This is a genomic window from Pelovirga sp. C15f (assembly GCF_057178085.1).
The window spans coordinates 964,511-1,079,853 of the sequence record NZ_JBXUCV010000001.1; the positions used below are offsets into that span (position 1 = coordinate 964,511).

98 protein-coding genes, 1 other RNA gene and 1 riboswitch (1 of these 100 cut by a window edge) are annotated in these 115,343 nt (G+C 52.9%); of the genes, 34 read left to right on the forward strand and 65 right to left on the reverse strand.

Annotated elements, in window-relative coordinates:
* Window positions 1–514 precede the first annotated feature (514 nt).
* From AC1931_RS04490 to AC1931_RS04500, 3 genes are read left to right on the forward strand one after another with little or no spacing between them, the layout of a single operon-like run.
* Window positions 515–691: a hypothetical protein gene (locus AC1931_RS04490; RefSeq protein ID WP_483876025.1), complete on the forward strand. Its 177-nt coding sequence runs from the start codon at window positions 515–517 to the stop codon at window positions 689–691.
* Between the two features lie 28 nt (window positions 692–719).
* Complete coding sequence (locus tag AC1931_RS04495; protein ID WP_483876026.1) at window positions 720–989, forward strand: hypothetical protein; 270 nt, start codon at window positions 720–722, stop codon at window positions 987–989.
* Window positions 990–998: 9 nt separating this feature from the next.
* Complete coding sequence (locus tag AC1931_RS04500) at window positions 999–1,607, forward strand: peptide-methionine (S)-S-oxide reductase MsrA (protein ID WP_483876167.1); 609 nt, start codon at window positions 999–1,001, stop codon at window positions 1,605–1,607.
* 170 nt (window positions 1,608–1,777) lie between these two features.
* Here the strand turns inward: AC1931_RS04500 and AC1931_RS04505 are convergent, their stop codons facing one another.
* Window positions 1,778–2,308, reverse strand: a complete 531-nt coding sequence (locus AC1931_RS04505; protein ID WP_483876027.1) for a prepilin-type N-terminal cleavage/methylation domain-containing protein — start codon at window positions 2,306–2,308, stop codon at window positions 1,778–1,780.
* Between the two features lie 356 nt (window positions 2,309–2,664).
* Here AC1931_RS04505 and AC1931_RS04510 point away from each other — a divergent pair, with 356 nt between their 5' ends.
* Window positions 2,665–4,272: a sensor domain-containing diguanylate cyclase gene (locus tag AC1931_RS04510; protein ID WP_483876028.1), complete on the forward strand. Its 1,608-nt coding sequence runs from the start codon at window positions 2,665–2,667 to the stop codon at window positions 4,270–4,272.
* Window positions 4,273–4,322: 50 nt separating this feature from the next.
* Here the strand turns inward: AC1931_RS04510 and AC1931_RS04515 are convergent, their stop codons facing one another.
* Window positions 4,323–4,481 (reverse strand): YqaE/Pmp3 family membrane protein, encoded by a 159-nt coding sequence (locus tag AC1931_RS04515; RefSeq protein WP_483876029.1) that lies wholly within the window; start codon window positions 4,479–4,481, stop codon window positions 4,323–4,325.
* Window positions 4,482–4,597: 116 nt separating this feature from the next.
* On the opposite strand from AC1931_RS04515, the gene AC1931_RS04520 reads away from it, so the two are divergent.
* On the forward strand, window positions 4,598–5,488 hold the full coding sequence (locus tag AC1931_RS04520; protein ID WP_483876030.1) for a radical SAM protein: 891 nt from the start codon (window positions 4,598–4,600) through the stop codon (window positions 5,486–5,488).
* 152 nt (window positions 5,489–5,640) lie between these two features.
* On the opposite strand, the gene guaA is transcribed toward AC1931_RS04520, so the two are convergent.
* The 8 genes from guaA to AC1931_RS04560 form a co-directional block, all read right to left on the reverse strand.
* Window positions 5,641–7,200, reverse strand: coding sequence for a glutamine-hydrolyzing GMP synthase (guaA, locus tag AC1931_RS04525; RefSeq protein WP_483876031.1), 1,560 nt, complete (start codon window positions 7,198–7,200; stop codon window positions 5,641–5,643).
* A 1-nt stretch (window position 7,201) separates the two neighbouring features.
* Window positions 7,202–8,674, reverse strand: a complete 1,473-nt coding sequence (guaB, locus tag AC1931_RS04530) for an IMP dehydrogenase (protein WP_483876032.1) — start codon at window positions 8,672–8,674, stop codon at window positions 7,202–7,204.
* 289 nt (window positions 8,675–8,963) lie between these two features.
* A protein-coding gene (gene prfB, locus AC1931_RS04535; RefSeq protein ID WP_483876033.1) for a peptide chain release factor 2 occupies window positions 8,964–10,062 on the reverse strand; the annotation gives its coding sequence in 2 pieces (ribosomal slippage) (window positions 8,964–9,992 and window positions 9,994–10,062; 1,098 coding nt in all).
* A gap of 120 nt (window positions 10,063–10,182) precedes the next feature.
* A complete protein-coding gene (locus tag AC1931_RS04540; protein WP_483876034.1) occupies window positions 10,183–10,830 on the reverse strand; it encodes a metal-dependent transcriptional regulator in 648 nt (215 codons plus the stop codon).
* A 184-nt stretch (window positions 10,831–11,014) separates the two neighbouring features.
* On the reverse strand, window positions 11,015–12,973 hold the full coding sequence (gene feoB / locus AC1931_RS04545; RefSeq protein WP_483876035.1) for a ferrous iron transport protein B: 1,959 nt from the start codon (window positions 12,971–12,973) through the stop codon (window positions 11,015–11,017).
* 42 nt (window positions 12,974–13,015) lie between these two features.
* Entirely contained in the window at window positions 13,016–13,447 is a 432-nt protein-coding gene (locus AC1931_RS04550) for a Fur family transcriptional regulator (protein WP_483876036.1), read from the reverse strand.
* 90 nt (window positions 13,448–13,537) lie between these two features.
* Window positions 13,538–14,290 (reverse strand): cytochrome c biogenesis CcdA family protein, encoded by a 753-nt coding sequence (locus tag AC1931_RS04555; RefSeq protein WP_483876037.1) that lies wholly within the window; start codon window positions 14,288–14,290, stop codon window positions 13,538–13,540.
* Window positions 14,291–14,306: 16 nt separating this feature from the next.
* The gene (locus AC1931_RS04560; RefSeq protein WP_483876038.1) at window positions 14,307–14,831 is read right to left on the reverse strand and encodes a TlpA disulfide reductase family protein; all 525 of its coding nucleotides are present in this window, start codon (window positions 14,829–14,831) and stop codon (window positions 14,307–14,309) included.
* Between the two features lie 292 nt (window positions 14,832–15,123).
* Here AC1931_RS04560 and AC1931_RS04565 point away from each other — a divergent pair, with 292 nt between their 5' ends.
* Together AC1931_RS04565 and AC1931_RS04570 are read left to right on the forward strand one after the other, a co-directional pair.
* Window positions 15,124–16,071 carry an AEC family transporter gene (locus tag AC1931_RS04565; protein WP_483876039.1) on the forward strand — a complete coding sequence of 316 codons (948 nt, stop codon included), beginning with the start codon at window positions 15,124–15,126 and terminating at the stop codon, window positions 16,069–16,071.
* The gene (locus AC1931_RS04570) at window positions 16,068–16,691 is read left to right on the forward strand and encodes a 50S ribosomal protein L11 methyltransferase (RefSeq protein WP_483876040.1); all 624 of its coding nucleotides are present in this window, start codon (window positions 16,068–16,070) and stop codon (window positions 16,689–16,691) included. The genes AC1931_RS04565 and AC1931_RS04570 overlap by 4 nt, the downstream gene beginning before the upstream one ends.
* 9 nt (window positions 16,692–16,700) lie before the next feature.
* Here AC1931_RS04570 and AC1931_RS04575 read toward each other — a convergent pair whose 3' ends face one another.
* Window positions 16,701–18,674, reverse strand: a complete 1,974-nt coding sequence (locus AC1931_RS04575; RefSeq protein WP_483876041.1) for a monovalent cation:proton antiporter family protein — start codon at window positions 18,672–18,674, stop codon at window positions 16,701–16,703.
* 190 nt (window positions 18,675–18,864) lie between these two features.
* Between AC1931_RS04575 and AC1931_RS04580 the strand changes: the two genes are divergently transcribed.
* From AC1931_RS04580 to AC1931_RS04620, 9 genes are all read left to right on the forward strand, one after another.
* The gene (locus AC1931_RS04580; RefSeq protein ID WP_483876042.1) at window positions 18,865–19,398 is read left to right on the forward strand and encodes a DUF3750 domain-containing protein; all 534 of its coding nucleotides are present in this window, start codon (window positions 18,865–18,867) and stop codon (window positions 19,396–19,398) included.
* A gap of 228 nt (window positions 19,399–19,626) precedes the next feature.
* Window positions 19,627–20,292 carry a TIGR04211 family SH3 domain-containing protein gene (locus tag AC1931_RS04585; protein ID WP_483876043.1) on the forward strand — a complete coding sequence of 222 codons (666 nt, stop codon included), beginning with the start codon at window positions 19,627–19,629 and terminating at the stop codon, window positions 20,290–20,292.
* Between the two features lie 169 nt (window positions 20,293–20,461).
* Window positions 20,462–21,838, forward strand: a complete 1,377-nt coding sequence (locus AC1931_RS04590; protein WP_483876044.1) for a HipA domain-containing protein — start codon at window positions 20,462–20,464, stop codon at window positions 21,836–21,838.
* Window positions 21,839–21,919: 81 nt separating this feature from the next.
* Window positions 21,920–23,155 (forward strand): HDOD domain-containing protein, encoded by a 1,236-nt coding sequence (locus tag AC1931_RS04595; RefSeq protein WP_483876045.1) that lies wholly within the window; start codon window positions 21,920–21,922, stop codon window positions 23,153–23,155.
* Between the two features lie 162 nt (window positions 23,156–23,317).
* Entirely contained in the window at window positions 23,318–24,379 is a 1,062-nt protein-coding gene (locus AC1931_RS04600) for a hypothetical protein (RefSeq protein ID WP_483876046.1), read from the forward strand.
* 5 nt (window positions 24,380–24,384) lie between these two features.
* Window positions 24,385–25,578 (forward strand): vWA domain-containing protein, encoded by a 1,194-nt coding sequence (locus tag AC1931_RS04605; protein WP_483876047.1) that lies wholly within the window; start codon window positions 24,385–24,387, stop codon window positions 25,576–25,578.
* On the forward strand, window positions 25,575–25,985 hold the full coding sequence (locus AC1931_RS04610; RefSeq protein ID WP_483876048.1) for a hypothetical protein: 411 nt from the start codon (window positions 25,575–25,577) through the stop codon (window positions 25,983–25,985). The genes AC1931_RS04605 and AC1931_RS04610 overlap by 4 nt, the downstream gene beginning before the upstream one ends.
* Before the next feature lie 111 nt (window positions 25,986–26,096).
* Complete coding sequence (locus tag AC1931_RS04615) at window positions 26,097–28,289, forward strand: EAL domain-containing protein (RefSeq protein ID WP_483876049.1); 2,193 nt, start codon at window positions 26,097–26,099, stop codon at window positions 28,287–28,289.
* Between the two features lie 103 nt (window positions 28,290–28,392).
* Complete coding sequence (locus AC1931_RS04620) at window positions 28,393–28,902, forward strand: peptidylprolyl isomerase (RefSeq protein ID WP_483876050.1); 510 nt, start codon at window positions 28,393–28,395, stop codon at window positions 28,900–28,902.
* 41 nt (window positions 28,903–28,943) lie between these two features.
* Here the strand turns inward: AC1931_RS04620 and AC1931_RS04625 are convergent, their stop codons facing one another.
* On the reverse strand, window positions 28,944–30,452 hold the full coding sequence (locus tag AC1931_RS04625; RefSeq protein WP_483876051.1) for a sensor histidine kinase: 1,509 nt from the start codon (window positions 30,450–30,452) through the stop codon (window positions 28,944–28,946).
* Between the two features lie 159 nt (window positions 30,453–30,611).
* Here AC1931_RS04625 and AC1931_RS04630 point away from each other — a divergent pair, with 159 nt between their 5' ends.
* From AC1931_RS04630 to AC1931_RS04640, 3 genes are read left to right on the forward strand one after another with little or no spacing between them, the layout of a single operon-like run.
* Window positions 30,612–30,806, forward strand: coding sequence for a ferredoxin (locus AC1931_RS04630; RefSeq protein WP_483876052.1), 195 nt, complete (start codon window positions 30,612–30,614; stop codon window positions 30,804–30,806).
* A 24-nt stretch (window positions 30,807–30,830) separates the two neighbouring features.
* Entirely contained in the window at window positions 30,831–31,394 is a 564-nt protein-coding gene (locus tag AC1931_RS04635) for an HD domain-containing protein (protein ID WP_483876053.1), read from the forward strand.
* Complete coding sequence (locus AC1931_RS04640; protein ID WP_483876054.1) at window positions 31,394–31,996, forward strand: DedA family protein; 603 nt, start codon at window positions 31,394–31,396, stop codon at window positions 31,994–31,996. Before AC1931_RS04635 ends, AC1931_RS04640 begins: the two co-directional genes overlap by 1 nt.
* A gap of 74 nt (window positions 31,997–32,070) precedes the next feature.
* On the opposite strand, the gene AC1931_RS04645 is transcribed toward AC1931_RS04640, so the two are convergent.
* The 18 genes from AC1931_RS04645 to AC1931_RS04730 form a co-directional block, all read right to left on the reverse strand.
* Window positions 32,071–34,605: a bifunctional aconitate hydratase 2/2-methylisocitrate dehydratase gene (locus AC1931_RS04645; RefSeq protein WP_483876055.1), complete on the reverse strand. Its 2,535-nt coding sequence runs from the start codon at window positions 34,603–34,605 to the stop codon at window positions 32,071–32,073.
* A 385-nt stretch (window positions 34,606–34,990) separates the two neighbouring features.
* Complete coding sequence (bamJ, locus tag AC1931_RS04650) at window positions 34,991–35,671, reverse strand: BamJ family beta-barrel-assembly machinery protein (RefSeq protein ID WP_483876056.1); 681 nt, start codon at window positions 35,669–35,671, stop codon at window positions 34,991–34,993.
* A 143-nt stretch (window positions 35,672–35,814) separates the two neighbouring features.
* The gene (locus tag AC1931_RS04655; RefSeq protein ID WP_483876057.1) at window positions 35,815–36,366 is read right to left on the reverse strand and encodes a 2-oxoacid:acceptor oxidoreductase family protein; all 552 of its coding nucleotides are present in this window, start codon (window positions 36,364–36,366) and stop codon (window positions 35,815–35,817) included.
* 25 nt (window positions 36,367–36,391) lie between these two features.
* Window positions 36,392–37,207, reverse strand: a complete 816-nt coding sequence (locus tag AC1931_RS04660) for a 2-oxoacid:ferredoxin oxidoreductase subunit beta (RefSeq protein ID WP_483876058.1) — start codon at window positions 37,205–37,207, stop codon at window positions 36,392–36,394.
* A complete protein-coding gene (locus AC1931_RS04665; protein WP_483876059.1) occupies window positions 37,208–38,347 on the reverse strand; it encodes a 2-oxoacid:acceptor oxidoreductase subunit alpha in 1,140 nt (379 codons plus the stop codon).
* Between the two features lie 20 nt (window positions 38,348–38,367).
* Entirely contained in the window at window positions 38,368–38,562 is a 195-nt protein-coding gene (locus AC1931_RS04670) for a 4Fe-4S binding protein (protein WP_191156988.1), read from the reverse strand.
* Window positions 38,563–38,921: 359 nt separating this feature from the next.
* Window positions 38,922–39,878 carry a malate dehydrogenase gene (gene mdh, locus AC1931_RS04675; protein ID WP_483876060.1) on the reverse strand — a complete coding sequence of 319 codons (957 nt, stop codon included), beginning with the start codon at window positions 39,876–39,878 and terminating at the stop codon, window positions 38,922–38,924.
* A gap of 86 nt (window positions 39,879–39,964) precedes the next feature.
* The gene (locus tag AC1931_RS04680) at window positions 39,965–42,190 is read right to left on the reverse strand and encodes an NADP-dependent isocitrate dehydrogenase (RefSeq protein ID WP_483876061.1); all 2,226 of its coding nucleotides are present in this window, start codon (window positions 42,188–42,190) and stop codon (window positions 39,965–39,967) included.
* Window positions 42,191–42,440: 250 nt separating this feature from the next.
* Entirely contained in the window at window positions 42,441–43,172 is a 732-nt protein-coding gene (locus tag AC1931_RS04685; RefSeq protein WP_483876062.1) for a LysM peptidoglycan-binding domain-containing protein, read from the reverse strand.
* A gap of 22 nt (window positions 43,173–43,194) precedes the next feature.
* Window positions 43,195–44,985, reverse strand: a complete 1,791-nt coding sequence (gene aspS, locus AC1931_RS04690) for an aspartate--tRNA ligase (RefSeq protein ID WP_483876063.1) — start codon at window positions 44,983–44,985, stop codon at window positions 43,195–43,197.
* A 107-nt stretch (window positions 44,986–45,092) separates the two neighbouring features.
* The gene (gene hisS, locus AC1931_RS04695) at window positions 45,093–46,310 is read right to left on the reverse strand and encodes a histidine--tRNA ligase (protein WP_483876168.1); all 1,218 of its coding nucleotides are present in this window, start codon (window positions 46,308–46,310) and stop codon (window positions 45,093–45,095) included.
* Between the two features lie 239 nt (window positions 46,311–46,549).
* The gene (locus AC1931_RS04700; protein WP_483876064.1) at window positions 46,550–47,926 is read right to left on the reverse strand and encodes a GGDEF domain-containing response regulator; all 1,377 of its coding nucleotides are present in this window, start codon (window positions 47,924–47,926) and stop codon (window positions 46,550–46,552) included.
* A 49-nt stretch (window positions 47,927–47,975) separates the two neighbouring features.
* Complete coding sequence (locus AC1931_RS04705) at window positions 47,976–50,387, reverse strand: DNA internalization-related competence protein ComEC/Rec2 (RefSeq protein WP_483876065.1); 2,412 nt, start codon at window positions 50,385–50,387, stop codon at window positions 47,976–47,978.
* 54 nt (window positions 50,388–50,441) lie between these two features.
* Window positions 50,442–51,434, reverse strand: coding sequence for a class 1 fructose-bisphosphatase (locus tag AC1931_RS04710; protein ID WP_483876066.1), 993 nt, complete (start codon window positions 51,432–51,434; stop codon window positions 50,442–50,444).
* Between the two features lie 134 nt (window positions 51,435–51,568).
* Window positions 51,569–52,480, reverse strand: coding sequence for an SDR family oxidoreductase (locus tag AC1931_RS04715; RefSeq protein ID WP_483876067.1), 912 nt, complete (start codon window positions 52,478–52,480; stop codon window positions 51,569–51,571).
* Window positions 52,481–52,497: 17 nt separating this feature from the next.
* Complete coding sequence (gene pepN / locus AC1931_RS04720; RefSeq protein ID WP_483876068.1) at window positions 52,498–55,143, reverse strand: aminopeptidase N; 2,646 nt, start codon at window positions 55,141–55,143, stop codon at window positions 52,498–52,500.
* 47 nt (window positions 55,144–55,190) lie between these two features.
* Window positions 55,191–55,718, reverse strand: coding sequence for a dCTP deaminase (dcd, locus tag AC1931_RS04725; protein ID WP_483876069.1), 528 nt, complete (start codon window positions 55,716–55,718; stop codon window positions 55,191–55,193).
* 108 nt (window positions 55,719–55,826) lie between these two features.
* Complete coding sequence (locus tag AC1931_RS04730; protein ID WP_483876070.1) at window positions 55,827–56,147, reverse strand: putative signal transducing protein; 321 nt, start codon at window positions 56,145–56,147, stop codon at window positions 55,827–55,829.
* A gap of 89 nt (window positions 56,148–56,236) precedes the next feature.
* Here AC1931_RS04730 and AC1931_RS04735 point away from each other — a divergent pair, with 89 nt between their 5' ends.
* A complete protein-coding gene (locus AC1931_RS04735; RefSeq protein ID WP_483876071.1) occupies window positions 56,237–57,325 on the forward strand; it encodes a dihydroorotate dehydrogenase-like protein in 1,089 nt (362 codons plus the stop codon).
* A 27-nt stretch (window positions 57,326–57,352) separates the two neighbouring features.
* Window positions 57,353–58,861, forward strand: coding sequence for a threonine ammonia-lyase, biosynthetic (gene ilvA / locus AC1931_RS04740; RefSeq protein ID WP_483876072.1), 1,509 nt, complete (start codon window positions 57,353–57,355; stop codon window positions 58,859–58,861).
* A 218-nt stretch (window positions 58,862–59,079) separates the two neighbouring features.
* On the opposite strand, the gene AC1931_RS04745 is transcribed toward ilvA, so the two are convergent.
* From AC1931_RS04745 to AC1931_RS04760, 4 genes are all read right to left on the reverse strand, one after another.
* The gene (locus tag AC1931_RS04745; RefSeq protein WP_483876073.1) at window positions 59,080–60,789 is read right to left on the reverse strand and encodes a diguanylate cyclase domain-containing protein; all 1,710 of its coding nucleotides are present in this window, start codon (window positions 60,787–60,789) and stop codon (window positions 59,080–59,082) included.
* A 238-nt stretch (window positions 60,790–61,027) separates the two neighbouring features.
* Window positions 61,028–61,102, reverse strand: a riboswitch (cyclic di-GMP riboswitch).
* Between the two features lie 89 nt (window positions 61,103–61,191).
* Window positions 61,192–62,460, reverse strand: coding sequence for an FAD-dependent oxidoreductase (locus AC1931_RS04750; RefSeq protein ID WP_483876074.1), 1,269 nt, complete (start codon window positions 62,458–62,460; stop codon window positions 61,192–61,194).
* A 10-nt stretch (window positions 62,461–62,470) separates the two neighbouring features.
* Entirely contained in the window at window positions 62,471–63,034 is a 564-nt protein-coding gene (locus tag AC1931_RS04755) for a c-type cytochrome (protein ID WP_483876075.1), read from the reverse strand.
* Window positions 63,035–63,114: 80 nt separating this feature from the next.
* Window positions 63,115–63,891 (reverse strand): enoyl-CoA hydratase/isomerase family protein, encoded by a 777-nt coding sequence (locus tag AC1931_RS04760; protein ID WP_483876076.1) that lies wholly within the window; start codon window positions 63,889–63,891, stop codon window positions 63,115–63,117.
* Window positions 63,892–64,096: 205 nt separating this feature from the next.
* On the opposite strand from AC1931_RS04760, the gene AC1931_RS04765 reads away from it, so the two are divergent.
* Both AC1931_RS04765 and AC1931_RS04770 read left to right on the forward strand, forming a co-directional pair.
* Window positions 64,097–64,279 (forward strand): FmdB family zinc ribbon protein, encoded by a 183-nt coding sequence (locus AC1931_RS04765; RefSeq protein WP_483876077.1) that lies wholly within the window; start codon window positions 64,097–64,099, stop codon window positions 64,277–64,279.
* 191 nt (window positions 64,280–64,470) lie between these two features.
* Entirely contained in the window at window positions 64,471–64,647 is a 177-nt protein-coding gene (locus tag AC1931_RS04770) for a hypothetical protein (RefSeq protein WP_483876078.1), read from the forward strand.
* 190 nt (window positions 64,648–64,837) lie between these two features.
* On the opposite strand, the gene AC1931_RS04775 is transcribed toward AC1931_RS04770, so the two are convergent.
* A complete protein-coding gene (locus tag AC1931_RS04775) occupies window positions 64,838–65,968 on the reverse strand; it encodes a cytochrome d ubiquinol oxidase subunit II (RefSeq protein ID WP_483876079.1) in 1,131 nt (376 codons plus the stop codon).
* Window positions 65,969–65,971: 3 nt separating this feature from the next.
* Window positions 65,972–67,507 (reverse strand): cytochrome ubiquinol oxidase subunit I, encoded by a 1,536-nt coding sequence (locus tag AC1931_RS04780; protein ID WP_483876080.1) that lies wholly within the window; start codon window positions 67,505–67,507, stop codon window positions 65,972–65,974.
* 293 nt (window positions 67,508–67,800) lie between these two features.
* Between AC1931_RS04780 and AC1931_RS04785 the strand changes: the two genes are divergently transcribed.
* The 3 genes from AC1931_RS04785 to AC1931_RS04795 all read left to right on the forward strand — a co-directional run bounded on the left by AC1931_RS04785 (window position 67,801) and on the right by AC1931_RS04795 (window position 74,657).
* Window positions 67,801–69,633 (forward strand): YgiQ family radical SAM protein, encoded by a 1,833-nt coding sequence (locus tag AC1931_RS04785; protein ID WP_483876081.1) that lies wholly within the window; start codon window positions 67,801–67,803, stop codon window positions 69,631–69,633.
* Window positions 69,634–69,990: 357 nt separating this feature from the next.
* Entirely contained in the window at window positions 69,991–71,715 is a 1,725-nt protein-coding gene (locus tag AC1931_RS04790; protein WP_483876082.1) for an acyl-CoA carboxylase subunit beta, read from the forward strand.
* Between the two features lie 65 nt (window positions 71,716–71,780).
* Window positions 71,781–74,657, forward strand: coding sequence for a biotin/lipoyl-containing protein (locus AC1931_RS04795; protein WP_483876083.1), 2,877 nt, complete (start codon window positions 71,781–71,783; stop codon window positions 74,655–74,657).
* A gap of 128 nt (window positions 74,658–74,785) precedes the next feature.
* Here AC1931_RS04795 and AC1931_RS04800 read toward each other — a convergent pair whose 3' ends face one another.
* Window positions 74,786–75,166 (reverse strand): desulfoferrodoxin, encoded by a 381-nt coding sequence (locus AC1931_RS04800; RefSeq protein ID WP_483876084.1) that lies wholly within the window; start codon window positions 75,164–75,166, stop codon window positions 74,786–74,788.
* A 189-nt stretch (window positions 75,167–75,355) separates the two neighbouring features.
* Between AC1931_RS04800 and ssrS the strand changes: the two genes are divergently transcribed.
* The 6 genes from ssrS (at window position 75,356) to AC1931_RS04830 (ending at window position 80,055) form a co-directional block, all read left to right on the forward strand.
* Window positions 75,356–75,538: non-coding RNA, 6S RNA (gene ssrS, locus AC1931_RS04805), on the forward strand.
* Window positions 75,539–75,724: 186 nt separating this feature from the next.
* Window positions 75,725–76,906 (forward strand): TraB/GumN family protein, encoded by a 1,182-nt coding sequence (locus AC1931_RS04810; RefSeq protein WP_483876085.1) that lies wholly within the window; start codon window positions 75,725–75,727, stop codon window positions 76,904–76,906.
* Between the two features lie 22 nt (window positions 76,907–76,928).
* Window positions 76,929–77,663, forward strand: coding sequence for a rhomboid family intramembrane serine protease (locus AC1931_RS04815; protein WP_483876086.1), 735 nt, complete (start codon window positions 76,929–76,931; stop codon window positions 77,661–77,663).
* 39 nt (window positions 77,664–77,702) lie between these two features.
* A complete protein-coding gene (ybaK, locus tag AC1931_RS04820) occupies window positions 77,703–78,185 on the forward strand; it encodes a Cys-tRNA(Pro) deacylase (RefSeq protein WP_483876087.1) in 483 nt (160 codons plus the stop codon).
* A 15-nt stretch (window positions 78,186–78,200) separates the two neighbouring features.
* Window positions 78,201–79,034, forward strand: a complete 834-nt coding sequence (locus AC1931_RS04825) for an SIR2 family NAD-dependent protein deacylase (RefSeq protein ID WP_483876088.1) — start codon at window positions 78,201–78,203, stop codon at window positions 79,032–79,034.
* 181 nt (window positions 79,035–79,215) lie between these two features.
* Window positions 79,216–80,055, forward strand: coding sequence for a response regulator (locus AC1931_RS04830; RefSeq protein WP_483876089.1), 840 nt, complete (start codon window positions 79,216–79,218; stop codon window positions 80,053–80,055).
* A 19-nt stretch (window positions 80,056–80,074) separates the two neighbouring features.
* Here the strand turns inward: AC1931_RS04830 and AC1931_RS04835 are convergent, their stop codons facing one another.
* The 8 genes from AC1931_RS04835 to nadC all read right to left on the reverse strand — a co-directional run bounded on the left by AC1931_RS04835 (window position 80,075) and on the right by nadC (window position 88,820).
* Window positions 80,075–81,274 carry a M24 family metallopeptidase gene (locus AC1931_RS04835; RefSeq protein ID WP_483876090.1) on the reverse strand — a complete coding sequence of 400 codons (1,200 nt, stop codon included), beginning with the start codon at window positions 81,272–81,274 and terminating at the stop codon, window positions 80,075–80,077.
* Between the two features lie 68 nt (window positions 81,275–81,342).
* Window positions 81,343–81,846, reverse strand: coding sequence for a MogA/MoaB family molybdenum cofactor biosynthesis protein (locus AC1931_RS04840; RefSeq protein WP_483876091.1), 504 nt, complete (start codon window positions 81,844–81,846; stop codon window positions 81,343–81,345).
* Between the two features lie 23 nt (window positions 81,847–81,869).
* Window positions 81,870–82,901, reverse strand: coding sequence for a hypothetical protein (locus tag AC1931_RS04845; RefSeq protein ID WP_483876092.1), 1,032 nt, complete (start codon window positions 82,899–82,901; stop codon window positions 81,870–81,872).
* A 12-nt stretch (window positions 82,902–82,913) separates the two neighbouring features.
* Window positions 82,914–83,984: an SPOR domain-containing protein gene (locus tag AC1931_RS04850; RefSeq protein ID WP_483876093.1), complete on the reverse strand. Its 1,071-nt coding sequence runs from the start codon at window positions 83,982–83,984 to the stop codon at window positions 82,914–82,916.
* 59 nt (window positions 83,985–84,043) lie between these two features.
* Entirely contained in the window at window positions 84,044–86,122 is a 2,079-nt protein-coding gene (fusA, locus tag AC1931_RS04855; protein WP_483876094.1) for an elongation factor G, read from the reverse strand.
* A 96-nt stretch (window positions 86,123–86,218) separates the two neighbouring features.
* Window positions 86,219–86,986 carry a type III pantothenate kinase gene (locus AC1931_RS04860; protein ID WP_483876169.1) on the reverse strand — a complete coding sequence of 256 codons (768 nt, stop codon included), beginning with the start codon at window positions 86,984–86,986 and terminating at the stop codon, window positions 86,219–86,221.
* A 26-nt stretch (window positions 86,987–87,012) separates the two neighbouring features.
* On the reverse strand, window positions 87,013–87,996 hold the full coding sequence (locus AC1931_RS04865; RefSeq protein WP_483876095.1) for a biotin--[acetyl-CoA-carboxylase] ligase: 984 nt from the start codon (window positions 87,994–87,996) through the stop codon (window positions 87,013–87,015).
* The gene (gene nadC / locus AC1931_RS04870) at window positions 87,993–88,820 is read right to left on the reverse strand and encodes a carboxylating nicotinate-nucleotide diphosphorylase (RefSeq protein ID WP_483876096.1); all 828 of its coding nucleotides are present in this window, start codon (window positions 88,818–88,820) and stop codon (window positions 87,993–87,995) included. Before nadC ends, AC1931_RS04865 begins: the two co-directional genes overlap by 4 nt.
* Window positions 88,821–89,030: 210 nt before the next feature.
* Here nadC and AC1931_RS04875 point away from each other — a divergent pair, with 210 nt between their 5' ends.
* Entirely contained in the window at window positions 89,031–89,912 is an 882-nt protein-coding gene (locus AC1931_RS04875) for an OmpA/MotB family protein (RefSeq protein WP_483876097.1), read from the forward strand.
* Window position 89,913: 1 nt separating this feature from the next.
* Here the strand turns inward: AC1931_RS04875 and sbtM are convergent, their stop codons facing one another.
* The 15 genes from sbtM to AC1931_RS04950 all read right to left on the reverse strand — a co-directional run bounded on the left by sbtM (window position 89,914) and on the right by AC1931_RS04950 (window position 105,987).
* A complete protein-coding gene (gene sbtM / locus AC1931_RS04880; RefSeq protein WP_483876098.1) occupies window positions 89,914–91,485 on the reverse strand; it encodes a thio(seleno)oxazole modification radical SAM maturase SbtM in 1,572 nt (523 codons plus the stop codon).
* A gap of 337 nt (window positions 91,486–91,822) precedes the next feature.
* Window positions 91,823–91,930 (reverse strand): SbtA family thio(seleno)oxazole RiPP natural product precursor, encoded by a 108-nt coding sequence (sbtA, locus tag AC1931_RS04885; protein ID WP_483876099.1) that lies wholly within the window; start codon window positions 91,928–91,930, stop codon window positions 91,823–91,825.
* Window positions 91,931–92,071: 141 nt separating this feature from the next.
* Window positions 92,072–93,490, reverse strand: a complete 1,419-nt coding sequence (locus AC1931_RS04890; RefSeq protein ID WP_483876100.1) for an aldehyde dehydrogenase family protein — start codon at window positions 93,488–93,490, stop codon at window positions 92,072–92,074.
* Window positions 93,491–93,994: 504 nt separating this feature from the next.
* Window positions 93,995–94,426: an Hsp20/alpha crystallin family protein gene (locus AC1931_RS04895; protein ID WP_483876101.1), complete on the reverse strand. Its 432-nt coding sequence runs from the start codon at window positions 94,424–94,426 to the stop codon at window positions 93,995–93,997.
* Window positions 94,427–94,654: 228 nt separating this feature from the next.
* A complete protein-coding gene (locus AC1931_RS04900) occupies window positions 94,655–95,539 on the reverse strand; it encodes a DMT family transporter (RefSeq protein ID WP_483876102.1) in 885 nt (294 codons plus the stop codon).
* Window positions 95,540–95,603: 64 nt separating this feature from the next.
* A complete protein-coding gene (locus tag AC1931_RS04905) occupies window positions 95,604–95,981 on the reverse strand; it encodes a hypothetical protein (RefSeq protein WP_483876103.1) in 378 nt (125 codons plus the stop codon).
* Window positions 95,982–95,995: 14 nt separating this feature from the next.
* The gene (locus tag AC1931_RS04910) at window positions 95,996–97,321 is read right to left on the reverse strand and encodes a diguanylate cyclase (RefSeq protein WP_483876104.1); all 1,326 of its coding nucleotides are present in this window, start codon (window positions 97,319–97,321) and stop codon (window positions 95,996–95,998) included.
* A 41-nt stretch (window positions 97,322–97,362) separates the two neighbouring features.
* Window positions 97,363–98,070 carry an ABC transporter ATP-binding protein gene (locus AC1931_RS04915; protein ID WP_483876105.1) on the reverse strand — a complete coding sequence of 236 codons (708 nt, stop codon included), beginning with the start codon at window positions 98,068–98,070 and terminating at the stop codon, window positions 97,363–97,365.
* Window positions 98,063–98,863 carry an ABC transporter ATP-binding protein gene (locus AC1931_RS04920; RefSeq protein ID WP_483876106.1) on the reverse strand — a complete coding sequence of 267 codons (801 nt, stop codon included), beginning with the start codon at window positions 98,861–98,863 and terminating at the stop codon, window positions 98,063–98,065. Before AC1931_RS04920 ends, AC1931_RS04915 begins: the two co-directional genes overlap by 8 nt.
* Window positions 98,853–100,073 carry an ABC transporter permease subunit gene (locus AC1931_RS04925; RefSeq protein ID WP_483876107.1) on the reverse strand — a complete coding sequence of 407 codons (1,221 nt, stop codon included), beginning with the start codon at window positions 100,071–100,073 and terminating at the stop codon, window positions 98,853–98,855. The genes AC1931_RS04920 and AC1931_RS04925 overlap by 11 nt, the downstream gene beginning before the upstream one ends.
* A 10-nt stretch (window positions 100,074–100,083) precedes the next feature.
* Complete coding sequence (locus tag AC1931_RS04930) at window positions 100,084–100,992, reverse strand: branched-chain amino acid ABC transporter permease (protein ID WP_483876108.1); 909 nt, start codon at window positions 100,990–100,992, stop codon at window positions 100,084–100,086.
* A 139-nt stretch (window positions 100,993–101,131) separates the two neighbouring features.
* Window positions 101,132–102,238, reverse strand: a complete 1,107-nt coding sequence (locus tag AC1931_RS04935) for a branched-chain amino acid ABC transporter substrate-binding protein (protein WP_483876109.1) — start codon at window positions 102,236–102,238, stop codon at window positions 101,132–101,134.
* A 142-nt stretch (window positions 102,239–102,380) separates the two neighbouring features.
* Complete coding sequence (locus AC1931_RS04940; RefSeq protein WP_483876110.1) at window positions 102,381–103,085, reverse strand: hypothetical protein; 705 nt, start codon at window positions 103,083–103,085, stop codon at window positions 102,381–102,383.
* Window positions 103,086–103,191: 106 nt separating this feature from the next.
* Window positions 103,192–105,114 (reverse strand): ABC-F family ATP-binding cassette domain-containing protein, encoded by a 1,923-nt coding sequence (locus tag AC1931_RS04945; RefSeq protein ID WP_483876111.1) that lies wholly within the window; start codon window positions 105,112–105,114, stop codon window positions 103,192–103,194.
* Between the two features lie 183 nt (window positions 105,115–105,297).
* Window positions 105,298–105,987 (reverse strand): cytidylate kinase-like family protein, encoded by a 690-nt coding sequence (locus AC1931_RS04950; protein WP_483876112.1) that lies wholly within the window; start codon window positions 105,985–105,987, stop codon window positions 105,298–105,300.
* 439 nt (window positions 105,988–106,426) lie between these two features.
* Here AC1931_RS04950 and AC1931_RS04955 point away from each other — a divergent pair, with 439 nt between their 5' ends.
* Entirely contained in the window at window positions 106,427–109,066 is a 2,640-nt protein-coding gene (locus tag AC1931_RS04955; protein ID WP_483876113.1) for an Rne/Rng family ribonuclease, read from the forward strand.
* Window positions 109,067–109,079: 13 nt separating this feature from the next.
* Here the strand turns inward: AC1931_RS04955 and AC1931_RS04960 are convergent, their stop codons facing one another.
* The 5 genes from AC1931_RS04960 to hflX all read right to left on the reverse strand — a co-directional run.
* Window positions 109,080–110,855, reverse strand: coding sequence for a dynamin family protein (locus AC1931_RS04960; RefSeq protein ID WP_483876114.1), 1,776 nt, complete (start codon window positions 110,853–110,855; stop codon window positions 109,080–109,082).
* Between the two features lie 279 nt (window positions 110,856–111,134).
* Entirely contained in the window at window positions 111,135–111,818 is a 684-nt protein-coding gene (locus tag AC1931_RS04965) for a Smr/MutS family protein (protein WP_483876115.1), read from the reverse strand.
* Window positions 111,819–111,824: 6 nt separating this feature from the next.
* Window positions 111,825–112,550, reverse strand: coding sequence for a tetratricopeptide repeat protein (locus tag AC1931_RS04970; protein WP_483876116.1), 726 nt, complete (start codon window positions 112,548–112,550; stop codon window positions 111,825–111,827).
* A 296-nt stretch (window positions 112,551–112,846) separates the two neighbouring features.
* Window positions 112,847–114,481, reverse strand: coding sequence for a LysM peptidoglycan-binding domain-containing protein (locus AC1931_RS04975; RefSeq protein WP_483876117.1), 1,635 nt, complete (start codon window positions 114,479–114,481; stop codon window positions 112,847–112,849).
* A 27-nt stretch (window positions 114,482–114,508) separates the two neighbouring features.
* On the reverse strand, window positions 114,509–115,343 hold the end of the coding sequence (gene hflX / locus AC1931_RS04980; RefSeq protein WP_483876118.1) for a GTPase HflX. It continues 863 nt past the right edge of the window; only the last 835 of its 1,698 coding nucleotides appear in the window; its start codon lies off the right edge, out of view; the stop codon is at window positions 114,509–114,511.

A 115,343-nucleotide genomic window follows, 5' to 3' on the forward strand; every position in this document is an offset into this window, starting at 1 on the left:
TCGGCAGCGCCAATTTATCTCCCGGTCGTTAATGAACCTGCCGTTAAAACCCCCTATTCTCCTGGTTTGATATCTGATTTTCTTTTTTCCTGACTCCTGACTCCTGACTTCCATCTCCTGTATTCTGCCCTTTGGTAACACAACTGCGCGACCTTGATGCTGACGTTGCTTTGGATGCAGCACAATACCCTCGACACATCCTTCATTCCTTAAAAAATCTACAGATCAAAATTCTCTTTGACAATCTGCAAAAAATCGTTAAGATGATGTTGCGCCGATTTGAATATCAGCTTGCGGGCGCTTAATAAATGCGGCTAAAGCGAGGGTAACCCGTTTTGGCTGTGCAAGAGCCTAACGGGTTTTTTGTTGCCCGACATATGATGAAGTTTTTACGTCGCCGAGTTAATGACAACTTGCAGGGCGACTCACAAATTCTGCTAAAGCGTCAACTGCCGACCCTCTCCCCGCAGGCAGTCCATGACGCCTGAACTCTTGCGGGACAAGGAGGACGGCCATGCCACAGCAGCAGATCAACCCAACCCGGCAATACCCTTCAGCACAACAGAAATCGGTTCTTCAGCAACAAGCATCACCCCCTTCACGACCTTTAGGCCGCTACTGTGGCCACGTTTTTCTCTACTGGGATCCCGACCATTTCCAGAAAGTCGCGAGCACGGCCGGCAAATCATGAACGACAAAACTCTGCTCGAGATCATTAAATGGCGCCCTTACAAAAGGCTGAAGATATCGGTTACACTGTGAGTATGATTAATAGATGGAAACAGATCTTTTCCAGGCGGGTTATCCTGGTGTTGTTTTGTACTCTGGTGTTGAGCCTTGCCCTGGTGGGGTTTAACGCCTACGTCTCAAGCAAGCAAGGACTGCCGCCGGAGGTGGTGATGATGACGACAGCTGTTGCGCAGGACTTACCGGTTATTGACCAAACCATCGTGCCCCACACAGAGTTCGCCCTGTTTGCCCTTGGCTGATTCTGGGGCATCGACTCCCGGTACGGGAGTATGCCTGGGGTAATCAGAACCACGGTCGGCTATTCCGGTGGCACCTCCGCTAATCCGGACTACACCCGTATTGGTGACCACAGTGAAGTCATCCGGATTGAATTCGACCCCCGGGCGGTGACCTACGCCGACCTGTTGGCGGTCTTCTGGGATCTCCATGAGCCGACCTCTGAGCCCTGGAACCGCCAGTACCGCAACGCTATCTTTTATCTGAATGAATCCCAGCGACACCAGGCTGAACAATCTTACGCGCTTCAGGCACAGCGCCATTCCGCCGGCATCACGACGGCGCTTGAAGCGGCGGGGATCTTTTACCCGGCCGAGGACTATCACCAGAAATACCTGCTGCGACAATCATCCCGGATTTTCAGTGAGTTTCGTGCCATCTACCCGGAGGCAACAGATTTTGCCGCTTCGACCGCCGCGGCGCGGTTGAACGGTTATCTGGGATGTAACGGTGATCCGCTGATGTTGCAGAATCAGATTGAGGATTTCGGGTTGTCACGCGCGATGCAGGAAAAATTCATCAAAGAGGTTTCCAGCGCCTGCAGGCAATTCAACGGGCTGACCTGCCCCGCTCCACGCTGATTGTTAAACCTGATTGTTCGCCTACCGCAGAACGCCTTGTTTTTACAGAATCGCTGCGAGCAGAGCCCACACGGAGGATTTAACTGCCAATCAGTTTGTGACAACCGGCTCGACTTCAGTCGCTCTGTAAGGACGATTATTCTAAATTTCCGCTAAGAACGCTTCCACGATCAGTCGCAGTCCGCTGTTACCACAGTGACGGTACAGTCGGGATTACCGAATGAATCATAAATGACATAGCACCCTTGGTTGGTTGGCACAGAGAAGCCGGGGGGAATGACATAACCTATCAGTGTATACTGGTTGTTGGTTCTGCTCTGCAAGTCGCCGGAAAGCTCGATGAAGTCGAGCATGGTCAGGCGATCACCGGTTTCAGCCTGGCTTTCCGGACACAGGTTACGCCAGTCAACCTCGGTGGTACCAAAGGGAAAGTCCACCTGGTATTCTGTCTGGCTGGAACCGCCGGGATTGGCAGAGACGACTGCGAGTCCGGACAGACGGGCCTTGGACTTGACCATGGTGGCTGTGGATCGCAAGGTGCCTGCTACCGCGTTCAAGGCACTGATGCGGGCGGATTCTCTCAGGTTGATGAGCCGTGGCAATGCTAAGGCACCCAGTATCGACAGGAGGACAATCACAACGACAAGTTCCACCAGGGTGAATCCTGCCTTGTTTATCGATTTTGAGTGTCGGATTGGCATGAGTATCCCGGTTGATAAAAAATGTACTGAACCGATCAGACGAAGGAGTCATTTTTCCTTTTCGAGACCCGGTCACAGGGTTAAAGTCCCTGAATTCCTGACAGCTTAGACCAATCATGAAAAAACGTCAATCCGGCGGTCCACATACCGTTTCCAGTATAGCTGGAACACCAGGGTGATGATTTGTCATCTACCGTTTCGTTCGAGCGAGACATACCTGCCTGATTGTGTTAGATTTTTTGAGCAGTAACAGGATCGCACAGATGTCACTCGCAGCGAAACTCTGTTAGCCCTCAGCAGCAGAAAAACAGCCGCTTTGCCCGTAAGGTCAGAGCCTCTTTTATACTGGATTCAATGTGCGTTGGCTTAACGAGAAAACCTGGCGCCATCCCATAGCATCAACCTCTGTGGTCGCTGCGGACACCCTTACCCTGCCGTTCGCTGCTGAACATCAGTGCGATCTATTGATCAGCCCCGAACATTTTCTCTTGATCCGTCAATTCCATCAGAATGTTCTGAATCAGCTGGACATGCTGGGAACCTTCCTGCCGTCAGCCTCGGTTGTGCTGCTGTGGCCGACCCCCCCTGATCAACTCCGTGTTTACGCCAGCAACGATACCACCCGCCACCTTCAGGTGAAAGCTTTTGCTGCCGGCAGTGGCCTGCTGGGCGCACTGAAGGAACGCGCTGAATTTGCCCTGGCCCCCTACCCGGCCTCGGCCCCGACCTTACCTTACTATCCCGACGCCCTCCAACCGGGGAGTTTTTACGCCTGTCGCATCGTCTCTGATCCCACCCTGGAAAATAATGGAAGTTTTGCGCCTCTTCTTTGTGTCGATCGTCCCAGCAGGGAGCCCTGGTCCGGGGTCGAGCTTGCCATGATAAAACGAACGGGAGAGCAGATTGCCACCAGCCTGAATCTGCACGGGGAACTGCTGCTTGCCGATTTTGAACGAAAAGTCTTACAGCAGTCCTTTAACGGTTTGAAATTTCTCAATTCTTGTCTGACTCTTGATTCGGTTTACCGTGCTGCCGCTGCGGCACTACGCATGATCGTTGCGGCCGACGTGATTGCTTTTGGAAAAATATGCGAGGACATGGTTGAGTTGACACATCTTGACGGGGACGGTTCTATTCCCACGGATTCTCAACGCTACCCCCTTGACAACTCATTAATCGGACAGGCGGTTAAATACCGCTGCATTCGACCGGATGGTGGGGAAAACAAACAGCGGGCTCCGGTGATCAACGGATTGCCCCTGTTTGATCATTTTCCATCGATCCTGGTCATCCCCCTGGTTCAGGACAAATTGCCCGTCAACGGCATTCTGCTTATCGCCGGGCGCAAAAGCGGGCTCTTTTCTCGTCGTTGCCGGGATCTGGTTGAAATGATATCAGCCCAGGTGGCAATCAAGGTTGAATTGGCCTATTCCCACGAACAGATCAATCAACTGACGGTGACTGACGGCTTAACCGGAATTGCCAATCGCAGAGCCTTCGAACGTGCCCTGGAAGTGATGCATCAACGTGCCCTGCGGCGTGAAAGTGCCTTTGCCCTGATCATCTGCGATATCGATCTGTTTAAAAAAATCAACGACACCTGTGGTCACCCTTTTGGTGATCAGGTGATCCGGCAGGTTGCTGCCGAGATGAAAGCCGTTGTCCGCAGCGGCGATCTGGCGGCCCGGATCGGCGGTGAGGAATTTGCGGTTCTGCTGGAGGATACCGACAGCAAAGGGGCTGCCGAGGTTGCTGAACGACTGCGCGGCCGGGTTGAGAAGAAGCAGCTACATCATCAGGGGGTTCTATGGCCGGTCACCATCTCGATCGGAGTTGCGGCTTTTCCCGGCGACACCGGTGACACCAGTAAACTCATTAATTATGCTGATCAGGCTTTATATCAGGCCAAGAAGACAGGTCGTAATCGCATCGTTGTCTGGAACGCTGACGTCCGGGGTTCGTAATTGGAAATTTTTCTTGCTGCTCATTGTCATGATTCGCCCCCTTTCCCCTGTTATTTTTTCGCAATAATCCAGACAGCGTGGACGATGCCGGGTATATAACCGAGGATCGTCAGAAGGATATTGAGCCAGAAGTGCAGCCCGAATCCTACCTGTAAAAAGACGCCAACGGGGGGCAGCAGAACAGCAAAAATGATGCGGACGATGTCCATGACAGCCTTCCTTTCTTGGTGAACCGGCGTGAGCATTTGCCCGTCCAGCCGGCTTATGTTTACAATGCTTTTAGCTCATACCGAGTTTACGATAAATATTCAAAAAGGCAATACCGATGAGTTTCCCCTTTTCCTACAGCGAACCCTTGTTTCGCCCACCGTCGGAAGCACGTTCCCTGATCTTTCAGGTGACCATCGGCTGTTCCCAGAACACCTGTGGCTTTTGCGGAATGTACAAGATGAAGCAGTTTTCCTGCCGCCCCGTAAGTGAGATTTTTGCTGAAATCGAGAGTATTCCAGCAGCCTATCGCCCCCAGGTTCAGCGGGTGTTCCTTGGCGACGGGGACGGCCTGGTCTACCCCCAGGACAAGCTGCTGGCAGTCCTTGATTGCCTTACCCAAACCTTCCCCAACCTGGCGCGAGTCAGTGCCTACGCTTCACCCAACAGCCTGACGACCAAAACCGTAGACGAACTGGCGCAGTTGCGCCGACGCAAACTGCGGATTCTCTACTTCGGACTGGAAAGCGGTGATCCTGACACCCTCCTGCTGGCGGATAAGGGTTTCACCCCGGATGAGATGCTGGTCCTGTGCCAGCAGGCCCGGGCCGCTGATCTCAAACTGTCGATCACGGCGATTCTTGGCCTTGCCGGACGCAAGCGCAGCGCCGAACATGCCCGCGCAACAGCGGCCTGGATCAATGCCCTGTCGCCGGAGTATTTTTCCCTGCTGACCATGTTCCGGCGCCACAACGATGCCTATTTCACCAGGATTGTTCCCTTAAGTCACGGCGAAGTCCTTGAGGAAGCGCTGGCAGTTGTCCGCGAGTTGAACCCCGCTGGTACGATTCTGCGCTCCAACCATGTCTCCAACAGCCTGAATCTGGCCGGACGCTACCCTCGTGATCGCGAAGCAATCATCGCCCAGGCCGAAGCGGCACTGCAGCAGGCACGCCGCCATCCACACTGGTTCAACGAAGTGCCTGATTATGAGGAAACTATTTTTTAACTGTTGATGCACCATAAATAAAAGCCACGGATCTACACCCATGGCTTTTATTCCAAAATCATTTCATTATCCATTCTCACCGCCCACAGACACGGAGAATTTTGTACGAATTTCTCAGTGTCTCAGTGCCTCTGTGGTGAATGGTTTATCAATCACTCCCACTCAATTGTCGCCGGTGGTTTACTGGAGATATCATAGACCACCCGGTTCACCCCTTTGACCTCGTTGATAATCCGGTTGCTGATGCGTGCCAGGTCAGCGTATGGCATGGGGTACCAGCCAGCGGTCATAAAGTCCTTGGTTTCAACCGCGCGCAGGGCGATGACGTATTCGTAGGTGCGTCCATCCCCCATGACACCAACCGACTTGACCGGCAGGAACACGGCAAAGGCCTGACTGATCTTGTGGTAGTGACCGCTCTCATAAAGTTCATCGATATAGATGGCATCGGCGCGACGCAGGATGTCGCAGTATTCCTCTTTCACTTCACCCAGCACCCGCACCCCCAGCCCCGGACCGGGGAAAGGATGACGCCAGACCATCTGCTTCGGCAAGCCGAGTTCTTCGCCGATGGCACGAACCTCATCCTTGAACAGTTCGCGCAACGGCTCGAGCAGTTTAAGCTTCATGTAGTCGGGCAGACCGCCGACATTGTGATGACTTTTGATGTTATGGGCCTTGCCGGTTTTGGCACCGGCAGATTCGATGACATCGGGGTAGATGGTCCCCTGGGCCAGCCACTGGGCGTCTTCCACCTCGCCGGCCTGCTCTTCGAAGATATCAACAAACAGGTTGCCGATAATCTTGCGCTTTTTCTCCGGGTCGGCCTCCCCTTTGAGCCCATCATAAAACCGCTGGCGGGCATTGACCCGCGTGACCTTGACGCCGAGGTTACCGGCGAAAGTGGCCATGACCTGATCCCCCTCATCAAGACGCAGCAGACCATTGTCGACAAACACGCAGTGGAGCTGATCGCCGATAGCGCGATGGATCAGCGCCGCCGCGACTGAAGAATCCACACCTCCCGACAACCCGAGAATGACCTGCTCCGAGCCAACCTGTTCGCGAATACGGGCGACCGCATCATCAACAATCTTCCCCGGTGTCCATTGTCCGCTGCAGCGACAGATGTTACGCACAAAGGTACTCAGCATCAGCTCACCCTGGGGGGTATGGTTGACCTCAGGGTGAAACTGCACGCCATAGAGGTTGCGCTGAAGGTTCTGGATGGCACACACCGGGGCGTTGGTCGTCCGGGCAACGACCTCAAAGCCGGTCGGTACTACCTTGACATGATCACCATGGCTCATCCATACCGAACTGGTGCCTTCAGTAAAAAATCCGTCAAACAGTTCGCCGGGTTCACCGCTGGCCTCAAGGACGGCATGACCATATTCCCTTTTCCCGGCCGGCACCACCACGCCACCGAAATGCTGGCTCATCAGCTGCATACCGTAGCAGATGCCGAGGACCGGCACGCCAAGGTCAAACAGGGCCTCCTCAACCGGGGGGGCACCGGCATCATATACCGATTTGGGGCCGCCGGACAGGATAATGCCGCTGGGTTTGAAGGCGCGGATCTCGGCCATGGTCATATCAAACGGGTGGAGTTCGCAATAAACCCGCGACTCACGTACCCGGCGGGCAATCAACTGGGTATACTGGGAACCAAAATCCAGGATCAGAATCCGTTCGCTGTGGATATTTGACATTTTAGCGGCCATTCCCCTCAATTCGGTAGTTGGGTGATTCCTGGGTGATGGTCACATCATGAACGTGGGATTCCCGCAGGCCGGCGTTGGTGATGCGCACAAATTCGCCGTTACGCTGCAGTTCACCAATGGTACGACAACCGGTATAGCCCATGCCGGAACGCAGTCCGCCGATCAGCTGGTGGATATTACTGGAGAGGGGGCCGCGGAACGGCACCCGTCCCTCGATCCCTTCCGGCACCAGTTTGACGTCCTGTTCTTCCGCCTGAAAGTAGCGATCCTTGCTCCCCTGTTTCATGGCTCCCAGGCTGCCCATACCCCGATAGGATTTGTACGTACGTCCCTGATAAAGAATGGTTTCACCGGGAGATTCCTCGGTGCCGGCAAACAGGGAACCAATCATGACAATGTCGGCACCCGCCGCAATCGCCTTGGGTAAATCGCCAGAGAATTTGATACCGCCATCAGCAACCAGCGGGATGCCGGCATCGAGGGTCACGCCGGCAACATTCTGAATGGCAGTAATCTGCGGCACGCCAATACCGGCGACAACCCGCGTGGTGCAGATAGAGCCGGGTCCAATACCAACCTTAACGGCGTCGACACCGGCATCGATGAGAGCCCTGGCGGCAGCGGCGGTAGCAATGTTACCAGCCATCAGCTGCACTGACGGATAGGTAGTGCGCAGCCATTTAACGGTATCGATGACCTTCTGGCTGTGTCCGTGGGCAGTATCGACGACCAGCACATCTGTCCCGGCTTGAATAAGGGCCGCTGCGCGGGCTTCCAGATCATCACCGACACCGACGGCGGCACCAACCCGCAACCGACCAAACTCGTCCTTGCAGGCATTGGGATATTTGCGCACCTTTTCAATATCCTTGATGGTGATCAGTCCTTTGAGGACAAAGTCATCGTCGACCACCAGCAGTTTTTCGATGCGGTGCTTGTGCAGGTGAAATTTGGCCTCTTCGAGCGTCGTGCCGGGGGGGACCGTGACCAGTTTGTCCTTGGTCATGACATTGGCGATGGGCTGGTCCAGATTGGTCTCGAAACGCAAGTCACGGTTGGTCATGATGCCGACCAGCTTGCCGTTCCGGGTGATGGGGACACCGGAAATGCGGTATTTGTTCATCACCGCCAGGGCGTCGGAGATTTTCTGGTCGGGTGCCATGGTAATCGGGTCGACAATCATGCCGCTTTCCGATTTTTTGACCTGATCCACCTCAATCGCCTGGGCGTCAGGTGTCATGTTTTTATGGATGATCCCCAACCCTCCTTCGCGCGCCATACAGATTGCCGTACGCGATTCAGTTACCGTGTCCATGGCAGAGGAAAGAAGAGGAATATTGAGCCTGATCGTACGTGTCAACTGGGCGGACACATCGACATCTTTGGGCAGCACCTGCGAATGCGCCGGCAGCAACAGAACATCGTCAAAAGTCAGGGCAATGGGGATATCAGGCTTGTACATGAATGCTCCTTGTAGCTCGGGTAAAACGTTGTGGCTGACAAATGTAATAAATGCCTGATGACGAGTCAATCGTTACCCGTAATCAGGCATCAAGAGATAAAAAATTGGCAACTATTCAGCACTATCCTTGCGCAGGGTCGGGGTTTCTATGGCAAGGGTGTTTGTCGCCATGGACGGCGACAACAAGCGGTCAGGGATGACCCAACGGGAAACAATCGCGTCCCTTGACATAGGATCCCCGGCCCGGTGCTGAACAGAGACAAAAAAATGAAAAAGCGGCATGGCCGCGTCAGTTCGTTCCGCGCAATAGATAAGCTTCGATAAAAGCATCAATATCGCCGTTGAGCACAGCATCGGTGTTGCCGGTCTCGTACCCGGTGCGATGATCCTTGACCATGCGATACGGGTGCAGAACATAGGAACGAATCTGGCTGCCCCAGCCGATCTCCTTTTTATCTTCAGAAAAGGCCGCGGCCTCTTCTTCTTTTTTGCGGACTTCCATTTCGTACAGGCGCGCTTTGAGCTGCTGCAAGGCCGTTGCCCGGTTGGCGTGCTGGGAACGCTGGTTCTGGCAGGCAACGACAATCCCACTGGGCAGATGGGTGATGCGGATGGCGGAATCGGTCTTGTTGATGTGCTGTCCTCCGGCGCCACTGGCACGATAGGTATCGACCTTGATATCCTTATCTTCAACCACCACCTCAATAGACTCATCAAGCTCGGGGAAGACAAACACCGAACAGAACGAGGTGTGACGGCGGGAATTGGCATCAAAAGGTGAGATCCGCACGAGGCGATGGATGCCGCTCTCGGAACGCAGATAACCGTAAGCATAATCACCACTGACACTGATGGTGGCACTTTTCAGGCCGGCATCATCCCCGGGCTGATATTCAGTGAATTCGGTTTTGAACCCCTTGTCCTCACAATATCGCAGATACATGCGCAGCAGCATGTCGGCCCAGTCCTGGGCCTCGGTCCCACCAGCCCCGGCATTGATACTCAAGGTGGCGTTGCTGGCATCGTGAGAACCGGACAGCATGCGCGCAAATTCCATGGCCGCGATTTTTTTGTCAAGGGCCGGAAGCATGCCATTGACTTCATCAAGGGTGGCCTGATCCTCCCCTTCTTCACCCATTTCGATCAGCACCGTAGCATCTTCGAGTTGCTGTTTAACCGCGAGACAGTCTTCAACGACCTTCTGTAACCGGGTACGTTCACGCAGCAGCTCCTGGGCACTTTCCCCCTGGTTCCAGAAATCGGGGCGGGCTATTTCCGCTTCCAGCTCAGCGACCCGTTCCTGCCGGGCTGGAACGTCAAAGATACCTCCAGAGCTCTTCAAATTTTGTCTGCAGTCCTTTGACAATCTCTTTTGGTTCACGAAACATGTTGACTTACTCCTTGCAAATGAACAGCGAATGATCTTGCAGCCCGGTCGATTGGTCAGGACAATCAACCATCTGGTCGATCAGGTCAAGGGCTAATTTGCTGGATAAAACCACAGCAAATTAATGCCGGATATGAATCTGCCGCGCCAGGGATTCATCCACGGCAAACTGGGAATGACCGACCTTGAAAATATAGCTGGGGAATTTCTGCATCAGCAGAATGTCGCTGCCGGGCAACACCCCCATACTCATCAGTTTCTGCATTTTCTTGTCGTCACTGGCGGACAGATAGGCGATCTCTCCGGACTCCCCTGCTTTGAGCTCCGTCAAGGCGACAATCCCCGGGGAGCCCAGACGCTGGGCTTCGGTGCAGCAGTCTCCAGGCGGGATAGGGTTGCCATGAGGACAGGTGCTGGGGTGGTTGAGCAACGTACAGAGTTTGGTGTCAACCCCCTGACGCAGCAGATGCTCGAAGATGCATGCCTGCTCATTGCCCTCTTTTCCTTCTATCCCGAGGATGTCCATGGTCAGCCGCTCCGCCAGGCGATGCCGACGAACCGCCATCCGCGCTTCGGCTTCCCCTTCACGGCGCAAAAAAACCCGATGGTCACGGATTTCAACATACGCACGCTGGAGCAGATCCTTCAACTCTTCGGCATCAGCTTCGAGCTGCAGATCTGTCAGCAGACAGCCGACCTGACCACTTTCCACCGTTAATACCCATAGAGATTCAAGAACTTCTTCGGCTTTTTCTGATAGTTGTTGCATCCTGTTTAGCCTCTTTTCTTGGTCGCAGACAGTAACCGTCGCAGCAGCTTGCCAGGTACGGGATTTCCATAGCCGCACCAGGGACAATGAATCTTGCGGCACCCGCCAAGGCAACTGCCGCAAGAGACACGATTGGGATCAACCTCGAGATGATCCGGAATTTCGCGATGACAGAAGCCACAGATCATTGCAACAACCCGGTAGCGACCAGAATCCGGTTGAGCAGCCACCCGGAGCCAAAGGCAAAAACGGTGACAAACACGAAAATAGCCAACGCAATACGAAAGCCGCGTTCCTTGAACATCACCAGAAACTGGGCGACACAGGGAACAAAAAGGGTCAGGGTCACCGCCGCAACCGTCAACTGGGTGACACTCAGCAGGCCGGCGGTCTGCAGATCATACAAACCTGCGGCACCAAAATCACGACGAAAAAAACCGAACACAAAAGCGGTGGTTGCTTCGGTGGGTAGACCGATTGCTCTGACCACCGGCGCCAGCGCAGCAATGACTGCATCCAGGGTATTGGTCATTTTCCCCGCCCACAGAATAACCGAGGCCAGAATAAACAGGGGGAAAATTTCGAAAAAATAACTCTTCATGCGGGTCAGGGTTTTAACGCCAACATTGAACAACTGGGGCCATCGCAATGGTGGAATTTCCATATAGAAGACCGGTTTTTCACCCGGCAGCAACCGGTCAGCCAGAACCCCGACCAGCAGGAACGCAAGCAGCAGGAATATCGTCCATACTGCCAGGGCCGATGGCGCGGCCGACAGCAGCCCGAGAATCACTCCCAGCTGGGCACTGCAGGGAATCGCCAGGGCCAGCAGCAGGGTTGAGATAACTCGCTCACGGGTGCTTTCCAGGGTACGGGTTACCAAAGTCGCCATGGTGTCACAACCAAAACCCAGCACCATGGGGATGACCGCCCGCCCGGAGAGACCGATTTTCTTGAAGATACGATCGAGCATCATCGCCAGTCGGGGCAGATATCCGCTGTCCTCCAGTACGGAAAAAACCAGAAAAAAGGCGCCGACAATCGGTAATACCAGGGCAACCGCGTAGCGCACACCAAGAGTCCAGACCCCGTATTCTCCGGCAATCAGTTCAAATAACCATTCCGCCGTCAGGTAGTCTTGCGCAAACGCAATCACCGGCGGGTTGATGTATTCCTCGAACAGCATCCCTTCGAGAAAATCGACCAGGGTGCCGGCCCCGAAGACACCGACAAACTGGAACAGACCAAAATAGACCACGAGCAGCAACAGCGGGACACCGGTCAGGGGATTCATCATCCAGCCCGACAATTTTTCGCCAAAAGATTCCTCTGCCCCCCGGGTTTGGGTCACTACCCCGTCGAGCATCTTTTTGCCGATATGGCGGCGCTCCATCCCAATCTGTAAATGCAGATCCGCGCGGCGGCGGAAACGGATTTCCCGTAAAACCTCAACCAGCTCGCTGTGGCGGCCGGGTTCTTCCTGCTGGTGAACCAGCTGGTTGATGTCCTCATCCCCCTGAATCAGCAGCATGCCAAGAGCGCGCTTACTTAAACGATATTCCCCGCGTAACAATCTGGTGATGGCACTGATATCCTGTTCGAGATCATCGCGATACACAAACACCTTGTGGGGGCAGACGTGATAATCCTTGATCGCGGCAAACAGCTCCTCAAGACCAATCTTGCGTTTCATCACCGCGCCAATGACCGGTATCCCGAGGCGCTGCTGCAACCTTTCCAGATCCAGCTTCATACCGAGACGCTCGGCCTCATCGAGAATATTGACCACCAGTACCAGCGGCAGACCGGCTTCCACCAGCTGCAGAGTCATCGGCAGCATCCGCTCGATATTACGCGCATCAATCACGTGTACGACCACTTGAGGATCTTTGTGAAGCAGAATCTGCCGACCCACCCGCTCCTCTTCCGTAATCGGCATCAGCGAATACATGCCGGGGGTATCGAGAATCTCGTAGCGTTGTTTGCCGATAACACAGTGTCCCGAGGACACCTCGACCGAGGTTCCGGGATAATTGGAAACGGTGGCGTAGGCCCCGGTCAGAGCATTAAAAAGAACGCTTTTTCCGACATTCGGGTGGCCAACAAGAATAACTTTTGGCAATGGAGAAGCAGAGTCAGACATACCGGTCATTTCTTTCGATGTTCAGGCTAAGAAGAACAGGAGTCAGGATTGCCGGCTGCACTTGATACAACGGCCGTAGAGTTCGTGACGGTGGCTATCAACAGTAAAGTCGTAGCGCTGCGCCACCTCGCGCTGCAGTTGTTCGATCCGCGGCTCGACAAACTCAATAATCTTGCCGCAGCCGGTACACACCAGATGATCATGATGATGATCCGAGTAGAGAGGTTCGAAACGCGCCTGGCCATCGCCAAAATTCAATTCAGTGGCAATGCCGCACTCGGCAAACAGTTTCAGGGTGCGATGGACTGTGGCATAGCCGATGCGCGGATGGTCTTTGCGCAGCACCTGGTAAAGTTCTTCGGTCGAATAATGTGAGGCTGAATCCAGAAAGGTTTCAAGAATAATCATGCGCTGGCGGGTATTTTTCAACCCCTTGGTACGCAGGTACTGATTAAAAACTGAAGCTCGATCCATCGCAATCACTCCTCTAGCACGCTACTGAAATTGAGTTTCAAAAACTAGAGCAAGAGCGCCGAAAGATCAAGTAAAAAGACAGTGAAAAAATCAGCCCAGTTCGGAGGGAAAGACCTGATACAGGAAAATAGCAATACGACCAAACTGGTCGAAGAACAGCAACACACCGGCAGTCATCAGCAGCACCCCGGTAGCGATTTCAACGATGCGGATATAGCGCTTGAAACGATCAAAGAAATTAAGAAAGGAATGAAACAGCAACCCGGATATGAGCAGCGGGATTCCCAGCCCGGCGGAATAGAAGCTTAACAGCAACACCCCTTGCCAGGCGCCGCCGCTACTGCCGGCAGCGATGGCCAGGATGGCTCCGAGAATCGGGCCGATACAGGGGGTCCAACCGGCAGCGAAAGCAATACCCACCACGAAGGTACCAACAAACCCGGCGGGTTTGTTGCGCACATGGAGACGCTTTTCACCCAACAGTGAGGTAAAACGGAACAGCCCGCTTAAATGAACGCCAAACAGAAAGATAACCACCCCGCCGACCTTCTGGATAACCCCCAGACTTTCTCGCAGATAGTACTGAACCGATGCCGATGCCAGGCCGGCCATGGCGCCCAGGGTGATGAACACGACTGAAAACCCGGCAATAAAGATCAGGCTATGGACGAATACCCGGGTTCTGGCCCCGGTGTCCTGCTGGGATTGATCAAGTTCACCGAAGGACATACCGGTGATATAGGTCAGATAGGATGGAACCAGAGGAATCACACAAGGAGAGGCAAACGAGAGAACTCCCGCTACAAAGGCGATCCAGATTGTTATGTCGCTGCCAATATCCACGTAATGATTGCCTTGTTTAGTTGTTCAGCAAAGATTCGATCAGGCGGTAGGTCGGATTCTGCATCCAGTCCCGCCCGCCGATAATATGTTCAACCACGGTACCATCCCGATCAATAATATAGGACTCCGGGTAGCGAAAAACTCCGTAAAGCCCCTGCACTTGGGCCTTGATACCATCCAGCAGAATCGGGAAACTGTAGGAATGCTGTAAAAGATACTGACTGACCACCTGATGGGGATTTTCTTCAACATTGACCGCCAGGATTACCAGGCCATCTTCTTTTTTTTGTTGGTACAGCTGCTCCATGGTCGGTTTTTCTTCACGACACGGGGGACACCAGGTCGCCCAGAAATTGATCACCACAACCTGTCCACGAAAATCGGAGAGCGAGACCTTTTCTCCCTCCATATTGAGCAGGGTGAATTCCGGCGCCTGTTCCCCGATTACAACCGATGATGGTGGTGGCCCACCCTGACAGCCTGCCAGCAGAAGCAAACCGGCAACAACAAGCACCAGAGCAGATATTTTTTTTAACAACACAATTCATTCCCCATTATTGGTATTAGCTCACCTGCTTGTTTGAGCACCGGCGAGCAGTTTAGTGTCAAGGCTTTAGCCTGGCAATGTGCATTGCCACAGAAGCAACACCAACAAAATTTTACAAAATCCATCCTTCACAAAACATATAGAAAGCTGAATGTCCGATTGTAGGTCAAGCAACCTGTTCGGTCAACAACAATCTGCCTGCAGAAACCGCAGCATCTATGACGGATGACCAATGGACAACAGCCCGCTTTTGATCTATTTTAGCGACGTTATCAGGAGAAGCCCAATGCAGCCCTTTATCGAAACCATCATTATTGTTATGCCGGTCTTCCTGGTGATCGCCCTGGGCACCTTGCTGCGACGCCTCGGGTTAATGGACGACAACTTTCTGAAACAAACCAACAAACTGGTTTACGTGGTCTTTCTTCCTCTGCTGCTGTTTCACCGCATCGGGCAGGCCGACTTCAACGTGTTTTTTAACCCCGGACTGGTCGTCGGCTCATCTATTGCTATTGCCGTCGGTTTTTTGCTCTCTTACAGCTATGCCGGGTTGCGTCGTTATCCCGGTCCTACCAAAGGCAGTTTCAGCCAGGGATCATTCCGTGGCAACCTGGCATACGTCGGACTGGCGATCTGCATGAACGCTTACGGCGCAGATGGTTTGACCAGCGCCGGCATGCTCATGGGATTTCTGGTGCCGGTGTTGAACTTCTTCGCCATTCTGGCGCTGTTGCTACCCCATCAGGGGCGTCAGCACGGTGAGAAGACCAACTGGCTGCGGCAACTGGCGCTCAACCCCCTGATCGTCGCCTCCTTTCTCGGTCTGCTGTGGAGCTTTTTTGAGCTGCCACTCCCCGTCATCATCGACCGCGCCCTCGCTATCTCCACCGGTCTGTCCCTACCCCTGGCCCTGCTGGCTATCGGTGGCACATTTTCTTTAGGCCAGCTCAAAGGTGATTTAAAAATCGCCGGACTGGCGACCCTGATCAAGCTCGCCCTGCTGCCCCTGATCGCCACCGCCATTCTGCTGCCCCTGGGTGTCGGCGGACAGGATCTTGGGATCGGCATTCTGATGGCGGGAACACCGGCCGCCACCGCCACCTACATCATGGCCCACCAGATGAAGGGGGATGCCGAACTGGCCGGTTCCATCGTGATGTTATCGACCCTGCTTTCAGCGATCAGTTACACCTTCCTCCTGCTGATTCTCAAAGGAACGGGACTGCTGCTATGACAACCTCAGTTCCGACCGCCAGCGCCCACACCGATTTCACTTCTTTACTGGTGGGCAAGCGTTTTGCCATCGTCCCCCCACAAAGCGAGACTATTGACAATAGCCGTCTGCAAATAAAGATGGCTCGAGGCGCCTTTGGCTCGGGAGACCATGAAACGACCCGCAGCTGCATCGAAATCCTGGAGACTTTGAGTTTTCCCGAGCCCCCGAGAATCCTCGATCTGGGCAGCGGCACCGGCGTCCTTTCCATCGCCGCCCTCAAACTCTTTGGCGGCCACGCCTGGTGTGTCGACATCGAGGAGTCTGCGGTCGCCAGTGCCCGCCGCAACTGCGAACTGAATCATATCGACACCGTGACCCACCACTGCGGCACCCTTGCCAGCCTCACAGAATCGGGGTTTGATCTGGTCCTGGCGAACATTTATGGCGATATCCTTCTGGATGTAGCAGGTGCGCTGGTGGCGCGGGCGGTTCCTGGTGCAACCATCCTGCTTTCAGGCATGTTATGGGAATACAATTTTGACGTGCGAACCAGCTATCATCAGCTCGGTTGCACCCTGATAAAAAACCGGCTGATGGATGAATTCAGCACAGTGCTCCTGTACAAAGAAAACAGCTAAACTCTTACATCAGGGCGCCAGCGCCGAAGACTCCATTTTACCCCTGGCCGTCTCTTGTTGCTGGGGCTTACCGATCAACGCCACCAGATCCCCAACCTCAAATACCAGATCAGCTGACGGATTGCTGATAAAGCTTCCTTTACGCAGCACCCCGACCACCGATGCTCCGGTCTGCTGACGCAGATTCAGCTCACGCAAGCTTTTCCCATCGAGAAGGCTGGCTTCTTTTATCTCCTCCCAGGTTAATTCAATCAGATCACGGGCGTGTTTGAGCAGATGAAGATCGTGCTCTACGGTCTGCTGCCCCCGATCACCATAGTAACGCTCACGCCGGGCATCATCGGTAAATTTCTGGATCAGCGGTACCGGGATATGCAGATTCAGCAGCGCCTGCCGGGCGATCTCGAGACCTGCCTCCAGTTCGGGATTGATCACCATATAAACCCCGTCTTCATAGAGAGCCTTCATCTGCTCTGCTCCCCCGGCACGGACCACCATGTTGACATTGGGAAAGCTCAAATGAACATGGCGTACAATCGCTTCGGTTGCCACGATATTAGGAACGGTAATCAATAACTGTTTAGCTTCGGATAAATTGGCCGCATCCAGCACCACCGGTTGACCGGCGTCACCAAAAATAATCGGGTAACCCTGTTTTTTACACTCTCTGATTGCGTTCTGGGCGAGATCGATCACCACAAACGGCACATCGAGCTTGGTCAGGATATGAGCCACGCTCTGGCCGACCTGACCACCCCCGGCAATCACCACATGGTCGTGCAGACCGCCAGGGGGAAGATTGAAGGTTTCGAGTTTTTCGCGTTTAAACAGGCGCTGTTGTAATCGATACAAGGGCGCCGTGCACCCCGAAACCAGCGGAGTCATCAACATGCTGATAATGGTTGCTGAGAGCAAAAAAGAGTTCTGTTCGGTGCTCAGAAAACCGCCGGCAAAGCCGACCTGACCCAGAACGAAGGAAAATTCGCCAATCTGAAACATCCCCAGGGCCACCGCTAACGGCACCACGTTGCCATAACCAAACCCACGGACAATGACTGCCATGATCAGGGCCTTGCCAACAGCAACCAGCATCACCAGCTTGAACACCTCGTACCAGTTTTCAACCAGAAACTGAGGATTAAGCAACATACCGACAGATGTGAAAAACAGCAGACCAAACAGGTCACGCAGGGGGATAATGTCGCTTAAAGCCTGATGACCATAGTCCGATTCACTCAGTACCATACCGGCAACAAAGGCCCCGAAGGCAAAGGAAAGACCCACCAGATACGTGGCATAGCCGATACCCAGACCGATCGCAGTAATCGTCAGGAGAAAAAGTTCACGGGAGTTCCAGCGGGCAACCCGCATCAACAAAAACGGTAACAAGCGGGTGCCAAGTACCAGCATGATGACCAGAAAAATAATGGACTTGACCACCGCCACACCCAACAGAGGCAAGCCGGCCGCCGGATTGGTGATTTGCGGCAGCAGAATCAACAGAGGGACAACGGCCAGATCCTGAACGATCAGAATGCCGATCATCACCCGACTAGAGAGGGTTCCCATCATCCCCTGGGTCATCAGGGTTTTAAGGATCACCATGGTACTGGAGATGGAAATCAATCCTCCCATCCACAAAGACGGGCCAGCTTCCCAGCCGAGCCAACGACCGATCAGGTAGCCGTAGGCGATGGTTGTCAGAATCTGGATCGGGGCCCCGATCAGCGCCACATATTTAACCGGCTTGAGTTCCTTCAGGGAGAATTCAAGCCCCAGAGCAAACAGCAACAGGGCGACGCCGATTTCCGCGAGTTTCTCAATTTCATGGACTTCAGACACGGAAAGCCCGCCGGCAAAGGGTCCGATTGCCACCCCAGCCAGGATGTATCCCAAGACCAGTGGTTGACGCAAACGCTGGGCAATCAAACCACCAATCAATGCGGCGACAACGATAACGACAATATCAGCGGCAATCCCCATAAAACGTCCCTCTTCTTTGATCCATTCAATTCTTACATTTTTCGTTGTTAACGATAGTCTGTCAAACTCGCTCTGTCAAAGTAAGCTATTTATTTCACGATCTCTGCTCTTGTCAGAAAAACCTTCAGCATGCGACAGTGGGAATAAATTAAACGCATTTTTTATCGTAACGAAGAAGGAAAATATCATCATGAAAAAACTCGTTCTCCTGTTAACACTGACTCTGTTCATGATACAGAGTGGCTGTTCCGATGGCGATTGGCGCAGCGCCAGTCGAGAACCGGCGGGCATAGCTCCGGACCCGGCACACACCACAGAAGCGGTGGTTCAGGTCTACGCAGCCCGCGCCTGGGGTTGGCGTGGCTGGTTTGCCGTCCACACCTGGATTGCCACAAAGGGTTCGGACGAGCCATATTACACCGTCTACGAAGTCATTGGCTGGCGCGGCAACCGCGGCCTGCCGGTGCTCCGGGTTGAAGTCGACGTGCCTGATCGCTACTGGTATGGCAAAAAACCCCGCCTGCTGGCTGACTACCGTGGCAACGAGGTTGATTCTCTGATTGCACAGATTAAAACTGCTGCCGACAACTACCCGTGGGCAAATGAATATCGCGTTTTCCCCGGTCCCAACAGCAACACCTTCACCGGTTGGGTTTTAGACCGGGTTCCCGGCCTCGAGGTGCGCCTGCCATTTTCAGCCATCGGTAGCGGTTTCAACAGATAGACTTTACATCCCTGCCCTGTTACCGCCGGCGGCTAGAGGTTGATCACCTGCTAAAATTTCCGGTTATCGGCAGTTTTCCCTCCGTTTTTTTGCAAGAACTGCCCACAATAAAAAAAGCGGCTATAAGCTTTGGGGATGTCAGTATGAAGGCAACTTGAATTCCGGCGGCATTGGCGTTAATATCAGCAACCATCTTTATTGGTTCCCATAGTTCAAGAGGATGACTCAATGAAATTGATATTATTTGTTAGTCTGCTGGCCACACTCGTTGCCGGAACTGCGACGGCCGAAACCCGCTATATTTCCGATACGCTGCTTGTAACCGTGCGCAGCAACACCACCGATGACTATCAGGTCCTCGGGCGACTGCTATCAAATGCCCCGGTAACTATTCTCGCTGAGCAGGGAAACTTTTACCAGCTGCGCACCGCTGATGGAATAGAGGGTTACGTACCCAAACAATACATTACCGCGGACCCCCCGGATACCCTCATTATTGAACAGCTGCAAGCGCAAATCGCTGCCCTGGAAGAAGACAATCGACAACTGCAGGCGCGATATACCGAACTGCAACATGCGAATGCGGACGTGGCGGAAACCGCCGATCTTGTTGTTCAGCTTGAAGAGACGCGAACCAATCTGCAGCGAATAACCGAGGAGTATGAAAACTTGCGCGCAAGCTCTGCCGATGTTCTGACTCTTCATGAAAACAATCAGTTGCTCGAAGAGCAAAACCAGTCTCTGAATCGTGAAGTGCAAGTGCTACGCGAAGAAAACAGCAGTTTTCATCGCTCTAATATGATTCAGTGGTTTCTTGCCGGTGCCGGTGTATTTTTGGTCGGCTGGCTTATCGGTAAGGTTTCCCGGCAAAAAACCCGCAGCTTTTCTCGTTGATCCTCATCTTCCCGGCAGTGACTTAAGTCAGGACACAGGGACTCGCCCGGGTCCTGGCTTGTCTCTATAAAAATAACTATTTTTTTATTCTAATAAATATTTTTATCCTTGATTTACTGGCCCTGATCAGTATCTTTAGCCCCATCTATATATTCATCAAAGGGGCGGCATGAAAACCAACCGACAACAATTGTTACAGCTACTGGCGGATCGGGTGATGACGTCGCGCGAACTGATCCGCGAACTCAGCATTAGTCAACCGACCTTGTCACGACTGATCAACAGCATGCAGAACGAAATAGTTGTGATGGGAAAGGGGCGCGCAACCTGCTATGGACTGCCCAAAAAACCAGGGCAAGAGGTTCATCGTCTTCCGGTGTACAGTATCGACGCCAAAGGTGACGTTCACCCTTACGGCCAACTAACGCCGTTGCAAGGCGGACAATACTGGTGGCAGTCCATTGCCTGCAGTGGTGAAATTTCCCATCAATTGCCCTGGCAAATCCAGGATTTACTCTTTAACGGCTATTGCGCGCGGGCTTTTGCTCTGCGCTACGGCGATTACCTTAAACTTTCCCCGCGACTCACCGACTGGACAGAAGAGGACATGCTGATTGCCACCAGTCGTTGTGGCGAGGATCGACCCGGCAACCTGATTCTGGGCGAAGAATCCCTGGCCCGCTATTTTGAGCTGGTACGCAATCCACCCGAACTGATTGAGCCTGTCAACCAGGCCCTTGAATACCCGCAACTGGCACTTAAAACCCTGGCCAGGGAAACAGTGCCGCTACAACTCAGTGGGGAGCAACCCAAATTCTCGGTTTGTCTCAACGAACGCGGCGCCCCCTGCCGGATGCTGGTCAAATTTTCACCGGCTGCAGACAGCAAGGAGGCCAGACGCTATGCTGACCTGCTCGTGTGTGAACATCTGGCACTTGAAGCAATTCGCATCGCCGGCTTGAACGCCGCGCGCTCACGTCTGGTGATCAGCGGTAATCAGACCTTTTTGTGCATAAAACGTTTTGATCGCCGTGGTGTTTTTGGGCGGCTGCCGGTCATTTCCCTGCGCGCCCTGCACACTCGCATTCAGGAACCCTGCGATGATTGGGTATCAGCGGCAACCCGCCTGAAAAAGCAAGGGATCATCCATCCCAGTGAAGCCAGAAAACTTCACTGGCTGGCCCTCTTCAGCGACATGATAGGCAATGCGAACCAGCACTTTGGCAACATTTCATTTTTACCGCACAGTAAAGACAATTACCTTCTGGCCCCGGCCTATGGTATGCGTCCGACAATCTATGAACCCCTTGCCGGTGAGATTCCAGCACGCCTGTTCACTCCACCATCACTGCGCAAAGAAGCGGAGGCCGAACTAACTGCAGCCCGCCAGGCTGCTATTCTGTTCTGGAAGAGTGCCGCTATTGATAAGCGCATCTCTGATGGTTTTCGCCAGATCTGCTTTGAAAACTGTGAATTGTTGCAACTTCAACAACGGGGGGGCAGAAATCCCCAGTCAGATCAAGATTTTTTCATAAACAGGGATTAACTTTTTTTGCCATTTGTGCTAGGATATTTTCTGGCCTCTACGTCGCCCTTTTTCCTTTTGTTGTCTACTGGTATCTGATTGATGAATGACACACCAAACATTCTTTTTATTGACGAAGATCCCGGGGTTCTGACAGCACTGCGGACATTGCTGCAATGCGAGGACTGGGAGTGTCATTTTGTTGCAAGCGGCAGCAAGGCGCTGCAGCTGTTGCAGGATCAACCATTTGATCTGGTGGTTAGTGCCGCGCCTATGAAGGAGATGGACGGCATCAACCTGCTGAGCGAAATCCGCCGGCACCACCCGACAACGATTCGGCTGTTTTTGACGGGTCACCCCCGCCACACCACGGTCCTGCAGGCTTTAGCACAAGGATATACGCAGCAGATCATTCCCAAGCCCTGGATCGATATTGAACTAAAGGAAATCCTCCGTAACGCCCTGCGACAGGCGCATTATCAGCGCAAGTACGGCCTGGAGTTGCAAAAACTGATCAATACCATTCCCCTGCTTCCAGCCCTGCCTGAAACCTACAGTCAGGTCCGCGCCTGTATCAGTGATGATGACATCGATATTGAAGGAATGGCGGATGCCATCAGTCAGGATGTCAACCTGTCCGCGACTTTGCTGCATTGGGGCAACTCGGCCCTCTTTGGTCAGCGCTTTCTTGTCGACTCGATTAAAAAAGCGATTATTGTCCTGGGCACAGACATCGTCGAGAACCTGGTATTGTCGGAATCGGTCTATCGGGCGGTCAAAACCGATACCAACAAAGTGCCCGGGTTTGATATCAACCGCTTCAAAAAACATTCGATAGCCAGTGCAACAATTGCCCGTTTACTCATCAAACTGACCCACAGCAGCAATGTCGGCATGCAGGATCGCGCTTTTATCGCCGGACTTCTTCACGATATAGGCAAACTGCTGCTGGCTAACTACCTGCCGGAAAAGTTCCAGCAGGCCATTGAAGTTTCAGAAGCGAATCAATGGTCTCTACAGAAAGCTGAACATAGCATTTACACGACGGATCATGCTGAAATCGGCGCCATGCTGGCACAATGGTGGAGCCTGCCGCCTTTTCTGGTCGAAGCCATCCGCTCACACCACCACCTTCGCGCCACACCGATTGAGCCGGAAGTCAGCGCTGCCGCTTATGCAGGAAATATTCTTGCCTGTCAGTTCAACTATTGCACCCGCCAGGAAACTTACGATACGGACTTGCACGAAAGCTGCTATGAGCGCTTTCACCTTAATGACGAAGTCATTGAGCTGCTGAAACACAAAACCCGGGAAACACTCACCGAACTCCCCACCTGATGACTTTTAGGCCGTTACCCGCCGATCCGCTACTGCCGGCTCTCTTTTGACTTTCGCCTGTGCTTTCCGGCATATTAAAAAATTATCTGCCCTGCTATATTCTGCAATCATTGGGTCACTAGCTGCCCCGGACATGTCAAGTCAAGCCAAAATGAGTAGGCCATGAATATTGAACAGATGAAGATTGTGCTCAAAGAAATTCTGACCAAGACCGACCTTACCCCGTGTGTCGTTGGTCATCGTGGTGTCGGCAAAACGGCCGGCATTATCCAGGTCTGTCGCGAGATCAAGCGCAGCTACATCCCTTTACGTCTGGGACAGATGGAGGTTGGTGACCTGGTCGGTATTCCCTATCGGATAGACGAGACCATGCATTGGTCCCGGCCTTCCTGGTGGCCGGCCGACAACGCTGCAGCAACGGTTGTTCATTGTGATGAGCTCAATCGCGCTCAACAGGAAGACACTCTTCAGGCGATTTTTCAGTTTGTTGAGCCGCCATCCCAAGGGCAACAGCGCTCGCTACACACCCATAAACTAGCATCGCAACACCGGGTCGTGGTCGCCATCAACCCACCTGATGGCAGCTACCAGGTCACCCCGCTGGATCGCGCCCTGCTGGATCGCATGGTGGTCATTCAGGTTGAAACTGATGCCACCTGCTGGTCTCACTATGCCCAACAAGCTGATTTCGATCAATCGGTGCGTCACTTTATTGGTTCTCACCAGCACCTGCTGGCCCTTAATAACGCCAGCTTCGATATGAACGTCGAACCTTCTGAGCGCGCCTGGGAGATGGTCAGCACGCTGCGGCGGCAGTGTCGCTTCCCGAAAGAGCTGGAAATGGAAGTCTACAGCGGCGTAATCGGCAAGGAGGCTGCCGTGGCCTTTTTGCAATGGTGTACTGAACAGCGCAGGCGTCCCTTGAGTGCACACGACATTCTGCACCGCTGGCCCGAGGTGGCCGAGCAGGCGGAACAACAACGCGACGATATCCAGGCGGCGACCATCAACGAATTGACCTCCCTGCTGCAACATCAGATGTCCCTGAATGAAACCGAACAGGATCATCTGGTCGCCTATATCGATATCCTGCCACGCGATATGCGTTTTGCCATGGTTAAAAGTTTGCTGCGGATCCCGACCATCGCCACGGTTTTATGCCAGGACAAATACGATGCCGCGATTCTGGATACGATCCGTAAAATCAGTCAGGATGCTCTGTAAAGCCGATGCGCCAGCTTGAAGATACGATTGTCAGATTGCTGAAACAACGCCCCTTTTACGGTCATTTTCTCCTGCAGTTTCGTCGCCGTCCCTACCAGGGGCACAAGGCGGTTGCGGTGACCCTGATCGATGCCCTGCCGACCCTGATGGTTTCATCGCAGCATTTTTCCTGTTTTTCCGCAGATGAGCAGCAGGCACTGCTCGAACATCTGGTCAAACACATCCTTCATCTGCACCCGTGCCGGCGCAGAGATCGCCACCCCAGGCTCTGGGATCTGGCCTGCGACCTCGCCATTAATCCCGGTATCGATAACATGCCCGCCGAGGCGCCGCGCCCTGAACGCCTGAAGTTGGCTACCGGCCTTGCCGCTGAAGAATATTACGACCAGCTCCTGCTGGTGCCACGGCTGGGGGATCAACTCGGTGATGGCGATGGCGACCACACAGCCGACTTCTCCGGCGAACCGGCAACCGCCACGTCAACAGCAACCCTTAAGGCTCAGCAACTGCAACCATTGGATGATCACCAGTACTGGCAGGACGCCGAGCGCACACCAGATTCCTTAAGTGAACAAGTGGTACGCCAGATGGTGCAATCGGCCTGGCATAAAAGTGGTGAAGAAGGAGCAGGCGATCTGCGGACCCTGATCCACTCCTACCTCGCCCCGGCAACCATCCCCTGGCAGCAGATACTGCGCCAGTTTATCGGCAGCGCCGGTCGGGTCGGCAAAACCGCTACCTGGAAGCGCGGCCATCGGCGTTTTGATCAGAGTACGCCGGGAATCCGCAAAAAACAGTACCTGAACCTGGTGGTCGGTATTGATGTCAGTGATTCCACTGATACCCAACCCTTGCGTGAAACCTTTGCCGGAGAGCTCTTGAGAATTGCCCAGGCCCGGCAAAGCCGGATAACTGTCCTCTATGCCGGCAGCCGAATTCAGAAGATTTTGACCTTTAACGGCGATCCGGCTGTGATCGACGTCTTTCGTGGCGGCGGTTTTACCGACCTGCGTCCAATTTTCGACTATGCCCGACAAATGCAACCCCGCCCTGCGGCAATTATCTACCTGACCGATGGCTTTGGCCCCGCCCCGGAAGCATCAGACATTCCGACCCTGTGGGTACTATCGCCAGAGGGGCAAAAGCCGGTAACATGGGGGCTGGAATTGCGACTTGACAAGATACTGGAGGCATCATGACAACTAACCGACCTGTCCCCATGTCAGAAGACAGCATTACCGCCATGCTCTGCGTAGCGGGAGCGCGCGTCAAAGGGCGCGCCGGGCGCAGTGACCACTATGGCTCCCCCCGTGATTTTTCCTTTGAGGTCAAAGCGCTGTTTCCTAACAAACTGGGCCTGCAGATTACCGCCCGCCAGTACAACTATCGTGACCCCTGGGAAGCCAGCGGCAGAGTCAATGACCTGGTTGACGTGACCCTGTTATTCGAAGGAAACTTCAGCCAGCTGCCCAGGGGGTACAGTTACTTCCAAGACACCGATACGGAAGAAAACCTCGATTCAGACCAATTGCAAGAACTGATTAAGGCGATTGCGACCATCAATCCCAAACTCTTTATTTTGCAGAACCTGACCGGCGACCTGTAGCCAAAAAGCCTGGGCAACGTGGCCATGGATTCGAATATTTTTGCTGATTTCAATTACAATAGTGCTATAGTAGAAAAATATCATGAGCATTCTCATAAAAAGGTTGTATGCATGGGGCGTCAAAAAAACCCGCTAATCCTCACCATTGACGATGAAGATCAGATCCGCAACAGCTTCCAGCTGTTTCTGGAAGATCATGATTTTGACGTGATTGAAGCGAGAAACGGGCGTGAAGGACTGGATGTCTTTCGCCGCGAAAAACCGGATCTGGTTCTGTGTGATCTACGCATGCCGGAGATGGATGGACTCGAGGTTCTCCGGACAATCAAGAATGAATCTCCAGACACACCGATCATCGTCGTTTCCGGAACCGGTATTATCGGTGATGCCATTGAAGCAATCCACCGCGGGGCATGGAATTATCTGCTCAAACCGATTCAGGACCTGTCGGTTCTGTTGCATGCCATCAATCAGGAACTTGAGCGCGCGCGCCTGATCATTGAAAACCGCGCCTATCAGGAACACCTTGAAGAAGAAGTCACCCGCCGCACCGCCGCCCTGCAGAAAGCTGTCAATGACCTCAATGAATCACATTTCAAGCTACGCAAGAGCGAAGAAACCTACCGCTCCATTTTTGAAAATCTCCAGGATGTTTACATCGAATTCGCCGGCAACGGCGTGATCCTGGAAATAAGCCCGTCCATCTCCCGGATTTCAGCGTTCAAACGTGATGAATTGCTCGGCACCAAGGTTGAGGGACTTTTCCCCCTGGCACAAGAGCGCGATGAGCTGTTCGACCTCCTCAATCAAAGCGGACAGATTCGTGATTTCGAGATCCACCTGCGCGACAAAAACCAGCAGGACATCCCCTGTTCCCTCAATGCCAGTTATCAGGGTAACGAGCGCGAAAACGCTGACAAAATCTGCGCCACGTTGCGCGACATTACCGAACGTAAGCAGGCTGAGGCACGGATTGAATACCTGGCTTATTATGATGCCTTGACGGAACTGCCGAATCGCCGCCTGCTGATCAATCGCCTGGAACAGAACCTCTCCCGTGCCAGACGCTATGGACACTATGGTGCCATGCTCTTTTTGGATCTTGATCGTTTTAAAAATATCAATGACTCCCTCGGCCACCCGATCGGTGATGATCTCCTCAAACAGGTAGCCGAACGACTGGCAATGGATATGCGCAGTGAGGATACGATTTCACGCCTGGGAGGGGATGAATTCGTCCTTCTCTTATCAGACCTTGGCACGGACTCAGGCACTGCAACGGTGGCTGCCCAGCACAAAGCTGAAAACATCAAGGAACGTCTGACCGAACCCTATATCATTCGTGACAATATTCTGCACATCACCCCGAGTATAGGGGTCGCCATGTTTCCGTCCGTTGACGGCGGCTACGAGACCGGCAGTGACATCCTGCGCTATGCAGACACCGCCATGTACCGGGCGAAGGATGATGGTCGCGATACTATTCGCTTCTTCCTGCCAAGCATGCAGGCCGCTGCTGACTATCGTCTCGCCCTGGAAAAAGAACTGCGCCATGCCATCGAACGCGACGAGTTGTCACTCTATTTCCAGCCACAAGTCGATTATCATGGCAACATTCTTGGAGCCGAGGCACTTATTCGCTGGACACACCCAACCAAGGGATTTATTTCCCCCGGTACTTTTATCCCTATTGCCGAAGCCAGTGGCTTGATTCTGTCGATTGGTGAGTGGGTGCTGCGGACGGCCTGCCGACATTTAAAACAGTGGAACGATCAAGGACTGGGCCTGACTCACCTTGCAATTAACGTCAGCCCCCGCCAGTTCCGTCAATCTGAGTTTGTCGGCCAGGTTCAGTCGATCCTGGATGAGACCGGGGTCGACCCGACCATGCTCTGCTTTGAGCTGACGGAAGGCCTGGTGATTGACAATATTATCGACACTATTGAAAAAATGCAGGGATTGAAAAAACTGGGGCTGCAACTTTCAATTGATGATTTTGGTACCGGTTATTCATCCTTGACCTATCTGAAGAAAATGCCCCTGGACATTCTTAAAATTGATCAGTCCTTTGTCCGTGACATTGAAACCGATGCTAATGACGCCGCCATTGTTGCCACCATTATCGCCATGGCCGAACACCTTTATCTTAAAGTGATTGCCGAAGGTGTGGAAACCCGCCCTGAGCTCGATTTTCTCAAACATAACGGATGTAATATTTTCCAGGGCTATCTGTTCAGTCGCCCGATTCCAGGTAACCAATTCATTGATTTACTCAAGAACGGCATCCCACAGACCGGCAGTTAATTCATGCAAGGCCCTGATCCTTATAACGGGATGTTACCTTGAGTAATTACCTGACAAGGATTTATCGGCGTCAACCTTTTCACCATCTCACAGGAGAAAAAATATGAGCCAGCAACCAAGAGTTATTATCGAAACCAACAAGGGGTCGATCACCATCGCCCTGAATCAGGAAAAAGCTCCTGTCTCTACCGAGAATTTTCTCAGCTACGTGCGCAACGGATTTTATGACCAGACGATCTTCCATCGGGTTATCCCTAACTTTATGATCCAGGGGGGTGGTTTTACTGCCGACATGAAACAAAAAGGGACCAACCAGCAGATTAAAAACGAGGCCGACAATGGTCTTAAAAATGTCCGCGGTTCTATTGCCATGGCGCGTACCCAGGTGGTAGATAGTGCCACCAGTCAGTTTTTCATCAACCTGGTCGACAACAGCTTTCTCGACCACCAGGGGAAAACGCCCAACGCTTATGGTTACGCCGTTTTTGCGCAGGTCACTGACGGCATGGAGATTGTTGACACTATCGCCAAGGTACCAACCGGCAATTCAGGCCCCCATCAGGACGTTCCCAAAGATACCGTCATGATCTTAAAAACCACCATCGTCGAGTAAAAAAAAATCGCTGCGAAGGTTCCTTCTCTTTGCAGCGATCCCTACTCCCCATGCGGCGCCAATGGCAGAACCAACCTGAAAACGCTCCCCTGCCCCGGACACGACTCAACCTGCAAGCGACCACCGGCCTCATCAATGATCCGGTGGCAGATCGTTAGCCCCAGACCCGTTCCTTCCCCCGGCGCCTTGGTGGTATAAAAAGGATCAAATATCTGGGGCAGATGTCCTGCCGCGATACCACAGCCATCATCTTTGATCTGCAGCCAGACATCGTCCTGTCCGCGACCGGCGGTCAGCTCAATCCTCCCTTTTTTTTCGCAGGCATGAACGGCATTGATCAGTAAATTGATATAAACCTGATGAAGTTTCTGTCGATTGATCAGTACCATAGCAGAAAGCTCAGCCAACTGATCATCGATGCGTACCTCTTTAAAAGTGCCCTGACGCGCGAGCAATTCCCGACAGGCTCGTAATTCAGCAATACAGTCGACCCTGTCAATGCTGTTTTTATCCGCCGGTCGCGCAAAGTTGAGGAGCTCGCGCACCAGATAATCAATCCGCTGGGTTTCTGCCAGACACCGCTGCGCAACATCCGTATCGACTACATTCAGGCGGGTTTTGAGTACCTCAAGATAGCCGATCAGCGCCGCCAGCGGATTACCAAGTTCATGAGCCAGTCCGGCAGCCAACTGCCCCACTGATGCCATTTTTTCACTGCGGATCAGCTCATCACGGGCCTGCTGCAATTGTCGATTGGTATTTTTCAGTTCTTCGATGTGTATACTTGTTTGCGCCTGACTTTTATCCAGGGCCGTCACCATGTCATTGTAGGCCGTGGCAAGTTGCGCTAATTCCGTCGGGCCGGCAATCGGCAGGCGGGTGTTCAAATTGCCTCGTCCGACATCCTGAGTCGCCCGCAATAACAGTTTGGCCGGTTTGATAATATTGCGCTGGAGCAGATAATAACCGGTAGCGATAAGAACCAGACCATAGAGCGCTACATAGATCAGCAGGATCTTAAGAGCATCCAACAACTGCAGACGGATATCCTCGAGACTGAAGTGCATTTCCAGCGCTCCAGCAAAGCGCTGATCAACATAAAAGGGAAGCGCTAGCTGAACCCCGGCACGGGTTGAACCGAACAGATTCAGCAGAGCAGGAAAATTGACGCGCAACTCCATATTTCCTGTGAGCTTGACCTGCTGAAGCCGGGGGATATGAAACGGCGCTTGTCCATCTCTACTGAAGGACTCCAGCACATTGAGATCCTGATCAAACAACCACCAGCCGCTGCAATAAGCATTCTCGCTCAGTTTATTCAACAGGCGTTGGCGTGAGAGGCTGACGTTAGACAAATCTGCTGACTTTTGCTGTTCCGTTAAAGCAACTGCGACAAAGCGGGCGGTTTCATCCAGGTGGCGCAAGCGTTCCGCAAGCAGGCGTTGCTCAGTCAGGCGCAACATCAGTATCCCGCCCAGCAGCAGTGCTGCAACCAGAAGAAATGCCAGAGTAACAAGGATTTCAGTACGTAAACCGACATTTTTTTTCACAACAACTTAACCCTACGCCAGTGATGACAATTCCTGTTCACTACCATATTTCACCAGGAAAATGAATCTTGTTTGTCAAAGTGCCCTTGAACAGGTAATAATAGACGAACCTGTTGTGTTCGAAGCCGTCTTCAATAAATATCATCAAAGGATTTCCTTATGGCAAAAGTGCTCTATCTCGATCAAGACGTTTGTATCGGCTGTGAAACCTGTACCCGGATCAGTCCCAAGGTTTTTCATATGGTCTCGGAACATAAAGCCGGCATTCTTGATCCCAAAGGCGACAGTATCGAGAAGATTGAGGAAGCAATGGACAATTGTCCGGTAGCCTGTATCACCTGGGACGATGAATAAACCCTGGTGGTGATATCGACAAGATTGAAACCGGCCGATCTGATTGATCATTATTATCTGTCCCACCCGGTGGCACGTACGATCCTGCTTGACCATAGCCGCCGGGTGTCCCGCCGGGCGCTGGCGATCGCCCGGTCTCTTTGCCGGCGAGGACAGAGCCCCGATCTGCAGTTTATTGCTGAGGCTGCCATGCTGCACGATATCGGCATGATCTTTACCAACTCCCCCGACATCGGCTGTCACGGTGAGGCTCCATACCTGCAGCATGGCATCATTGGTGCCCGGTTGCTCAGAGATTTAGGGCTGCCCGACCATGCGCGCGTTTGTGAACGTCATACCGGAGTGGGATTGACGGCAGCGGAAATTGAGCAGACCAACCTGCCCTTGCCCAGGCGCGATATGCTCCCGGAAACCCTGGAAGAGAAAATCATCTGCTATGCCGATCTCTTTTACTCCAAAGATCCGAACAGATTGAGCCCGGTTAAAAACATTGACAGTGTACGTAAACAACTCAAAAGCTTCGGTCCTGACAAGGCACTGATTTTTGATCGCTGGCGGGCCGATTTTGAACCGGAACATTGTTGCTGATGGAAGCCTGGATCCAGCAAATGCTCGTGTTTCTTCCTGCCGGCAGCAAATATCATTTTCTGATCTTTTTTGTCGCCTTCGCAGAGTCCCTGCCGGTTGCTGGTCTGCTTGTTCCCGGCAGCACGATCATCGTTCTGGCCGGTTTTCTCATTGTTGCCGGCAAAGGCAACCTGGCTACCCTGATCCTGGTATCTGGCCTTGGTGCTCTGCTCGGTGACCTGCTCAGCTTATGGCTGGGGAAACGCTATGGTGGCATCTTTTTGCGTATGCGTTTTTTTCGCCGTCGGCGAAAGATGATCAGCTACGCACAGAGATTTTTCCTCACACATGGCGGCAAAAGTTTGTTTTTTGCACGGTTTCTGGGTCCGATCCGCGGAATTGTTCCATTTGTTGCCGGTCTGTCACAAATGCCCCGGCGGGCCGCGACCGGCTACATCCTGACGAGTTCGATCCTTTGGGGTATTTGTTACCCGGGACTCGGCTATCTTGGCGGCAGCAGTCTGCAACAGGCGCAGACCATGGGTGTACGTTTTGGACTGGCAGTCTTTTTACTGCTGCTTATCGTACTGGTGCATTACCAGGTTAAAAAGCTGTTCAAGTAAGTACCGCTCACAGCAAAAAGGCCACTCTTAAAAAGAGTGGCCTTTTTGCTGACATGTTTTATCAGGTCAAGGGATCAGGCCCCGTAACCCTCCATCTCATCAAACTGCAGATACTGGTAAATCTGTCCTGCTTTAGGAGCAATACACTCCTTGTAAACCGCAAGGTACTCAGCCGGAGTCGGCAATTTACCGACATTTGCAACAACGGCACCCAGTTCAGCCGAACCCAGATAAACCTGAGCGCCATCACCAATGCGATCATCGAAGTTCCGGGTACTGGTTGAGTACATATTGACCTTATCCGGCACCCGTGCCTGGTTCCCCATGCACAACGAACAACCGGCAATTTCAAGCCGTGCCCCTTTGGCACTGAAGATGGAAAAAACAGCTTCTTCTTTGAGTTTTTCCTGATCCATACGGGTCGGTGGACAAACCCAGGTACGTACGTTGGGGTTGAACTTCTCACCACGCCAGATCTCAGCGGCGGCGCGGAAATGACCGATATTGGTCATGCAGGAACCAATGAAAACGTCCTGGATTGAGGTGCCCTGGACTTCTGAAAGAAGCTTGACATCATCGGGATCATTGGGGCACGCGAGAATCGGTTCGGTAATCTCGGCCAGATCGATTTCGATAACAGCGGCATATTCAGCATTAGAATCGGCACGGATCAATTTCGGATCCTTAAGCCAATCCTTGACGGCATCAATCCGGTTGCGCAGCGTCTCTGCATCCTGGTAGCCATCCTTGATCATCCGCTCCATCAGGGCAATATTCGAACGCAGATAAGCACAGACGCTCTCTTCCGACAACTGGATGCAACCGGCAGCCGCTGAGCGTTCAGCAGCTGCATCCGTCAGTTCAAAGGCCTGTTCGACGGACAGATCGGGAAGACCTTCCATTTCGAGGATACGACCGTTAAAGATATTGACCTTGTTCTTCTTGGGGACGGTCAACAGTCCTTGTTTGATCGCCCAGTAGGGAATCGCATTGACGGCATCACGCAAGGTAATACCCTCGTTTAATTGACCCTTAAAGCGTACCAGCACTGATTCCGGCATATCCAGTGGCATAAAGCCAAGGGCACCGGCAAAGGCAATCAGACCGGATCCGGCAGGGAAGCTGATACCAATCGGGAAGCGGGTGTGGGAATCGCCACCGGTACCAACCGTATCGGGAACCAACAGACGGTTCAGCCAGCTGTGGATAACGCCGTCACCGGGACGTAAGGGAACACCGCCGCGCTCGGCGATAAACTGTGGCAGGGTTTTGTGCATTTTGATATCTGCCGGCTTGGGATAGGCGGCAGTATGGCAGAACGACTGCATCACCATGGGCGATTGGAAGCGCAGACAGGCAAGTTCTTTCCACTCATCAGCGGTCATGGGTCCGGTCGTATCCTGCGAGCCAACCGTCGTCATTCTGGGTTCGCAGGAACTGCCGGGCAGTATCCCGGCAGCACCGCAGGCACGACCAACCATCTTCTGTGCCTGGGTATAACCCTGACCCGGTTTAGGCTCAGGATTCTGAACTTGCGCAAACAGCGCTGAAGCTTCCAGTCCAAGAGCCTTGCGAGCAACCCCGGTAAGAGCGCGGCCGATAATCAATGGCACCCGGCCACCAGCGCGATATTCATCCGGAACCGTAGAGGGCTTGATCTCAAAGGTTGTGATCACCTTACCAGCAGCGTCGGCAACTTCACCTTTGGCGGTATTGATGGTGATAATATCACCCATATTCAGATTACTGACGTCCATGCGCAATGGCAAGGCACCTGAGTCCTGGGCGGTGTTGAAAAAGATCGGGGCAATAACTCCTCCGATAATAACGCCGCCACGACGTTTGTTAGGTACGGCAGGAATATCATCACCGATACACCACAAAACACTGTTACAGGCAGATTTTCTCGAGGAACCGGTTCCGACAACGTCGCCAACAAAGGCCACCTGGTGACCTTCGGCGCGCCACTTGGCAATTTCCTGAATACCACCGGGAAAACGGGTTTTCCCCATAGCCAGGGCGTGCAAAGGAATATCCGGGCGACTCCAGGCATCACCTGCAGGCGAAAAATCATCAGTATTGATTTCCCCTTCGACCTTGAATACCTTGACGGTAATAACTTCAGGCATCGCCGGCTTGCCGGTAAACCACTCAGCATCAGCCCAGCGCTGAACTACTTTTTTCGCTGCTGCGTTTGATTTTGACAGCTCAATGACCTGCTCAGCAGCATCATAGACATAGGTCATGGCGGACAACGCATTAGCGGCGTGTTCGGCAAGTTCCTTGTCTTTCAGGGCATTGATCAGAGGATCCACATTATAACCGCCAATCATGGTCCCAAGAATCTGAACAGCCTTGACCCGATCAATCAACGGTGACGTTTTAGAACCGGTAATCACATCTGCCAGAAATGCCGCCTTGACTTCAGCAGCAGGATCCACGCCTGGTGAAACCCGCTCGGTCAGCAGGTGCAACAAAAATTCTTCCTTACCCGCTGGAGGCTTCTGCAATAGCTCGCACAGACCTGATGTCTGTTCAGGGCTTAATGGTAGCGCAGGAATCCCCTGGGCCTTTCTTTCCTCTTCGTGCTTCAGATAAGCGTCAAGCATCTCTCTCCTCCGGTCATCGCGTTAGAAAATTGGGTTTCATGTCCTGATTTTTCATTCATAAAATCAAGGTTAAACAGGCGTTCTAGTGTCCAGCAACTGCATACTGTATACGATTTTTTCAAGTGAAGTCAACGTGCAGATCACCTTTGGACAAAAACAAACACCCTGGGCGCGTTCCTGCGTCGATTTGCAGACAACAGGATCAGCAACGCTGTCAGTGTGAAATACTATGGCACACTTAAGGGCTATCGTAATTGCAACAGGAAAAAGCTTTGGATCTACACTACCAGGGAGAAAACATCGTGTTCGAGACATTACTGTTACTGGGCGCTGCACTCATTCTCATCGGGCGTTTTCTACCCGACGAGAATGAGCCGAAAGCGGACTAATGAACCTTCAGCAGCTCAACTTCAAAGATAAGAGCGGAACTTGGAGGAATAACAGGTGGCGCGCCCTGATCGGCATAGGCCAATTCGGCAGGGATGGCAATCTCCCACTTATCCCCTTCCTTCATCAGTTGTAGGGCTTCGGTCCAGCCGGGGATAACATTACCAACCGGAAAGGTGGCAGGTTCCCCGCGGGAGTAAGAACTGTCAAATTCAGTTCCATCTACCAGGGTGCCGCGATAGTGAACGTCGACTGTTGAATCAGCCTTGGGCGAGGCCCCTTTGCCTGTTGACAACACGCGATACTGCAAGCCGGTTTCCGTTGTCACAACACCCTTCTTTTTGCTGTTCTCTTCAAGATATTTCTGAGAAGCGACAGCATTGACCGTAGCCTCAGCTGCCATCTTTTCCATGTCGCGCGCCTGCATCTGCTGCTGAAAAGCCATCAGCGTCTGCGCCATCTGATCTTCATCCATCAGGGTTGGTTCGCCCTTAAAAGCGGACACCAGACCAGCCGCCACCTGCTCCGGGTCGATATCCAGTTCCTGCATTTTCATGTTCATACCAATGTTCATGCCGATGGCATAGCCAACCTTCTGAGCTTCTGTTTCCAATGTTGCTGCATAACCGATGGTCGCAACAAACATCACAATAACTACTGCAATGATAAGTTTTTTCATCTTAAACAACCTTTCTATCAGGGTTTTTGAGAGTCATCCGAACAGGATGCTTGTAACACAGACATTACAAACGGACTCAATAAAAAAAGCAAGGCCCGGTGTTGTTGCGCCGGGCCTTGCTTTATCCATAACTGTCCAGCAGATTAACCAGCCAGAACTTCTTTCATTTTCTCAAAACCAAGGCTGTAGGCCTTTTTGTTCAGGTCCTTGAAGGCTTCGGGCACTTTAGCCAGAACCGCCTGCTCACCTGACTCGCGCTTAACAACATCGGTCAAGGCAATCATCGCACCCAGAGCAATAACATTGGCGACGATTTCGCGACCAACATCAACCTTTGCAGTGCGCATGATCGGCAGACTATAGACCTTGTAATTGCCCTTTGGAGGGCGTGTGACAAAATCACTGTCGACCAGAAGAACACCACCGTCTTTGATGCCAACAGCATACTTATCGGCGGCTTCCTGGGTCATCGCCAGGCAAGCATCAACAACAGTTGCCTTGGGATAATCGATCGGCTTTTCGCCGATGATAACTTCAGATTTGGAGGCACCACCACGGGCTTCCGGCCCATAACTTTGCGATTGTACGGCATGCCGCCCTTCGATAATCGAAGCGGCTTCAGCCAAAATAATTCCGGCAGTGATCAGACCCTGACCACCCGCACCGGAAAAGCGAAGTTCATATCTTTCTGCCATGATTCTCGTCTCCTTATGGGTGTGATCAGGCGCCTTTTACACGCGCAATGATTTTTGCGTAGTTTTCGCAGTATTCCGGACGGTCTTCCTTGTGCAGCACACCGGTCAACGTCTTGCCTTCCAGCTGCTCGGGAGTCATCTTTGCCGCTGCAGTGACCGGAACCGCGATATCCTTCAGACGCTTCATCATGTCCACTACACTGCGGAACTTGTTACGGCGACCGTAGGTTGTCGGACAATCGTCGAGAATTTCAATCACCGCCATACCCTTGTGCTTAATCCCTTCAGCGATCAGCTTATCGATCTGAGTGGCGTGAAAAGCTGTGGTCCGGGCGACAAATGTCGCCCCGGCACCGATTGCCAGCTTTGCCAGATCAAAAGCGGGATCGGGATTACCGTAAGGAGTCGTTGACGCCAAATGTCCGGTCGGGGTCGACGAGGAGAACTGACCGCCGGTCATACCGTAGATGTAGTTATTCAGCAACACGTAAGTCATGTCGATATTACGCCGACAGGCATGAATAAAATGATTACCACCGATAGCCGCGCCGTCGCCGTCGCCGCCACAACAGATAACCGTCATCTCGGGCTTTGCCATCTTGACGCCGGTAGCAAAAGCAGCAGCACGACCATGAGCGGTATGCAGGGTATTAAAATCCAGATAACCAGGCATCCGGCTTGCACAGCCGATACCTGAAACAATCGCCGTATTGTTTTTTTCAAGACCGCAGATATCCATGGCCCGGATCAGGCCCTTCATGACAATGCCATGACCACAACCGGGGCACCAGATATGAGGCAGCTTACCTGGGCGGATTGATTTTTCGTAATCGTAAGCCATTTAAAGGACCTCCTTAACCTGGTCAATAATTTGGGTCGGAGTGAGGGGATCACCATCGACGCGGGTAACCAGACCTAATTTGCATGTATTTTTGACAATCCGCTCAACCTCGAAAACTATTTGACCGAGGTTCATTTCAGCAACGACCATCGCCTTGACCTGCTCACCCAGTTCGGCAACGCGCTTTTCCGGGAAAGGCCAGAGCGTGATCGGACGGAACAAACCAGCTTTAATGCCCTGCTCACGCAGTTCATTCACAGCATAACGGGCGGAGCGCGCTGTTGAGCCGTAAGCGAAAACTACAACCTCGGCGTCTTCAGTCAGATACTCCTCGTTCAATTCAATATCAGCGCGAGCTTCCGGGCATTCAACCTTTCGGATCTGGCGACGTTCTTCAGCATCTACCAACTCAGCTTTGGTGGTTGGGAATCCATCTTCTGCCTTGTTCAGGCCGGTGACGTGAAAACGGTATTCGGATCCAAAGGCCGCTAACGGCGGAACATCTCCAAAAGAGGTATCAAACGGCTTATATTTGTCCGGCGTCACCGATGGGGCGGTTCGATTAATCACTTCGAGTTCCCCCGGCTCTGGAAAGACAATCCGCTCACGCATGTGACCGACGATTTCATCAAACAGAACCTGTACCGGCATACGATATTTTTCTGCCAGGTTAAAGGCACGTACGGTTTCAGAGAAAATTTCCTGACAGGAAGAAGGACACAGAGCGATGGCAGCATGGTCACCGTGGGTGCCCCAACGGGCCTGCATCACATCAGACTGACCTGGACCGGTCGGCATACCGGTTGAAGGGCCACCGCGCATAACGTTGATGATAACGCAGGGGACCTCTGCAATACAGGCATAGCCGATCAGTTCCTGTTTCAGAGAAACACCAGGACCTGAGGTTGCGGTCAGCGCTTTTGAACCAGCGAGGGAAGCACCGATGATTGATGCCATAGCACCGATTTCGTCTTCCATCTGAATGAACTTACCACCGATTTTGGGAAGCTCGCCTGACATGACTTCGGCAACTTCGGTGGAAGGAGTAATTGGGTAACCGCCGAAGAAGTTACATCCGGCATAAAGTGCGCCCTGGGCGCAAGCCTCATTCCCCTGTAAAAGAGCAATTTTCTTTGCCACGAACCGACCTCCTCTAGCTATTACAGCTTGTGAACTTTAATGGCGAAGTCAGGGCAACGCAACTCACACTGATTACATGCGATACACGCATCAGCGTTAGCGACCTTGACAACAAATGCATCCATCTCCAGGACCTTTGTAGGGCAGAATTCTACGCAGATGCTGCACCCCTTACAATAGGCTTCGATGATTTCAATTTCCGCTTTCGCGCTCATGAACGATTTTCTCCTTTACTATATAGTGACTGTCGACAAACAGCTTTTCAAAGCGGCGGAATGCTAACATAAGCGGCGACTCTACGCCAGCAAAAACATCCATGCCTTCAAGCACCCTGTACGTTGATGCTTTTCTTTATAAAAGCAGTGGGTTAGGCTCTGCTCTGGAAATCGAATAAAATACTTCCCGCAACAAAAAAAACGCTGCAACAGGTTTTTACAGGCACCTTATTCCATGCCCGAACGAACTCTACCCTGTTTGCAGCTCCTCTGCACCGTGATTATTCAATTGTCAGAGGGGAATCTAACAAGAAGGGCAGCCAAATGACTGCCCTTCCAAAAGAAGAACAATATCCCGTCTAGAGATTCATGCTGCCAACAAGTTCCTTAACGGCAGCCACAGAATTGTCCATCAGTGCCTGCTCTTCAGCATCAAGTTTCATTTCAATGATCTTTTCGATACCACCGGCACCGATGACACAATGAACACCAACATAGAAGTTGTCGACACCGTACTCACCTTGCAGCAAAGCACAGGTCGGCAGAACACGCTTCTGATCCTTCAAGAAAGACTCAGCCATCGCCACAGCTGATGAGGCCGGGCTGTAGAAAGCACTACCGTTACCGAGCAGCTTGACAACTTCGCCACCGGCGCCCTTGGTGCGCTCTACCATAGCGGTCATCACTTCCTTGGCCTTGGCGGCACTACCGTACTTCTGCTCAAGCAGTTCCATGACCGGGATCCCCGCAACATTGGCATACCGTACGAGGGGAACCATGGTATCACCGTGGCCACCGAGGGTAATAGCGGTGACATCCTTAACGGAAACACCGAGCTCCCAGGCGATGAAAGCAGCAAAGCGGGCAGAGTCAAGCACGCCGGCCTGACCACAAACACGCTCAGACGGGAAACCGGTCACCTTCTGGCACAGGGTCACCATGGCGTCGAGAGGGTTGGAAATAACGATAACAAAAGCGTTCGGAGCATTATCACGAATACCTTCAGCCACGCTGGTCATGATCTTTGAGTTAACACCGATCAGGTCATCACGGCTCATACCAGGCTTACGCGGCAGACCGGCGGTAACGATAACAACGTCAGAACCGGCAATATCCTTGTAACTATTGGTACCGGTCACGCTGACATCAAAGCCATCTACCGGAGAGGCTTCAGCAATATCGAGGGTTTTCCCCTGGGGCATATTTTCGACGATGTCAAACATCACCACGTCACCCAGTTCACGCAGGGCACAGAGCTGAGCCAGAACGCCACCAATCTGTCCGCCACCAATCAAAGCAATTTTTGGTCTCGCCATTTTCTCTCTCCTTGTTGTTGATATATTATATTTAATTAAGCCGGGACGACCGTTCGTCCCGGCTCGGCTAATTGACTAAAAAGCAACTACATCTTGTCGATGATAGCATTCAAGGTAGCACTGGGGCGCATTTCCTTTTCTGCCTTGGCCGGGTCCGGACGGAAATAACCGCCGATATCAACCGGTTGACCCTGGCAGGCGATCAATTCAGCATCGATCTTGTCAGCGCTGTCAGTCATTTCCTTCGCAATCGGGGTGAAACGGGCCTTGAGATCCTGATCCTGATCTTGTGCTGCCAGCGCCTGGGCCCAGTACAGGGTCAGATAGAAGGTGCTGCCGCGATTATCCAGTTCGTTGACTTTCCGTGACGGCAGTTTCTGGTTCTCAAGATAGGTACCGATCGCGGTATCCAGGGTTTCGGCCAGCACTTTGGCCTTGCTGTTGTTGTAATTTTTTGCAACCAGTTCCAGCGATGGCACCAGAGCACAATATTCGCCCAAAGAATCCCAGCGGGTATGTCCTTCTTTCAGGAACTGCTGAACATGCTTGGGGGCTGATCCCCCGGCACCGGTTTCAAACAGACCGCCACCAGCAAGCAACGGCACAATCGACAGCATCCGTGCACTGGTCCCCAGTTCCAGGATCGGGAACAGGTCGGTGAGGTAATCCCGCAGCACATTTCCGGTGGCCGAAATGGTGTTAAGCCCTTTGCGGATCCGCTCAAGGGAGAACTTCATGGCTTCACGCGGAGCCATCACCTTGATCTCAAGACCGGCGGTATCATGGTCGGGCAGATATTTGTTGACCTTGGCAATGATCTGCCGATCATGACCACGCTTTTCATCAAGCCAGAACACGACCGGCTCACCAGACTCACGACAGCGCTCAACCGCAAGGCGAACCCAGTCCTTGATGGCAATATCCTTGGTCTGGCACGAGCGATAGACATCGCCTTTTTCGACCTTCTGCTCCATCAACACCTGACCGGCAGAATTAACCACCTGGAATGTGCCGTTGCCTGGTGCCTCAAAGGTTTTATCATGGGAGCCGTATTCTTCGGCTTTTTGTGCCATCAGGCCAACATTGGCTACGCTGCCCATGGTCGCAGGATCGAACTGACCGTTTTCTCGGGCATTATCGATGATCTCAGCGTACATTGTGGCATAGCAACGGTCAGGAACCATCGCGATGGTATCCTGCAGTTGATCCTGCAGATTCCACATCTTGCCGCCATCCCGGACAACGTTAGGCATCGAAGCATCGACAATAACATCGTTGGGAACATGCAGGTTGGTAATATTTTTACGGGAATCGACCATCGCCAGTGCCGGGCCACTCTTGTAACACTTGCTGATATCGGCTTCAATTTCTGCTTTTTTCTCTGCCGGCAGCTTATCCAGTTTAGAAAGAATATCGCCCATACCATAGTTGGGGCTGGCACCGATTTCTTTGAGGGTGGCAGCGTGCTTATCAAGGGCATCCTTAAAATAAACCGAGACACAGTGGCCGAAAAGAATCGGATCGGAAATCTTCATCATCGTGGCCTTCAGGTGCAGTGACAACAGCACGCCCTTTTCTTTTGCCTCGGCAGCGGTGGCAGCATAGAACTCACGCAGCTTGCGAACATTCATGGTAGAGCTGTCAAAAACCTCACCAGCCTGCAGCTTGATTTCCTTAAGAACCTTGGTACTACCGCCTTCATCAACGAATTGAATTTTGACGGTGCCGGCAGCATCCATGGTTACTGATTTTTCAGACGCATAGAAATCGCCGCTATCCATGAAGGCGACACGGCATTTGGACTCACCGGCCGCTGGCCATGGTTGCATCATCTTGTGGGGATTTTTCTGGGCAAACTTTTTTACCGATGCGGCAGCACGACGATCCGAGTTGCCTTCACGCAGAACCGGATTTACCGCAGAACCCAGCACCTTGGAAAAACGCTCCTGAAGCTTGCGATCATCGTCGCTTTTTGCTTCTTCGGGATAACTGGGGATATCATAACCCTGTTGCTGAAGTTCCTTGATGCAGGCCTGCAGCTGGGGAATCGAGGCACTTATGTTCGGCAGCTTGATCACGTTGGCCTCGGGGGTCTTCACCAGTTCACCCAGCTCTGCCAGATGATCAGCGATCCGCTGTGCTTCCGTTAAACGCTCCGGAAAAAGTGACAGCACACGGCCGGACAGAGAAATGTCACGAGTTTCCACCTCAATGTTGCAGCCCTTGGTGAAGGCTTGAACAACGGGCAAAAAGGCATAGGTGGCCAAAGCCGGTGCTTCGTCAATTTCAGACCAGATTATTTTTGCTGCCATTCGTCTCTCTCCTTGATTAATGTAGTGTCAAAACAAACCAGCCCATAACAAAGTTATAAACTGAGAATCCCGCATGGGAAAGCGTTGTATACAGTATACAAACGAGGGGGAGGCTGTCAAGGGGGTTCAGGAATAACCGGCGATTAAAACTCTCCATTAAAAGACAGGTTATCGCTGCTGCCTGCGCCTGGCCGAAATCACAAAAAGACCTTGAAGAAAAAACACTGCAACCAGGCGCCATCCGGACTTATCAGAACAGGTTCAACTCCCGCGCTTCTTTTCGCGCTGCTTCGAGCTCTTCACTGTTTTTATCACGCGGGATATCCAGCACCTGACCGGGTGCAATTTCCTGAGGAGTTTTAATCTGATCACGGTTCGCACGGTAGATCAGAGGCCACAGCAATCTGTCCCCATAGACTTCAGGCAAATTAGCGATTTCGGCCAGATTCTGGCCGGCAAGGACTTCATATTGCTGAATCTTTTCGGGTTCAGACGGGAGTGAGGGGGGGGGCGGTGGTGGTTTTTCCGCGCTGGCAGCACTGGCAGCACGTGCTGCTGCCTGCCGGGCTTCCTCCTGGCGACGCCGTTCCAACTCACGTTGGCGCACAGCCGCCTCCTGCTCCGCCAGTTCGCGCAAACGTTTATCTTCCTGCAGCCGGGCTGTTTCTGCGCGCTGACGCTCGAGCTCGGCCAGACGCTTCAGAGCGCGCTCTGACTCGCTGCGAGCATCTTTTGCGTAACGCTGTGCCAGACTGATGGTTCGCGCAGCAGCCCGGTATTGCTGTTTTTTCATCTGTTCTTCAGCAGCTTCCAGGGCGGCCTTAGCCAGCCGGTATTCACCTGGTGACCAGTCCGCGGCGCCGACTTGCGCGGCGTCGCGAACCAGATAACGTGCGGTTTCCAACTCAGCAAGCGGGGGCTTGGCACAACCAGCAAAAGCCACGGCTGTGATAATGATGATAAGTAAAAATCTGATCGTCATTGAGACTCTTTTTAAAGGATCGCTATTCCTGTTTTTTTCGCAACCGGATGCCAAGTTCCTGCAGCTGTTTTTCGTCGACCGCATTGGGAGCATCCGACAACATGCAGGTCGCTTTCTGGGTTTTTGGGAAGGCAATCACATCGCGGATCGAATCCGCCGCGGTCAGAATCATCATCAACCGATCGAGACCAAAAGCGATCCCACCATGGGGTGGTGCGCCATAGCTCAAAGCATCGAGCAAGAAGCCGAACTTCAACTGTGCCTCCTCCTGACCGATACCCAACAGTTCGAACAGGCGCGACTGCACCGCCTGATCGTGGATCCGGACACTGCCACCACCAACTTCAGAACCATTCAGTACCAGATCGTAGGCTTGAGCCCGCGCCTTGCCGGGATCGCTGTCGAGCAGCGGTATATCCTCTTCCAGTGGGGAGGTAAAAGGATGATGAACGGCAACATGACGTTTGGCTTCGGCGTCCCACTCGAGCAACGGAAAATCGGTCACCCAGACAAAGCGATACGCATCTTTGCTTGCCAGTCCCAGGCGCTGGCCCAGATGACCCCGCAACCGCCCCAGCGCCTCATTGGTAATCGCGGCCGTATCAGCAACAAACAACAGTAGATCACCAACCTCGGCGGACAGTTTCTGATTAAGGCCGCTCAACTCCTCGGCGCTGAAAAATTTGGCAATGGGGGACTGCCAGCCCTCTTGCGTTACCTTGACCCAGGCCAGCCCCTTGGCACCGTAAATTTTGACAAAATCGCCAAATCCGTCAAGATCCTTGCGTGAAAAATCCGCCCCCCCCTTAACGTTGATGGCTTTAACCAACCCGCCGGAAGCAGCTACCTCAGCAAACACCTTGAACTGCGAATCGGTCATCAATGCTGTTAGGTCAACCAGCTCAAGATCAAAACGCAGGTCGGGGTTATCAACGCCAAAGCGCCGCAAAGCCTCAGCATAGGTCAGACGCTCCATCGGCAATTGAACCTCAAGGCCGATGGCTTCTTTAAAGATGGCGGCAATCAGTCCCTCCATAGTGCCAATAACATCGTCACTCTTAACAAAGCTCATCTCACAGTCGATCTGGGTAAATTCCGGCTGGCGATCAGCCCGCAGATCCTCGTCACGGAAACATTTGACAATCTGGAAATAGCGATCAAAACCGGACACCATGAGCAGCTGCTTGAACAACTGCGGGGACTGTGGCAGGGCGTAGAAGTTACCTGGGTTAACACGGCTTGGCACCAGATAGTCACGGGCACCTTCCGGGGTACTCTTGGTCAGCACCGGAGTTTCCACTTCCAGAAACCCCTGACTGTCGAGATAGGTTCTGACCGTTCTGGCAACCAGATGACGCATCATCAGGTTACGCTGCAAGGCTGGCCGCCGCAGATCAAGATAGCGATATTTCAAGCGGATATTTTCAGCCACCTCGGTATATTCATCAATCATGAAAGGCGGGGTTTCAGAGCGGTTGAGAATCAGTAATTCCGTTACCTCAATCTCAATTTCACCGGTTTTCATGCGCGGGTTGACCGTTCCTTCCGGGCGCGCAGAAACCGTTCCTTTGGCTGCAACAACATATTCGGTTCGCACCTGTTCAGCCTTCTGGTGTGAAGCGGCATCACGATCAGGGTCAAGAGCCAGCTGTACTATCCCCTCACGATCGCGCAGATCGATAAAAATCAGGCCGCCATGGTCGCGGCGCCTCTGCACCCACCCCATGACACAAATTTCCTGACCGATCAATGCTGCCGTCGGTTCACCGCATCGATGTGTTCGCTTCCAGCTTCCCAGTTTATCGTTTTGCACAGTGCCTCCAGATGCGCCAGATCAGCGCCTAAATAGTTATTGTTAAACGGGCTATTATATTGATTTCAATGACCTTCGGTCAAGCAATAGAAATGGGTCTGAAAAAATTACCTCAGTATTTCCAGCAGGGCATCAAGACGGACACTGGTCTGGGTGCCATCTGCCATCTTTTTGAGCTGCGCCTGCCCATTGCGCAACTCATCGTCGCCGATAATCAGGGTATGAACAGCACCCAGCTTGTCCGCCCGCCGCATCTGCGCTTTCAAGCTCTTGCTCTGGAAATCCATTTCCGCGTGCACTCCCTGAACCTGCAGTTGCGACATCAGAATAAAAGCCCGCTCGGCGGCAGCGTCCCCGAGGGCGGCAATAAACAACTCGGGTGGGGCGATGCTGGCGGCATCCTGGTCGAGCATAAGTACCAGACGTTCCAGACCGATGGCAAAACCGATCCCAGGCAGCGCCGGTCCGCCCAGACTTTCAATCAGCCCATCATAGCGGCCACCTGCCGCTACGGCGTTTTGAGAGCCCAACCGATCGGTCACCAGTTCAAAGGTCGTACGCACATAATAATCCAGGCCACGCACCATCCGCTCATTAACAACGTAAGGCACCTTGAGCAGATCGAGATAACGCCGGACCTGACTGAAATGCTGATCACACTCGCCGCACAAATGATCGATCATTGCCGGCGCATCAGCCGTAGCCGCCCGGCAGGTGTCCACCTTGCAATCAAGCACGCGTAACGGGTTGGTCTGATAGCGCCGTTGACATTCACTGCACAGCGGATCCAGTCGTTCTTCAAGGTATTGGATCAATTGTCGGCGATAATCGGGGCGGCAGACCGGACAACCAAGGGAATTAATTTCCAGGGAGACGGCACTGATACCGATACGGGTAAAAAAATGATGAAGCATCATCAGTACCTGGGCGTCAATCTTGGGATCTTCGACCCCGATCGCCTCGGCACCAATTTGATGAAACTGCCGGTAACGTCCTTTTTGCGGACGTTCATAGCGGAACATCGGGCCGAGATAATAGAGCTTGGCAACCGCATCCTGGGTAGCCAGACGATTCTGAATAATGGAGCGCATCACCGGCGCCGTCCCTTCCGGGCGCAAGGTCATGGAGTTGCCACTCTTGTCAGCAAAAGTATACATCTCTTTTTCAACGATGTCGGTCGTTTCTCCGATAGAACGACAGAAGAGCTCGGTTTTTTCAAGCACCGGCGTTCTGATTTCAGTAAATCCGTAGATGCCGAAAACCTCGCGCGCACTCTGTTCAAGAAACTGCCAGACACCAACGGCATCCGGCAGCACATCGTTCATTCCCTTGATTCCTGAGATACTCAACGCTCTATCCTTTCATGCTTATGCTTACACTGACAAACGGGGAAACTACCGACCACCATGACTGTGACCATACTCCATTTCATCAGCAACCAAAAGGGGATTAACACGGGGACGAACGATCTGCAGATGATAAATGAAGAGTGTTCGACGATGTTATAAATCAAAGAAGAGGGAACAGCAAGAACTAGCTTTTCAGAAGGTTACTAAAGTTAAGACTAGCGGGTATCTCCGATATCAACGGCACTGCAGATACTGTTACGCGATTCTTTACCGGCGTACATGGCCTGATCAGCGAGACCAAGGAGGCGTTCCTGGTTGGTGGCATCATCGGGAAAGGTCGCAATGCCGATAGAGACCGTTACCTGCGACGGCTGATTGTCTTTTTCCAGGAAAACATGCTTTTCAATCAACCCGCGAATCCGCTCGGCGACAACCCGCGCCGCACGCTGATCAGTCTCAACCAGCAGGGCGGCAAACTCATCACCACCAAAACGAAACAGGGTGTCGACATCACGAACACAACCACGCATCAGTCTTCCCACCTCCTGCAGGGCTGCGCTTCCGGCCAGATGTCCGTGCTGATCGTTGATCTCCTTGAAACGATCCAGATCCATAAACAAAACAGAAAACTTCAGGCCATAACGCTGCGAGCGCATCATCTCCTGATTGAGGGCAATCTGAAGATAACGATGGTTATACAGACCGGTCAGATCATCGGAATACATCAGCTGCTGGGCATTGCGATAACGCGAAGCGTTGGCAAACCCCAAGGCAATCTGATCGCACAGGTAGCGCAGGTCAGCCGGAGAGAAATCGGGGTCGTCACAAAGGGCTTCACTGATCAGAAGCCCCCCCTTTAACAGATCTCCGTCGCGCAATGGCAGCATCCAGATCTGCTTAGGAGTTTTATTCAAGCTGCGCAAGCCCTCCTGGCAATGCGCGGACGGTTGAACAACACCGGCCGCCTGAAAAAATTCCGGCAGCAGCAGGTCGATCAACTTCTCGGCATCACCGGCGTGGATCTTTTTCAGCCCCGTCAGGTAGGTTGCCTTGTCTTCGGCCAGGGTAAAAGAAAACCCCGATTCGGAACCCAATTTGCGCATCAAGGCTTCAAGGGATTGAGGAATCAGGCATTCCAGGTCGATCAGCGAGGAAAGAGTCTGGCCCGTTTGAAACAGGTTGATCTGGCGTTTAAGGTGGGCATTTTCAGCCAGCAGGCGGCGCTGCTCCAGGCAGGTTAAAATCAGGTGCTTGAGTTCTTCCGGATTGAAGGGTTTTACCAGATAGTCACGGGCGCCATTTTTGAGAGATTCGATAGCTGAGTCGAGGCTGGCATAACCAGTTACCATCACCACATCAGGAGGCGACGGCAGACCTTTGGCAAAACGCAGCACATCGACACCACTGCGGCCAGGCATGACCACATCGCTCAAGACGAGATCAAAAGATTCAGCTTCCAGCAACCTGACAGCTTCATCTCCACTAGCACAGATCACCACAGTGTAACCGGCATCTTCGAGGAGGTCGCGGTAGAGATGACGAAAAAAAAGCTCATCATCCACAACCAAAATTTTAGCTTGGTCAACCATCATAACCCCTTAGCAATATTGTCATTTAAGTATCAGTCTTTACCCCGCAAAGTCAACGGAAAAGGCCATTGTGCCATTTTTGCGGGCGCCACCCGGCAGCATCCAGCTGCACTCGAACCGTCCCGTCCAGGTCAGTTCGATAAATCCTCAGCTCCTGGTCTTCAAGATGCTCCAGAAGAGCTTTTGATGGTAACCGATAGATATTCTGATAGCCGACGGATACCAGCCCCACCTCAGGATCTAGCAATGGCACCAAACGTGCTGTCTCCGATTTGCCACTGCCGTGATGGGGAAGTTTGAGCAAGGTTGCGGGAGTCGGAATCCCTGCAGCAATCAAGCGCTGCATCCCCTCTGCCTCCAGATCACCGGCCAACAGCATCCCCTGCGCGCGTCCTGCTGTATCGACGGTGCGTAGCGCAAGAACAAGCGAGGCGTCATTGGCATTTGCGGCAACAGCACTGGCATTGAATAGTGCCAGCTCCCCCTTCTGCCAGTCGGCAAAAGGGTTCCACCCCTGCTTGACCACCCGTACCGGAACATTGCGTTTTCTGATCACTTCAACAAGGGCGTCATTATATTTCGCAAGGGGCTCGCCAACAACCAGCTCAGCGACCGGGAACTGTTCAAGAACATAGACCAGTCCTTTCCAGTGGTCAGCATGATCATGAGTCAGAATAATCCGGTCAAAATGCCTGATGCCCAACTCACCAAACGCCGGCGCCAGCAAACGCTGCCCCACATCAAAACGATCACCATAGAGTCCTCCCCCATCAATCAGGATATTCTGACCAGTGTTGTTTTGTAACAGCAGCGACTCACCCTGGCCGACGCTGAACATGGTCAAGGTTACCGGTGCTCGAGACATCAGCGGCAACTGCCACAGTGGCAGTAGCAGCAGCACACAGCCGGCGGTCAGATTTAGCCACGGTCGGCGGATCAGTCGGGGCAACACCAGCACCGGCAACAACAGTAAAGCAACCGCAAGATACTGACTGCGCGACCAGTACAGATACTTTCCCGCCAGCAGCGGAAAGTCGGTCAACCAGAAAGAAAACTGGTAGAGCTGTTCCAGAATAAAGCCACTGCAGCGAAATAATAAGGCCGCTGCCTGTGGCCACAGGGGACACAAAAACAGGCCGACAAAACAGGCCGGCAGGGCAACCAGGGTAACAATCGGCACACAGACCAGATTCGCCACCAGGGATGCCGGAGCGAACAGGTGAAAATTAAACAGTACTAAAGGCACGGTTGCCAGGGTTGCGGCTAGGCTGACCATAAAAATCTGGGCCAGATAGCGCAATCCAGTCAACGGCAGCTCCATGACGCGCGGATGTTGCCACCAGGGTCGCCATAACAGAATACCGGCAGCGCCACTGAACGACAGCTGCCAGCTGGCTGACCACAGCAGCAGCGGATTATAAAGTAGAAAGATCAAAGCTACAGCGGCCAGCAGATGCAGCGGATTTACCTGATAGCGCCACAGCAACAACAGCGCACCGACACCAGCCAGGACAAAAGCGCGGCGGGTTGACACCGCATCACCGGTTAACAGTAGATAAACAAATAGCAACGGTAACAACACCAGCGGCAGCACCCGTTGAGGTGGCTGCCAGTGAAGCAGCCAGGTTGAGCGCCGATAGAACGCCAGCAACACGCGATAACCAAACACCCCTAATATTCCAAGGTGCAGCCCGGAAATCGCAAACAGATGACTGACACCCGCAGCCGCCAGGGTGCTACGTACAGCTTCCGGCAATAGCCGTCCCTCCCCCAGCACCAGGGCCCGTACCAGGGCCGAGCTCGCCTCCGATCCATGGGCCACGATAAAGCCAGCCACCCGGTTTCGCCACTGGACAATCAGCCGTCGCAGCCCACCCTTCCCCTCAGCCACGAGTACGACATCGTCAATTTTCTCGACCCAGCTAGTCATATCGATATTCTGGCTGATTGCATAACGCGGCCAGTGAAACTCCCCCGGGGTGCCGAATAACCGCGGCTGGCGGAGTCTGCCGTTAAAACGGATGCGATCCTGGGGAAGCAGGCCATCATTGACGCCGCCCTCTTCGACACTCAGGCGCAACCTTAACGGGCGCTCAAGTTCCAGCGCCATTTCTTTATCCCGTACCTCATCAATCAGCAGATCAATCCGACGACGGCCATCAGACAACTGACGCACATCGGTAATAACCCCGGCGGCGGTGGTCCGACGGGCCAGCTGGTCGATCCGCGTGACATCATCAGCAAATTGTAAGCGGGCAGAGTATTGGCTGTTGAAGAAGAGTGAAAGGGCAAGGCAGCCCAGAAAAAGGGAGAATCGTTGGAAACGGGGAAAACAGCGGGAATAAAACACCAGGAACAGGCACAGAAGGATTGCGATCCATCCGGTTGGCGTTCCGACGGCAGCGAAGCTGGCGACGACCAAACCAGCAATGGCCGCCGCCAGCAAAGTAAATACTAATGGCAAATCCCCCTCCCTCCCCGGTTAAGTCTATTAAGACAATGTCTCGCTTCAGAAACCTTACCCTGAAGCTTTAACTGAGCGTCCTTTCTCGACGGGGATGTCTTTTTTCCCCTCGTGGGTACGCAGCATCTCTTCAGCCAGCGCAACATCGTCCTTGCAGCCGATAAAAACCGGGGCGCGCTCGTGGATTTGGGTCGGCTTCAGATCAAGAATCGGCTGATGACCGTCGGAAGCCGCGCCGCCGGCCTGTTCAACCAGGTAGGCCATGGGATTGAGTTCAAACAGCAAGCGCAGTTTGCCACGGGGCAGGTTTTTGAGGTGGGGGTAAAGGAAAATCCCCTCCCCTTTGAGCAGCACCTGGTTAATGTCCGGCACAAAACCACCGCTGTAACGCAACTTCACCCCGCTCTTCTCCAGCGAAGAGACATAGGTTTCAACTCCCGGCGTGTACTGATTACGTAAACCTCCCGGCGAGTAAAGTTTGCCTTTAGGCTTTAGCGTAATGTGTTCACGCAGCAGAGTATACTCCATCAGGTTATTCATCCCGAATTCATAAACGCCGTCCCCGACACTGTAAACCAGGGTTGTGCGCGGACCATAGAGAATATACATGGCGGCAACCTGCTCACGCCCGGGGCGCAGCAGATCATAGCCGGGGAAAATAGCAATGATGGTGCCTACCGCCAGATTGACGTCAACCAGAGAAGAACCGTCCAGCGGATCAAAAGCAACCGAATATTTACCCTCCCAGTCGGTCGAGACGGGAATAATCTGATCCATCTCCTCCGACATCATGTTGGCGACAACGCCGGAATGATCAAGGCGTTTGCGCAAGATCCGATCCGCCAGGACATCCAGAGCCAACTGCTGCTCACCATAAAGGTTGGAGGTACCGGCCACCCCGAGGTCACCGGTTCGAATGGAATGGATAATATATTTGGAAGCTTCGGCTATCTCACAAATGAGATGGGTCAGATTATCTTCAACACCAGTTTCGCGCAAATGGCGCCGCAGATCGACCTGAAACTTGGTTTTACCCGGTTCACTCATGAGATACGCTCCCCTTATCTGTTATGGCAATAATCGACCTTAAAGGTCAGCTTGAGTTCGACTTGAGATTACATTAGCCCACCGGAAGACTTCCAGCAACCGTGAACTGGCCCTAATGACATAATTAACCGGCTTCATAAATCTGAGGTCTTACCGGCAACCGCCTGGGCATCGTCTGCCTGGCGACACATCGCCAGTCCTTCTTCGAGAGTAGGATACAGCAGCTTAATTCCAAGCTTTTCCAGCATATGACGATTGGTCATGCGTCGCGATTCTTGCAGAAACGACAATGTCAGGGGATTCATGACCCGTTGCGCTTCGTCCCAGGTTAACTGCTGTGGGCGCGGCAGCTCGTACAGATCAGCGACCGCAGTGAAGTATTCACTCATACTGCTGTGCTGACCATCGCAGACATTAAAGATATCTCCCGCCTCGCCACGTTCCATAGCAACCAGGCAGATACGCACCAGGTCAAGGCTGTGAATACGATTGGTTACCGGTGAATCTTGCGGTCGCAATACCTGATGCCCCTTATGCAGTTGTGCCAATGGCAGGCGTCCAGGGCCATAAATACCTGTCACCCGCAGGATGATCAGGTCAAAACCCAGGTCTTTGGCCCTGTCGCGCAACTGGATTTCGGCGCTGACTCTTCTCTTGGCGCGACTGGTCCGGGGATTGATCGGCGTTTCTTCCGTCACCAGATCATCGCCACAGTCACCATATACACCGCTGGTACTGATATAGACAATCCGCTGTGGGCAGTTATCGGGACTCAGCATACGACAGAAATTTGCCATGCGGGCGTCCATCGATCCTCCGCCTTGCGGCGGCATAAAATAGAAGACACGCTGGCGATGGACAGCCAGCACCGCCAGGTCTTCTCGATAATCGAAGTTGGCGACAATCGGCGTCACCCCTAGAGTCAAGAGTTCTGCCGCCCCTTCGGCATCGTGTGCCGTGGCCTGCACCCTGTGTCCCTGGTTCAGCAGTTCTTTTGCTACCCGTTTACCGATATCACCACAACCAATGATTGTATAATCCATCATCTACCATCACTTTCCCATCAGATCAGACTCTTGTTGACAATTTCGTATAAATCACGCGACAGATCTTCCTGTTGTAACGCCACCAGCTCCTCGCGCAGCAACGCACGCCGCTGCGGCTCAAGGCGTTTCCAACGGGTCAAGGGGGTGGCCATGCGCGCTGCCACCTGCGGGTTACGCTTGTCGAGGCGCCTGATCTGCTCGGTTAACAGACGGTAGCCTTTGCCGTCGGGACGGTGAAAAACTGCCAGATTCTGGGCAAAGGCACCAAGCACAGAGCGCACCCGGTTAGGGTTGTTCAGGGTAAAGTCGGGGTGTAACAACAGGCGTTCGATGTCAAAAAAGGTATTTTCGTGACGGCCTGATGCCAGGGTCGAAAACCATTTGTCGAGCAACAGCGGGTAATGTTTCCACTGCCGGTAAAAATCCTCTTTGACCTGATCACGCACCGGACTCTCCCGACAATCAACCAGAGCAGCAAAGGCAGCCAACCGGTCGGTCATATTGCCGGACTGTTGATAATGACGCAGGCAGCTATCCATCAGCGTCTTATCGGGCTCCAGCATCAGCAGCGCCAGGCAACCATGGGCCAGACGGCGACGACCAACCGCTGCGGGATCGAGAGAATAACCTCCCGCGCCGGAATAGCTGTTATATCGCTGCAGCAGTTTCTCACGATGGACCGACAGCAGTTGCCGCAGAGCCTGTTCGCGCACCGTTCTGATCAGCTGTGGATCAACCTCTGTCAATTGATCTGCAAGATACTGTTCGCTGGGCAATTGCAGCATCCGCGCCAGCAGGCTTTCATCCGCCTCGCTATCCGTCAGAGCAATCCCCCAGGCGTCGACAAAGACCTTGCTCATCCCGGCGGACAACTGCTCCTCAAGCGGCTGCCGATAAAGTTGCAACAACTCGGCAACAGACAACTGCTGACCTGCCTCCCAGCGATTAAAGGAATCGCTGTCGTAAGCCATACGAAACGCCAGATCTTCAGGCCGATCCTGCATTTGCAGGCGTACCGGCGCAGAAAACCCGCGCAGCAACGACGCCACCGGTTGTTCCTGGACCCCGACAAAGGAAAATTGCTCGCGGGTCTGCGTCAACTCAAGGACCCGGCTGGTGCCGGCAGGAGAATTTTCTGTTGCCAGCTGCAAGGGAAGATCGGCACCATTTTGGCCAAGCAACCCCACCACCAGGGGCAGATGAAACGGCTCCTTTTCAGGCTGACCGGGGGTGGCGGGGCAGCTTTGATGACAATCAAGGGTGAAGGTTTGAGTGTCGCGGTCATAATGACAAGCAACCTTTACTTCAGGGGTGCCGGCCTGAGTGTACCAACGCCGGAACCGGGTCAGATCAATCTCACCGGCCTGTTCTAATGCGGCGACAAAATCATCGCAGGTCGCTGCCTGACCGTCGTGACGGCCCAGATAGAGGCGAACGCCCTTGATAAACCGCTCGTGTCCCAGCAGGGTTTCGAGCATACGGATAACCTCAGCGCCCTTGTTATAGATTGTCGTGGTGTAGAAGTTGTTGATCTCCACATAAGACTCCGGACGCACCGGATGTGCCATGGGTCCGGCATCTTCGGGAAACTGATACTGGCGCAGCAAGGCGACATCATCAATCCGCTTGACCGCAGCGGATTGCATATCGGCAGAAAACTGCTGGTCGCGCAGCACCGTTAAGCCCTCTTTCAGGCTCAGCTGGAACCAGTCACGGCAGGTGACGCGATTACCGGTCCAGTTGTGAAAATATTCATGCGCAATCACCGCCTCAATACCCAGATAATCGCTATCGGTTGCCGTTTCCGGACGGGCAAGCACGTATTTTGAATTAAACACGTTCAAGCCCTTGTTCTCCATCGCTCCCATATTAAAATCGTCCACTGCGACAATCATGTAGCGGTCAAGATCATATTCAAGCCCGTAGACCTGCTCTTCCCACTTCATCGCTTTTTTCAGCGACTCCATAGCAAAGGCACAGTCATTGCTGTTGCGCTTTTCAACATATATCTGGAGCAGCACCCGACGCTTGGACATGGTGATGAAGTGATCTTCCAGACAGACCAGATTACCGGCCACCAGCGCAAACAGATAACTCGGCTTGGGAAACGGGTCCTCCCAGCAGGCAAAGTGACGGCCATTATCGAGCACTCCCTGATCCACCAGATTGCCGTTACTCAACAGTACCGGGCAGTCGGCCGGCTCACCCTCGATCCGTACCCGGAATGGCGCCAGCACATCGGGGCGATCCGGATAGTAAGTGATTTTACGAAAACCTTCGGGCTCACACTGGGTGCAGAAAATACCGTTGGACTGATAAAGCCCCTCCAACGCCGTGTTGTTCAGCGGATCGATGCGGGTGATGATTTGCAGGGAAAACTGCCCTGGCGGTGCAGGAATCGTCAAACTGACGTCATCACACTGGTAGTCAGCCGGCGTCAGGGGCCTACCGTCTAGCCCGACGGCCAGCAGTTGCAGATGTTCGCCGTCGAGCATCAGGGGTTCAATCACCCCGTTGCGATCCGGGTTCAACCGTAGCTTCAGGGTCGAGGCAACCTGGGTTGCGGTCGGACTCAGGTTAAAATCGAGTTCAACCTGATCAACCAGGTAGGCCGGGGTAAGATAATCCTTAAGGTGTCTGGTTTGTGGTGACTGGGTAGACATAAGACTCCGAAAATAAATGGTTATTATATTAGTTGCTTAAACAGTAATCAGGCTTGATCATTATAATCGCGGTACAGCAAGCTTGGCTGGATCCCCCGATTATCCTGATATTTTCCACTGGTGTAAGACTCACTCTCTCCCTGCAGGGTATGGTAATAAATCTGGCATACCTGCACTCCGGCATAAATCCGGATGGGCTGAACACTGAACATTTCCAGGGTCCAGAAACCGCGAAAGCCAACGTCACCAAACCCTGCCGTCACGTGCACGAACAAACCCAGGCGACCCACCGATGAGCGCCCCTCCAGCATCGGCACCAGGTTGCGGGTTTCAGTATATTCCAGGGTCCGGCCAAGATACAGCCGGTTCGGCTCCAGGACAAAACCTTCTTCCGGAATGGTAAGGGTTGTCCAGGCATTATTTTTTTTCATGTCGAGCTGTTTTTCGGTATAAACCAGCAATTCGTCATGCAATTCCAGATTGTAGCTATTGGGATTCAGACGGGACTTGTCATAGGGACGGATAATAATGTCCTGACCCATGCGGGCGTCGATTTCCCTGCCGGAGAGTATCATCTATTTTCCTCCTTAGTGACCCTTCATTGACGAAAAAGTAAAAAAATAAAGAAGATGTCCGATCCATCGACCCAGACAACCCTGTTCACCGACATAGCGATATGTTATCTATCCTTCAACGCGCAAAGAACCACAGCGCCAGCAGGCACCAAAGTGCCCCTCAAGGGACTCCCTGCACTGTGGACAGCACCACGAAGGAACAAGTGGGTCTTTTTTAAACCAGGCATCAACTAACATTTTCGCCCGGGGCCAGGCTTCATCATCGATAACCCAGAGCTCCGGACAACACTCAACAAAGGGAATTTCACCGACGGCGGCAGTCAGCTGAACATTACGCAAAACGCAGTCAATCTCTTCGCCGATCAGAATGTCCCGCAACAGGCTCGCAAGGTATGCTTCATGGAAATTGAAAACATGTAGTCTTTTCATAAGCCGACAGTATACCAACAGCGACACTCGGAAAGAAACAGGCCGGCAAAAATCCCGGCCAGTAACGATGATAGCGACGAACGGAGGCGATGATGACCGACCTGTCTACCAACTATATGGGGCTTGCCCTGAAAAATCCACTGGTTGTCGCCAGCTGCTGCCTTACCGGCACCCTGGAAGGGGTACGTCAATGTGCTGAAGCTGGTGCTGGTGCCGTGGTTCTGCGTTCCCTGTTTGAGGAACAGATCAGGGGTGACATCTCGTCCCTGAGCCGCCACGCCGAGGATTATCCAGGCTACGGTGAAGCTTTCCAGTATTTACAGAGCTACGGCACTGCTTTCGGCCCACAGCAGTATCTGCAGCTGGTCAGGGAGGCCAAACAAGCGGTCACAATCCCCATTATTGCCAGCCTGAATTGCGTCAGCGCAGATTCATGGGCCGGCTATGCCCATCAACTTCAACAGGCCGGAGCCGATGCCATCGAACTGAACGTCAGTATTATCTCGACCGATTCATCACGTCCATGTGAACATATTGTCGCAGACTACCTCAGTATTCTGCGCGAGGTAAAACACCAGGCAGGCATTCCGGTGGCACTGAAAATCGGTCCCTACTTCACCTCGCTTGCCCATGTCGCCAAGCTCCTGACCAGCGACCAGGTTGAAGCACCGGCCTACAGCGTCGGGTGGTTGGGAAAAGATCGTCAGACCGGAAAAGTGACCAGCAAAGGCGCTGATGCTCTGGTTCTTTTCAATCGTTTTTACCGCTTTGACATCGATATTCACAAACAACAATTGACCCACGGTTTGCCCTACAGTTCGTCCCATGACCTGGCCGATACGCTGCGCTGGATCTCCCTGCTCTATGGCACCGTCAACTGCGATTTTGGCGCCACAACCGGCATCCACGACAGCACCGGGGTCATCAAGGCGCTGCTCGCCGGTGCTACTGTTACCCAGCTCTGCTCAGCCCTCTACCTGCATGGGCTCAGTCACATCAAGGTGATCGAGAAAGAACTGCGGTATTGGATGGAAAATAACGGCTTAAGTTCTTTAGCTGATTTTCGCGGGCGCATGAGTCGTCACGCCAGCAACACACCAAAAGATTACGAGCGGCTGCAATATGTGAAAATGTTTATCGAACAAAATGGCCGGACACCCGGCCTGCGTAACGAATAACGCTGAAAGCAGCGGGAAAGAACCTCCATGCAGGAAATGATACGCAAAATTCTTACCTCACGAGTTTATGAGGCGGCGGTCGAAACACCCCTCGAAGAGGCAACAGAACTCTCACTGCAACTGGACAACCGGATCCTGATCAAACGCGAAGATCTGCAACCGGTTTTCTCGTTTAAAATTCGTGGTGCTTACAACAAGATTGCCCATCTCTACGAAAGTGAACAGATCAGCGGGGTCATCTGTGCCTCCGCCGGCAATCATGCTCAAGGTGTCGCTTACTCGGCCAAAAAGCTCAGCATCAAGGCACTGATCGTCATGCCGATAACAACGCCTAAGATCAAAATTGACGCGGTAAAAAGGCTCGGCGCCGAAGTTGTTCTGCACGGCGATAATTATTCTGAAGCTGCTGAACACTGCGAACAACTGCAACAGCAGCGCAACCTGACCTTTATCCCGCCGTTTGACGATGAGCTGATTATTGCCGGGCAGGGTACCGTTGCCGATGAAATCCTGCGGCAGAGCGCCGGCAAGATCGACGCGATTTTTGTGCCGGTGGGTGGCGGCGGCCTGATTGCCGGCATCGCCACCTACTTCAAGGCTCTGGCACCGCAAGTCCGGATTATTGGTGTCGAACCCCTCGACAGTGACGCCATGTACCAGTCTCTGGTCGCCGACAAACGTATCACCCTTGAGACTGTTGGCATTTTTGCCGATGGCGTAGCGGTACGACAAGTCGGGAAAAAGACCTTTGATCTGTGCCGTAAACATGTCGATGAAATTATCCGCGTATCAACCGATGAGATCTGCAGTGCCATCAAAAGTGTTTACCAGGCCAGTCGCTCCATCGTCGAGCCCGCTGGAGCCCTGGCAATGGCGGGTCTTAAACAATATGTCAAACACCGGCAGGTCAGCGGCCAGACCCTGGTCGCCATCAACTCCGGCGCCAATATGAATTTTGAGCGCCTGCGCTATGTTTCAGAACGCACCCAGATTGGTGAAGGTCTTGAATCCCTGTTTGCCGTCACCATTCCTGAAAAACCGGGCGCATTGCGCCACTTCTGCAGCAATCTGCTGGCCGGCACCAGCATCACCGAGTTCAGTTATCGCCTTGCCGATCGCGACAAGGCCCACCTGTTCCTCGGCGTTGCCATTGGTGGAGAACCTGCGCGTCAGACCTTTTGTGAGCAACTTAACCAGGAGGGCTATCCAACTATCGATCTGACCGCCAACGAGCTGGCAAAAACCCATCTGCGCTACATGGTGGGCGGGCGCTCGTCGGCTGCCACCAGAGAGCGCCTGTTCCGCTTCTGGTTCCCGGAACGCGCCGGCGCCCTGACCCGCTTTCTTGCCGATATGGGAACCAACTGGAACATCTCCCTGTTTCACTACCGCAATCAGGGAGGGGAATTCGGCCGCGTGCTGATCGGTCTGGAATTACCGCTCGGCGATGAAAACAAACTGATGCAGTTTCTTGAGCGCATCGGCTATCGCTTTCTGGAACAGACAGATGATCCGGTTTACCAGCTGTTTCTTTAACTACTATCAGAGTGATTTCAACCGATCTCAATAAACATTGTTCCGCCCACCGCTCCGCCCGGCGGTCATCACCTACAAAGCAGGGCATGAGAAACCGTTTCACCGGCATCTCCATCCCCTATTCGTCACTAGCGGCAAACCGCCATCGACTGGAACATATCACCACTTTCAGTTCGCGGCCGGGTGGACAAAAATGCTTCTTTTTAACGACAGGGGGATCAGTTTTCTAACTTGTTTGTCCGGTGTGAGTGCTTGACCCGGTACATTGCCTGATCTGCCCGGTTGAGCACCTCGTGGGGATCGGCGCCGGGAGAAAGTCTGACGGCGCCGATGCTACAACCGACGCTAATGACCTGATCCTTGATCGTCATCGGCATGGTTAACTGCTCTTCGGCCCGCTTTACTATCACCTCCGGATCGAGGGGATGCGCACCGTTTTTCATCAACAACAGAACAAATTCATCTCCGCCCATCCGCGCGGCCAAATCTCCCTCCCGCAGCAAATGGCGTATCCTTCCGGCGACAACCTGCAGCACCAGATCTCCGGCTTCGTGTCCCATGCTGTCGTTGATGGGTTTGAAATCGTCAAGATCAATATACAAAAGCGCAGCCGGTTGGCGATCTCTGGACGGCAAGCTGAGCACCTCACGAAATTTTTCCATAAAATATCGGCGGTTAATCAAACCGGTCAGAGTATCGGTATTTGCCAGATCCACCAGTTTTTCTTGCGAACGCCGGCGTGCTTCTACTTCCCGGTTCAGTTCCCGGGTACGACGCGAAAGCATGCGTAAAGCGCGATTGAAAGAGCGTGTCAGCTCTGCAAACTCACCCCAGAAGCGCTCCTTGATGCGCACATCCGTTGAACCGGCATGCATCACCGAAGTCGCCTTGGTCAGTACCCGAACGGGTCGCACGATCATCCGGGTCAAGACCAGGGACATTGACACAACAAGCACCATTGAAAACAAGGTCATCAACATCAGATAGTTCATCTGACTCCAGAAGATATCGACCTGGGAGGTGGGTGAGCCATGAACAAAAACATCACCAAAACCATAATCAAGTTGTCGCACCATGGTCATCTGCCCATGGTGATGCACCGGAGTCGAAGCACTCCGATCAAGAATCACAGCGCTGTAGAGATCGCTCGACTCCAGCAGATGATAGAAACTCCTATAATCGACAAAACCATCGGGACAGTCGGGTGCCAGAACTTTTACTTGTTGATCAGCAGCGGGCAGCAACAGGACAGTTTCCCGACCAGACTCTTTACAGCGAAAATCTTCGAGCACGGCATAGATATCGGTGATGGTTACCAGCAGATGAATACTGCCGATCTTTTCATCTGCGAGATAAAGAGGTCCACTGACCCAGATGGATGGAACTTTTTCTTCTCCCCAATACAACTGCAATTGCTCTTTATCTGTTTGCAAAACCGGCGGAGTCAAAGAAAAAAGGCTATATGAGTCCTTATTGTAAACCTGCGTCACCAGATCATCATCAGGATTACGTATCCAGATACCAACGAAGTTCTCCATTGACAACAGGGCATCGTTGATAATCCGGTTCATCAATTCAAGGTGACTTTGCTCCCCGGTCTGGTTGTAATCCCTGAAACTGATGCGCAGCTGGGTGCGGCTGCTCACCAGTTTCAGCTGTTCTACAAGCCTGTGCAGTTCGAGGTTGAGACGTCGTTGTTGACCCTCGGCAATTTGGACCAGACTGGATTCGATCAGTTCAAAGGTATTGCGCTTCGCAATTTGATACTGGGAGAAAAACAGAAAAACCAGGGGTATCAGCGAAACCAGCAAAAAAGCGCCAATCAGTCGTGGACGCAAACCAACGCCCGACCAGAAGTCGAGCACACGGCAACGCAACTTTTGCAGCCTGATCCTGCGCTGGAACCTGTCCTCCCGAGCTGTGCCCATGATCAGCCCCCTGCCCTCGTTGCCAATATCACACAAACGCCCCATTGGGACGATAAAAATGACTTTTAAAGCACCTGGTGTTCGCGCTTTTGTTTTTGGTCTTTCGTACATCAGTGATCAACCAGCATAAGCCCTTAAGTGCTGCTTTGCCTATATCACCAGAGAAAAGGACAACCGAGAGCTTCTGACGTACAAAAAAGGCCCAGCTTCATACCAAAGTGGGCCATCCAACTGACTCTTCGGCAACCCGGCTGTCCGTGCGGGACCCGTGGCTTTGCGTCCCCGGATCGCCCCGGGTTTGCTCTATCGGAAGCCTGTTTAGAGATTCTTAACTGTAACTCAAATCCACCTATTGTCAAATTTAATTCGGCAAAAACAACCGGTGAATCGATTCATGTTGACTCATATCCCCAACATGTCCGACCAGATGGCAGGTCCCCAGTCCTCAGCATAGCGACCATACAGAGCTGAACGTCCGCTAGAAACTTTTGTACCCGCACTGATAGTGATGGTTGTGTCCAACACCTCATCAAACTGATAAACCCCGGTGATATAGATCGCTTCAGACATACTGACCATGCTGTAGCAGGTGTTGGCAAACCACGGAATCGGGGCTTTCTTGCCGGCGAGTTCAGCAACAATCGCAGCCGCAACTACCTTACCCATGGAGTTGGCGACATAACCTGACTTCGGCATCGGACCACTGGTTCGTGCATCGGTAGCATCACCGATCACGTAAACCCCGGGAACCCTCGACGATTCAAGGGTCCGGGCCGTAACCGGTGCCCACAACTCACCTTCGGGGACAAGCCCGAGGTCAAAGGCCAGGGCTGCTGCTTTCTGACCGGGGATCAGGTTGATCATGTCGGCACTGATGTCACCTGACTGGGTGATGATACTCTTGTTATCAACGTCTACACCCGTTATTGTCTGCTCGGTACGATAATCGATCACATCCTGGTAGTAATCATCCCAGGCCGACTGAAACAAGGCGGTTTTAGAAGCGATCTGCGGATGGGGATCAACCACGATCAACCGTGCCCCCGGCTTATTTAATTTCAGATAATCTGCAATCAGACTGGCCCGTTCATAGGGACCAGGCGGGCAACGATAGGGGCTGGCTGGAACCGTCATCATCACCGTACCTCCAGCGGGCAGGGCCATCAGTTGCTGTTGCAACTGGAGCGTTTGCGGACCGGCATGCCAGGCATGAGGGAAAGCATCCTTTGCACGCTGATCGTAGCCATCAATCAGCTCATCTCGAAAGCCGATCCCGGGAGCGACAACCAGCCGGTCATAGGCATAACGCCCGGATTTTCCCTGAACGTAACCGGCAGCCGCATCAAGACCTATGATTTCATCTTGAACAACCTTGACTCCCTGGCGGGCAAGACCTTCGTAAGAAAAACTGATACCTGACATTGGCCACTTGCCAACCATCACCCAGTTGCTGATCGGACAGGAGATGAATTTTTCATTGCGTTCAATCAGCACCACCTCAATGGCTGGATTCAACCGTTTGAGATAGCGGGCGGCAGTCATTCCCCCGAAACCACCACCAACAACGACTACCCGGTAACGGTTGCCGGTGGCGGCCAACGACGTGGTGGGAGCCAGGGACAAGGCCCCCAGGCCAATCGCAGTGTAACGAATAAAATCCCGGCGTTTCATGCCCTGCTCCTTATTTTAAAGAGGAAAAATGATCGGCCAGCTGCTTGATAGCTACATCATCAAAGGCGCGCATCAGACGCATGGTGGCAGCGGTTCGTTCACCGCGCTGATATTCAAGCAGAGCATGGTTAAGATACTCCGGAGCCTGTCCGGCCAGACGGGGAGTACTACTGCGCCCCTCACCACTGCTGCCGTGACAACCAGTGCAGGCACGAACCAGTTCCGGATGCTGGACAGAAGAAGGTGCTGCCCAGGGGCTGTTTACCCAGGGTTTGTCGGCGAAATAGGCAGAGATGCCGCGCCGCTGCTCGGCGGAATATCCTTTGGCAAATTTGAGCATGGCACTGCCCGGGCGCTGATCTGCGGCAAACTCGTCCATCGTCAGGACCAGATAGCCTTCCAGCTGGCCACCAATGATAGGAATCATCGCCCCGGGAGAGGCGCCATCGGTGCCATGACAGCCAGCACAGGTGCGGCTGATCCCGGCAATCTGACTCAGTTCCCCATCGTCGGCAAAAGCCAGTGATCCCATTGAAAAAAACACGATTATAGCGGCAATAAACCATTTGGACATAACAGCTCCCTGGGTATTCAGGTTATCAAACTAGCAGTTACGGAATCTGGCGCTGATTCCGAATCTGATCATTGATCGCGCTAACATCCTTGCCATTGTGGAGGGCGTTTTTCGAGAAAAGCGCTGATCCCCTCTTCAGCATCGCTACAGGTTGTCAACGCAGCAAAAAGATCATCCATATTTTCCAGGCCCTGATGATAAGGAACATCCTGCAGCCGCCGTAATCCTTCTTTGCCGGCCCGCAGGGCCAGCGGGCTCTTTGCGGTCAGGGTCTGCGCGAGTTTCAGGGTTTCTGCTGCGAGCGCATCATCGGCTACTACACGGTTGACCAGCCCCAACCGTTGCGCTTCAGTCGCGCTCATGGTCTCCCCGGTCAGAATCATTTCCATTGCCTTTTTACGCCCGACCAGGCGCAGCAAGGGCACTGCCGGACCCAGACAGATCAGCCCGACATTGATGGCAGTAGTACCGAACACCGCGCTTTCGGTCGCAACCGTCATATCACAGGCGAAGGAAAGTCCTGCGCCGTTGGCCGCTGCATACCCCTGCACCGCAGCAATCGTCGGCTTGTTCAGACGATTCAGGGTGTGGTAAAAAGCATCGATACGATGCAGAAAACGTCGCGCTTGAAGCGGCGTCTTGCCGCGAAACTCCTCAAGGGAAATCCCCACGCTGAAATGTTTCCCTTTTGCGTCAACAACAATGACCCGAACAGCATCGTCTCGTTCCATCGCCCATAAGCTCTGATCAAGCAGATCAGAAAATTCCGGAGTAAAGGTGTTTAAAGCTTGCGGACGATTAAGGGTAATGTAGCCGATGTGATCTTCAACACGACTTAAAATCGGTGCCTCTGTCATTACAACCTCCTCTTGAGAAATAATAAAACGGCGTTAGTATATCCCAAAATGGTTTTCAGTCCAGAGTTGAATCTGGAGTTTTACAATAAAAAATTATCAGATGTCCTATTTCTCTTGACTAGACTCGAGGACATATTCAAAAAAAGTCTTGAAAATTGACAAACCCATATATATACTTATTTCTATGTTTTAACAAGGAGGAGCAATGCCGATCTTCGAATACCAATGTCAACAATGTGGAAAAGTAACAGAAAAAATTCAATCGATGGCTCAAAGCCACATCCCCTGCCCGGCCTGTTCCAAACCGGCGATACGCAGGGTATCACGCACTGCGATCAGTGCATCCGGAAGTGCCTGTGGTTCCGGCAGTGGCTCCGGTTTTACCTGAGGCTAACCATGAAGGTGGCGTGACCACTTTGCAATCGGGCTCGAATCCAGACCGATAACGATCACCAACGGAGAGAAAGTATGCTGAAAATAACCAATGTCGCACGCGATAAAATCAAGGAACTGATGCAGGAGCACCCGGAAAAACATCTGCGGATTATTTTTGAAGGCTTCGGCTGAGGCGGCCCCCGTTTGGGGTTGGCTCTGGATGAGCTACAGGAAGACCAGCAGGTTCACACCATAAATGACATTGATCTTTTGATCGAAGAATCGATCCTCCCCTTGACCCAGGATCGGCAGGTCAACTATATCGACAACGAGTACGGTCAAGGATTCTCCATCGGTGCCGCCAGCGGCGCAAGCTGCTGATCCGATATAACAAGATTAAACAAGCTAGTGAGAGCTTCGCACCCGCTGTCGATAATAGGTGCGAAGCTCTTTTTTCCATATGATGAAGCTAAAGCAGCTTCCAGCGTTTCAGCAATTTGAGCGCACCAAAATACGACACAACAATCAAGGCAATCCAGGCAAGCATCAGTAGCATTGTCTCTATCTCCCTCTAATAGCTCTTTTTATCGGCAACGATCTCGGCATCGGTCAGCTTCTCAGTGTCCATCTGGCGCCATACCCAGACGATGTAGGCCAGGACAAAGGGCACCAGCAGGGCAACATAGGACATCATCGTCAAGGTGTAATGGCTGCTGGAGGCATTGAAGATTGTCAGACTGCTGCCAAGATCGTATTTTGATGGATAAAATGCGGTGTTGTTGTACCCCGCCAGAAAAAACACGGACAAGCAGGTCATTACCGTACCCAGGCCCGCCGGCCAGATGCCGCGCACCGAGGCGGTAAAACGATTTAGCCCGACCCCAACAACGACCAGTACCAGCCCGGCCAGCAACAGGACAAGGGTGACGGGAAACTCAAGCAGGTTATTTAAGTACTTGCCGGACTGCATAAATACCTCGCCGCTTTGCGGATCAACGGCAAAACCCTCCATGGTCACCAGACGGATCAGCACATAGAGCAGAAACGGTAGCGCACAGAGCAGGTTATTAAAAGAGGAGACCTTTAAACGCGGCACCAGCTGCTCCTGCTGGAGGTTGTTGGCCAGATAAAGGGCCCCCAGGGTCCGGGCCAGAAACACCAGAAAAATGCCGAAGCTCAAATTGAATAAACTGAATGCAGCCTCAAGACCGCGCAGCGGATGGGTCCAACGTGACAGGTTGTAATCATTCAGAATAAAGTTGGATCCGGTAAAAAATGTTCCGATGGCAGCGCCAATCAGCAGAATACCAATGGAACCGTTGACCACCATGAACACCTCGTAGGTTTTCTGGCCGAGAAAATTGTTCGGTTTGCGCCGATATTCGTAGCTGACCGCCTGGACAATAAAGGTAAACAGAATCGCCAGCCAGACCCAGAAAGCGCCGCCAAAACTGGTGGCATAGAATAATGGAAATGAGGCGTAGAAGGCACCACCGAACAATACCAGAGTGGTGAAGGTCAACTCCCACTTGCGACCGATGGAGTTGATCATCAGGGTTTTTTCCGACTCACTTTGTGGCACCGTCAGGATCAGGGTCTGACCACCCTGGACAAAGGTTAAGAAGACAAACAGCGAACCCACCAGAGAAACAATAAACCACCAGAGGTGCTGCAAAGTAGACCAGTCGAGGCTACCGAACATAAGTTATTCTCCTTCCGGGCCGATGGAAATCTGCTTCGTCAAAATCTTTACAGCAGCAATCAGCAGCACGGTAAAGATGGCAAGAAACAGAAAAAACGAAATGGCGACCGTCATTGTATCCAGGTTCGAAGAAGCAATATTTACCGGCAACAGCCCCTGAATCGCCCAGGGTTGCCGCCCAACTTCGGTTACCAGCCAACCAGCCTGTGTCGCTATATAAGCCAGGAACATGGAAACAAAACCAAGCTTGAGAATCAAAGGACGATTCTCCAACTGCTTTTTTTCCAGCAGATAGAGGTAGACGAGGAACAGCAGGATAAAAAAGGTGCCCAGACCAACCATGATACGGAAGGCGTAGAAAGTTATCCACACCGGCGGCACCGCCTGCTCCGGAGATTCCAGATAACCGTAGCCAAGGTAATCACGGTGCTGGTCAAATTCTGCCAAGGCTGCACCGGCAGACATCTCATCAGCATTCCTTTTAGCCTGTTTGTAGTCGGCCAGTCTCGAAACTGCGATTTTCCCGCGATCAATTTTCTCCTCCACACTGAGGAGATTATACTCGTCATTACCATAAACCAGATCATTGATCCCCGGGACAAAAGTACCAAGGCGACGGTTCGCCAGGAAAGAAAGCATCCCTGGAATCTCGATCTTGAAATAAAAGGGGTCCTCATTAGCACCTGGCTCCACCCCGGGACGCATCAATCCAACAGCTACCAGCCCGGACGGCGTCATCCCTTCATACAGGGCTTCCATTGCCGCGAGCTTCAGCGGCTGCTCACGGGCGGTAAGATAAGCGTGCTCATCACCGGTAAAAGCAACAAACAACGAACTGAACAGTCCAAAAACGCAGGCCACGACAATGGATCGTTTGGCAAACTGAAGATGGCGTTTTTTCAGCAGATAGAAACTGGAGATGCCGATAACAAACAGCGAAGCAAGCAGAAATCCGGAGCTGGTGGCATGGGCAAAGTGACTGATTGCCACCGGTGAGGAAATGATCGCCCACAGGTTCTCCATTTCAAAGCGCGCGGTGTCCGGGTTGAACACCATGCCCACCGGAGTCTGCATCCAGCCATTAGCCACCAGGATCCACAGGGCCGACAGGTTGGAACCAATCGCCACCATCCAGGTTGAAAACAGGTGCATCCGCTGGGAAACACGATTCCAGCCGAACAGCATCACGGCAACAAAAGTAGCCTCCAGGAAGAAAGCTACGATCCCTTCAATGGCCAGAGGTGCGCCAAAAATGTCGCCGACCATCCACGAGTAATTGGCCCAGTGGGTTCCGAACTCGAACTCCATAATAATGCCGGTAGCAACCCCGATCACAAAATTGATCGCAAACAGGGTCATCCAGAACTTGGTGAGACGTTTCCACTCCGGATTCTGGGTGCGCACATAGATCGATTCAAAAAATGCGCACAAAAACGACAACCCCAGGGTCAGCGGCACAAATATCCAGTGATACATGGCTGTCAGGGTGAAGGTGGCACGGGCCCAGTTCACCGTGCCCACATCAATCGATTCAATCACAATTACCTCCCGCGGTTAATGTTTACGCTCACCAGCACCAGCGCAGATGTGTTATTCCTATGGGCGCAGCCGCTCTTTACCCGACAACAAAAAAACCTTGGAAGAAGATTGAGCTGCAGCAATGATTACAAATATGGTAATATTTACAGTCCGATCAAAATTGAGTCAAGTAAAATATAGTCCTATTCAGCAAAATTACAACAGCTGCAACCAACGGAATTTCTTGACTGTTTTGGTCAAGTCAGAAGCAATATCCACACAATGAACCACGGCATAAAGGTCAGCATCTTGCGATGACTATCAATCTACAGAAAAATCATTCAGGTCCACTGCCAACCTGCCGCGAGGAGATGTCAAGGCGCGACTGGAAGCAGCTTGATGTGTTGTTTATCAGTGGCGATGCCTATGTTGATCACCCGGCGTTCGGTGTTTCCCTGTTGGCCCGCGTGCTCGAAGCTGCCGGTTATCGGGTCGGTGTTATTGCTCAGCCGGACATCACGCAACCTGAACAGCTTCAGCGAATGGGACGGCCGCGCCTTTTTGCTGCCATCTCCGCCGGCGCCATGGATTCCATGGTCAACCATTATACGGCGGCAAAAAAAATCCGCCATAATGATGCATATACCCCCGGAGGGCGGTCTGGACTGCGTCCTGATCGCGCCACCATTGTTTATACTGCCGCAGTTAAAGGAGCTTTTAAAGGAATTGCTACAGTCATCGGCGGCATTGAAGCGAGCTTACGACGGCTGGCCCATTACGATTACTGGTCGGACCGGGTCAGACGCTCAATATTGGTCGACAGCAAAGCCGATCTGCTGGTTTACGGGATGGCGGAAACCGCTATCCTTGAGCTGGCCCAGCGACTCGATCAAGGGGAGGATATTTCTGCGCTGCGTGATATCAGAGGAACGGCGTATATGTCCGGCGCAGACCAGCCATTACCGGAACACTCTCTGCTGCCGGGTTTTGAGGAGGTAAGCGCCGACACCCAGCTGTACAATCGCGCTTTTCGACTGGCAGCTGAGCAGACCAATCCGTTTTCAGCCAGATCTCTGGTCCAACCCCATGGCAATCGCCGGCTGGTTATCCTTCCCCCGGCCCTGCCGCTAAACGAAAATGAGATGGACCGGATTTATGCCCTCCCCTTTACTCGCCAGCCTCATCCCTCTTATCACGAACCAATCCCCGCATACTTGCAGATTCGTCATTCCATCACCAGCCATCGTGGCTGTTTCGGCGGCTGCTCCTTCTGCGCTATCGCCTCCCACCAGGGAAAACGGATCCAGTCACGCTCGACAACCTCGATTATCAAGGAGGTTGATGCGATTACCGCTCAGCCTGATTTTAACGGCACCATCAGCGATATCGGCGGGCCGACAGCTAACATGTATGGGCTGGCTTGCGGTAACCCCGCCCAGGAACGTGTCTGCCGCCGCAGCAGTTGCCTTTATCCTGAGCGCTGCCGGCACCTTCAGAGCGACAACCGCGCTAACCGCCAATTACTGCAACAGGTTCGCGACCATCACATGGTCAGGCACGTATTTGTTGCTTCCGGCATCCGCTACGATCTGCTGCCGTTGCAGCCTGATTATTATGATGCCCTGCTGGATCATCACATCAGTGGCCTGCTCAAGGTCGCACCGGAGACTTTCAGTGATTCGGTCAGCCGGGTCATGCAGAAACCGGGTGCGGGAGTATTTACCGATTTTCTTGATGATTATCGGCGACGCTGTCGTAAAAAAGGGCGGGTTCCCGGTATCGTTCCCTATCTGATCAGCGGTCATCCCGGCTGTACCCTGAATGACATGATTGAGGTGGCCCTGTACCTCAAACATCATCAACTCAAGGTTGAACAGGTACAGGACTTCACCCCGACCCCGGGCACCCTGTCGACCTGTATTTATTACACCGGGAGCGATCCCTTTAGCAGCACTCGAATAGCGGTCGCGCGCACAGCAAAAGAAAAAAGATTACAGAAAGCACTGCTCCTTTACCACCGACCGGAATCCCGTCGTGATATTGAAGAGGCGTTGCGACGGTGTCAACGCGCAGACCTGCTGCCGTTGCTGCTCGGCTCTGACAAACATTGCAGAACAAAAAACAAGTTTGAAAAAAACCGGAAATAACCCACGCTAATGACCCTGGCGCTTCCCGGCATTTATAAAACCTGGTCTCGCTGCGGCCAAACGACATTACTAGAGTATTCAAATCGGGATAAACAAATTCTGTAATTTTTTACCCTAAGTAAAATTATCCTTGACAATTTGCCCTATTTTTTGTTTGTTAGCGCTGTAAAAAACAGCGTTTTATGTTTTATTTGCAACTCATGTTGACGTGTTCCGGCACGCACCTGAGGACAGGTCATAAAACCCTATTCCCCATGAACCGCCTGATCAGCTTTTTAGTGCTTTAGTTTTTTGATGTCTTTGAACGCCGCCGACATCAGACAATCGACTTAAAACTTTTGTAAAGGGATGCCAACGATGTCAAACAACAAAATCAAACCCTCATTGCAAAACCCTCTGGCTGAAAAACAACAGGTCGACTTTAATATTCCGGGTGAAATTGCCGGCAAAGCAGGCGCGTATGAAGAAGTCATGCGTGAAGGCTATGAATTGATTGAACGCCCGATCAAATCAGTCAGCGTCGCGCAGATTGAAAAACAACACTTCAAAAAACGCATGACGGTATGGGAGCGGATTAATTTTTTAACCAGCCACGAACCCAATATTCTTTTCCAGAACTGGGGAAAGAATCTCGATGGCGCCTCACTGGTCACCGGTATTCTCAACATTAATGGCCGTGACGTGGCTATTTACGGACACGACTTCACCGTCCGGGCCGGGTCCATCGACGCAACCAACGGCCAGAAGCTGGCGCGCCTGATGTACATGGCCGGCGAAAAAGGGATTCCGCTGATCGGCATGAACGACTCTGCCGGCGCTTTTGTGCCCGCCGGGGTCGGTGGCCTTGACGGCTATGCCGAAGCCTTTACCGCCTTGCGCAAGATCAGTGGCGTGATTCCGACCATTATGTGTATGTTCGGATTTAACGCCGGCGGGGGCTCCTACCTGCCGCGTCAGGGCAGTTTTCTGATTCAACCGGAAGACACCTTCTTCGGCCTGACCGGGCCTGGAGTTGTTAAATCGGTTCTTGGCGAAGACATCAGCCCCGAGGACCTGGGTGGACCGAAGGTTCATGCCGCCTCCGGGGTAACCGACCTGACTGTTTCCGATGAAATGGCTGCCCTGCGTACAGCCATTCGCTTGCTCAGTTACATTCCTGACAACAACCACAGCCTCGCCCCTTTCCAGGAGACCAGCGACCCCCTTGATCGCAAAACCTGGGAAATCAACACCCTGCTGAAAAAAGCCTTCAATTCACCCACCGGTTTCAATACACCTTTTGATGTTTCCATCGTCATCCAACAGATCTGCGACCATGGCGATTATTTTGAAATTCAACCGACCCGTTCGCGGGAGGCCATCACCGCCTTTGGGCGTCTTGGCGGTAATGTTGTCGGTTTCGTGGCAAATAACTCAGCGGTTTCATCCGGTCAGATCGACTGCGACTCGGCACTGAAAATTGCCCGTTTTGTGCGTTTCTGTAACATCTACAATATCCCGCTGATTTTCATGGAAGACACCACCGGTTTCCTTCCCGGACGAGAGCAAGAAGCGCGTGGCATTGTCCAGGCCGGCCGTTCCATGCTGGATTCCATTGTCGATGTCCGCACCCCCCGGATTCTGCTGATCCTGCGCAATGCCTTTGGCGGCGCCTATGCCTCCTACAACAACTACCCGACCGGCGCCGACCTGGTGCTGGCATTGCCGACCACCCGTCTGGCGGTTATGGGACCTGCCGGGAAAGAGTTTGTCTACAAAGATGAATTGCGCAAGTTGCGTGGATCAATCAAAACACGCATCGCCCAAGGCGTTGCTGAGCGCATCAAAGCCGGCCTTGACGGTGCTGATGCTAAAAAGGATGCCGAAAAAGAAGCAGCTGAGTGGTTAAGGCTTGAGGAAGCAGCACTGAATCAGCGCTACGAGAAAGAACTGATGAACCCGAAAGAAGGACTCGCTCTCGGCTCCATTTCCTCATTGGTGATGCCGACCGATCTGCGTAAGGTTCTAGGGGAAAATCTCAACTTTTTCCTGCGCCACTACAAGCCCTCTGCCTGGCAGGGAGTGCAGCGCGAGTTCCATTGATCCTGTCAGCCATTTGACCCTGTTGAGTGCTATTTTTCATCACATGAAAACTGGAGATAAAACTCATGCAACAAAATACCGACCTGTACTTTAACAATCCCCTGATCCACAAGGAACGTCGTCTCAGCAAGTCACCATCGAAGTGGATAAGTTCATTTTCCTGCGAGGAACTCAAGCCTCTGATTGTCTGTCGTGGTCCGATTCGCAAAGAAGCGATGGATGTTTACGAGGAGATGGGGATCAGCCACTACGGCATCCTGTTGTCGGAAAAGGATTCCATTGTCTACCCGAATGCCCTTTCTCCGGAGTTGCGCCAGCTGACCGATACCAGCAGGGTTCACCGGGTGCCCGATTACAGTGGCGCCTCCAAGGAAGAGCGCATCGAAAGAATCCAGCAGATCATCAGTATTGCCAGAGACAACGGCTATGACTCGGTCTTTGCCGGCTACGGCTTTATGGCGGAAGATGATGAATTTGTCGCTGCCCTCGAAAATGCCGGTTTGCGCTTTATCGGCCCCTGCTCCGGCACCCAGCGCGCAGCAGGAAAAAAAGATGAGGCCAAGCGTACCGCTCTCCAGGTAAAGGTTTCGGTTACCCCGGGCATCGATAACGTTACCGCCCGGACCCTGCTCAAAAAGAATAAAACCCGTGAACAATTGCGTGAACTGGTAAAAGCCGAAGGCCTGGATCTTGCCCCGAAACTGATCAGCGACAAGGACATCCCCCTGGAAGCTTTGGCTGACGCCATCCTGTTCGCATCTTACAGCAAGGGGATTGATCTGATTTCCATCGAAGAACTCGGCAATCAGGTGCAATATGAATGTGCGGAAATGTTCAAAAAATATCCCGGTGCGCGCATTCGCCTTAAAGCCATCGGCGGTGGCGGCGGTAAAGGGCAGCGGATCCTCGGCGCCTCGCTGCTGATGGTCAAGCAACCAACGGAAAAACAAATTCAGCAGGCCGCTGCCGTTGCTCCCGGTCTGGTACGGGAAATTCTCGGCGAAGTGAAAGCCAATGGAGTTGGTGATAACAAGAACGTGCTGATCGAATTGAACATTGAGCAGACCCGCCACAACGAGATTCAGTTGCTGGGTAACGGCCAATGGTGTATCGCCCTGGGTGGCCGTGACTGCTCATTGCAGATGCACGAGCAGAAACTGCTGGAGATTTCCGTCACCCAGGAAGGGCTGGCGCAGGAGATCGCCAAAGCGAAAAAGGCTAAAAACAGCAAACAGGTCAAAGCCCTTGAATCAGACCTGGCAGTACTTAAGCGCATGGAAGAAGAATCCGAGCGTTTCGGACTCGCGGTCGGGCTCGACTCGGCGTCAACCTTCGAATGTATTGTTGATGGTGCGCGCCACTATTTCATGGAAGTCAACACCCGCATCCAGGTGGAACACCGGGTAACGGAACTGGTCTACAGCTTGAAATTCACCAATCCTGACAATAAGAACGAGTTTTTTGTCGTCGAATCCCTGGTTGAAGCCATGGCTCTGCTGGCGCTTCACAAGGGTAAACTGCCGCGCCCGGAACGCATTCCACGCTTTGGCGCTGCCGCAGAAGCCCGTCTTAATGCCACCGATGCCTCCCTGTCACCAAGTGCCGGTGGTTACATCCTCTACTGGTCACCCCCGATTGAAGGAGAAATTCGCGACGATCAGGGGATCAGCACCCCCAACCCCGACACCGGCCAGTTCATGTTCTATCACCTGGCCGGGGCCTACGACTCCAACATTGCCCTGCTTTTAACCAAGGGGGAAGATCGTCGCGACAGCTACAATCACCTTTCGAAGGTGCTGTGCAGTACCGTATTGCGGGGGCGCAATCTGGCGACCAACCTGAAGTTTCACTATGGTCTGGTCAACTGGTTCATTGGCAACAACGTCATGGCCAAGCCGACGACCCGCTTTATTGTTCCCTATCTGACCCTGGTCGGCAAACTCAAGGAAGAGGCGCAGAAGATCGATGTCGTTCACGCCTTCCTGGCAGCCAAAAAACATTACGGCAAGCTCTTTGCTGATGACGCGGAAGGTGCCAGGGCGGCATCTGTTGCCCTTGACCGCAAGGGAACCCTGCTCACCCGGCCGATGGAAATGCTGCTGAACGATCCTCACCTGCTCTCCGGCTGGCTCAGTCTTAATAGATGTAACTACCGCATGGAAAAGGGGAAAATTGTCTGGTTGCGTAATCCCCTGCTGGTTCTTGAGGATACTTACCGCTACCTCAACATGGACTGGCGCGCCGATGCCCCCGCAGCTGAAGTCATCTGGACCCACGACCGCGACCTGCTCGCAGATGCCCTTACCTTCTACACCAAGTTGCGTGAAAAACTATCCCTGACCGCGCAGGATTTCGTGAAGCTCAACGACATCCTCGCTAAGGACAAACCTCAAGGTGGCTACGACAAAGAGACCTGGGTGCGCATTCAGTCTGCCCATGCCGGCTATGAAATCGGTAACGAGCTGCTTGGCATGCTCTTTCTGGTCGCCGAACATACTAATTTTTATGACCTGAAGGTTGAAGAGGATCTGGAAGTGACGATTCCCGAATATCTCCACGATACGGATCTGCAGGCGGCAATGAAAAAAATTCTCGTGCCCCCGCCGTCAACCAAGGCTGATGAAATCGTATCGCCCGGTGGCGGCATGTACTATGGCCAGGAAGCTCCCGGCCTGCCACCTTTTGTCAGTGAAGGAATGCACTTTGAGAAGGGGCAGCCCCTGTTTATTCTCGAGGTCATGAAAATGTTCAACAAGGTGCCGGCGCCCTTCTCGGGCACCATCGACAAGATTCTTATTAACAGTGGCGACGGAACCATCATTCAAAAAGGTCAGCCCCTGTTCAAGGTCACTCCGGACGAAAAGTTCGTTGAGGTTGATCCTCAGGAGATTATTCGCCAGAAGCAGGCACAGACCAACTCCTACCTGGAAGTTGTCCTTTAACCAGTAGTAACCCCTTGAGATGGGCACATGCAGCTGCCCATCCGGGGGTTACTTTCCCTGACCATAAAAAAAGCAGATACGCCCGAAAGGATGTATCTGCTTTTTTGTTTACTTAGGGCAATGATAAATTATGCCTGGGCAGTCCAATGCCCATGCAGATTACAGTATTCGCGGGCAGTGACCTTATCTGCCGTTACCTTAAAGGTTGCCTGTGGAGCTTCACCGGGCTTGAGAAATTTACGGTACACCTTGTCGTCAGCAATCAATTCAATCCATTCGATATAGTGCGCTTCTTCCATCGGGTGGTTAACGCTGCCAACCTTGACGGTAATCGTGCCATCACCCTTTTCAATCACTGGAACGTGCTTTTCGGTTGCAGCGTCGACGGTATTTTCAGTCATTAATCCCATGTTTTTGCCACAGCAAACCAGGGCACCGGCCCCTGCGTGCATGACTTCGACAATATTCCCGCAGATACTGCATTTGTACACTTCGAGACGTTTGGGCATCGTTTCCTCCATTAGTTTGGTGCCATAAAGGCACAGATCAATAAAAGGTCTTTTAATCGACCTAACTTAAAAGAGCATTCTAGCACTAAATCGATGGCATTTCATCCCTCAGGATGACGCTTATTTTTTCATCATTTGCTTTGATCTTTCCCGGAGTTTTCTCTATACTGGCTAACAAAGATGATGATCGACTCTCTGCCCTGCAGGTGAGGTCAGAACGTCCACTCGGAATAGCAGTAATTCGGGGCACACTTTTAGAAACCTGGTGAGCCAGCCCACCTCCAGAGTGGGACGCCTGAAGGGTTTACAGCATGCCCCACCTCATTGGCACTCGATGTGAGTCCAATGGCCCACGGTAGCGGTGGAGAGTCGTCTGAGACAAAGGGGATCCGGTAACCCACCGGGTTCCCTTTTTTCTATCTGTCCCCGTTCTTACTCTGTTCCCCTTGCAAGCCGCCGAGACTGTGAAACCATGGCTCCCTTGCTGCCATTATGCTAATATGCAAATCTGTTTTTTCCTGCTATGTTTTTTAGGCTTGGATTTTTCTGGAGGAACCCGTGAATGAATCACCCTTGCCCTCAGATGTCTTTCATCTGACGGTTGACGATAAAAATATCGCCCTTATCGGCACAGCTCACATCTCCCAGGAGTCGGTTGATACCGTCGTTAAGGCGATCAATGACCTGCAACCTGACACCGTCTGTGTCGAACTCGATCAGCAACGTTATCAGTCGCTGATCAACCAGAAGGGGTGGGAGTCTCTCAATCTGAAAGAAGTGATCCGCAAGAAACAGTTACCCTTTCTGCTCGCCAACCTCGCTCTTTCATCTTACCAGAAGCGCATGGGGCTGGCGACCGGCGTACAGCCGGGAGCCGAGCTTGCCGCTGCCGCCCAGATTGCCGAAGAGCAAGGGTTAAAAGTCGAACTGGTTGACCGTAATATCCGCACGACCCTGTTGCGGGTGTGGCGCATTACCGGACTGTGGAACAAGATGAAGGTTCTGGCAAGTCTGTTTGCCAGCCTTTTTGAAAAGCAACAGGTCAACGAAGAAGAACTGGCCAGACTGCGGCAGGCAGACAACCTTGCCGGCATGCTCGAAGAGATGGGGGAATTGCTGCCGTCTGTCAAGCAAATCCTTGTCGATGAGCGCGACACCTATATGGCCTACCATATTCGTCGGGCTCCCGGCGACAAGATTGTCGCCGTAGTCGGTGCCGCTCACCTGCCGGGAATCGTTGCGCGGTTACAAGGCGAACCGTCCAGTGCCATTGACATTGATCGAATCAATACCATCCCGCCAAAATCCCTGACCTCGAAATTGATCCCCTGGGGTATTCCGCTCCTTGTAATAGCGCTGTTTATAGGTGGTTTTTTTTTCGCCAACCCTGAGCAGATGGCGCAGGCCGCCTGGGCCTGGATTCTTGCCAATGGCCTTTTTTCTGCCGCCGGCACCCTGCTTGCCTGGGGGCATCCGGCTACCATCATAACCGCTTTTATTGCTGCCCCCCTGACATCCCTGAACCCAACCATTGGTGCGGGTTTTGTTACCGCCCTGGTACAATCCTTTGTTGCCCCGCCGCTGGTGTCCGACATGAAACGCGTCGGCGAGGATCTGCTCAGCCTCAAGGGCTGGTGGCATAATCGTCTGGCACGGGTGCTGCTGGTTTTTCTGTTTTCGTCTCTCGGGTCATCCATCGGAACGTTTTTTGCCCTGGGCTGGATCAAAAGTCTGTTTTAATCCGGATATGTTGGAGTGATAAATGAATCAAACGTCTCGTCATCTTTTTTTTCTTAAAAACTCCCTGCGCGGGCGCTCACTTGTGCAGATTCTGATTTATACCAATCTTGTCCTGTTCACCCTGATGGCTCTGCACGGCACCATCCTCGGTTTGGGCATGCAGGTGATGTTTCGGCCACCGACCAATCTGTTGGTTTACTGGGGTGGACAATACTGGCCGCTGGTGCTGGACAGCGGACAATGGTGGCGCGCCGTGACCTACGCCTTTACCCATGGCGGACTGATCCATCTCGGTTTCAACATGATGGTTCTTTATCAGGTTGGCCCGTTACTTGAACAGGAAATCGGCTGGAACCGTTTTCTGTCGGTCTACATGATTACCGCTCTGACCGCAACCGTTGCCGGCCTGTTCTGGCACCCCCAGGTCGTTACTGTGGGCGCCTCCGGCGCGATTTTCGGGCTGATCGGTTTTTCCGTCAGCTATTATCACCGCATTGGTGGTCATATCGGTATTCAACGCCGCAACTTCATGTTTCAGTGGGCAGTGATGGCCTTTGTTTTTGGGATTATTATCGGTGCCGACAATGCCGCTCACCTTGGAGGAATGCTGTCCGGCGCCGCTATTGGCTGGTGGATGCCGATCAGTATTCGCGGTTTGCGTCAAACCGAGCGCCTGTTTCATTTCAGCGGATTGATTTTCGCTGCAGCGACGGTCATCAGTATTCTCTGCATCCCCTTATCGTGGCTCGCCCGCTGACAATCAACAGGCGGCGATGGACAACAACGGAGATCAACCATGAGCAAGCTGAAGGTTCCGTCAACCACTGCGATCCGCTTTCTCAAACAACACAAGGTCAGGTTTATTCCCCACCCCTACCCTTATGAAGAAAGAGGTGGAACAAAAACCAGCGCCAAGGCGCTTAAAATCGACGAGTTTTCGGTGATTAAGACCCTGGTCATGGAAAATGACGAACAGCGCCCCTTTATCATTCTGATGCACGGCAGTTGCGAAGTATCACTCAAACATCTGGCCCGTCAACTGAAAGTCAAACAGGTCACTCCCTGCAGTCCTGAAAAAGCTGACCGTATTACCGGCTACCAGACCGGGGGTATTTCACCCTTTGGTACGCGCCAGGAGCTACCGGTCTATATGGAAGCTTCGATTGAACAACTCGAAAAAATCTGGATCAATGGTGGCAAACGCGGTCTGCTGGTCGAGATTTCTCCGGCGGACCTGGTCCGCACCCTGCAACCAGTCAAGGTATCTGTAGCGATCTGACCAAGGAGCATAGTAATGACAGTAACGGGACGGTTTTCAGAAGCTGCGCAACATATCCGTAACGCCGCCGCACTGGTGATTACCACGGGTGCGGGCATGGGGGTTGATTCCGGCCTCCCTGATTTTCGCGGCAACCAGGGCTTCTGGAATGCTTACCCCATGTATGAACGTTTAGGTTTGAGTTTTGTTCAGGCGGCAAACCCTGAGCACTTTGAGCAGGATCCGCATTTTGGTTGGGGATTTTATGGACACCGTACCAATCTTTACCGCAATACCGTTCCCCACGCCGGATTTCACCTTTTAAAGGCCTGGGGCGAGCAATTCAACCTGCCAACCTTCATCGCCACATCAAACGTTGACGGTCAGTTCCAGAAAGCCGGTTTTGCTGAAGATCAGATTCTTGAAGTTCATGGCTCAATCCATCATCTGCAATGCACAACCCCCTGCAGTCGCGATATCTGGTTGAATCAGGAAACCTTTGAGATTGACGAAACGACCATGCGCTGTCACACAACCCCCATATGTCCTAAATGCCGGCGGGTAGCCAGGCCCAACATCCTCATGTTCGGAGACTACGCCTGGTTGCATCAGCGCTCTGCCCTGCAGGAAGAGCGCTTCGATCACTTTCTGAGTCAGCTCCAGGATAAAGCCCAGGTCGTGATTGAAATCGGCGCCGGCACTGCGGTTCCCACCATTCGCAACCTCAGTGAACGCCTGGGGCGACGAGCTGATACCAGAATATTACGTATCAACCCACGGGAACCACAGATTCGCGGCGACCATTTCTCTTTCGCCGGCGGTGCTATTGAAACCCTCACTACCCTGAACGAAACCCTAAGCCAGCCCTAGCCACCGCCATCATAAATCTATTCACATAGTTCTCTAAATGTAACATGCAATTTTCTCTGCTTTTAGAAAAATAAAGGGTTGCAAGTATATAGCAGTAGCGCCATAATCAATCTGACCTGAGAATACGCTATCTTTACTATTCATGATTGGGCAAACACCAGAGCCGCCCCTCGAGGAACCCATGTCACGAAAAAAGTTTGGTGAGATATTGCTGGAGAATCAGCTGATCAACAAGGAGCAGTTGGATGATGCTCTGACACGCCAGAAAACGTCAAAAAAACCCCTGGGAAAAATCCTTGAAGAGATGGATATCGTCCTTGAGGAAGATATCGCCAGAGCGCTATCTACCCAGTTCGGTTTTCCTTTTGCAAAACAGCTCGTCCGGCATAAATTTTCCCCGACGGTCCTGGGCACAATCACCGTTGAAACCGCCATGGCTCATCTGGTTTTTCCACTGAAACTGGACGGAAAAACCCTCTACCTGGCCATGGCAAATCCACTCAATATGACGCTGCAGAGCGATTTGGGATTCCAATTGGGTTTACGCATTGCCCCTTGCGTTGCGACACCAGCAGATATCAAAATGGCGATTCAAAAGCACTACCAAAGTGGCGCACCCAACGTCAAAGAGGACAGCATCTGGGACATCCTGCTGATAGATAACCAGGAACTGGCCTTGAACGCTGCCGAAGCAGCATTATCCAGGGAGGGCTTCACCATTTACAAAGCCCGCAACGGTGTCGAAGGATTGAAACTGGCAGCACAACACCGTCCGAACCTGATTATTACTGACATCGTGCTGCCCCGCATGGACGGGATTGAACTGTTCAAATCGTTGCAGCAGAATTCCGACCTGAGTGATATTCCCGTGATTGCCTATACCGGCAGATCAACGGCTGAAGATGAATACAAGTTACTGGAAATGGGGTTTTACGATTTTATCGCTAAGCCGATCAATCCTGTACGTCTGCAGGCCAGAGTCAAACGGGCGATCCGCTGGCGCAGCCCGTCGCACCATTGATTGACCACTACCTCATTCGTTACGGCAACGGCAACTGCCATAAATTTTCACTGGAGTAAGTCAACCGCTTGACACCCTCTTCGGCAACCCGCCAGGTGTTTTCTACTCCCACCGCACCTAGCCCCGGAAACACCGCCTTGGGTTCAAAGGCAAAGGTCATTCCCGGCACGAGCACCTGATCATCAAACCCCTCGGCAATAAACGGGTACTCATCGACCTCAACACCAATACCATGACCGATAAAACGTACCCGGGAGGTTCCCGCCCCCATAAAATGTTCTTCGTACCCCAGCTTGCAGGCGCGCTGATAACACTGGCGATATAAATCGGACCAACTAATCCCTGGGCGCGCCAGCTCAACCATGAATTTCTGGATCTCGAGCATATCAGCGTAAGCCTGCTGTAATTTATCCGCCAGCGGCCCGATCGACAGGGTCCGGGTCTGATCAACCAGATAGCCATCGTAAGCTATAATAAAATCCACAATGATCGGCTCATGAGCGGCAATTTTTTTATGCCCGGCACCTTGACCAACGGCGGGAGTTGTTCCCAGCCCACCCAGGGGAGCATCAAGATGAGCTGGAACCGCGCCATCTACGCCCGAAAAAATATGACCGAAGAACATCTCAGCATTGAACCGGCGCATACGAATCAGCCCCTGATGCCCTTGTTTGAGGGCAAAACCGAAGAGTTCAGCCATCACCTCATGATCAGTCTTACCAACCGCCAGAAGGTTTTTCGCCTCTTCATAAACCCGATCGGCAAGCAGAGCACAGTCCTTCATGATCTCAAGCTCATAACTCGTTTTAACAGCCCGCACAGTGCGCACCAGCGGTGTAATATCAACAAACTCAGTAGCGGGCAGAAGCTTCTGGTAACGCCGCGCTTCAATGACCGGTACCACATCGAACTCCATCCCGACCCGTTGCGGTAACGGTATCCCCAGGCGCGCAAGTTCGCCGGACAGACTGCCCAGCCGATCCAGGGGGATAACATGATAGAGTCCGGACTCCATACGCGCACGCCCGTGATCACGAAAAACAAAGTAGATCGGCTCCCCTTTAGCCGGCAGATAATATAGTCCGCGTTGAATCGAACCGGTGAAATAAAAAAGATCGCTGTTTTGCACCAGGATCGCCGCGTCAATCTGTTGCTCACGCATGAGTTTCTGAAGATTCTGTGACCGCTCTGTCAGTTCTGTCAACGGGGTAATACGCATGGTAGATATTCCTTCCTGACCATCAAAATCGAGCGCAATCTTTGCGAAACTGCATGAGTTGCAGGAGACTATGGCGCTACTGCACAATCAGCAGAATCCCCTTTGAGTTTCGCCAGGGCATGAGGCAATACCGGCAACAATACGGAAAAATTTTCTCCTGCCCCCTTAGGGCTGCCGGGCAGGTTGATAATCAGACTTCGCTTTCGCACTCCGACCACTGCCCGCGACAACATGGCATGAGGAGTCCTGGCAAGACTGGCGGCACGCATCGCCTCAGCCATACCAGGAATCTGGTAATCAAGAACCAAAGCGGTCGTCTGGGGGGTCTGGTCGCGGGGACTCAGCCCGGTTCCACCAGTGGTGAGAATGAGGTCAAGACCCAGGTCATCAACCCAGCGGGTCAGCATCAGGGTCAAGGTATGCGCTTCGTCGGGGATGACCTGATAACGTACGACATCGCCCAGTTCCGCTACCATCTGAGACAACAGCGGGCCACTTTCATCAATCCGCTCACCACGGGCACCTTTGTCAGACAGGGTAAGAATACCAATCTTGTATTTCTCTGAACTCATAAAGTTGCTCCCTGCCATGGACACTATTTCTTTTTAGTGGATAACATTCGCCGGGCATTATTGATGATGGGCTGAGTCACATTACGACTTGTAGCAAGTTCTTTGATATCCCGATCGGACAAAAAAGACATCAGACGCATGGCCTGCTGTACAGGGGTTCGGGGGTGATGCACCAGCGCCTTTTTCATATCATAAAGCTTCACCCAGTCGCGGTTCAGCAGAATAATCCTGATCAGTTCTTCAGGGCTGCTGCGATTCTGGGCTACGCCTATGGCCTCGGCTTCAGTGATTCGCGGGTTGCGCAGTACGGCGGTATTGATCTGCTTGTTGGCCTCGCGGATCAGCAGCGTACGCCACTCTTTGTCGCCGGTGAGGGCCATTTTAATTTTTTCATTGACCGTCATTTCCTGCAGTTGCTGGTACTTGGACAAGGATTCGTCATCAAGAGTGTCTTCGTCTTCGTCACACACGCCGGCCTGAGCCTGGTCGCTATCCTCCTCCTCCGCTTCGTCCCCTTCCACTTCAGCCGGTTCAGGTTTTTTCTGCGGCTCAACCCAACCCAGGCGCAAACGCGTTACTTTATCGCTGTTGGGATTATTGATGATTGCCTTACGAATTATGTCGGACTTGCGCAGAATCTCGTCGTTGTCGGCCAACATGTCGAGTACCTGGCCGGAACTGTTCTCAGCGACAAACAACAGACTTCTGATTCCGGTCATCGGGTGTGCCAAAACCGCCTGCATGACAACCTCATCTTCATAGCGCAGATGAATGATCAGGTCGATGATCGCAGGGTGGAGCTCCGGCTGGGAAAGAGCGGCCAGAATTATCTTAGCCGGCAGTGTCTGCAGGGTACTTAAGGCCTCTTCTTTGAGTTCCGGATTATCCCCGTTATAAAAAACAAAAAGAACCATGACCAGGTTCGATCCTGACATGGGCAGAGCTCCACGGGCAGCAGCCAGACGCACACTATGTCCGCCCCATTTGCTCATAATCTTTGCAACTTCAGCGGGAAGTTTGATCTGAACTTTTTCGCTATGATGCTCGCTGTTCACACAGAATACCTATCAGCGCTCGACCTCGATACGAGCGCGCAGTCCACTGGCATTGATCTCGGCGGCAACCTCTTCAGCGGCCTTAAGTCCACTGCTGACGACAACCAGCAAGGGGCCCTCTATGGTCAATTGTGAATCCACTTGTGCCACCTGGATCTGGCGTTCAGCAAGTTCACGCTGCTGACGTCGGGCACGTTCACGATCGGAAAAAGAGCCGATGTAGAGTGCCCAGCGATCACCATCCGGGAGCAGAAACGCTGAAGGGAACTCTTTGCGCAACTCTTCCAGACGTAACCGAGCCTGCGCCAGGGGATAAATTCCCTCCAGCAACCGGATCATATCTATCGTACCCGAGCCAAGCTGTTGTTGCGGCTGCAGTCCGCGTTCACCCAACAGTGCGGCCGCCCGCTCCAGATCTCTCTGGCTGATGAAGGGGCCGACCAGCACACGATGGGCCGGTTCTGCTACCACCGCAACGGGGGTTTCCACTGCAACCGGCTGCGCGTCGCTGACGACCTCTTCTGCCGCGCTTTCCTCAGTATCGACAGCGTCACCAACAATAGCACCTGATGCGATGGTGGGGGTGACAATTGCGTCCGTTACAATCTCTTGTTCAACCATTTCTGTGGCGTCGGCAGCGGGAACATCAGCAATTACCTGCCCTGGTGTCTCGGCAGCATTCTGCCCCCCGGTCACTGCCTCCGTGATTGCATCAGCGCTTGACAGCCTGGCGCTCTCAAGGGGTTGCGGGCGCTCGGGAGCGGCCATCCGTTTTTCTACGCGAACCTGCTGGTGTGTACCTGATTGTCCGGTTAACAGGTCACCATACTGATACCAGCCGACGACAACGCCAACAACAGCGACAATCAGCAGCGCCAGGATCACCAGGGGCCAACGTAATGAGTCACCGACACTTTTGCCGCTTTTGACTTCCTGATCGGCAAGTTCTCTGAACGTCGTTTTCGGCGCATCATCATCTATCAGCAATTCTTCCAGTCTTTTTTTGGGGGCTGAGGTCTGGGTTTCTGATGCGCTACGGGATGTGTCCGGGGATCCACTGTTATGATGGTTATCTTCTGTCATTATCTGAGTCCGGAAAAATTGACGGCGGGGCAAAGCTGGCAATTGCCCCGCCGTACTGGTTAAGATTCTTTGGTCTGTTCTTCAAGAATCTTGGCGGTCTGATGGGAAGGCACTTCCTCGTACTTGCTGAATTCCATGGTAAACATACCACGGTCAGACGTCATTGAACGCAACTCCGGAGCATAACGCAATACTTCAGCCATCGGCACCTCAGCCCGGATGATCTGGCTATTAGCCTGCGGCTCGACCCCGACAACCTTGCCGCGCCGCGAGTTCAGATCGCCAATCACATCCCCCATACAATCATCAGGAACAGTGATTTCCATCGCCATGATCGGTTCGAGCAGTACCGGCTTACACTGTTCCATGGCTTTTTTAAAAGCCATGGAACCGGCCACTTTAAAAGCCATTTCCGATGAGTCGACGGAGTGGTGGGAACCATCATAGAGACTGACCTGAACGTCAACCACCTGGTTTTTGGTCAACGGACCGGTTTTCATCGCCTCAATAATCCCCTTATCGACGGCCGGAATGTAATTACGCGGCACAACACCACCGACGACTTTGTCAACAAATTCGTAGCCGCTGCCGCGCGGGAGGGGTTTGACTTCGATCCAGACATCCCCGTATTGACCGCGTCCACCTGACTGCTTCTTGTATTTCCCCTGAACCTGAGTCGAGGTGCGAATGGTCTCGCGATACGGCACCTTAGGTTCTTTCAAAATAACATCCGCCCCGTACTTGCGCTTGAGGCGCTCGACAGCAACCTCCAGATGAATCTGCCCCATGCCTGAAAGAACCATCTCCTTGGTCTCATCATCACGGGTTACGGTCAAGGTCGGATCTTCTTCCATCAAGCGCTGCAAACCTGTATAGATTTTGTCTTCGTCCCCTTTGTTCCGACCTTCCAGGGCAAAGGAGATAACCGGTTTGAGGGGCACCAGTGGTTCAAACATGATCGGATCTTTAAGATCACAGAGGGTGTCTCCAGTGGCCGTCACCTTGAGCTTGGGTACCGCGATAATATCACCGGCGGCGGCAACCTCAAGGGGAGTCTGCTTTTTCCCTTCCATCTTGTAAATATGACTGATCCGTTCTTTTTCATCCTTATTCGGATTCAACACAACCGTATCAGCCGTCAAGGTGCCCGAATACAGGCGCATCAGGGTCAATTTTCCGGCGTAGGGGTCATTAATAGTCTTAAACACCATGGCAGAGAACGGATCGTCAGGGCTCGGGTTGCGCTCCACCGGTTCTTCAGTGTCGGGTTTGAATCCTACCTGAATCCCCTTGTCGATGGGTGACGGCAGGCAGGCAACAACATAATCGAGCAGATGTCGCACGCCGATATTAGCGGTCGCACTGCCGCAGAATACCGGGGTAAAAACACCGGTCAAGGTGCCCTCACGCAAACCTCGCAGGATGTCCTCCTGCGACAGGGTTTCCCCTTCAAGGTATTTTTCCATCAGTTCATCGTCGGCCTCGGCAACCGCCTCGAGCAGCTGCTCGCGCAAACGCGTAGCTTCCTTCAAATATTCCTCGGGAATGTCTATTTCATCATACGTACCGGTTTCGTCAAAGGTATAGACACGCGCCTTCATCCGCACCAGATCAATAATCCCCTTGAAGGTTTCTTCGGCTCCAATCGGCTGGGTTACGACTACCGCCCTGGCTCCAAGGGATTTTTCCATATCATCAACGGCCTTGAGAAAATCTGCCCGCTCTTTATCCATTTTGTTGACAAAGGCGATGCGCGGCACTTCAAAAGCGTCGCACCATTCCCAGATCCTCTTGGTCTGGGCCTTGGTCCCGGAGATCGCTGACACAATGACCACCGCTCCGCCAAGAATCCGCAGGCAGCGGCGGGTGTCGTGCAGGAAGTTGCTGACCCCGGGGGTATCAACGATATTCAGGTTGAAATCATTCCAGCGACAATGATTCAGGCTCGCACTCAAGGTCGACTTGCGTTTAATTTCTTCTTCTTCAAAATCCATGGACGAGGTGCCCAGATCAACCTTCCCCAGCTTATCGGTCATCCCGGTATTGAAGATAATGGCTTCCACCAGCGAAGTTTTGCCGGCACCATTATGCGCCACAATGCCAAGATTTCTCACCTTTGTCGTGTCGTACTTGCCCATGAATCGCTCCTTTGGATGAAAAGTCACTCCCCGCAAACAGCCGGAACCCACACGGATAGGGCAGTTTAAACGGAGCACAGAAAGACAGGTGGCCAGCTACTTTTTATTGCGCTCGTACAATAAACGTAGCCCCTCAAGGGTCAGAAAAGGCTCTACCCGGTCAATGATCGAGGTTGCCGCGGCAATGGGGGGCGCCAGACCTCCAGTGGCGACGACTACTGGCGATTGCGGCATCTCGTTTTTCATGCGACTGACAATCCCCTCCACCAGTCCGAGATAGCCGAAAAAAATCCCCGCCTGAATGCTGTTTACCGTATTCTTGGCGATAATCTGCCCGGGCTGCATAAAATCAACACGGGGCAACTTGCTCGCACGCTCAAACAGCGCATCAGCAGAAATACCGATACCCGGTGCGATGGCTCCACCCTGATAGCAGCCATCGGCTGACACCACATCAAAGGTGGTGGCCGTACCAAAATCAACCACAATCAGCGCACAGCGGGACTGTTCATAGGCCGCAACCGCATTAACAATCCGATCAGCGCCAACCTCCCGGGGGTTATCGTAATGGATCGGCATGCCGGTTTTCATCCCCGGGCCAACCACGTAAGGAACCAATTGAAAATATTTTTTACACAGCCCCTCGACGGTGTTCTGCATGGAAGGAACAACGGTTGAAACAATCACGTCGCTAAGATCAGAAAAACTGATGCCGGCAAGCTGAAATAACTGTCGCAGGAGCATGGCATATTCATCCACCGTGCGATATTTATCGGTAGCAACCCGCCAGTCGTAGATCAACTTCTGATCCTGATAAACCCCCAACACGGTATTGCTGTTACCTACATCGATCACCAGCAGCATGGTGGCAATTTTCCTTTTATCGTTCATCATTTGACCAGGTGCACATCGCCGACAACAATTCGCTCGATCGTACCTGTATCGAACTGCAGCCGCAGGGCCCCGTCCGCTTCCAGCCCCACCACCGTCGCAACCGGACCGGAATCAACCCTGACCTGGCGATTGATGATCGGGCATAGCTGTTCCCAGCGTTGGCGAATCGGGGCGAACCCCTGGCGGAGGAATTCAGCATAATAGAAATCGAGTCGTTCAAGCAACGCACGTAAAAAAATCTGCCGGACAACCGGCTGACCGGTTTCAAGCAAAACAGATGTGGCCGGGTAGTTAAGTTCCGAGGGGAACTGATCGGCAGTCATGTTGAGATTAACCCCAAGTCCAAGCACAACGTAATTAACCTGCTCAGTTTCAGCGCTCATTTCATTGAGCAGCCCGGCAATTTTAGCCCCGCCGACCAGAATATCATTGGGCCACTTCACCTCCGCCTTGATTTGGCCAACCTCCTCGAGGACATCGACAACGGCAACAGCGGAAAGAAACGTCAACTGCGGGGCCTGTTGAACCGGAATCGGTGGCCGCAACAAAACCGAGCAGTAAAGATTCACTCCGGCCGGTGATGCCCACTGGCGCCCCAGGCGCCCCTTGCCGGCCAGTTGTTGATCAGCAACCAGCACGGCACCTTCTTCCGTCCCCGCTTCAGCCTGGGCTTTCAGCTGCAGGTTGGTTGAATCAACTGCCCGAAGAATTTTCAGGGAGCTGCCGACAATCTGACAATCAAGTCCGCTGACAATGTCACTATCAAACAGCAGGTCGGGGGGCTCAAGCAACCGGTAGCCTTTGGCGTGCCGCGCTTCAATTGCCACTCCCAGGGACCGTAACGAGCCAATCTGTTTCCAGACGGCCGCCCGCGACAGTTGCAACTCTGAGCTGATCTTTTCACCTGACAACCACCGGTCAGGGTGGTTACGCAATAATGACAGAATACGATCACGAGAAGACAAGGCAGACGGAATCACTTGAACAACATTGAGATGTCAGCCGCAACAACCGAGTGGGTCAGTGCACCGACTGAAATGATATTGACACCGGTTTCGGCAATTTCACGAACCCGTTCCAGATTGACACCACCAGAAGCCTCCGTCAGTGCGCGGCCGGCGATCAACGCTACCGCAGTCGCCATGTCGGCATTCGACATATTGTCGAGCATGATCACGTCAGCACCCGCATCAAGCGCTTGCTGAACTTCATCAAGGTCGCGGGTTTCGACCTCTATCTTGAGGGTATGAGGCACTTTTTTCCGGGTGGCTGCAATCGCTTCAGCAATCCCCCCGGCAGCGGCAATGTGGTTTTCCTTGATCAGCACGCCATCAAACAACCCGATGCGGTGATTTCGCCCGCCGCCGACACGGACTGCATATTTATCGAGAGAACGCAAACCGGGGACCGTTTTGCGTGTATCTACAATAGATACACCGGTACCCTCAACAGCATCGACAAAACGCGCGGTCAGGGTGGCTATCCCGGACATACGCTGCAGCAGGTTCAAGGCTACCCGCTCTCCCTGCAGCAGCATCAGAGCAGACCCTTTCAACCAGGCAAGAACATCCCCCCTTTTTACCTTCTGGCCGTCGATAAAAATCTTCTCGAAGCGAAGCTCCGGGTCGAGTTGATGAAAAACGGCTGCGGCGACATCAAGGCCGGCAACGACAAAATCCTCCTTGGCCACTAACTCGGCTCGCGCCGTTGCTTCACACGCAACAACAGCCAGGGAAGTAACATCACCTAAACCGATATCTTCCTGTAATGCCGTGCGGACAATTCTCTCAATCTCAAAGTGCATTCCCTGTGTCTCCGCCAATGGATAGCAACAGCCCTGAAACCAATCAGCTTATTTCAGAAATGAGGTACATCTATAGCATATTGACAACCCCCATCGCAACTTAAAACACGGTCACCAGTGAGGCAAATCTCCTTTACATTTCCGTTACTTGTGGTAAAAGTAAGGGACTTTTAGAGATCCTGCTGACCCACTTCTTGCGAGGAGTAACAAATGAAACCGTTCACATTTCTCTTCCTGACCAGCCTGCTGGTATTAACTGTCGGCTGTGTCAGCAAGAACAGCTATCAACAAAAGGTTAACGAAACCGAACTGCTCTCTGCTGATGTCGCATCGCTGACCGCAACGAACGCCGAGTTGCGCCAGGAAAAACAGATTTTGCAAGCCGACCTGGCAACCCTCAACTCGCGCCTGGTGGACGTTCTGCAAGAGAATTCGCGACTTCAACGCGACCTGCTGGTTGCCACTGCGACAAAAGAACGTCAAGATGGAAATCTTTCCCTTCATCAGCAACGGATCGATGCTCTGCAGATCAAAAACCAGGAGTTGCAGGCAACAGTGGAGGCGCTGAATATTGCCCTGGACAAGGAACGAATTGCGCGCGAAGCTCGACTGGCTCAGATTAAACACACCTATGAGGAACTGGTTGGTGCCCTTGAAGAAGAAATCACGCGCGGCGAACTTACCATTTCCAACCTGGAAGGCAAGCTGACCGTCAATCTGCTGAATCAGATTCTCTTTGACTCGGGCGCCACCCAGCTGCGCGAGGAGGGGAAGAAAGTACTGAAAAATCTGGGAGAAGTCCTTAACCGCTTTCCTGATCGTGCCTTGCAGATTGCCGGGCACACTGACAATGTTCCGATCAGCCCACGCCTGTTGGAGCGCTTTCCAACGAACTGGGAACTTTCCACCGCCCGCGCCACCAGTGTTATCCACTTTCTCCAACAAGAGGCTGAGATTCCCGGGAACCGCCTGATCGCCGCCGGTTTCAGCGAGTATCAACCTGTTGCCGACAATAGCACTCTGGAGGGGCGTGCCCAGAACCGGCGGATTGAAATCCTGCTGGTGCCTTTTGAGTCGGAACTCAACAAATAAATCAGGCTTCTGCCTTGTTGACAAAACAAGCCGGGTCTCGCTGAACCAGGGGGGCCTGGCCACAACCGTAGGTGACAGCAGGGCAACCGCCACAAACCGGGCGCAGATGGCAGCCGGCACATTCAGATGGCCCCTTGCGATAGGCTCTGGCCGCATCTGAATGGTAAATTTCTTCAAGGCTGTTATGGTGAATATTGCCGATCGGTGATGGGTACTTTCGGCAGGCATGAACCTCGCCGTTAGGAAGGATAGCGACAAAATTAAAGGCGGCACCGCAGCCGAAACCGGTGCAACCACCAAACGGTTCAAGCCCCTGGTTATAACGCTCGATATTGATCAGGTTATCTTTCTGGGCGATTATCGGATTGCTGCTTTTGGCAGCAATATAACTGCGGATAAAGGCCTGATAGCCCCCACCCAAAGCTGACTGCAAGGACGCCCCCTCACCGACCATGGAAAGTCGGTTATAGGTAAACAGATCAGCCTTGTCACGTAGAAATTCGGCCAGGGGGAGAACTTCCGTCAGGTTCTTTTCCGTAAGGGTCAACATCACCCGCGAGGGAATCTGTTGGTTGCGCAACCTATCCAGGAACGTGACAACAGCATCAAAATTGCCCGCTCCACGAATCTCATCATTGTGATCTTTCAGCCCTTCCAGGCTGACCTGATAGAATGACGGAGGAGCAATAGCGATCAGCTCGCGAAGAGGCTCCTCGGCAATCGGATTACCCAGAATACCAACCATGAGATTGCGTTCAATGGCCCCACGATATAGGGTAAAAAAGTCCGGATGCAAAAACGGATTGCCACCACTGAAGGAAATCTGCCCGAAAACATAATTTTTAAGGCAGAAATCACGCATCTGATCGAGCAATTGCAGCCCCTGTTCCAGAGCCATGTCAGCCTGGTCACTACGATCGTAGCAGTGACGACAGTGAAGATCACACTTCTGGGTAATGTGCCATTGCAGGGTAAAGGCCGGTGTCCTCATGTATCTCTGTGCCACCGGGCCACCAACCGGAAACTCCTGCTCGTGGCGCACCAGCTGCGAGGGTGGTGATAACACCAGACCCTTGAGGATAGCCCGTTCCAGGACCCGATCAATCACACCAACCGGCCTGGAGGTTGAAACCGCCACATGGCGCGGGTCAAGCTCTTCAACGATCATTTTCAATGCCAGCAGATCTGCCGATGAAGCTACTTCCTTGCGAAAGACTCCGCTGCGTGGATGACGCCAGAACAGCAACATCTCGGTTTCTGGCTGCGGTTCCACCCTCTTGCCTTCAACAACCTGCAACAACCCGCGCCATGCTACTTCAATCACCTCAAGACCGGGGTTAAGCATCAGACCCTGTGAAGGTTCGGTCCGGCTTGGTGGACGCTGTTGCAACTGAAGACGCCATGAGGCCTGCTCAACAGCAGCCAGATCCGGCAACCAGGAATGTTCAGGAACTAACGGACGCAAACACTCACGGGCGTCAGCAACGTCAGCAGTAGCATCCGACTGCCACTGTAACTGTGCCGTCGCCGGCAGCAGACACCAGGTCACCGGACATTGATATTGAAAGACCATTAACCTCTCTCCTGCAATGAAAAAAAGGGTCGAAAGAACATCCACGCTCCATCGACCCTTTTTGGTGCAGCTATTTCGCTATCAAATGCAATAAGCTGCTCAAATCATTTTGGTATCAACGATACCAATCGGCAACTTATCAGCCACTGTCTCCTGGTTCTTTTGCTTCGTCGGTGCTCACGGCACCGTCAGTCTGGCCGCCTCAGCCACTGCCTGCAGGCTGCTTGGGTTTTTTTTCATCGTCGGTGCTCACGGCACCGTCAGTTTGGCCGCCTCAGCCACTACCTGCAGGTTTCTGCTCCTTGTCAGTGCTGACCGCACTGTCATCCTTGGAGCCTCAACCACTTGCAGCATTAGCTGGTGGCGGCAGGGAAACACCCGCTGCTGATACCAGGGTGGCAATCCCCAGACCCGCCAGCAATTTTTTCAGCTTCTCTTCGCCCATATAAAACCTCCTTAGATCGGCCCCATACCTCATATCGAGATTTTCGATAACAAGGACAAGAGCTATCGGTTCATACAGGGCATCATACCCGAATATGCTGAAAAGTCAATCAAAGCACCCTGCGTCAAGGCATATCGCTGGTCAGAACTGAACCGACTTGGTCTGCAGAAACGCTTCAAGACCATAACGCCCCAGTTCGCGGGAATTACCGGACTGCTTGTAGCCACCGAAAGGAGCCAGAGGATTGAATCGACCGCCGTTGATATCGACCTGGCCGGCTTGCAGTTTTCTGGCCATGCGCTCAGCACGATCGGTATTCGTCGACCAGACGCCCCCTGCCAGACCATAAACCGTGTCATTGGCAATCTCAATAGCCTCGTCTTCGTCACGATAAGTCATGATTGACAGCACCGGACCAAAAATCTCTTCACGAGCGATCCTCATCTCTTTTGTTACCCGGCCAAAAACCGTCGGACGGACATAATAACCCAGAGGCAGTCCTGCCGGTGGCTCGATACCTCCAAGCAGGAGCTCTGCACCTTCTTCAATACCACTGCGAATATAGTCAAGAACCCGATCACGCTGGCCGGCAGAAACCAATGGGCCGATACGGGCCTGGGTGTTGAGGGGATTTTCCGGAATATAAAGGGCAACATGTTGGCGGACAAGTTCAACCACCACCTCATATTGATCCTCGGGAATCAGCATGCGGGTGTTAGCGTTGCAGGTCTGTCCGGAATTAAGAAAGCAGCTACTTAGCGTGGCCTTGACAGCGGTTTCAAGATCGGCATCATCCAGCAGGATGGCTGCAGACTTCCCCCCCAGTTCCAGTGCCACGCGCTTCACTGTTTGTGCACCCAGGGTCATGATGTGCTTGCCAACGGCAGTCGACCCGGTAAATGAAACCATATCGACATCCGGATGGGATGCCAAAGATTCTCCCGCGACACTCCCCTTACCTGATACCAGGTTAAAAACCCCTGGTGGCAGCCCACTGGAATCAACAATCTCTGCCAGGACAAAAGCATTAAGAGGGGTCAGTTCGCTCGGCTTGGCAACAAGGGTACAGCCGGCAGCCAGGGCCGCTGCGACCTTAATCATCAGCTGATGGAGGGGATAATTCCAGGGGGTGATGGCAGCAACAACTCCAATCGGCTCCTTAAACACCAGCGAGTTGCCGATGCGTTCGGAGAAAGCAAACTCATTCAACAGCTTGATGTAGCTTTCCAGCACAACCGTCGGTAGTCCCGCCTGAATCCGCTGACTGAGCTTGATCGGCATTCCCAGCTCGCTGGTAATAACCTCAGCCAGCTCCGGCCCACGCGCCACCAGCGCCTCGTAAATCGTGGTCATGTAACCGGCCCTGATACCGGGCTTGGTGGCCGACCACCCGGGCAGCGCATTGCGCGCTGCGGATACAGCCGCCGAGATATCGCCGGCGGTGCCGGCCGGAACCGTTGCAATGACCGCCTCCGTTGCCGGGTTAACCACCTCAATCAGATCAGTGGCGAGCGGAACACACCAGTCACCATCAATATATAGCTTGCTGTACGTTTTCATTTACTCCTCCCAATAACGATGAAACAATGATTTACACCAGTATCATATGAACGTTTTACCAGTTCCGCGAAAAAATGTGAAAATTTTGGGGGAAAATATCTGAAAATAATTCATCTCTGCCAATAAAGCTGCCGGGAGGCTAACTTAATATTGAAAAAGACTGGCTGGATCTCTGCGGGGCGCTTGCCGGTGAAAAAAGCGAGACAAAAACCCGGGGCCGCAGGATGAAAAGAGCCCGCTGGTTGCGGAACTACCGTTATGTGTCTTTACGCAGACAAGACACTCCGGGCGCGAGCAGAAAACGACCCGCGATTTATGTCGATAAACGCACGGGAAAATCGAAGGACATTGTCATCGCCATCAGTGAAGCTTTCAACCTGATTCCTTCGGAGCAAGAACCTGGTCAATGACGAACAAACCACAAAAAAAAGGCAGCCTCTCTGCCTGCCTAATCACTTGTTTTCTTTTCTCTGACATTACATCGACAGTCGCCGTCACGACCGTTCACTTGATTTTCACCTCGACACTCTTGGGCTTGACTGCCTCGACTTTAGGAATCACCAGATTTAACAGTCCATCTTTAAAGCTGGCATCAATTCTTTCAATGTCAACATTCTCCGGCAACGTAAAACTGCGGCTGAAACTGCCATAAAAACGTTCGACTCGATGCATTTTCTCACTTTTATCTTCTTTTTCCTGATGGCTTTCGCCGCGGATACTCAGCACCCGGTCTTCAATACTGATTTTCACATCTTCACGCTTGACTCCGGGGACATCAGCCTTGATGGTGAACCCCTTGTCCGTCTCGCTGATATCGACCCGCGGTGCCCAGTCGGCCCCCTCACCAGGGGTCAATGCCCCGCCCCGAAACGGCCAGTCCTGACGCCCCACCATGCCTTCCATTTCTCTGAACGGATCCCATCTTGTCAATTTCATAGCTTCCTCCTTGGGTAAACGCGGGAAGGTTTTATTCCGCAGGCGACCCGCTACAGCCTGCCTCAGTTATAAAAATGAAGACAGGAACAATCTCAAAAAAAACCCATGATTCAGCAACCAGCTTGATAAAAATAATAGCGCATTTTCAGCGGAATTCAAGTGACCACAGAAGCCATTAAGCACTCCATGACTAAACCATAATCGCCCGATAAAAAAAGGGGGAAAACGCTAGCGAGATCTGACCAGGGATTCGGCAATGGCAACAACCAGGACGATTGAACCACCGATGAGAACCGCCACCGATGGCACCTCGCGCAAAATGAGCCAGGCCAGCAGAATGGAAACCACAGGTTGCATGCAGCCAATCAATGAAACCGTTTTAGCTGCCAGCAGTTTCAAACTGACGGTGTACAGGGTATGGGCTGCAGCGGTTCCCAAAAACCCCAACAGCACCAGCAGCAGCCAGTCATAGGGATTAAGCAGCCGGGTAGTCGACAGATCGACAACAGGAATGAACAACAGGGTAATCGCCACTAATTGATGAAACATCAGGGCGCTGCTGGGAGTCGCTGCGAAGTAATATTTTTGACATAAATTTCTTAAGGAAAACAACAACGCGGAAAGCACCCCCCAGCAGGCGCCCTGGAGGATGTTGCCGGAGAATCCTCCACCAATATCCTGCCAGACCATAATCAAGAGTCCGAGCAGCACAAGGATACCGGAAAAGACATCGCGGGCCGACAGGCGGGATCGAGTAAACAGGGGCTCGAGCAGTATAGTGATCATCGGATAACTGAACAGGGCAAGAATACCAACGGCGACGGTTGATATCTGCATGGAATGGAAGAACGTGCCCCAGTGCACCCCCATAACCACACCAAGCCCATAGATCCCCAGTAACTGCCTGACACTCTGCACCCGCAACGGCATTTTAAAAAGTCGGCAGAACAGATAGAAACCCCCGATCGCAACAAGACTGCGTAATTGCGTTATGGAAAAAGCATCAAGGGGAATCAACTTGGCAAACAAGCCGTTGAGACTCAAGAGGGTCAACCCGACATAAAGAAGCAAAATACCGCGGACGGAGTCTGGAGGTGTTGGAGAAACAGCCATAGAAGTAAAGAACCGTCAGGCAAAGCCAGGTGGGGGTTAATGAAAACGCCTGGTGAAGTACATATCAGTGGACACGTTGTTCCAACTGAATCAGAAGGCTCTTAAGTTGCTCAATAGTTTCAAGGAGTTGAAGATTCTTGTTCTCCAGGTCAACAATAAGCTGGCGACTGGATTCCAGTTTTACCCCCAACTCACGCTGTTCAGCGCGACACTGCTGCAGCTCCAGGACGAGGCGCCTCATCGCGGCATGTTGCTTGCTGCCGGGAGTGTCGGCAAGGTACTGGTCGAGGGTATCCAGATCCCCACCAGCAAGAAAATCATCTAGGCAACGTTCAGCTTGTAGTTGCTGAATCCGCGCTGATTCCGGTGGAACAGGGGGCAGCTCTTTTTCTTCTGGAAAAAACAAAGCGCACCCTGACACCAGCACAGAGATTAACAACACGAAAAGCCACCTGCTCATTTCCTTTGTTCCTCCACCATATAGGTGCTGCCATCCTGCAACTTCAGATATTCCTTGAGACGAGCACAATCCTGACTGATCGCCAGGCGCGATGGATATTTGTAACGGGTCGAGTGAATAACGGCAATGGAAATCGACATCAGGGGAAATTTACGCACCACACCATAGCGGTCTTTACCGACAAAAGATTGCGCCTGACGATCCTCGAAGGAGTAGAGGGTCGGCACCATCTGATCAAAGCGGGAAATAATGGCCTGAGCCAGCTCTTCGCCCTTATCGGGTGAGGTTAAAACTACATAATCATCACCCCCGATATGACCAACCAGATCATCTGGATTACCTAATTCATTGACAACGGCTTGAACCAGATCACCAACCTGACTGATCACATCGCTACCGGCTTTATAGCCGTAACGGTCACCATAACTTTTAAAGTTATCGAGATCGATATAGAGATGAGAAAAATCAATATTCTGATTGATCCGGGTATCAATAGCGCGATCAATCGCGCGATTGCCCGGCAAAAGGGTCAAGGGGTTGGCATCGAGGTGCAACTGCTCAAGTTCTCGAAGTTTTTCTCCCATCTGATAAAAATCATGAGCCAGTTCAGAGAATTCATCGTCCCCAGCGAGTTCCAGATGATGATCAAAACGACCAGCAGAAATCGATTGGGTTGCGCTCTTAAGCGCCCTCACCGAGCGATGGATACTGAGGATAACGGTGATCGTCACCGGCGCCGAAAGACAGATCCCGAACAGGGTCAGGAGGGCGGTAGCACGAAAAGCCGCGCTGGTTTTTTGCGACAGGCGAGTCAAGTCAGCATTGATCTGCTGCTGTTGGTTTTCCCGGTAAGCCACCAGCAATTCAACAATCTGGGCTCGTAACGGCACCATCGTCCGGTCAGAAAGGGTCGTTGCCAGTTCCCAGTCTTCGATCTGCAGAGCTTCGGCCAGGTGTTTATCAGCCTGACGGTATGCATCCAGAACTTTCAGCAGGGTCTGGCTCGGTTCATTAACAGGCAGCCCCTGCAGGGTCAGAACATGACGGACCAGGTCTTCATTGCGATTCCGGCGCAGCCCGACCAGCTCAATATCACGCAGGATCAGTATCTGTTTTTCAATATTCTCCAGGGCTAACAGGTTCTGCTGCAGATCACGCAGTAACTCAAAGGTTGAAAATTCAATCTGGACCAGATGTTCAGTATGGCGGGTTTGCTGGTGAAGCTGAAAAAGTGCGTAACCGACAGCACATACAGTGAAAAGCACAATCACCAGATAGCCGATGACGACCTTTTTAGTCACTGTTGAAAACAGCTTAAGCATGTTGTGTCCACACCCTGGCGTATGACTCGACAAGGGTCGGGTTAGATTCCAAGATAGGCCTTACGCACGTCCACATTGGATAGCAGGTTCGCTGCTGAATCAACCAGGGTAATTCTGCCATTTTCCATTACATAGCCACGATCAGCGAGCTTTAGAGCCTGATTGGCGTTCTGTTCGACCAGAAAAATAGTTGTGTTGCTTTCCTTATTAATCTGTCGGATTATCTCAAAAATCTGTTTAATGATCAACGGCGCCAGGCCCAGGGACGGCTCATCCAGCAACAGGACCCGCGGACGCGCCATCAAGGCGCGGGAAATTGCCAGCATCTGCTGCTCGCCGCCGGACAGGGTGCCGCCCAGCTGGGATTGACGCTTTTCCAGTATAGGAAACAGGGTCATAACATAATTCAGATCCTGTTGGATCTGGCGCTTGTTGGTGCGCAAAAAAGCACCCATTTCCAGGTTTTCCAGCACCGTCATGTCAGGAAAAATCCGTCGTCCTTCGGGCACCTGGACAATCCCCTTTTTGACAATATTTTCCGGGCTGAAACCATGAATCGGATCACCATCCAGAAAAACTTCTCCGGAACGGGGGGGCGTGATCCCGCAGATCGACATCAGGGTTGTTGTTTTGCCTGCCCCATTGGCACCAATCAGAGCAACAATTTCCCCTTCTGCCACCTCAATGGTCACATCTTTCAACGCTTGAATATTCCCGTAATAGGTTTGAATATTCTGCACCTTAAGCATCGACTTCTTCTCCCAGATAAGCTTCGATCACCTTCGGGTTATCTCTGATTTCCAGGGGCGATCCCTGGGCAATTTTCTTGCCATATTCCATGACATAGATCGGATTGGAAATTTTCATGACCAGCTTCATATCGTGTTCAATCAGTAAAATAGCGATCCGCTCCTCCTCGCTGATCCGGCAAATCAGTTGATCAAGTTCAGAGGTTTCATAAGGGTTCATCCCTGCCGCAGGTTCGTCAAGCAGCAACAAAAAGGGATCGGTCGCCAGGGCGCGGGCAATTTCGAGACGCCGTTGGGCCCCGTAAGGCAGGTTGCGCGCGAACTCGTTGACAAATTTTTCCAGACCGACCTTTTCCAGCAATCGATAGCTGGTCTCGACAATCTCCTGTTCCTCTTCACGGACGCTGCGATTGCGAAGGATGGAGCGGAAAATCCCTGAATAAGTACGGCAATGGCGTCCGATCATGACATTTTCAAGAACCGTCATCCCGGAAAAAAGACGAATATTCTGAAAGGTTCGCGCCAATCCCATTTCGGTCACTTTATTGGGTTTAAGCCCGTTAAGCCGACGGCTCGCGAGCCCCTTGGGATGGAGCAGGATATCACCACTGGTAGGCGTATAAATCCCGGTGACACAGTTAAAAAAAGTCGTTTTCCCGGCGCCGTTAGGGCCGATCAGGGCTGCGATTTCCCCTTCATGAACCGCAAGGGAAACACTGTCAACCGCACGCAGGCCGCCAAAATCCATGGTCAGACCTTTCACCTCGAGCAACTTGTGTTTTTTATCCGTCATGAGCTGCCTTATCCTTAGAACCTTTATATTGATAGATTTGCCGCAGATTACTGATCAGTCCCTGAGGTCTGAAGATCATCATCATGGTCATGGCGGCGCCGAACACGAGCATCCGGTATTCAGAAAATGCGCGCAGATATTCCGGCAGCAGCACCAGAATAAAAGCACCCAGAATCACCCCGAGAATTGATCCCATGCCCCCAAGCACCACAATCGACAAGATGATGGCTGACTGCATGAAAGTAAATCCGGCAGGATTGATAAAGGTCGTTTTGGCCGCGAACAGCACGCCGACCATTCCCGCCCAGAAGGCGCCGAGGGCATAAGCCGACAGCTTGGTGCGAGCCATGTCGATGCCCATGGCGACACAGGCAATTTCATCTTCACGCAAGGCGATCCAGGCTCGTCCAACCCGACTGTTTTTCAGGCGATTGGTGACGATGATCGTCAGCACCACCAGGGCAATCATGATGTAATAGATATATACCGTCGACTGGGCCAGAGTCATTTCCAGACCGAACAATCCGGGACGATCAATATTGGCGATACCACTCGGACCCTGAGACAGGGTTTCCCAGTTTTCCATGACAACCTTGAAGATCATCCCAAATCCCAGGGTCACTATGGCCAGGTAATCGCCACGCAAACGCAGGATAGGAAAACCCAGGACAACTCCGAACAGACAGCCCAACATTCCGCCGATGGGCAGCACGATCCAGAATCCCAGATCAAAATTGGCATTGAGAATGGCATAGGTGTAAGCGCCAACTCCGAAAAAGGCGACATAGCCCAGATCAAGCAGACCGGCGAGTCCGACCCCGATATTCAAACCGAGACCGAGCACGACAAAAATCAGCGCCGTCACCATAATGTTCGTCTGATAGGTATCAAACACCAGCGGGAAAGCAACCGCCAGCGCCAACAACACGGTCATCGCGCGGTTGCGCAGCTGGACATTGTCGAGAGCCGCCTGGAGCGGGCCACGGGTATCAATACCCTCTTCCGCTCTTTTGCTCTGACGCTGACGCCGCGCCAGCAAATAACGCCAGCAGTAGGACAGAAAAAAAGCTCCGATAGCTACCCACAGAATATTTTCCCAGCGCCAGATCACGACATTTTCAATCGTGTTAACCCGCACCACCATTAATGGAAAGGTCAGAAACACAAACCACAATGCGATCAGAAGCGACTGTTTGAATTCACGCACCATAACGTAAGACCTAGACTTTCTGTTTACGAACCTTACCGAGGATCCCGGCCGGCCGGACGATAAGGATGACAACCAACAGAACAAAAGTAAGGATATCCTCGTAGTCACTTGAAAAATAACCGGCGGCAAAGCTTTCTGACCAGCCGATGATCAACCCGCCCAACACGGCTCCAGGGATTGAACCGATACCGCCGAGAACCGCTGCGGTAAAGGCCTTTACTCCGGCAAGAAAGCCGATATAAAAGTTGACCTGGCCGATATAGGATGCGACCAGAACCCCGCCGATTGCTGCCAGAATGGATCCAATGACAAAGGTCAGGGAAATCACCCGGTCGACATTAACTCCCACCAGGCGTGCCATGCTCAGATCCTGCTGGGTCGCCCGCATCGCCTTGCCGACCCGGGTCTTTTTAATCAACAGGGTCAACAGCACCATGGTTACGAGGGTAGTAGTGAGAATAACAAGCTCTGCCGATCCGATAATGTGCGCTACCGGATCCATGAAGGCAAAGCTGGGAATCAGACGAGGAAAGGGCAAATAATCAGGGGTCTGGGCAAGCAGAACATAATTCTGGAGAAATATCGACATGCCGATGGCACTGATCAATGGCGACAGACGAGGCGAGCCGCGCAAGGGGCGGTAAGCGATTTTCTCCAGGGTGTAGCCGTAAGCTGCGGCGTAAATGATGGCAATAGCGGCCGCCAGAATCAGAATCGCAAAGCCGCTCAACCCATAGATGGTACAAACCCCGGCCACAACCAGGGCGACAAAAGCGCCGATCATATAGATCTCACCATGGGCAAAATTGATCAGCTGAATAATGCCGTACACCATGGTATACCCGAGGGCAATCAGGGCATAGATGCTCCCCCGGGTCAGACCACTGAAGAACAGCTCTAAAAAGTATTCCATATCCATATAGGTAACCACCCGTGGTTTCGGGGCTGTCTGCTGGAGACAGTTCGGGGGACTGCGATCACACACAGTCCCCCGACTGATATTAAAGAGGGGATATCACAGTTAGGGTAATATCCCTGCTACATCAGTGCAGTACAATCTACTGCATCTCAACAAAGTTGCCGTCTTTAACAGTAAAAACGGAGAAACCGACACCTTCGGCGTCACCCTTGTCATCAAACTTTATCTTGCCAACCGGCGTATCCACATACTCGGTTTTCAAGGCCTTGACCACGGCATCATAATCGGTGCTGCCGGCTTTTTCGATAGCATTAAGCAACGCCAGGGTAGCGGCATAACCTTCCTGGAAAAACGCGCCCGGCTCGGCGCCGTAGGCCTCACGATAAGCATTTGCGGCGGCCTGATTCAGGGGCAGGGCGGACAGATCTCTTGGTCCGGTCATATATGCGCCTTCGGCTGCAGTGCCGGCTACGTTAAGGAAACTATCATCCTTGACGCCATCGTCGGAGATAAAAACAGCATCTACACGCCGCCGCTCAAGCTGAGTTACCAGCTTCGACGCCTCGGGATGATAGCCGCCAAAAATCAGGGAATCAGCATTCTCGCGACGAACCCGTTGTACAACAGAGGAATAATCCATGGCACCAGGGGTAATTCCCTCGAACATCACCACTTCGATCCCCTTTTCGTCCAGTCTCTGTTTGGCAAACTCAGCGAATCCACGGCCGTAATCACCACGGTCATGCAGGACCGCGACTTTTTTTACACCAAGTTTGTCAACGGCGTAATCAACCGCCAGTTTCGCCTGCATGTCATCCGAAGCAATGGTCCGGAAGAAGTTCGGATACTCGCCACTCTGGGTCAATGGCGGATTGGTCGCTGACGGAGACATGACCGGAATTTTTGCTTCGCGATAAATGCCAAGTGCGGCCCGGGTTGCGCCGGAGCAGATATGCCCCAGGACCACATGGGCACCGTCAGTCACCAGACGGGTCGCGACATTGGTAGCGATGTTGGGATCACACTGCTCATCCTGAATCAGCAACTCAACCTGTTTACCGAGAATTCCGCCTTTAGCATTAACATCTTTGACCACCAGTTGGGCCGCCCGCATGGTGGGGATGCCATAAGGCGCAAGGTCGCCCGAATGGGGACCGGCAACGCCAAGCTTAATGGTCTCGGCAGAAACGCCGGAGACAAAAAAGCACAACACTAGAGACACACACAATGCTGCTATTCTTTTCATGTTTAACCTCCTGATTTGTTAAGAAATAAAAAAAGCTGACTGAATCATCATGTATAAACTAACCGACCTAACTGGTCAACTATGAACCGGGGGGCGGGCAAAATTGATAACCACTGAACCCCTTGCGGCGACAGCACGAAACCTATTTCCGGGAAAGAATAAGATTTTCCTCATTCTGGCGACGTTCCTCGAGCAATTCTTTGCGCGCCTTCTGCCAGATCGGCGCGAGATCAGCTGACCCCATCAGGTCCGCCAGGACAATCTGGTCGGGATTCAGAATCTCCACCAGATCAAGGCAGGCCCCGGGCAATGCAGCTACAGAATTTGGCAAATCAACAGCTTGCTGCAGATCGGTTGTCCCTTCGAGAAAGAATCCCAGGGGATAGCCACTGTCGTAAAAAATCAGCGTTGTTCGATCGGCGGCATATACCCTCACGCAGGCGCTTAGTCCTTCAGAACTGACTCGCTCAAGCATGGCCGCCACATCAAAGTGGCTCAAGTCTTCCCCCCGATAAAGATAACGCCCCTGCAGCAGCGCATGGATTGCAAGGATCAGATCTGCCGACAACTGGTAGATATTTAGACGAGCATCTCCCATGATCGATATTTCAAAGATCCTGGCAATCGCATCATAAGCAATCTGTCGGGAGCTTTTTTCGCTGGAGACAAAAACCGCGCTGATTAACTTGCCCCCTTGAAAAAGCACAATCCCGGTGCCCTGGTGCGCATCAAACCGCAGATAGCCGGTAAACTTTCCAGCCCGCAATTTGGCCATGGCCTCCGGCAGATTGATCCGTGCCGGGTTGACCTGCTGGCGCACTGCTTTTCCTTTGGGTAGATACACCATCTACTTCTCCCAGGCTGTCAACCGGACTTTCCTCGAAATCGATGAACCGCGACATCCTAACAAAAAAACACGGATTCCGGTACACTTAAAGCGCTACTGTCACTATTCAGGCTTCCTGCAGCTGTTCCCAGGAAAGATACATATCATCTAATTGTCGGCGCAGCTGCTCGTGGGTCTGGCTGATCTGCCGCCATTTTTCCTGATCCTGATAGAGATCAGGCTGGGCCATGGTTTTTTCAAGCTCGGCCAGCTTTCCTTCAGCCTGCGCTATCTTCTCTTCCAGACCATGCAGCGCACGCTCGCGCCGTTGCTGCTGACGTTGATCTTCTTTACGTTGTGCATGCGCCTTGAGGCGGTCGGTCTTGTCTTCATGCGGCTGAGCGTGAAGCTGTTGATCAAGCTGCTGTTCAACCCGCTTGCTGCTGTGAGTGAGATCTCCCAGCCTCTGGCGCGCCGCCAGAAAATCTTCGTAATTACCCGGATAAGAGTCAATTCTCCCGCCCCCAACCGCAACCACCCGGGATGCCAGAGCATCCACAAAATAGCGATCATGAGAAACAAAAACAATGGTTCCCTGGTATTTTTTTAGCGCTTCAAGCAGCACTTCTTTTGACTGCAGATCAAGGTGATTGGTCGGCTCGTCGAGCAACAGCAGATTGGCCGGGCGCAATAACAGCTTCGCCAGTGCCAGACGATTACGCTCACCCCCGGAAAGAACCCTGACCGGTTTGTCGATATCGTCTCCTGAGAACAGGAATGATCCGAGGATATTGCGCAAGCGCGGTACCATCGCCACCGGTGCATCGGCCATCAGCTCGTCATAGACGCTGCGCGTCGGGTTGAGGGTTACCGCCTGATCCTGGGCAAAATAGGCCGACACCAGGTTGTGTCCTTCTTCGCGCTTCCCGCAAACCGGCGCTTCCACTCCGGCCAGCAGGCGCATCAGGGTCGACTTGCCGGCACCATTCGGACCAATCAGCGCAACCCGTTCACCCTGCAGGATGTCGAGATCAATTTTTTCCAATACCTTCAAGTCACCATAGTGTTGCGAGGCGCTTTTAAGTCCCAGGGCGATCCGGCCACCTTTCGGCGGCGGCGGAAAGCTGAAAGCAATTTTTTTACGTTGCGGTGGCAGATTGATCCGCTCAATCTTTTCCAGCTGTTTGACCCGGCTCTGGACCTGGGCCGCCTTATTGGCCTGATAACGAAAGCGATTGATGAACGCCTCGGTCCTGGCAATTTCCTCATCCTGCTGGTTTTTTGCGGCCTTGAGGGCTGCGATTCGTTCATCGCGGGTCTGAATGTAGCGACTGTAGTTGCCTGGATACTCTGTCAGGGAACCATTCCAGACCTCGACAATCCGGGTAACGACCTGATCAAGAAAAAAACGATCGTGGGAGACCAGAACCACGGCATAAGGATACCCCTGGAGGTAGCCCTCCAGCCAGTCACGGGCCGGCAGATCAAGGTGATTGGTCGGTTCGTCAAGCAGCAGCAGATTCGGGCGCTGCAGCAGCAGCTTGGCCAGGGCAATCCGCATCTGCCAGCCCCCGGAAAAATGCTCGCAGTGCTTGTCGAAATCCTCCGTAGAGAATCCGAGGCCGAGGAGTACCTTGCCGACCTCTGCTTCCATCTGATAGCCGCCGCGCTGCTCAAAATCCTGCTGTAATTGCGCGTAATGCTCCATCTCAGCCGGGGTTGTCTGCTCTCCCAGGGAGTTTTCAAGCTGACGGATCTCTTTCTCCATCTGCTGCAGCTGTGCCAATGCGCTGCGCGTCTCGACCACCAGAGAGCGACCCTGATGCACCAGCCCTTCTTGCGGCAAATAACCAAAGGTCGTCCCTTTAGCAACCTGCATCTTCCCGCCATCCGGTTCTACCAGACCGGCAAGAAGCTTGAGCAGGGTCGACTTACCGGCCCCGTTGGCACCACACAAACCGATCCGGTCAGTCGGTCGGATATGCCAGTCAATTGCGGCAAACAAGCGCCGATCGGCAAAATATTTATCAATATTTTTCAGCTGCAGCATAAGAACTCGATTGCTATGTTCGGATAAAAAAAATAACAGGCGCTACCTTATACAATAAGATGACAACCCAGGAATAAAAAAAATGGAGGGCCACAATCGGCGACCTCCATTTTTTCATGATGTTCAGCAAGCGATCCTGCCATTAGTCACGTCATTGTTGATCAGCAGCCGTTGACGGTCAGATTACAGGCGCTGGAGATAGTCATCTACCAGTTGTGCAAGCCTCTCGGTAGGCATCCGCGCCTCGTTCATGATCAAATGATAGGCGGCCGGTTTCTCTGTATCTTGGTTGACAAAGCGCCGGACAAACGCCTCGCGCTGGCCTTGCAATCTCTCGATATGATCGCGAGCTTCAGCCGGGCTCATGCCATACTTGCTGGAGATGTTGTTGATTTTAAAATCCATGGGCGCTACCAGGCGCAAATGGACGCAGTTAGGCAGATCCTGGGTAACATAAGGAGCACCACGGCCGACAATGATGCAGTTCCCACGCTTGGCAAAGCCACGCATCACGCGGCGCATATGGGCAAAAACTTCGGTTTCCTCAGCGCTGCTACGATCCAGAAACATGGAAAAGATTGACTTCAGTGACGCTGGGGTGTTCTCCGAGTTGTCAATCTGCTCGGCCGTAAAACCCGACAGTTTGGCCACCTCATCAATGACCTGACGCCCGACGATAACCCACGGTTCCCCCTTGGTGCGGGCATTGAGACGCTTTTGCAGCGCCTCGGACAGGGCGTAGGCCTGGCAACCAAACTCACGGGTCAGGGTGACGCAGACAGCCGGTCTGCTCTCATCGGCCAGCCGCTGTTGTTTATACCAGGCCTGCAGCTTGGCTTCCATTTGCGCGGTCCAGACATTACTCTTGATCATGGAGTTCTCCTTTCCAAACTCTTCCAGCCAGTCTCTCAATCGGCTTGTTAGTTATAAGGTGCCATAATGATAACCTATTTTAAATCCCATTGGAAAAAAAACGGACGATTATCAACAGCCATCAGCCTAATTAATCATCACTGCAACAGCCTGTTGCATAAAAATTTAAAGCGCTGATAATTCACGTATTCATTGTATAGCTTTCTCTGCTAGAATAAGCGGTCAGGCTTTTCTGATATGTAACGAGCTTCCGTGACTGCTGTCGCGTCGAGGCCGATGAAACATTTCACCCCGCCGGCTACTCACTCCCGTGAGGATCTGGTGATCTTATATTTTTTTAGTGACAAGGCGCAGTTCTGCTGACCCCGCATTGCGGTGAGGTCCGGAGTAGTGACTTGCCACCAGGGACCGTATAAATTACGGACAGAAAGGTTTACAGATGAGCAAAAAGATGTTGATTAACGCCTCCCACCCGGAGGAAAACCGGGTGGCGATCGTGGTGGATGGTGTTCTTAGCGAGCTTGACATCGAACTTGCCGGCCAGGAACAAAGCAGAGGAAATATCTATAAAGCGGCTGTCGTTCGGGTTGAAACCGGGCTGCAGGCCGCTTTTGTTGATTATGGCGCTGACAAACTCGGCTTCCTGCAAATCAGCGAGATTCACCCCGAAATCTACCCTGCCAGAAACCAGAGCAATGGCCGACCACGGATCGCGGACATTCTCCATCGGGGCCAGGAAATTCTCGTTCAAATTGTTAAAGAAGAGCGCGGCAACAAGGGCGCGGCCTTAACCACCTTCCTGTCCCTGCCCGGCCGCTACATGGTCTTGATGCCGGACAGCACCACCAAGGGCGTGTCACGCAAAATCACCGAGGAAGCGCAACGCAAAGTTCTTAAAAAAACCATGGCCGAGTTAAACCTTCCCGACCAGATGGGGTATATCGTTCGCACCGCCGGTATCGGCAAGGAGAAAGAAGAACTCAAGCGTGATTTTGATTACCTGGTGCGCCTTTATGAAGGAATTATCCAGCGCAAGGAGCAGGTCAAGGCGCCGGCGCAACTCTACCAGGAGTCGAACCTGGCGATTCGCTCCATTCGTGACTATTTCAACACCGAAATGGATGAGGTACTGGTTGATGATGAGAAGGTGTTCAATGACACCAAAGACTTTTTTGCCCTGGTCATGCCCGAACATGGCCATCTGGTCAAGCGCCATCGCGAACGCCGTCCGATCTTTTCACGCTATCAGATCGAGGAACAGATCGACGCCCTGTCGCGCAATCAGGTCACCATGCCCTCCGGCGGTTCTATCGTTATCGACCCGACCGAAGCCCTGGTAGCCATTGATGTCAATTCCGGCAAGATGTCGAGTGAAAGCGGCATCGAAGCAACGGCGCTCAAAACCAACCTGGAAGCTGCTGCGGAAATCGGTCGTCAGTTGCGCCTGCGCGATCTGGGTGGATTGATCGTTATCGACTTTATTGATATGCGCGATCGTAAACATATCCGCGAGATTGAACAGGAACTGCGAAAGGCCCTGAAAAACGACAAGGCGCGGGTGTCTGTCGGCAGAATCAGCCAATTTGGCCTGCTTGAAATGAGTCGCCAGCGCATCAAACCGGTACTGAGCGTCGGCGCCTATCAGGAGTGTCCCCACTGCCATGGTCTTGGCCGCATCAAGAGCATCGAAGCCCAGGCGGTGTCCTTTTTGCGTCAGGCACACACCGCTGCCGCCAAAGGGCAGATTGGTCATATCGAAGCACGAGTCCCCTACGAGGTGGCCAACTATCTGTTAAACCAGAAACGCAACACCATAACCCAGCTGGAGATCCTCCTGGGTCTCAAGGTCACGATCCTTGGTCAGTCAGACTTGCTCCCCGGCGAGCTCCACCTTGAAAGCTTCAAAAGGGAAAAAGACACCAGTGACGACACCAAGAGCGTGCCGGTGTCCCATGCCAACCAGATTGAAATGGCCCTGGCTGAAGCACAACTTGAAAGTCAACAAGTCGACGCCGACGCCGTCACCGCTGCCGACCCGGTTTCATCAACTGATGAACAAGAAAACACAGCAGAAGCGGATAACAGGGCCGATCCCGCGCCATCCCCGGAAGAGGCTGAAACGCCATCTCCAGCAAAAAAACGGCGCCGCAGACGGCGGAAAAAACCAGCAGCGCAACCGACCCCGGCAAGTGAAGAAACTGCGGCAGCCAGCCCTGCCGCCCTGCAGGAAACCACAGCGACGGTCGAGCCGCAACCAACCGAAACCCCTGAACAAACGGCGGCTGTCGGCGAACCTGCCACGCCAGTGGCTGCTGGCCCGGAAACCCCCGAAACACCAACAACTGATGCAGGAGCAACCAAACGCCGTTCACGGCGGCCCCGCAAAACGGCCGCTAAACACACCCAGAAGGATGAGACAAACGCTCAATCCAGGGAATCCGACGTTCCAGCAGCCGATATGGCAGGGGCAGCACCACCGGCGGCGGCAGACACCACAGCAGCTTCTGTACCCGCGGCACAGAATGCGGCTGACAAAGATCACAGGCCAGCGCGCCCGGCACGCAAAAGACCGGCAAAAAAGACCCGGACGGCGGCTCCTGCGAAGACAGAAATATCAGCAGAGGTTGCCACAACGGTTCAGAATCCGGAGGTTGATGGTGCCCCTGTCCCTGCTGAGAAGCCCATCGAGGATTCGAAACCGGCGAAAAAACCAGTACGCAAACCCCGTCAACGTACCACCCAGGGCTCGAGCCCTGTTGAGCTGGAAACCCCGGCGCAAAAGACCCCGGACGCTCAGGTTGACAAACCAGCTCCGCAACGCCCGCGCCGTAGCCGCAAAACCACCGCGAAAACAGCTGTAGATGACAAGGCAAGCGTTGCGAACAAGTCAAACCAAAAAGAAGGTATCGCGGAAATCGCGGAGGAAAAAGCAATCGCGACAAAAGACGTGGCTGACCAGGGGCAGACCCAACCGACAGAGGTAACAGCTACCAGGTCACCGCGGCGGCGGCGGACCAAGCCGACCCGAGCGCCGGCAGCGACACCGGAAACGAGCGGAGCAACAACACCGGAGCCCTGAAGGCAGGGATGATTCAGTTTAACTCTTCCGACGCCAGACATTCTTGCGACAGGGTCTGCAACTCGGCAATAGTTCGCTCCAGCAGAGCGATCTGATCTTCAATCTGCTGGTGGCGGTTGGATTTTTTCTGCAGGGCAATGTCCATTGCTGCCCGGGTTGCCGCAATCACCTTGTTAAGTTGCGCATCGAGCTCAAAACCATACCCTCGAAAACTTTCATCCAGCCCGCGCCTTAGAGCCCAGTTCATCTGCTCGGCATTTTCGTTAAGGAGCTTTTGCGTTTGCTCGCGCAGACGCTGTACCGTTCGCCGATGACGGAAACGCTTGGTCATCAGCTTGCGGGAAATTTTCTGGCCGAGGGGATCCATATCCGAAATAAACAGGTCCTGACTCCAGCCCGGCGGATCAAAATGAACGTAGACCCTTTCCACCAGTGGCGCATGGTAGGGAACATTAAAAAGTTCTGCTGCTGCTTTCCTGACCCGCTCGATCAATTGCTCACAGCGTTTCTGATGCAGGGAAAGGGTTTCTGTCGCCTGGCGCTTGATGGCATCATCAACCTGCCGCAATGCCGGAGCAAAAAATGACGGCAACTGGGTTGCAACAATGGAACGCACCTGCCGCTCCAACTCTTCAGTATCGACAACCTCCTGAATTACCCCTTCAATCTTCGGCATAACCCGCTGTTTAGCCGCTGCGCGCAGCGCCTCAATCTGTTGGGTCAGGACCATGACAATCCGTTTCAGATCACCGGCCAGAACATCAGCAGAAGCCTGTTTCTCACGTTCAATAGCGGGCAGAATTTCCTGAAACTGGGCAATCCGGTTCTTCAGATCGATCTCCGGCAACCGCAGCGCCTCAAGGGACAACTGCAAGTGCATCATCTGGGTATTGAGCTGATCCTTGACGCGGCGCCGCAACGATACCTCGAGGGTCTGCTGCTTCTCGCGCGCGAAAAAATCAATCAGATTCTGTTCTACCTGATGCATGCCGCTACTTTTCCACAGGCCCTTATCCTGCTTCAACCTGGCGGTCAGACCGTTTCTGGCGGAAACAGGCAACACCTGCGGGGCACCGTCAAAAAGGGGATTGAGCTGTTCTGCAAGGAAGGTTAAGGAAACGACTTTTTCATTTTCATTGAGAAAATCAACCTTGTTCAAAAGAAAAAAGGTCCGCGGCAGCAGCTCCCGAACTTCCCGCAGGTAGGTGATTTCGGCTTCGGTAATCGGTGGATCCGGTGACACCAGAAACAGCGCAGCATCGCAGTGTGGCAGAATCTGATAGGCTACTTCGGTATTGTGCTTAAAGGTTGACCCAATCCCCGGGGTATCAACCAGCACCACCCCCTGCTTAAGAATCGCCGCCGGATGACCAATCTCAACCCGCTCTACTTGACGATGGTTATCGGGATTTCCTGCTTCGGTCACGTAAGTCTTTAAAAATTCACCAAAGCTCCCTCCCTGGTCTTCTTCAAAGGTCACCGGGTCGGCCTGGTTGACAAAGAGCACCTTGGCCGTTAAGGAATCGGCAGCGCGGATAAAGGTCGGGATGGCGGTGACAGGCAGAATATCTGTGGGCAGCAGATCTGCTCCAAGCAGAGCATTTAAAAACGTGCTTTTACCGCGCTTGAATTGTCCAAGCACTGCCAACCGGAAGACCCCTTCCTCCTGACGCGCCCGTAACGCCAGAAGAGGAGCATCTCCAGCCTGCTGCTGTGGGTCAATGGGAGCAAGAGCGGCGAGGGTGCGATCAATGATGGTGTCGAGAGGAATATTCGCATCGGATGTCATAAACAGGGACTCTTCACAACAAAAGGTTTAATGGCCATAAGGGGAAAACCACATGGAACTATTCAGCTATGGCCTAGCGCAGGGTCGGGGGTCGTGTGGCAAGAGTGTTTGTCGCCATGAATGGCGACAGCAAACGGTCAGGGATGACCCAACGGAAAACAATCGCGTCCCTTGACATATAGGATGCCCGATCCGGTGCTGAACAGATCCATTTTTTTCTTAATGAATTTATCACAGAAAGGCGGGGATCGAAAGTTGAATGGCTGCAACAGTAGCCTGTCACCCCTGCCGGCGGCGCAGAAACACGACAATAGCGCCATCGCCGCCGTAGCGGCGCGGAGCGCGTCCCCACTCAACAACCTGATCATTGCCACTGCGCTGTAAAAAATCTTCAACGGCCGACCGCAGAACCCCTTCTCCTTCCGGCGAATGCAACCCTTTTCCGGTAATCACCAACAGCACCAGCCACCCGTGGTGGCGTGCATTGGTAATAAAGGAGATCATTTTTGTCTCAACATCCTGACGCGCAGCACCATGCAAATCGAGGGTGGCCTCGGGAACCAGGGTGCCGCGACGCAGCTGCTTCATTCGCTGTGGCGTGCCTGGTGACAGCGGCTCGTCGTCGTTAAGGTGATCGGCAAAAGGCACATTCAGACCCTTCATCGCTGACAAAAAAAGTTCCTGATCGCACTCCTGCGGGCCGGGCTCAACATCCTGGGACGGCCCGGCGCCGTCATGATCACCTGTCAGCTCATCAGAATTCAGCCGTTGCACCCCAAAACTTAACATCTGCGCATCGAAGTCAATTTCTTCGGCAGCAACTGACAAGGGTTTGTCAGCAGTACTTTTAGCCGGCCCCGAAGCAGGCGGTTGCTCTGCGGAAACAGCTAACCCCTTCAGCGAGCCAAAGGGGTTATTAAGATGTTTGCTGCTAACTGATTTTGGTTTCCTGACCTTGGCCATTTTCCGCTACCTGAGCACCTGTTTGCGGCGTCCGGTGAGGGCTTTAGTCTGTTTTTTGATGATCGCACCCTGCTTTTCCAGATGAAACTGATACCAGGCGTCACCGAACCCCTTCATCTTCATTTTTTTACCCGTCTCAAGCAGCGCGACATTCTCACTCAAGCGTTCGTCACCACCGGTTTTCTTGATGCCCTTCTGCAAGACCTCGATTGCCTTGTTGCGCTCCCCGATCTGATCAAGGCAATAGGCATAAAGAGCGTAGATCATGGGCTCTTTTCTATTTCCGGTCATGGCTTTGTCGAAGGTTGCGTGCATTTTATTGCGCTTGTTTTTCTTCATGTAACTGATCCCCAGCATCGCCATGCTGACCCAGTTACGGACGAACCCCTTTTCCAGATAGGGAAGAGCTTCATTGAACTCGCGCTTGAGGTAGTGGATGCTGCCGATCTGGGAATGGATCTGCGGCTTGACGTAAAACTGCCAGGCACCGAATTTCATGCCCTCCTGCAGCGATTTGATCGCGCGGTCACCGCGATTGGCGAGCACGTCTTTTTGTGCCGATTGCATCAGCACTCCAACTTTTTTCATCACAATGCGGGTAATCAGAATAAAAATCGCAAGAAAAACCAGTGTCGATACGGCCATGGCAATCCAGGTACTATCGGTCACAAAACGCAGCATCAACGCGGTCGTAAAAATTGATGCGGTAATCGAAATCAGCAAATTCAACATGGCCTTAAGGAATCCTTCTGGGAAAAAAGCGGGGATAAAATACGGCGACAAAACAGCGGAAAAAGCCGCGAAATCCTTATAGCAATCCAGATGCTAAAAGTCAAAAAAAAGGTAACTAACCTGCTCTAAATTTGACACCGGGTCGGAGGCCCGGTGTCAAGGATAGCTGTCGCCATGGACGGCGACAGTCGAGCGGCCATGGCTGGCCCTATGGTAACAATCGCGCCCCTTGACATAGGATCCACGACCCGGTGGTGCAAAAGGATGCCTTGCTCAGAACGGAAGGAACTAGTTCATCAACCTTGGCGACCAGCGGGAACCAGCAGCGTAAGTTTCTGGCCGGGGCGCAGAATATGCTCACGGGTCAGATCATTCCACTGGCGGATCTGGTCGGTATTGACAGCGAAGCGGCGGCCAATCCCCCACAAGGTATCACCGGGCTCAACCTGATAGATCACCTCGGCTGTCGGTTGTGGCGCTGCGCCGGTCTCTCGGGCTACGCGGCCTGATGGTTGAGAAACCAGCAGCACCTGCCCAGGTCGCAGCATATTACTCCAACCCAGGGTGTTCCAAACGCGCAGCTGTTTTTCAGTGACCTCGAAACGTCTCGCAATTGACCAGAGGCTGTCGCCCGACTGCACAGTATAGCTGCGGCGGCGACTGCGGACATAGCTGTCAGTCAGAGACTCCACCGGGCGCTGGGTGAACCCTTCCCGTAATGGTAGAATCAGATCATGACCAAGCTGCAGGGCACGCGGATTACTGATATTGTTCAGCGCAATAATATCGTCGACCTGAATCTGATAACGCTTGGCCAGCAGCAGCAGGGTGTCACCGGACTTGATCTGATGACGATGGTAGCGGACGCGCTGATCGGCCGGCAGGTCGGCATACAACTGTTTAAACCGCTCTGCCGTTCCCACCGGCACCCGCACCTGATAATTCTTTACCCCCGGAGGCGTCGACCAGCGTTTCAGCGCCGGGTTGAGCTCCTTGACCTTCTGATAACTGACACCGCTTAATTCCGCAACGATTTCCAGATCGGTCTGGGTCTCGACAACCACTACTTCGTAATCGATCGGCTCTGCCAACTCGAGATCGGCAAATCCATAGGCCTGCGGATCGCTGGCCAGATGCAGAGCGGCTAACAGCTTGGGGACGTATTCGACGGTTTCGGTTCGCAGTACCCCGCCATCGGCCAGATCCCAGAAATCGCGACTGTCGCTGGCACGAATCGCCTGGGAAACGCGCCCCGGACCGGCGTTATAGGCCGCAACAGCCAGGTACCAGTCACCATCAAAACGTTTGTGCAGATCCTTTAAAAATCTCGCGGCGGCACGGGTTGAGTGTTCAAGGTCAAGGCGATCATCCTGCCACCAGTCATTTTTCAGCCCGTACATTCGTCCGGTACTTTCAATAAACTGCCAGGGCCCGGCAGCATGGGCCCAACTGTAGGCCCGCACATTGAATCCCGACTCAATCATCGCCAGGTAGGCCAGATCGAGGGGCACCCCCTCACTCGCGAAGACCAGCTGCATCTTGGGAAGATAGCGACCTGAACGCTGCAACCAGGCAGTTAACGTCTGTTTCTGCCGCCCCTGATAACGATCCAGAAACTCCATCACCCGCGGATGATCGCTCATCGGAAAATCACCCACATAGGGGAGCAACGGCTGGAACTGGAGAAAATTGTCCAGCGACTCTGATAAACCGCTGGAGAATTCATGGCCTGCAAGGATCGAATGGACCAGTTGCGGATCAGCGACAGGGGGCTCAACCGTTGCTTCTGCAATTTCGACTTCAGCAGTATCAGTTTCGGTCCTGCCGTGCTGGACCTCAACATCAACAACCGGTCCGGGCACCACTGAACCCAGCTGGCAGCTGAACAACACAGGAACAAGAAAAAATAACAGATAAAGATATCGGTACATCAACACATCACATCCTTAATTCAGCCATTATTGCATCAGGGGCTGGTTCTTCGTTGGATCAGAGCTGTTTTGTTCATCTACATCATCATCGTCAGCAATCATCAGTTCTTCCGGCCAGAAGCGACGCTGCATTTCATCCAGCAAGGGGCCAAAACTGCTGCGATCGATTGCGCACACCGGAATGGCATTAAAACGGCGACAGATGTGCGGGAGCTCTTCTTTAGATACCTGATCAGTTTTGTTGAATACCAGCAACAACTTGCTGGTGCCCAGATTCAGATCATCGAGAATCTTTTCTACCGCACGGATCTGCTGCTGGTAACCAGGGTTGGAAAGATCGACCAGATGCAACAGCAGATCGGCATCTTCAAGCTCCTCAAGGGTCGCCTTGAAAGCACCGATCAGGCTCTCCGGCAGATCGCGGATAAAACCAACCGTGTCGGTAATAATCACTTCCCGGTCCAGGGGGAAACGCAACCGCCTGGTGGCCGTGTCGAGAGTTGCAAATAATAGATTTTCTGTAAAAACGTCACTTTGTGTCAATGCATTTAATAAAGTCGATTTGCCGGCGTTGGTGTAACCGACGATCGAGACAATCGGCAAACCGGCGCGAATCCTTTTTTGCCGGCGCTGAACACGTCCCCGCCCGAGCTCATCCAGCTGCTTTTCCAGGCGCCTGATTTTATCGCGAATCCGCCGGCGATCAATTTCAATCTTGGTTTCGCCCGGCCCACGGCCGCCGATTCCCCCCATCAGACGAGACATGGCTGTCCCCTTGCCGGTCAGGCGCGGCAGAATATACCTGAGCTGGGCCAGTTCGACCTGCACCTTACCGTCGCGCGACTGCGCACGGCGGGCAAAG

Bases quoted from the DNA above. Each gene is read 5' to 3' on its own strand.
- AC1931_RS04490 (WP_483876025.1), top strand. From the start codon at position 515: ATGCCACAGCAGCAGATCAACCCAACCCGGCAATACCCTTCAGCACAA.
- AC1931_RS04495 (WP_483876026.1), top strand. From the start codon at position 720: ATGGCGCCCTTACAAAAGGCTGAAGATATCGGTTACACTGTGAGTATG.
- AC1931_RS04505 (WP_483876027.1), bottom strand. From the start codon at position 2,308: ATGCCAATCCGACACTCAAAATCGATAAACAAGGCAGGATTCACCCTG.
- AC1931_RS04515 (WP_483876029.1), bottom strand. From the start codon at position 4,481: ATGGACATCGTCCGCATCATTTTTGCTGTTCTGCTGCCCCCCGTTGGC.
- AC1931_RS04520 (WP_483876030.1), top strand. From the start codon at position 4,598: ATGAGTTTCCCCTTTTCCTACAGCGAACCCTTGTTTCGCCCACCGTCG.
- guaA (WP_483876031.1), bottom strand. From the start codon at position 7,200: ATGTCAAATATCCACAGCGAACGGATTCTGATCCTGGATTTTGGTTCC.
- guaB (WP_483876032.1), bottom strand. From the start codon at position 8,674: ATGTACAAGCCTGATATCCCCATTGCCCTGACTTTTGACGATGTTCTG.
- AC1931_RS04540 (WP_483876034.1), bottom strand. From the start codon at position 10,830: ATGCAACAACTATCAGAAAAAGCCGAAGAAGTTCTTGAATCTCTATGG.
- feoB (WP_483876035.1), bottom strand. From the start codon at position 12,973: ATGTCTGACTCTGCTTCTCCATTGCCAAAAGTTATTCTTGTTGGCCAC.
- AC1931_RS04550 (WP_483876036.1), bottom strand. From the start codon at position 13,447: ATGGATCGAGCTTCAGTTTTTAATCAGTACCTGCGTACCAAGGGGTTG.
- AC1931_RS04565 (WP_483876039.1), top strand. From the start codon at position 15,124: ATGCAGCCCTTTATCGAAACCATCATTATTGTTATGCCGGTCTTCCTG.
- AC1931_RS04570 (WP_483876040.1), top strand. From the start codon at position 16,068: ATGACAACCTCAGTTCCGACCGCCAGCGCCCACACCGATTTCACTTCT.
- AC1931_RS04575 (WP_483876041.1), bottom strand. From the start codon at position 18,674: ATGGGGATTGCCGCTGATATTGTCGTTATCGTTGTCGCCGCATTGATT.
- AC1931_RS04580 (WP_483876042.1), top strand. From the start codon at position 18,865: ATGAAAAAACTCGTTCTCCTGTTAACACTGACTCTGTTCATGATACAG.
- AC1931_RS04585 (WP_483876043.1), top strand. From the start codon at position 19,627: ATGAAATTGATATTATTTGTTAGTCTGCTGGCCACACTCGTTGCCGGA.
- AC1931_RS04590 (WP_483876044.1), top strand. From the start codon at position 20,462: ATGAAAACCAACCGACAACAATTGTTACAGCTACTGGCGGATCGGGTG.
- AC1931_RS04595 (WP_483876045.1), top strand. From the start codon at position 21,920: ATGAATGACACACCAAACATTCTTTTTATTGACGAAGATCCCGGGGTT.
- AC1931_RS04600 (WP_483876046.1), top strand. From the start codon at position 23,318: ATGAATATTGAACAGATGAAGATTGTGCTCAAAGAAATTCTGACCAAG.
- AC1931_RS04605 (WP_483876047.1), top strand. From the start codon at position 24,385: ATGCGCCAGCTTGAAGATACGATTGTCAGATTGCTGAAACAACGCCCC.
- AC1931_RS04610 (WP_483876048.1), top strand. From the start codon at position 25,575: ATGACAACTAACCGACCTGTCCCCATGTCAGAAGACAGCATTACCGCC.
- AC1931_RS04615 (WP_483876049.1), top strand. From the start codon at position 26,097: ATGGGGCGTCAAAAAAACCCGCTAATCCTCACCATTGACGATGAAGAT.
- AC1931_RS04620 (WP_483876050.1), top strand. From the start codon at position 28,393: ATGAGCCAGCAACCAAGAGTTATTATCGAAACCAACAAGGGGTCGATC.
- AC1931_RS04630 (WP_483876052.1), top strand. From the start codon at position 30,612: ATGGCAAAAGTGCTCTATCTCGATCAAGACGTTTGTATCGGCTGTGAA.
- AC1931_RS04640 (WP_483876054.1), top strand. From the start codon at position 31,394: ATGGAAGCCTGGATCCAGCAAATGCTCGTGTTTCTTCCTGCCGGCAGC.
- AC1931_RS04645 (WP_483876055.1), bottom strand. From the start codon at position 34,605: ATGCTTGACGCTTATCTGAAGCACGAAGAGGAAAGAAAGGCCCAGGGG.
- bamJ (WP_483876056.1), bottom strand. From the start codon at position 35,671: ATGAAAAAACTTATCATTGCAGTAGTTATTGTGATGTTTGTTGCGACC.
- AC1931_RS04655 (WP_483876057.1), bottom strand. From the start codon at position 36,366: ATGGCAGAAAGATATGAACTTCGCTTTTCCGGTGCGGGTGGTCAGGGT.
- AC1931_RS04660 (WP_483876058.1), bottom strand. From the start codon at position 37,207: ATGGCTTACGATTACGAAAAATCAATCCGCCCAGGTAAGCTGCCTCAT.
- AC1931_RS04670 (WP_191156988.1), bottom strand. From the start codon at position 38,562: ATGAGCGCGAAAGCGGAAATTGAAATCATCGAAGCCTATTGTAAGGGG.
- mdh (WP_483876060.1), bottom strand. From the start codon at position 39,878: ATGGCGAGACCAAAAATTGCTTTGATTGGTGGCGGACAGATTGGTGGC.
- AC1931_RS04680 (WP_483876061.1), bottom strand. From the start codon at position 42,190: ATGGCAGCAAAAATAATCTGGTCTGAAATTGACGAAGCACCGGCTTTG.
- AC1931_RS04685 (WP_483876062.1), bottom strand. From the start codon at position 43,172: ATGACGATCAGATTTTTACTTATCATCATTATCACAGCCGTGGCTTTT.
- hisS (WP_483876168.1), bottom strand. From the start codon at position 46,310: ATGAACGATGTGCTGCCGGATGCCGTTGGTGTCTGGCAGTTTCTTGAA.
- AC1931_RS04700 (WP_483876064.1), bottom strand. From the start codon at position 47,926: ATGATGGTTGACCAAGCTAAAATTTTGGTTGTGGATGATGAGCTTTTT.
- AC1931_RS04710 (WP_483876066.1), bottom strand. From the start codon at position 51,434: ATGAGTGAACCGGGTAAAACCAAGTTTCAGGTCGATCTGCGGCGCCAT.
- AC1931_RS04715 (WP_483876067.1), bottom strand. From the start codon at position 52,480: ATGATGGATTATACAATCATTGGTTGTGGTGATATCGGTAAACGGGTA.
- pepN (WP_483876068.1), bottom strand. From the start codon at position 55,143: ATGTCTACCCAGTCACCACAAACCAGACACCTTAAGGATTATCTTACC.
- dcd (WP_483876069.1), bottom strand. From the start codon at position 55,718: ATGATACTCTCCGGCAGGGAAATCGACGCCCGCATGGGTCAGGACATT.
- AC1931_RS04730 (WP_483876070.1), bottom strand. From the start codon at position 56,147: ATGAAAAGACTACATGTTTTCAATTTCCATGAAGCATACCTTGCGAGC.
- AC1931_RS04735 (WP_483876071.1), top strand. From the start codon at position 56,237: ATGATGACCGACCTGTCTACCAACTATATGGGGCTTGCCCTGAAAAAT.
- ilvA (WP_483876072.1), top strand. From the start codon at position 57,353: ATGCAGGAAATGATACGCAAAATTCTTACCTCACGAGTTTATGAGGCG.
- AC1931_RS04745 (WP_483876073.1), bottom strand. From the start codon at position 60,789: ATGGGCACAGCTCGGGAGGACAGGTTCCAGCGCAGGATCAGGCTGCAA.
- AC1931_RS04750 (WP_483876074.1), bottom strand. From the start codon at position 62,460: ATGAAACGCCGGGATTTTATTCGTTACACTGCGATTGGCCTGGGGGCC.
- AC1931_RS04755 (WP_483876075.1), bottom strand. From the start codon at position 63,034: ATGTCCAAATGGTTTATTGCCGCTATAATCGTGTTTTTTTCAATGGGA.
- AC1931_RS04760 (WP_483876076.1), bottom strand. From the start codon at position 63,891: ATGACAGAGGCACCGATTTTAAGTCGTGTTGAAGATCACATCGGCTAC.
- AC1931_RS04765 (WP_483876077.1), top strand. From the start codon at position 64,097: ATGCCGATCTTCGAATACCAATGTCAACAATGTGGAAAAGTAACAGAA.
- AC1931_RS04775 (WP_483876079.1), bottom strand. From the start codon at position 65,968: ATGTTCGGTAGCCTCGACTGGTCTACTTTGCAGCACCTCTGGTGGTTT.
- AC1931_RS04785 (WP_483876081.1), top strand. From the start codon at position 67,801: ATGACTATCAATCTACAGAAAAATCATTCAGGTCCACTGCCAACCTGC.
- AC1931_RS04790 (WP_483876082.1), top strand. From the start codon at position 69,991: ATGTCAAACAACAAAATCAAACCCTCATTGCAAAACCCTCTGGCTGAA.
- AC1931_RS04795 (WP_483876083.1), top strand. From the start codon at position 71,781: ATGCAACAAAATACCGACCTGTACTTTAACAATCCCCTGATCCACAAG.
- AC1931_RS04800 (WP_483876084.1), bottom strand. From the start codon at position 75,166: ATGCCCAAACGTCTCGAAGTGTACAAATGCAGTATCTGCGGGAATATT.
- AC1931_RS04815 (WP_483876086.1), top strand. From the start codon at position 76,929: ATGAATCAAACGTCTCGTCATCTTTTTTTTCTTAAAAACTCCCTGCGC.
- ybaK (WP_483876087.1), top strand. From the start codon at position 77,703: ATGAGCAAGCTGAAGGTTCCGTCAACCACTGCGATCCGCTTTCTCAAA.
- AC1931_RS04825 (WP_483876088.1), top strand. From the start codon at position 78,201: ATGACAGTAACGGGACGGTTTTCAGAAGCTGCGCAACATATCCGTAAC.
- AC1931_RS04830 (WP_483876089.1), top strand. From the start codon at position 79,216: ATGTCACGAAAAAAGTTTGGTGAGATATTGCTGGAGAATCAGCTGATC.
- AC1931_RS04835 (WP_483876090.1), bottom strand. From the start codon at position 81,274: ATGCGTATTACCCCGTTGACAGAACTGACAGAGCGGTCACAGAATCTT.
- AC1931_RS04840 (WP_483876091.1), bottom strand. From the start codon at position 81,846: ATGAGTTCAGAGAAATACAAGATTGGTATTCTTACCCTGTCTGACAAA.
- AC1931_RS04850 (WP_483876093.1), bottom strand. From the start codon at position 83,984: ATGACAGAAGATAACCATCATAACAGTGGATCCCCGGACACATCCCGT.
- fusA (WP_483876094.1), bottom strand. From the start codon at position 86,122: ATGGGCAAGTACGACACGACAAAGGTGAGAAATCTTGGCATTGTGGCG.
- AC1931_RS04860 (WP_483876169.1), bottom strand. From the start codon at position 86,986: ATGCTGCTGGTGATCGATGTAGGTAACAGCAATACCGTGTTGGGGGTT.
- nadC (WP_483876096.1), bottom strand. From the start codon at position 88,820: ATGCACTTTGAGATTGAGAGAATTGTCCGCACGGCATTACAGGAAGAT.
- AC1931_RS04875 (WP_483876097.1), top strand. From the start codon at position 89,031: ATGAAACCGTTCACATTTCTCTTCCTGACCAGCCTGCTGGTATTAACT.
- sbtM (WP_483876098.1), bottom strand. From the start codon at position 91,485: ATGGTCTTTCAATATCAATGTCCGGTGACCTGGTGTCTGCTGCCGGCG.
- sbtA (WP_483876099.1), bottom strand. From the start codon at position 91,930: ATGGGCGAAGAGAAGCTGAAAAAATTGCTGGCGGGTCTGGGGATTGCC.
- AC1931_RS04890 (WP_483876100.1), bottom strand. From the start codon at position 93,490: ATGAAAACGTACAGCAAGCTATATATTGATGGTGACTGGTGTGTTCCG.
- AC1931_RS04895 (WP_483876101.1), bottom strand. From the start codon at position 94,426: ATGAAATTGACAAGATGGGATCCGTTCAGAGAAATGGAAGGCATGGTG.
- AC1931_RS04900 (WP_483876102.1), bottom strand. From the start codon at position 95,539: ATGGCTGTTTCTCCAACACCTCCAGACTCCGTCCGCGGTATTTTGCTT.
- AC1931_RS04910 (WP_483876104.1), bottom strand. From the start codon at position 97,321: ATGCTTAAGCTGTTTTCAACAGTGACTAAAAAGGTCGTCATCGGCTAT.
- AC1931_RS04915 (WP_483876105.1), bottom strand. From the start codon at position 98,070: ATGCTTAAGGTGCAGAATATTCAAACCTATTACGGGAATATTCAAGCG.
- AC1931_RS04920 (WP_483876106.1), bottom strand. From the start codon at position 98,863: ATGACGGATAAAAAACACAAGTTGCTCGAGGTGAAAGGTCTGACCATG.
- AC1931_RS04925 (WP_483876107.1), bottom strand. From the start codon at position 100,073: ATGGTGCGTGAATTCAAACAGTCGCTTCTGATCGCATTGTGGTTTGTG.
- AC1931_RS04930 (WP_483876108.1), bottom strand. From the start codon at position 100,992: ATGGATATGGAATACTTTTTAGAGCTGTTCTTCAGTGGTCTGACCCGG.
- AC1931_RS04935 (WP_483876109.1), bottom strand. From the start codon at position 102,238: ATGAAAAGAATAGCAGCATTGTGTGTGTCTCTAGTGTTGTGCTTTTTT.
- AC1931_RS04940 (WP_483876110.1), bottom strand. From the start codon at position 103,085: ATGGTGTATCTACCCAAAGGAAAAGCAGTGCGCCAGCAGGTCAACCCG.
- AC1931_RS04945 (WP_483876111.1), bottom strand. From the start codon at position 105,114: ATGCTGCAGCTGAAAAATATTGATAAATATTTTGCCGATCGGCGCTTG.
- AC1931_RS04950 (WP_483876112.1), bottom strand. From the start codon at position 105,987: ATGATCAAGAGTAATGTCTGGACCGCGCAAATGGAAGCCAAGCTGCAG.
- AC1931_RS04955 (WP_483876113.1), top strand. From the start codon at position 106,427: ATGAGCAAAAAGATGTTGATTAACGCCTCCCACCCGGAGGAAAACCGG.
- AC1931_RS04960 (WP_483876114.1), bottom strand. From the start codon at position 110,855: ATGACATCCGATGCGAATATTCCTCTCGACACCATCATTGATCGCACC.
- AC1931_RS04965 (WP_483876115.1), bottom strand. From the start codon at position 111,818: ATGGCCAAGGTCAGGAAACCAAAATCAGTTAGCAGCAAACATCTTAAT.
- AC1931_RS04970 (WP_483876116.1), bottom strand. From the start codon at position 112,550: ATGTTGAATTTGCTGATTTCGATTACCGCATCAATTTTTACGACCGCG.
- AC1931_RS04975 (WP_483876117.1), bottom strand. From the start codon at position 114,481: ATGTACCGATATCTTTATCTGTTATTTTTTCTTGTTCCTGTGTTGTTC.